The 115,343-nt window shown below is 49.2% G+C and carries 116 protein-coding genes (2 of these 116 only partly in view); 27 read left to right on the top strand and 89 right to left on the bottom strand.

Features of this window, described 5'->3' with window-relative positions:
- The 4 genes in view from bioD to bioB are tightly spaced (at most 3 nt apart) and all read right to left on the bottom strand, a layout consistent with a single transcriptional unit that may run on beyond the window.
- A protein-coding gene (bioD, locus tag BLP64_RS01030; protein WP_092590834.1) for a dethiobiotin synthase crosses the window boundary here: on the bottom strand, positions 1–332 show its start. The gene continues 433 nt to the left of window position 1, outside the view; 332 of the gene's 765 nt are visible here — the first part of the coding sequence; the start codon lies at positions 330–332; the stop codon falls past the left edge of the window.
- Positions 329–1,093: a methyltransferase domain-containing protein gene (locus BLP64_RS01035; RefSeq protein WP_092590836.1), complete on the bottom strand. Its 765-nt coding sequence runs from the start codon at positions 1,091–1,093 to the stop codon at positions 329–331. The genes bioD and BLP64_RS01035 overlap by 4 nt, the downstream gene beginning before the upstream one ends.
- On the bottom strand, positions 1,078–2,184 hold the full coding sequence (locus BLP64_RS01040) for an aminotransferase class I/II-fold pyridoxal phosphate-dependent enzyme (protein ID WP_092590839.1): 1,107 nt from the start codon (positions 2,182–2,184) through the stop codon (positions 1,078–1,080). The genes BLP64_RS01035 and BLP64_RS01040 overlap by 16 nt, the downstream gene beginning before the upstream one ends.
- A 3-nt stretch (positions 2,185–2,187) precedes the next feature.
- Positions 2,188–3,228: a biotin synthase BioB gene (gene bioB, locus BLP64_RS01045; RefSeq protein WP_092590841.1), complete on the bottom strand. Its 1,041-nt coding sequence runs from the start codon at positions 3,226–3,228 to the stop codon at positions 2,188–2,190.
- Between the two features lie 119 nt (positions 3,229–3,347).
- Here bioB and bioA point away from each other — a divergent pair, with 119 nt between their 5' ends.
- Positions 3,348–4,631, top strand: a complete 1,284-nt coding sequence (gene bioA, locus BLP64_RS01050) for an adenosylmethionine--8-amino-7-oxononanoate transaminase (RefSeq protein ID WP_092590843.1) — start codon at positions 3,348–3,350, stop codon at positions 4,629–4,631.
- Positions 4,632–4,711: 80 nt separating this feature from the next.
- Positions 4,712–6,112: an asparagine--tRNA ligase gene (asnS, locus tag BLP64_RS01055; protein WP_092590845.1), complete on the top strand. Its 1,401-nt coding sequence runs from the start codon at positions 4,712–4,714 to the stop codon at positions 6,110–6,112.
- A 57-nt stretch (positions 6,113–6,169) separates the two neighbouring features.
- On the opposite strand, the gene BLP64_RS01060 is transcribed toward asnS, so the two are convergent.
- The gene (locus BLP64_RS01060; RefSeq protein WP_092590847.1) at positions 6,170–6,736 is read right to left on the bottom strand and encodes a nitroreductase family protein; all 567 of its coding nucleotides are present in this window, start codon (positions 6,734–6,736) and stop codon (positions 6,170–6,172) included.
- A 163-nt stretch (positions 6,737–6,899) separates the two neighbouring features.
- Here BLP64_RS01060 and sppA point away from each other — a divergent pair, with 163 nt between their 5' ends.
- Genes sppA through BLP64_RS01075 form a run of 3 tightly spaced genes read left to right on the top strand, consistent with a single transcriptional unit; the run spans position 6,900 to position 11,148 of the window.
- Positions 6,900–8,756, top strand: coding sequence for a signal peptide peptidase SppA (sppA, locus tag BLP64_RS01065; RefSeq protein WP_176754872.1), 1,857 nt, complete (start codon positions 6,900–6,902; stop codon positions 8,754–8,756).
- Between the two features lie 3 nt (positions 8,757–8,759).
- Positions 8,760–9,770 carry an asparaginase gene (ansA, locus tag BLP64_RS01070; protein WP_092590849.1) on the top strand — a complete coding sequence of 337 codons (1,011 nt, stop codon included), beginning with the start codon at positions 8,760–8,762 and terminating at the stop codon, positions 9,768–9,770.
- A gap of 31 nt (positions 9,771–9,801) precedes the next feature.
- Entirely contained in the window at positions 9,802–11,148 is a 1,347-nt protein-coding gene (locus BLP64_RS01075) for a sodium-dependent transporter (RefSeq protein ID WP_092590851.1), read from the top strand.
- Positions 11,149–11,320: 172 nt separating this feature from the next.
- Here BLP64_RS01075 and BLP64_RS01080 read toward each other — a convergent pair whose 3' ends face one another.
- The 14 genes from BLP64_RS01080 to rluC form a co-directional block, all read right to left on the bottom strand.
- Entirely contained in the window at positions 11,321–12,109 is a 789-nt protein-coding gene (locus BLP64_RS01080; RefSeq protein ID WP_092590853.1) for a TatD family hydrolase, read from the bottom strand.
- Between the two features lie 21 nt (positions 12,110–12,130).
- The gene (locus BLP64_RS01085) at positions 12,131–13,096 is read right to left on the bottom strand and encodes a hypothetical protein (RefSeq protein WP_092590855.1); all 966 of its coding nucleotides are present in this window, start codon (positions 13,094–13,096) and stop codon (positions 12,131–12,133) included.
- Positions 13,097–13,099: 3 nt separating this feature from the next.
- Positions 13,100–13,732 (bottom strand): dTMP kinase, encoded by a 633-nt coding sequence (tmk, locus tag BLP64_RS01090; protein ID WP_092590857.1) that lies wholly within the window; start codon positions 13,730–13,732, stop codon positions 13,100–13,102.
- On the bottom strand, positions 13,732–14,754 hold the full coding sequence (mltG, locus tag BLP64_RS01095; protein WP_092590859.1) for an endolytic transglycosylase MltG: 1,023 nt from the start codon (positions 14,752–14,754) through the stop codon (positions 13,732–13,734). Before mltG ends, tmk begins: the two co-directional genes overlap by 1 nt.
- The gene (gene pabC / locus BLP64_RS01100) at positions 14,715–15,515 is read right to left on the bottom strand and encodes an aminodeoxychorismate lyase (RefSeq protein WP_092590861.1); all 801 of its coding nucleotides are present in this window, start codon (positions 15,513–15,515) and stop codon (positions 14,715–14,717) included. The genes mltG and pabC overlap by 40 nt, the downstream gene beginning before the upstream one ends.
- 45 nt (positions 15,516–15,560) lie before the next feature.
- Positions 15,561–15,800 carry an acyl carrier protein gene (acpP, locus tag BLP64_RS01105; protein ID WP_092590863.1) on the bottom strand — a complete coding sequence of 80 codons (240 nt, stop codon included), beginning with the start codon at positions 15,798–15,800 and terminating at the stop codon, positions 15,561–15,563.
- 154 nt (positions 15,801–15,954) lie between these two features.
- On the bottom strand, positions 15,955–16,701 hold the full coding sequence (fabG, locus tag BLP64_RS01110; RefSeq protein WP_092590865.1) for a 3-oxoacyl-ACP reductase FabG: 747 nt from the start codon (positions 16,699–16,701) through the stop codon (positions 15,955–15,957).
- A gap of 1 nt (position 16,702) precedes the next feature.
- Complete coding sequence (gene fabD / locus BLP64_RS01115) at positions 16,703–17,620, bottom strand: ACP S-malonyltransferase (RefSeq protein WP_407681255.1); 918 nt, start codon at positions 17,618–17,620, stop codon at positions 16,703–16,705.
- Between the two features lie 15 nt (positions 17,621–17,635).
- A complete protein-coding gene (locus BLP64_RS01120) occupies positions 17,636–18,595 on the bottom strand; it encodes a beta-ketoacyl-ACP synthase III (RefSeq protein ID WP_092590869.1) in 960 nt (319 codons plus the stop codon).
- Between the two features lie 8 nt (positions 18,596–18,603).
- A complete protein-coding gene (gene plsX / locus BLP64_RS01125) occupies positions 18,604–19,632 on the bottom strand; it encodes a phosphate acyltransferase PlsX (protein WP_092590871.1) in 1,029 nt (342 codons plus the stop codon).
- A gap of 22 nt (positions 19,633–19,654) precedes the next feature.
- A complete protein-coding gene (gene rpmF / locus BLP64_RS01130; protein ID WP_092590873.1) occupies positions 19,655–19,825 on the bottom strand; it encodes a 50S ribosomal protein L32 in 171 nt (56 codons plus the stop codon).
- Between the two features lie 18 nt (positions 19,826–19,843).
- Positions 19,844–20,368 (bottom strand): 23S rRNA accumulation protein YceD, encoded by a 525-nt coding sequence (gene yceD / locus BLP64_RS01135; RefSeq protein ID WP_092590875.1) that lies wholly within the window; start codon positions 20,366–20,368, stop codon positions 19,844–19,846.
- A 64-nt stretch (positions 20,369–20,432) separates the two neighbouring features.
- Positions 20,433–21,038, bottom strand: coding sequence for a Maf family protein (locus tag BLP64_RS01140; RefSeq protein ID WP_092590877.1), 606 nt, complete (start codon positions 21,036–21,038; stop codon positions 20,433–20,435).
- Positions 21,039–21,066: 28 nt separating this feature from the next.
- Positions 21,067–22,023 carry a 23S rRNA pseudouridine(955/2504/2580) synthase RluC gene (gene rluC, locus BLP64_RS01145; protein WP_092590879.1) on the bottom strand — a complete coding sequence of 319 codons (957 nt, stop codon included), beginning with the start codon at positions 22,021–22,023 and terminating at the stop codon, positions 21,067–21,069.
- Between the two features lie 555 nt (positions 22,024–22,578).
- Between rluC and rne the strand changes: the two genes are divergently transcribed.
- On the top strand, positions 22,579–25,572 hold the full coding sequence (gene rne, locus BLP64_RS01150; protein ID WP_092590881.1) for a ribonuclease E: 2,994 nt from the start codon (positions 22,579–22,581) through the stop codon (positions 25,570–25,572).
- 76 nt (positions 25,573–25,648) lie between these two features.
- Here the strand turns inward: rne and BLP64_RS01155 are convergent, their stop codons facing one another.
- The 12 genes from BLP64_RS01155 to pspA form a co-directional block, all read right to left on the bottom strand.
- On the bottom strand, positions 25,649–28,123 hold the full coding sequence (locus BLP64_RS01155) for a S9 family peptidase (RefSeq protein WP_092590883.1): 2,475 nt from the start codon (positions 28,121–28,123) through the stop codon (positions 25,649–25,651).
- 104 nt (positions 28,124–28,227) lie between these two features.
- Entirely contained in the window at positions 28,228–28,869 is a 642-nt protein-coding gene (maiA, locus tag BLP64_RS01160; RefSeq protein WP_092590885.1) for a maleylacetoacetate isomerase, read from the bottom strand.
- Between the two features lie 21 nt (positions 28,870–28,890).
- Positions 28,891–29,910 carry a fumarylacetoacetate hydrolase family protein gene (locus BLP64_RS01165; protein WP_092590887.1) on the bottom strand — a complete coding sequence of 340 codons (1,020 nt, stop codon included), beginning with the start codon at positions 29,908–29,910 and terminating at the stop codon, positions 28,891–28,893.
- A 20-nt stretch (positions 29,911–29,930) separates the two neighbouring features.
- Positions 29,931–31,064, bottom strand: coding sequence for a homogentisate 1,2-dioxygenase (locus tag BLP64_RS01170; protein ID WP_092590889.1), 1,134 nt, complete (start codon positions 31,062–31,064; stop codon positions 29,931–29,933).
- Positions 31,057–32,121, bottom strand: coding sequence for a 4-hydroxyphenylpyruvate dioxygenase (gene hppD, locus BLP64_RS01175; RefSeq protein ID WP_092590891.1), 1,065 nt, complete (start codon positions 32,119–32,121; stop codon positions 31,057–31,059). Before hppD ends, BLP64_RS01170 begins: the two co-directional genes overlap by 8 nt.
- 286 nt (positions 32,122–32,407) lie before the next feature.
- A complete protein-coding gene (tyrR, locus tag BLP64_RS01180; RefSeq protein ID WP_092590893.1) occupies positions 32,408–33,958 on the bottom strand; it encodes a transcriptional regulator TyrR in 1,551 nt (516 codons plus the stop codon).
- 104 nt (positions 33,959–34,062) lie between these two features.
- Positions 34,063–34,407, bottom strand: coding sequence for a 4a-hydroxytetrahydrobiopterin dehydratase (locus tag BLP64_RS01185; RefSeq protein ID WP_092590895.1), 345 nt, complete (start codon positions 34,405–34,407; stop codon positions 34,063–34,065).
- Positions 34,408–34,434: 27 nt separating this feature from the next.
- Entirely contained in the window at positions 34,435–35,238 is an 804-nt protein-coding gene (gene phhA / locus BLP64_RS01190) for a phenylalanine 4-monooxygenase (RefSeq protein ID WP_092590897.1), read from the bottom strand.
- Positions 35,231–36,475, bottom strand: a complete 1,245-nt coding sequence (gene megL / locus BLP64_RS01195) for a methionine gamma-lyase (protein WP_092590899.1) — start codon at positions 36,473–36,475, stop codon at positions 35,231–35,233. The genes phhA and megL overlap by 8 nt, the downstream gene beginning before the upstream one ends.
- A gap of 187 nt (positions 36,476–36,662) precedes the next feature.
- Positions 36,663–37,058 carry an envelope stress response membrane protein PspC gene (gene pspC / locus BLP64_RS01200; RefSeq protein ID WP_092590901.1) on the bottom strand — a complete coding sequence of 132 codons (396 nt, stop codon included), beginning with the start codon at positions 37,056–37,058 and terminating at the stop codon, positions 36,663–36,665.
- Complete coding sequence (gene pspB, locus BLP64_RS01205) at positions 37,055–37,291, bottom strand: envelope stress response membrane protein PspB (RefSeq protein WP_092590903.1); 237 nt, start codon at positions 37,289–37,291, stop codon at positions 37,055–37,057. Before pspB ends, pspC begins: the two co-directional genes overlap by 4 nt.
- Before the next feature lie 72 nt (positions 37,292–37,363).
- The gene (gene pspA / locus BLP64_RS01210) at positions 37,364–38,041 is read right to left on the bottom strand and encodes a phage shock protein PspA (protein WP_092590905.1); all 678 of its coding nucleotides are present in this window, start codon (positions 38,039–38,041) and stop codon (positions 37,364–37,366) included.
- Between the two features lie 213 nt (positions 38,042–38,254).
- Between pspA and pspF the strand changes: the two genes are divergently transcribed.
- Genes pspF through putP form a run of 7 tightly spaced genes read left to right on the top strand, consistent with a single transcriptional unit; the run spans position 38,255 to position 46,175 of the window.
- A complete protein-coding gene (gene pspF / locus BLP64_RS01215; protein ID WP_092590907.1) occupies positions 38,255–39,337 on the top strand; it encodes a phage shock protein operon transcriptional activator in 1,083 nt (360 codons plus the stop codon).
- A gap of 3 nt (positions 39,338–39,340) precedes the next feature.
- Positions 39,341–40,960 (top strand): ABC transporter substrate-binding protein, encoded by a 1,620-nt coding sequence (locus BLP64_RS01220; RefSeq protein ID WP_092590909.1) that lies wholly within the window; start codon positions 39,341–39,343, stop codon positions 40,958–40,960.
- Entirely contained in the window at positions 40,947–41,972 is a 1,026-nt protein-coding gene (locus BLP64_RS01225) for an ABC transporter permease (protein WP_092590913.1), read from the top strand. The genes BLP64_RS01220 and BLP64_RS01225 overlap by 14 nt, the downstream gene beginning before the upstream one ends.
- Complete coding sequence (locus tag BLP64_RS01230) at positions 41,962–42,861, top strand: ABC transporter permease subunit (RefSeq protein WP_176754874.1); 900 nt, start codon at positions 41,962–41,964, stop codon at positions 42,859–42,861. The genes BLP64_RS01225 and BLP64_RS01230 overlap by 11 nt, the downstream gene beginning before the upstream one ends.
- Positions 42,858–43,853, top strand: coding sequence for an oligopeptide/dipeptide ABC transporter ATP-binding protein (locus BLP64_RS01235; RefSeq protein ID WP_176754875.1), 996 nt, complete (start codon positions 42,858–42,860; stop codon positions 43,851–43,853). Before BLP64_RS01230 ends, BLP64_RS01235 begins: the two co-directional genes overlap by 4 nt.
- On the top strand, positions 43,846–44,625 hold the full coding sequence (locus BLP64_RS01240; RefSeq protein ID WP_092590915.1) for an ATP-binding cassette domain-containing protein: 780 nt from the start codon (positions 43,846–43,848) through the stop codon (positions 44,623–44,625). Before BLP64_RS01235 ends, BLP64_RS01240 begins: the two co-directional genes overlap by 8 nt.
- Positions 44,626–44,651: 26 nt before the next feature.
- On the top strand, positions 44,652–46,175 hold the full coding sequence (gene putP / locus BLP64_RS01245; protein ID WP_092590917.1) for a sodium/proline symporter PutP: 1,524 nt from the start codon (positions 44,652–44,654) through the stop codon (positions 46,173–46,175).
- A 72-nt stretch (positions 46,176–46,247) separates the two neighbouring features.
- Here the strand turns inward: putP and BLP64_RS01250 are convergent, their stop codons facing one another.
- From BLP64_RS01250 to BLP64_RS01260, 3 genes are read right to left on the bottom strand one after another with little or no spacing between them, the layout of a single operon-like run.
- A complete protein-coding gene (locus BLP64_RS01250; protein WP_092590919.1) occupies positions 46,248–47,294 on the bottom strand; it encodes a patatin-like phospholipase family protein in 1,047 nt (348 codons plus the stop codon).
- Between the two features lie 16 nt (positions 47,295–47,310).
- The gene (gene recA / locus BLP64_RS01255; protein ID WP_092590921.1) at positions 47,311–48,375 is read right to left on the bottom strand and encodes a recombinase RecA; all 1,065 of its coding nucleotides are present in this window, start codon (positions 48,373–48,375) and stop codon (positions 47,311–47,313) included.
- 60 nt (positions 48,376–48,435) lie between these two features.
- Positions 48,436–48,918 (bottom strand): CinA family protein, encoded by a 483-nt coding sequence (locus BLP64_RS01260; protein ID WP_092590923.1) that lies wholly within the window; start codon positions 48,916–48,918, stop codon positions 48,436–48,438.
- Positions 48,919–48,970: 52 nt separating this feature from the next.
- Between BLP64_RS01260 and mutS the strand changes: the two genes are divergently transcribed.
- Positions 48,971–51,541, top strand: coding sequence for a DNA mismatch repair protein MutS (gene mutS / locus BLP64_RS01265; protein ID WP_092590925.1), 2,571 nt, complete (start codon positions 48,971–48,973; stop codon positions 51,539–51,541).
- Here mutS and rpoS read toward each other — a convergent pair.
- Genes rpoS through ftsB form a run of 9 tightly spaced genes read right to left on the bottom strand, consistent with a single transcriptional unit; the run spans position 51,538 to position 57,892 of the window.
- Complete coding sequence (gene rpoS / locus BLP64_RS01270; protein WP_092590927.1) at positions 51,538–52,506, bottom strand: RNA polymerase sigma factor RpoS; 969 nt, start codon at positions 52,504–52,506, stop codon at positions 51,538–51,540. The genes mutS and rpoS overlap by 4 nt on opposite strands.
- Positions 52,503–53,393: a peptidoglycan DD-metalloendopeptidase family protein gene (locus BLP64_RS01275; protein ID WP_233340070.1), complete on the bottom strand. Its 891-nt coding sequence runs from the start codon at positions 53,391–53,393 to the stop codon at positions 52,503–52,505. Before BLP64_RS01275 ends, rpoS begins: the two co-directional genes overlap by 4 nt.
- 13 nt (positions 53,394–53,406) lie before the next feature.
- On the bottom strand, positions 53,407–53,985 hold the full coding sequence (locus tag BLP64_RS01280) for a YqaA family protein (protein ID WP_092590931.1): 579 nt from the start codon (positions 53,983–53,985) through the stop codon (positions 53,407–53,409).
- Positions 53,982–54,617 (bottom strand): protein-L-isoaspartate(D-aspartate) O-methyltransferase, encoded by a 636-nt coding sequence (locus tag BLP64_RS01285; protein ID WP_092590933.1) that lies wholly within the window; start codon positions 54,615–54,617, stop codon positions 53,982–53,984. The genes BLP64_RS01280 and BLP64_RS01285 overlap by 4 nt, the downstream gene beginning before the upstream one ends.
- Positions 54,614–55,369 (bottom strand): 5'/3'-nucleotidase SurE, encoded by a 756-nt coding sequence (gene surE / locus BLP64_RS01290; protein WP_092590935.1) that lies wholly within the window; start codon positions 55,367–55,369, stop codon positions 54,614–54,616. Before surE ends, BLP64_RS01285 begins: the two co-directional genes overlap by 4 nt.
- A gap of 4 nt (positions 55,370–55,373) precedes the next feature.
- Positions 55,374–56,408 (bottom strand): tRNA pseudouridine(13) synthase TruD, encoded by a 1,035-nt coding sequence (locus BLP64_RS01295; RefSeq protein WP_143001056.1) that lies wholly within the window; start codon positions 56,406–56,408, stop codon positions 55,374–55,376.
- Positions 56,401–56,886 (bottom strand): 2-C-methyl-D-erythritol 2,4-cyclodiphosphate synthase, encoded by a 486-nt coding sequence (ispF, locus tag BLP64_RS01300; protein WP_092590939.1) that lies wholly within the window; start codon positions 56,884–56,886, stop codon positions 56,401–56,403. Before ispF ends, BLP64_RS01295 begins: the two co-directional genes overlap by 8 nt.
- A 2-nt stretch (positions 56,887–56,888) precedes the next feature.
- The gene (gene ispD, locus BLP64_RS01305; RefSeq protein ID WP_092590941.1) at positions 56,889–57,596 is read right to left on the bottom strand and encodes a 2-C-methyl-D-erythritol 4-phosphate cytidylyltransferase; all 708 of its coding nucleotides are present in this window, start codon (positions 57,594–57,596) and stop codon (positions 56,889–56,891) included.
- A gap of 8 nt (positions 57,597–57,604) precedes the next feature.
- A complete protein-coding gene (gene ftsB / locus BLP64_RS01310; protein ID WP_092590943.1) occupies positions 57,605–57,892 on the bottom strand; it encodes a cell division protein FtsB in 288 nt (95 codons plus the stop codon).
- 106 nt (positions 57,893–57,998) lie between these two features.
- On the opposite strand from ftsB, the gene BLP64_RS01315 reads away from it, so the two are divergent.
- Complete coding sequence (locus tag BLP64_RS01315) at positions 57,999–58,727, top strand: sulfite exporter TauE/SafE family protein (protein ID WP_092590945.1); 729 nt, start codon at positions 57,999–58,001, stop codon at positions 58,725–58,727.
- On the opposite strand, the gene BLP64_RS01320 is transcribed toward BLP64_RS01315, so the two are convergent.
- The 16 genes from BLP64_RS01320 to rpoE form a co-directional block, all read right to left on the bottom strand.
- Positions 58,724–59,350, bottom strand: a complete 627-nt coding sequence (locus BLP64_RS01320) for a hypothetical protein (protein ID WP_092590947.1) — start codon at positions 59,348–59,350, stop codon at positions 58,724–58,726. The genes BLP64_RS01315 and BLP64_RS01320 overlap by 4 nt on opposite strands.
- A gap of 22 nt (positions 59,351–59,372) precedes the next feature.
- Complete coding sequence (gene eno, locus BLP64_RS01325) at positions 59,373–60,668, bottom strand: phosphopyruvate hydratase (RefSeq protein ID WP_092590949.1); 1,296 nt, start codon at positions 60,666–60,668, stop codon at positions 59,373–59,375.
- A 35-nt stretch (positions 60,669–60,703) separates the two neighbouring features.
- Positions 60,704–62,341 (bottom strand): CTP synthase, encoded by a 1,638-nt coding sequence (locus tag BLP64_RS01330; RefSeq protein ID WP_092590951.1) that lies wholly within the window; start codon positions 62,339–62,341, stop codon positions 60,704–60,706.
- Between the two features lie 105 nt (positions 62,342–62,446).
- A complete protein-coding gene (gene mazG / locus BLP64_RS01335; protein ID WP_092590953.1) occupies positions 62,447–63,247 on the bottom strand; it encodes a nucleoside triphosphate pyrophosphohydrolase in 801 nt (266 codons plus the stop codon).
- On the bottom strand, positions 63,244–65,436 hold the full coding sequence (gene relA / locus BLP64_RS01340; RefSeq protein WP_092590955.1) for a GTP diphosphokinase: 2,193 nt from the start codon (positions 65,434–65,436) through the stop codon (positions 63,244–63,246). Before relA ends, mazG begins: the two co-directional genes overlap by 4 nt.
- 3 nt (positions 65,437–65,439) lie before the next feature.
- Positions 65,440–66,756: a class I SAM-dependent RNA methyltransferase family protein gene (locus BLP64_RS01345; protein WP_092590957.1), complete on the bottom strand. Its 1,317-nt coding sequence runs from the start codon at positions 66,754–66,756 to the stop codon at positions 65,440–65,442.
- Positions 66,740–67,504: a pyridoxine 5'-phosphate synthase gene (pdxJ, locus tag BLP64_RS01350; RefSeq protein WP_092590959.1), complete on the bottom strand. Its 765-nt coding sequence runs from the start codon at positions 67,502–67,504 to the stop codon at positions 66,740–66,742. Before pdxJ ends, BLP64_RS01345 begins: the two co-directional genes overlap by 17 nt.
- Positions 67,501–68,205 carry a DNA repair protein RecO gene (gene recO, locus BLP64_RS01355; protein WP_092590961.1) on the bottom strand — a complete coding sequence of 235 codons (705 nt, stop codon included), beginning with the start codon at positions 68,203–68,205 and terminating at the stop codon, positions 67,501–67,503. The genes pdxJ and recO overlap by 4 nt, the downstream gene beginning before the upstream one ends.
- Positions 68,206–68,208: 3 nt before the next feature.
- On the bottom strand, positions 68,209–69,117 hold the full coding sequence (gene era, locus BLP64_RS01360) for a GTPase Era (RefSeq protein ID WP_233340071.1): 909 nt from the start codon (positions 69,115–69,117) through the stop codon (positions 68,209–68,211).
- On the bottom strand, positions 69,114–69,809 hold the full coding sequence (rnc, locus tag BLP64_RS01365) for a ribonuclease III (RefSeq protein ID WP_092590963.1): 696 nt from the start codon (positions 69,807–69,809) through the stop codon (positions 69,114–69,116). Before rnc ends, era begins: the two co-directional genes overlap by 4 nt.
- A 3-nt stretch (positions 69,810–69,812) precedes the next feature.
- Positions 69,813–70,748 carry a signal peptidase I gene (lepB, locus tag BLP64_RS01370; protein WP_092590965.1) on the bottom strand — a complete coding sequence of 312 codons (936 nt, stop codon included), beginning with the start codon at positions 70,746–70,748 and terminating at the stop codon, positions 69,813–69,815.
- Positions 70,749–70,782: 34 nt separating this feature from the next.
- The gene (gene lepA, locus BLP64_RS01375; protein ID WP_092590967.1) at positions 70,783–72,594 is read right to left on the bottom strand and encodes a translation elongation factor 4; all 1,812 of its coding nucleotides are present in this window, start codon (positions 72,592–72,594) and stop codon (positions 70,783–70,785) included.
- A gap of 92 nt (positions 72,595–72,686) precedes the next feature.
- Positions 72,687–73,121, bottom strand: a complete 435-nt coding sequence (locus BLP64_RS01380; RefSeq protein ID WP_233340072.1) for a SoxR reducing system RseC family protein — start codon at positions 73,119–73,121, stop codon at positions 72,687–72,689.
- Positions 73,118–74,140: a MucB/RseB C-terminal domain-containing protein gene (locus BLP64_RS01385; RefSeq protein WP_092590969.1), complete on the bottom strand. Its 1,023-nt coding sequence runs from the start codon at positions 74,138–74,140 to the stop codon at positions 73,118–73,120. Before BLP64_RS01385 ends, BLP64_RS01380 begins: the two co-directional genes overlap by 4 nt.
- On the bottom strand, positions 74,100–74,741 hold the full coding sequence (locus tag BLP64_RS01390; RefSeq protein WP_092590971.1) for a sigma-E factor negative regulatory protein: 642 nt from the start codon (positions 74,739–74,741) through the stop codon (positions 74,100–74,102). The genes BLP64_RS01385 and BLP64_RS01390 overlap by 41 nt, the downstream gene beginning before the upstream one ends.
- Positions 74,742–74,760: 19 nt before the next feature.
- Positions 74,761–75,339, bottom strand: coding sequence for an RNA polymerase sigma factor RpoE (gene rpoE / locus BLP64_RS01395; RefSeq protein ID WP_092590973.1), 579 nt, complete (start codon positions 75,337–75,339; stop codon positions 74,761–74,763).
- A 173-nt stretch (positions 75,340–75,512) separates the two neighbouring features.
- On the opposite strand from rpoE, the gene nadB reads away from it, so the two are divergent.
- Entirely contained in the window at positions 75,513–77,114 is a 1,602-nt protein-coding gene (gene nadB / locus BLP64_RS01400) for an L-aspartate oxidase (RefSeq protein WP_092590975.1), read from the top strand.
- Here nadB and BLP64_RS10725 read toward each other — a convergent pair.
- Together BLP64_RS10725 and BLP64_RS01405 are read right to left on the bottom strand one after the other, a co-directional pair.
- Complete coding sequence (locus BLP64_RS10725; protein WP_143001057.1) at positions 77,058–77,354, bottom strand: YgfX family protein; 297 nt, start codon at positions 77,352–77,354, stop codon at positions 77,058–77,060. The genes nadB and BLP64_RS10725 overlap by 57 nt on opposite strands.
- A 3-nt stretch (positions 77,355–77,357) precedes the next feature.
- Complete coding sequence (locus tag BLP64_RS01405) at positions 77,358–77,630, bottom strand: FAD assembly factor SdhE (RefSeq protein ID WP_092590977.1); 273 nt, start codon at positions 77,628–77,630, stop codon at positions 77,358–77,360.
- A gap of 122 nt (positions 77,631–77,752) precedes the next feature.
- Here BLP64_RS01405 and ygfZ point away from each other — a divergent pair, with 122 nt between their 5' ends.
- Together ygfZ and BLP64_RS01415 are read left to right on the top strand one after the other, a co-directional pair.
- Positions 77,753–78,697 carry a tRNA-modifying protein YgfZ gene (gene ygfZ, locus BLP64_RS01410; protein ID WP_233340073.1) on the top strand — a complete coding sequence of 315 codons (945 nt, stop codon included), beginning with the start codon at positions 77,753–77,755 and terminating at the stop codon, positions 78,695–78,697.
- Positions 78,694–79,182, top strand: a complete 489-nt coding sequence (locus BLP64_RS01415) for an FKBP-type peptidyl-prolyl cis-trans isomerase (protein ID WP_092590981.1) — start codon at positions 78,694–78,696, stop codon at positions 79,180–79,182. The genes ygfZ and BLP64_RS01415 overlap by 4 nt, the downstream gene beginning before the upstream one ends.
- A gap of 73 nt (positions 79,183–79,255) precedes the next feature.
- Here the strand turns inward: BLP64_RS01415 and lysS are convergent, their stop codons facing one another.
- The 22 genes from lysS to rpsB form a co-directional block, all read right to left on the bottom strand.
- Positions 79,256–80,764, bottom strand: coding sequence for a lysine--tRNA ligase (gene lysS, locus BLP64_RS01420; RefSeq protein WP_092590983.1), 1,509 nt, complete (start codon positions 80,762–80,764; stop codon positions 79,256–79,258).
- 47 nt (positions 80,765–80,811) lie between these two features.
- Positions 80,812–81,910 (bottom strand): peptide chain release factor 2 gene (gene prfB / locus BLP64_RS01425; RefSeq protein WP_143001058.1). Its coding sequence is split into 2 segments (ribosomal slippage): positions 80,812–81,834 and positions 81,836–81,910, totalling 1,098 coding nucleotides; the frame shifts between segments, so codons are not numbered across the junction.
- 46 nt (positions 81,911–81,956) lie between these two features.
- Positions 81,957–83,669: a single-stranded-DNA-specific exonuclease RecJ gene (recJ, locus tag BLP64_RS01430; protein ID WP_092590987.1), complete on the bottom strand. Its 1,713-nt coding sequence runs from the start codon at positions 83,667–83,669 to the stop codon at positions 81,957–81,959.
- Complete coding sequence (dsbC, locus tag BLP64_RS01435; protein WP_092590989.1) at positions 83,669–84,394, bottom strand: bifunctional protein-disulfide isomerase/oxidoreductase DsbC; 726 nt, start codon at positions 84,392–84,394, stop codon at positions 83,669–83,671. Before dsbC ends, recJ begins: the two co-directional genes overlap by 1 nt.
- A 34-nt stretch (positions 84,395–84,428) precedes the next feature.
- Positions 84,429–85,349 (bottom strand): site-specific tyrosine recombinase XerD, encoded by a 921-nt coding sequence (gene xerD / locus BLP64_RS01440; RefSeq protein ID WP_092590991.1) that lies wholly within the window; start codon positions 85,347–85,349, stop codon positions 84,429–84,431.
- Positions 85,350–85,385: 36 nt separating this feature from the next.
- Entirely contained in the window at positions 85,386–86,366 is a 981-nt protein-coding gene (locus BLP64_RS01445; RefSeq protein WP_233340074.1) for an NAD(P)H-quinone oxidoreductase, read from the bottom strand.
- Between the two features lie 18 nt (positions 86,367–86,384).
- A complete protein-coding gene (locus tag BLP64_RS01450) occupies positions 86,385–87,215 on the bottom strand; it encodes a pirin family protein (RefSeq protein ID WP_092590993.1) in 831 nt (276 codons plus the stop codon).
- A complete protein-coding gene (locus BLP64_RS01455) occupies positions 87,212–88,168 on the bottom strand; it encodes a glutathione S-transferase family protein (protein ID WP_092590995.1) in 957 nt (318 codons plus the stop codon). Before BLP64_RS01455 ends, BLP64_RS01450 begins: the two co-directional genes overlap by 4 nt.
- A 102-nt stretch (positions 88,169–88,270) precedes the next feature.
- Positions 88,271–89,413, bottom strand: coding sequence for a lipid-A-disaccharide synthase (gene lpxB / locus BLP64_RS01460; RefSeq protein WP_092590997.1), 1,143 nt, complete (start codon positions 89,411–89,413; stop codon positions 88,271–88,273).
- Between the two features lie 19 nt (positions 89,414–89,432).
- Complete coding sequence (gene lpxA / locus BLP64_RS01465; RefSeq protein ID WP_092590999.1) at positions 89,433–90,200, bottom strand: acyl-ACP--UDP-N-acetylglucosamine O-acyltransferase; 768 nt, start codon at positions 90,198–90,200, stop codon at positions 89,433–89,435.
- Positions 90,197–90,652, bottom strand: a complete 456-nt coding sequence (gene fabZ, locus BLP64_RS01470; protein WP_407681256.1) for a 3-hydroxyacyl-ACP dehydratase FabZ — start codon at positions 90,650–90,652, stop codon at positions 90,197–90,199. The genes lpxA and fabZ overlap by 4 nt, the downstream gene beginning before the upstream one ends.
- Before the next feature lie 24 nt (positions 90,653–90,676).
- Positions 90,677–91,699: a UDP-3-O-(3-hydroxymyristoyl)glucosamine N-acyltransferase gene (gene lpxD / locus BLP64_RS01475; protein ID WP_092591003.1), complete on the bottom strand. Its 1,023-nt coding sequence runs from the start codon at positions 91,697–91,699 to the stop codon at positions 90,677–90,679.
- Positions 91,700–91,703: 4 nt separating this feature from the next.
- Positions 91,704–92,219, bottom strand: coding sequence for an OmpH/Skp family outer membrane protein (locus BLP64_RS01480; RefSeq protein ID WP_176754876.1), 516 nt, complete (start codon positions 92,217–92,219; stop codon positions 91,704–91,706).
- Positions 92,220–92,239: 20 nt separating this feature from the next.
- Positions 92,240–94,756, bottom strand: a complete 2,517-nt coding sequence (gene bamA, locus BLP64_RS01485) for an outer membrane protein assembly factor BamA (protein WP_092591007.1) — start codon at positions 94,754–94,756, stop codon at positions 92,240–92,242.
- A gap of 38 nt (positions 94,757–94,794) precedes the next feature.
- A complete protein-coding gene (rseP, locus tag BLP64_RS01490; RefSeq protein WP_092591009.1) occupies positions 94,795–96,150 on the bottom strand; it encodes a sigma E protease regulator RseP in 1,356 nt (451 codons plus the stop codon).
- The gene (gene ispC / locus BLP64_RS01495) at positions 96,147–97,340 is read right to left on the bottom strand and encodes a 1-deoxy-D-xylulose-5-phosphate reductoisomerase (protein ID WP_092591011.1); all 1,194 of its coding nucleotides are present in this window, start codon (positions 97,338–97,340) and stop codon (positions 96,147–96,149) included. The genes rseP and ispC overlap by 4 nt, the downstream gene beginning before the upstream one ends.
- 1 nt (position 97,341) lies before the next feature.
- Positions 97,342–98,142, bottom strand: a complete 801-nt coding sequence (locus BLP64_RS01500; RefSeq protein WP_233340075.1) for a phosphatidate cytidylyltransferase — start codon at positions 98,140–98,142, stop codon at positions 97,342–97,344.
- Between the two features lie 64 nt (positions 98,143–98,206).
- Complete coding sequence (gene uppS, locus BLP64_RS01505) at positions 98,207–98,980, bottom strand: polyprenyl diphosphate synthase (RefSeq protein ID WP_143001059.1); 774 nt, start codon at positions 98,978–98,980, stop codon at positions 98,207–98,209.
- A gap of 81 nt (positions 98,981–99,061) precedes the next feature.
- Positions 99,062–99,583 (bottom strand): ribosome recycling factor, encoded by a 522-nt coding sequence (gene frr, locus BLP64_RS01510; RefSeq protein WP_407681257.1) that lies wholly within the window; start codon positions 99,581–99,583, stop codon positions 99,062–99,064.
- 72 nt (positions 99,584–99,655) lie between these two features.
- Positions 99,656–100,405, bottom strand: coding sequence for a UMP kinase (pyrH, locus tag BLP64_RS01515; protein ID WP_092591019.1), 750 nt, complete (start codon positions 100,403–100,405; stop codon positions 99,656–99,658).
- A 116-nt stretch (positions 100,406–100,521) separates the two neighbouring features.
- Positions 100,522–101,400, bottom strand: coding sequence for a translation elongation factor Ts (gene tsf, locus BLP64_RS01520; RefSeq protein WP_092591021.1), 879 nt, complete (start codon positions 101,398–101,400; stop codon positions 100,522–100,524).
- Positions 101,401–101,425: 25 nt separating this feature from the next.
- Complete coding sequence (gene rpsB / locus BLP64_RS01525) at positions 101,426–102,157, bottom strand: 30S ribosomal protein S2 (protein ID WP_092591023.1); 732 nt, start codon at positions 102,155–102,157, stop codon at positions 101,426–101,428.
- 267 nt (positions 102,158–102,424) lie between these two features.
- Here rpsB and map point away from each other — a divergent pair, with 267 nt between their 5' ends.
- The 3 genes from map to dapD are packed head-to-tail and all read left to right on the top strand — an operon-like array spanning position 102,425 to position 106,666.
- A complete protein-coding gene (map, locus tag BLP64_RS01530) occupies positions 102,425–103,213 on the top strand; it encodes a type I methionyl aminopeptidase (protein ID WP_092591025.1) in 789 nt (262 codons plus the stop codon).
- 3 nt (positions 103,214–103,216) lie between these two features.
- Complete coding sequence (gene glnD / locus BLP64_RS01535; protein ID WP_092591027.1) at positions 103,217–105,823, top strand: [protein-PII] uridylyltransferase; 2,607 nt, start codon at positions 103,217–103,219, stop codon at positions 105,821–105,823.
- 18 nt (positions 105,824–105,841) lie between these two features.
- Entirely contained in the window at positions 105,842–106,666 is an 825-nt protein-coding gene (gene dapD, locus BLP64_RS01540) for a 2,3,4,5-tetrahydropyridine-2,6-dicarboxylate N-succinyltransferase (RefSeq protein WP_092591029.1), read from the top strand.
- Here dapD and truC read toward each other — a convergent pair.
- Together truC and BLP64_RS01550 are read right to left on the bottom strand one after the other, a co-directional pair.
- Positions 106,638–107,387: a tRNA pseudouridine(65) synthase TruC gene (gene truC / locus BLP64_RS01545; protein WP_233340076.1), complete on the bottom strand. Its 750-nt coding sequence runs from the start codon at positions 107,385–107,387 to the stop codon at positions 106,638–106,640. The two genes, dapD and truC, sit on opposite strands and share 29 nt — an antisense overlap.
- Positions 107,377–107,721: a YqcC family protein gene (locus BLP64_RS01550; protein ID WP_092591031.1), complete on the bottom strand. Its 345-nt coding sequence runs from the start codon at positions 107,719–107,721 to the stop codon at positions 107,377–107,379. The genes truC and BLP64_RS01550 overlap by 11 nt, the downstream gene beginning before the upstream one ends.
- Positions 107,722–107,792: 71 nt before the next feature.
- On the opposite strand from BLP64_RS01550, the gene BLP64_RS01555 reads away from it, so the two are divergent.
- Together BLP64_RS01555 and BLP64_RS01560 are read left to right on the top strand one after the other, a co-directional pair.
- A complete protein-coding gene (locus BLP64_RS01555; protein ID WP_176754877.1) occupies positions 107,793–108,821 on the top strand; it encodes a DUF3549 family protein in 1,029 nt (342 codons plus the stop codon).
- Positions 108,818–109,141: a DUF3301 domain-containing protein gene (locus tag BLP64_RS01560; protein WP_092591035.1), complete on the top strand. Its 324-nt coding sequence runs from the start codon at positions 108,818–108,820 to the stop codon at positions 109,139–109,141. Before BLP64_RS01555 ends, BLP64_RS01560 begins: the two co-directional genes overlap by 4 nt.
- Here BLP64_RS01560 and BLP64_RS01565 read toward each other — a convergent pair.
- From BLP64_RS01565 to syd, 3 genes are all read right to left on the bottom strand, one after another.
- Complete coding sequence (locus tag BLP64_RS01565; protein ID WP_092591037.1) at positions 109,095–109,436, bottom strand: Mpo1-like protein; 342 nt, start codon at positions 109,434–109,436, stop codon at positions 109,095–109,097. The genes BLP64_RS01560 and BLP64_RS01565 overlap by 47 nt on opposite strands.
- Positions 109,426–110,088, bottom strand: coding sequence for a GNAT family N-acetyltransferase (locus BLP64_RS01570; protein ID WP_092591039.1), 663 nt, complete (start codon positions 110,086–110,088; stop codon positions 109,426–109,428). The genes BLP64_RS01565 and BLP64_RS01570 overlap by 11 nt, the downstream gene beginning before the upstream one ends.
- 107 nt (positions 110,089–110,195) lie before the next feature.
- On the bottom strand, positions 110,196–110,768 hold the full coding sequence (gene syd / locus BLP64_RS01575; RefSeq protein ID WP_092591041.1) for a SecY-interacting protein: 573 nt from the start codon (positions 110,766–110,768) through the stop codon (positions 110,196–110,198).
- 96 nt (positions 110,769–110,864) lie between these two features.
- Here syd and queF point away from each other — a divergent pair, with 96 nt between their 5' ends.
- From queF to BLP64_RS01595, 4 genes are all read left to right on the top strand, one after another.
- Positions 110,865–111,698, top strand: coding sequence for an NADPH-dependent 7-cyano-7-deazaguanine reductase QueF (gene queF, locus BLP64_RS01580; protein WP_092591043.1), 834 nt, complete (start codon positions 110,865–110,867; stop codon positions 111,696–111,698).
- Positions 111,699–111,716: 18 nt separating this feature from the next.
- The gene (gene ppnN, locus BLP64_RS01585) at positions 111,717–113,075 is read left to right on the top strand and encodes a nucleotide 5'-monophosphate nucleosidase PpnN (protein WP_092591045.1); all 1,359 of its coding nucleotides are present in this window, start codon (positions 111,717–111,719) and stop codon (positions 113,073–113,075) included.
- 33 nt (positions 113,076–113,108) lie between these two features.
- Positions 113,109–113,471: a DUF3192 domain-containing protein gene (locus BLP64_RS01590; protein ID WP_092591047.1), complete on the top strand. Its 363-nt coding sequence runs from the start codon at positions 113,109–113,111 to the stop codon at positions 113,469–113,471.
- A 93-nt stretch (positions 113,472–113,564) separates the two neighbouring features.
- Positions 113,565–114,569 carry an isocitrate dehydrogenase gene (locus BLP64_RS01595; protein WP_092591049.1) on the top strand — a complete coding sequence of 335 codons (1,005 nt, stop codon included), beginning with the start codon at positions 113,565–113,567 and terminating at the stop codon, positions 114,567–114,569.
- Between the two features lie 102 nt (positions 114,570–114,671).
- Here BLP64_RS01595 and rlmM read toward each other — a convergent pair whose 3' ends face one another.
- Positions 114,672–115,343, bottom strand: the 3' portion of a protein-coding gene (gene rlmM / locus BLP64_RS01600) for a 23S rRNA (cytidine(2498)-2'-O)-methyltransferase RlmM (RefSeq protein WP_092591051.1). It continues 429 nt past the right edge of the window; the window shows 672 of its 1,101 coding nt (coding positions 430–1,101); its start codon lies off the right edge, out of view; its stop codon occupies positions 114,672–114,674.

Raw genomic sequence — 115,343 nt, forward strand, 5'->3', positions numbered from 1 at the left:
CTGTTGGTGGAGAGCGATTGTTGCTGATGCGCTGCCGCGATATGAGGGGCGATGGCCGGCGCATAACAAAATGGGTTCACCCGCTGATAATTCTCAGGCGTCACAGGCATCCCTACAGCATCCATTAACGCTAATGCATCCTCATTACGTAATTGCCTTTGTTGATAGCATGCGCCTGAAGACACCGGTTTACGCACCCCCACACGCACCTCTAATTGTTGCAAGGCGCGACATAATGCTTGGGTCACCGTGGTTTTACCAACGCCAGTATCGGTGCCTGTTACAAACACTTTGGCAGGCCCCTCCACCAATGCCTTTTGGTTAATTATCATTGCGTTTTTCTCAATGTGATAAAGGCAATTTCCCAATGCAAAGGAAGCAATCCTTGTGGATCTCGATGGATTTCCATGGCTGTTGCAACTCGTTGAAGCTGCCCTTTGGTCAACCCGGGGCGCGCTTGATATTGATAGTTCGCACCAATGCCTTTTAGTTGGTGCAACATGGCCAATACCGTTGGATAACGAACCGTGATGGTTTGCTGCTCAACGGTGACCGACACTCCCTCAAGTAGAGCTAATTGCTGCTGCAATTCAGGGTAAGTCAGAAATGAGTTATGGCGACGATGACCGGTATACCGCAATAAATACCCACTCAATGGCTGCAACGACCCTTGCAACACAGTACTCGCCACGATTCTCCCCTGTGGTTTCACGCAGGCAACCCATTGCCGCAAAGCAGCCAATGGCTGATCTGCCCATTGCAGCACTAAATTCGCGTACAACGTATGAACGGACGCAGGGGCAAACGGAAGCTGTTCCATATCTGCCCGCACCCAATTGAGTGCTGGCAACCGCTGCTGGGCTTGCTGTAACATGCCCACAGCCAAGTCCAACCCCACGTAATGACTAGCGCGCTGCTGCAGTGCCTCACTATTCACCCCAGGACCACACCCAATATCCAGCGTCACACCGAGTTCTTCCGCAGGCAATTGCGCCAATAGATAAGCAGCACACTGGCGCTGTAATTCATTATGTTGGGTGTAACCGACAGCTGCTCGACTAAAGTGTTGGGAAATTTCTAATTTGTGAGACATTGTTTCAATCCTTCCACGAGCCTCACAATCGCCGCTTCAGTATGATTCGCCGTAATGGTGATCCGCAACCGCGCACTACCAGCGGGAACCGTGGGTGGACGGATCACGCCACAATCAAGCTGCTGGTCAGCTAAACGTTGGCCCCATGCAAGCGCCAGCTGTTCAGCTCCGAGCCAGATGGTTTGAATCGGATGTTCGCTGGGGTGTAATGCGATTCCCGCTGCTCGACATAGTTCTCTAAACCGCGCAATACGTTCTCGCAAGCGTTGCCGTATTTGCTCGCCTTCAGGGCTTTGAATCACGGTGATGGCAGCACTAATCGCTGCGGCTTGGGCTGCGGGCATCGCGGTCGAATAAATAAACTCACGCCCCTCGTTCACTAAATACTCCAGCTCAGCCGTGCCACCCACCAGAGCGGCTCCCATCACACCAATGGCTTTACCAAATGGAATCGTTAATAGCGCATGGGAATCCGGGAGCAACGCTGCAGCACCCCGTCCCCCCTTGCCGATCACGCCAATTCCATGGGCATCGTCCACCCATAAATCAGCAGGCAATGCCGCAAACTCTGCTAAAGGAGCTTGGTCGCCATCCATGCTAAACACACTTTCAGTGATGATTGAATTGGTTCCTTCACCTAGCCATTGCCGTGCTGTAGCAACAGATTGATGAGGGAAACGACGCCATTTGCGCGGCGGCAAACCAGCCAATAACGAGGCATGGCATAACCGATCCAGCAGTAATTGATCGTAATAGGCGTGGAATCCTTTGAGAGCGCACTGGTTGGCGGCGAACCCACTGCTAAATAAGAGTGCGCTATCACGTTCTAACCATTCTGCTAATTGCTGGGTTAAGCGCTGATGAGGTGCTTGGTAACCACAGATTAAGGGCGAGCCAGCACTCCCACAGCCATAATCGCTCAAGCCTTGTTGAAACGCAGCAATCACCTGTGGATGCTGAGCTAACCCCAAGTAATCATTACGATTGAAAGCGTCCCTTGTTGGAACCTGAGCAACTCGTAAAGAGCGCCAACGAAGCGCTGCTTGGCGCTGCTGTCGGTGCTGCGCCAAGGAAAGAGTGAGGCGTTCCATGGGCTAACGCACTTCGTAATAAAGAGGCGCCTGTTGTTGCTCGGTCACGGCATCTTGCAGCGCCGCGGTATGTACCTCATCATCATAATCTTGATGTGCCAATACCTTTAAGCCCAATCGCTCAAATAGCGCACGATCGTGATCCACGTCTGGGTTGGCCGTGGTTAACAGTCGTTCGCCATAGAAGATCGAGTTCGCCCCCGCTAAAAAACACAAGGCTTGCATCTGATCGTTCATGGTTTCGCGCCCGGCAGACAATCGGACATAAGAGGTTGGCATTAAAATTCGCGCCACGGCAATGGTGCGGATAAATTCAAAGGGGTCCAAATCGTCTAAGTCCGCCATCGGCGTGCCCTTTACTTTGACCAGCATATTAATAGGCACACTCTCAGGATGGACCGGCAAATTTGCCAATTGCATGAGTAACCCGACCCGATCATGACGACGTTCCCCCATGCCGACAATTCCGCCCGCACACACTTTCATTCCAGCGTCACGCACGTGCGCTAAGGTTGCCAACCGATCGGCATAAGTTCGAGTGGTAATCACTTCGCCATAATAGTCAGGCGACGTATCCAAGTTATGATTGTAATAATCGAGTCCTGCTTGTTTCAGCGCGTGTGCTTGGTGCTCATTGAGCATGCCCAGCGTCATGCAGGTTTCCAAACCCAAGGCTTTCACGCGCTTTACCATATCAATGACATAGGGCATGTCACGGTCATTTGGATGCCGCCATGCTGCGCCCATACAGAACCGCGAAGCACCTTGTGCTTTAGCAGCTGCTGCTTTCTCAACCACCTGTTCTACTGCCAATAAGCGTTCCCGCTCAACATCGGTGCGATAATGCGCACTTTGCGGACAATATTTGCAGTCCTCTGGACAGGCCCCTGTCTTAATCGACAATAAGGTGCTCACTTGCACCTCGTTGGGATCAAAATGCTGGCGATGCACTTGCTGAGCTTGAAACAAGAGATCATTAAAAGGTAACGCAAAGAGCGCTTCTACTGCTGGACGCTGCCACTGCTGGCGATGAGAACTCGACATAAAACAACCTAATTGAATCAATAACCATGAACGTAATTTTGTTTGCACAGGGTACGTCGTTTTCTTAAACTGTCAACTTTTATATCGCCCCACATATTACAACTGGCTATTATTTAATCATGTTATCATCTTCTGATTTAGCTTTTGACCGTCATCATATCTGGCACCCATACACATCATTACAGCAACCGCTGCCGGTTTACCCCGTGGCCAGCGCTCAAGGATGCGTCATTACCCTTACCGATGGGACTCAACTCATCGATGGCATGGCCTCCTGGTGGGCAGCCATTCATGGCTATAACCACCCAACCTTAAATCAAGCCATGACTGAGCAACTTCACCACATGAGTCACGTGATGTTTGGTGGCTTGACTCACGCGCCCGCCGTGCAGTTATGTCGACAGCTGGTGGCCATGACACCCTCGGCATTGCAGCATGTTTTCTTAGCGGATTCAGGCTCGGTCGCGGTCGAAGTCGCCATTAAAATGGCGTTGCAGTATTGGGCCAGTCGTGATCAACCGCAGAAAAATCGTTTAGTCACCATTCGAGGCGGCTACCATGGAGATACCTTTGCAGCGATGTCAGTCTGTGATCCGGTCACGGGAATGCACCATTTATTCCACGGCAGCTTGGCACAACAACTCTTTGCACCAACCCCTACCATCCGCCCCCACGAACCTTGGCATGCCGCTGCCATCGAACCTTTGGCACAATTGCTAGAGCAGCATCATCACGAACTGGCAGCTCTTATTTTGGAGCCCCTAGTACAGGGTGCGGGAGGCATGCGATTTTATCATCCGCAATATCTCACCGAAGCGAAACGCTTATGCGAGCACTATCAGGTGCTCTTTATTGCCGATGAAATTGCCACTGGGTTTGGCCGCACAGGCTCCCTCTTTGCCTGTGAACAAGCGCAAGTGACACCTGACATTTTGTGTCTCGGTAAAGCGCTCACCGGTGGCTATCTCACCTTAGCAGCGGTGCTATGCACCCAGGATGTTGCGCACACCATCAGTCACGGGCCAGCCGGTGGTGCACTGATGCATGGCCCCACCTTTATGGGCAACCCCTTAGCCTGTGCCGTGGCCTCAGCCAGTCTCCAGCTGTTACAAGAGAGCCCATGGCAAACGCAAGTGCAGCATATTGAACAGCAGTTGCAGCAAGAACTTGCGGCGGCTAAAGAACTGCCGGGTGTCGTGGATGTACGGGTATTGGGGGCAATTGGTGTGATTGAACTGGATCACCCCGTGGATGTTGCTGCTGCCCAGCGCATTTGTGTTGAACAAGGGGTCTGGATCCGTCCCTTTGGCCGACTGATTTATGTGATGCCGCCCTACCTCATCAGTGCTGCGCAATTGAGCAAACTTACCCATACCATGTGCTATCTAGCGAAAACCCTATGATTTTCGCTTGAGTCTGACGGAAAGCAAGGTAACATATCAGCCTATTTTACTTTTAACCTAACTAACGGAGTTTGTAGGCCATGTCCTTCGCAACAATTGTCGATGTCTTATCGGGAAAAATTGCCGTTGGTGATGAAGTTACTGTGCGCGGTTGGGTTCGTACCCGACGGGATTCTAAGGCAGGCATTTCATTTATCAATGTGCATGATGGTTCGTGTTTTGATGCTATTCAAGCAGTCGTCCCTAATCATCTCGACAATTATGACAATGAAGTGCTCAAGCTAACCACCGGGTGCAGTGTTGCAATCACGGGAACAGTCAGTGAGTCCGCAGGTCAAGGCCAGAATTACGAAATTCAAGCGACTGCCGTAAAGGTTTATGGGTTTATTGACGATCCTGATACCTACCCGATGTCGCCGAAGCCTCACTCCATGGAATATTTGCGTGAATACGCGCACCTCCGCCCACGGACCAATATTACCGGGGCGGTCATGCGCGTGCGGAACTGCCTCGCACAAGCATTGCATCGATTCTTCCACGAACGCGGTTATTTGTGGGTCGCAACCCCAATTATCACAGCTTCTGATGCAGAAGGTGCCGGTGAAATGTTCCGCGTATCAACGCTCGACCTGATGAACTTGCCGCACACAGCCGCCGGTGAGGTTGATTTCAGCAAGGACTTTTTCGGTAAAGAAGCGTTCCTTACCGTATCGGGCCAACTGAATGGGGAAGCCTATGCGTGCGCCCTCTCCAAAATTTATACCTTTGGGCCAACCTTCCGCGCCGAGAACTCCAACACCAGCCGCCATCTGGCTGAGTTTTGGATGGTTGAACCTGAAGTGGCTTTTGCCAACCTCGATGATATCGCCTACCTCGCGGAAGACATGCTGAAGTATTGTATCCGCGCCGTGCTTGAAGAGCGTGCCGATGATATGGCGTTCTTCCAGAAACGAGTGGACAGTCAAGTCATCGAGCGTTTGAATCATGTCCTCGAACATAAATTTGTTCACATGGATTACACTGAAGCCGTTGAGATCCTGAAAAACTGCGGCAAGAAATTCCAGTATCCAGTGGAATGGGGCACCGATTTGCAATCCGAGCACGAACGTTACTTGGCAGAAGAACACGTTGGTGCACCGATTGTTCTGAAAAACTACCCGAAAGATATCAAAGCGTTTTATATGCGCCAGAACGAGGACGGCAAAACCGTTGCGGCAATGGACGTACTCGCCCCAGGAATTGGTGAAATTATCGGTGGCAGTGCCCGTGAAGAACGCTTAGATCGTTTGGATGCACGCATGCTAGAGCTGGGCATGGAACTGGACCAATACAGTTGGTATCGTGACCTACGCCGCTACGGAACCGTGCCACATGCAGGCTTTGGCTTAGGTTTCGAGCGTTTGGTGACTTATGTGACGGGCATGAGCAACATCCGTGATGTTATCCCCTTCCCGCGGGCGCCGAAATCAGCAGAGTTCTAATCTTGGAACTGATACAGAACAAAACCAGCGCAAGCTGGTTTTGTTCTTTTTGTCTTCCTATAAAGGCGACGCTTGGCCCCAGTAACGAACCTTCTCGGTCATGTCTTTATGTGGCTTAATGGGCGTATCAACGACAGGTGTTCCAACATACATAAAGCCGACAATGGCATCTTTATTGGTCAACCCTAACGCCTGTTTGACGCCCTCGTCTTCGGCAAACCAGCCCGTTCTCCAGACCGCTCCAAGACCTTGAACAAACGCCGCTTGTTGCAACAGCAAGGCCGCACACGCAGCGCTTGCAAATTGTTCATCCCGCGGTACTTTGTCATGCTCTTGATACGTCATGGCCACGACAATCACCATCGGCGCTCGCAATGGTAGTTCTTTGGCGCGCTCAACCTGAGCTTCGGGCTCTCCCTTCGCCGCTGCGGCTTTCGCAAAAATGGTTCCTAATTCAGCCAATTGTTCGCCCTGAAAAATGGTTATTTGATATGGCTGCAACGCCATATGGTCGGGAGCACGAGCGGCCGCAGTAATCATGAGATCAAGTTGTTCGTCCGTAGGTCCTGGCGCAACCACGCGCGGCATGGACGAACGCGTGGTGAGCAATTCGAGTGCGTTCATAAAAACCTCATCTAATGAACTAGCTAGAAGAATCCCAACGGGGATCGTGGAAATGCATCCTAGCATAACAAATGATCACTCTCTGTTACATTGTCTGACTGGTTTATGCGTTATTTCTAGGTTACTCTTGAAGCGGGTATGGATTCCACTAGAGATGACAACTATGAGCGATATTGCAAGCGTATTTAGAAAGCTTTTTGGTTTAATCAACATCATCCGAAAGGTGATTCTCAACATTATCTTTTTTGTGCTGTTGATTTTGGTGATCGGGTTATTTTCTGCTGAAGAACAGCCGATCGTTGTTCCCAACAATAGCCTCCTCACCCTTAATCTATCGGGCGTATTGGTCGAAGAAAAAACCTGGGTGCATCCATTGGATGCCTTTGTGAATGAATTGGCGGGCAGCCATAATCAAATCCCCGAAGTCGTGTTAAGTGATGTCATCAACGCAATTGATGAGGCAGCCACCGACGATCGTATTAGCGGTTTGAACCTCGAGTTGTCGCTATTTATGGGCGGTGGTCTCAATAAAATGAAAACCGTTGGAGCAGCCATTGAGCGCTTCCGAGCCACCGGTAAACCAGTCATGACCTATGCGGATCATTACACCCAATCGCAATACTATCTTGCCGCGCACGCCGACCGGGTTTATTTAAATCCACTGGGCATGGTTGCTTTTGAAGGTTTCGGCTCCTACCGTTTGTACTTCAAGGATCTGCTCGAAAAGCTCAAAATCAATGCGCATGTGTTTAAGGTTGGCGCCTACAAGTCAGCGGTTGAGCCCTACACTCGAAACGATATGTCTGACGAAGCACGGGAAGCAAACCAGTTACTTTATGATGAGCTTTGGGACATTTATGTGGCTGATTTAGCACAATTACGAGAAATCGACCCACGTATCCTGTCTGGCAAAATGGAAGATTTTATTGCTGCCGTTGCTGAGCACGACAATGATATTGCAGCCATGGCCGTGACGACCGGCCTGGTCACCGCTCTATACTCACGCGAGCAATTCCGGCAAGAAATGATCGATTTAACCGGTCTCGACGACGATAAGAAAAGCTGGAAAAAAATTGGTCATGAGGAATATTTAGCCGCGCTGAATGGTCCAGCTAAGGCGGATAGTGAGCAATCAGCAGATGATAAAGTTGCGATTGTTATTGCCCGCGGTACCATTGTCGATGGTCACCAAAAAGCAGGCATGATTGGCGGTGATAGTACCGCTGCATTGTTACGCAAGGCACGTTTAGACGATGATGTAAAAGCAGTTGTTCTACGCGTTGATAGCCCAGGCGGAAGTGGTTTTGCCTCAGAAATTATTCGCCAGGAAGTATTGGAATTGAAAAAAGCTGGGAAACCAGTCATTGCATCCATGAGCAGCGTTGCGGCATCAGGTGGTTACTGGATTTCCGCAAGCGCTGACGAAATCTGGGCAACCCCTGAAACCATCACGGGTTCAATTGGGGTCTTTGGCATGTTTTTCACCGTCGAGAATTCTCTTGCACACATCGGTGTCTACAACGATGGGTACCACACCACGAACATGCCAGTACTAGATGTCACGCGTGGCCTTGATGAGCATGGTAAATATCTCATCCAAATTTCCATCGAGAAATTCTATCGTGATTTTGTGAGCATGGTGGCAGAAAGTCGCGACATGACTTACGACGCTGTTCATGAAGTGGCTCAAGGCCGTATTTGGACCGGCCAACAAGCCCTGCAACTGGGTCTGGTTGATGCGCTGGGAGAGCTCGATGACGCGATAGCTGCTGCCGCCCAACGTGCAGAGCTCGAGAACTATGAGGTTATGGTGGTGGAGCCTGATTTGTCTGCCAAAGAGAAGTTCTTGCAGGAAATGTTCGGACAAGCCACGGCACTGGTTCCTGCGTCATGGACAGCCCCCACCTATTCGCCGTTAGAGATTCAATTGCAGCGCATCTTTAAAGAGGTTAAATTACTGAACCAATTTAATGACCCCAATGGCGTTTATGCCCTTTGTGAAATCTGTCCTTTGCCGTAAATCATGACAAAAAAACGTATCTATATCGCCTACACAGGCGGCACCATTGGAATGCAAAAATCGACACAGGGGTACATCCCTGTGTCGGGATTTTTAACCGAATGTGTGCAACGCATGCCAGAGTTTTATCGAGATGAGATGCCGGAATTCACCATCCATGAATACTCTCCTCTGATGGACTCATCGGATATGGCACCGGCCGACTGGCAACTCATTGCCGAAGATATTCAGCGACACTACAACGACTATGATGGGTTTGTGATCTTGCATGGCACTGACACCATGGCGTACACCGCCTCTGCACTGTCGTTCATGTTTGAGAACTTGGCCAAGCCAGTCATTATTACAGGCTCCCAAATTCCGTTAGCAGCGCTCCGCTCCGACGGTCAACAAAATTTACTGAATGCGCTTTATCTGGCAGCCAATTACCCCATTCACGAAGTGAGTTTGTTTTTTAATAACACGCTGTTTCGTGGCAACCGAGCCACCAAAGCCGATGCGAATGGGTTTCATGCGTTCGCCTCCCCCAATTTTGCCCCGCTGTTAAAAGCTGGCATTCAAATTACTGTTGAAGCAGGGACAGTCCAACCCATTGGACAAACGCCATTGCGGTTAACCCCAGTTACCCCACAAGCGATTGGGGTCGTAACCCTATATCCGGGGATTTCTGCCGCCATTTTGGACAACATGCTCCAGCAACCTGTCAAAGCGCTCATTATGCTCAGTTATGGGGTCGGTAATGCACCGCAAAACCCCCAATTGCTGAACAGTTTGCAACGCGCCATAGAACAAGGTACCGTGGTGTTGAACTGTACCCAGTGCTTTAAAGGTAAAGTGAATATGGGCGGCTATGCGACAGGAAGTGCCCTCGCTCAAATTGGTGTGGTCAGCGGTCATGATATGACCATTGAGGCTGCTCTCACAAAACTGCATTATTTGCTTTCACAGAACTTACCTCAACACGAGATACAACAACGATTGCAAACTAACTTGCGCGGTGAACTCACTGCGTAATCTCCTGAACAATTAATAAGAACATTATTTTATGGCACTTAAATCTCCTGCTTTCTCCTCCCGCATTGGTTTCATTCTTGCTGCTGCTGGCTCTGCCGTTGGCGTCGGTAATATTTGGGGGTTCCCAACCCAAGCTGCACAGAATGGTGGTGGAGCATTTTTACTGGTTTACCTCTTGATGGTCGCCCTGCTCGCCTACCCCATGTTGGTGGCCGAACTGACCATTGGTCGAATGCGGCAACGTAACCCGATTGAAGCCCTCCGTTCTATCGATGATAAACCACTGTGGCGCCGCTTCGGAACCTTTTCAGGTATTCTAGGGTTGATTGTGCTCTCGCTTATCTTAAGCTTCTACGGCATTGTTTCAGGGTGGTTATTAGCTCACATGCTGGCCCCCATTGCTGAGTTGTTCGGTTGGGAAAAAGCTGCTCGTTGGCTCACTGACTTCAATACCGAACGCAACTTATTAATGATGGCGGTTTTCCTTATCGTGACAATTCATGTGGTCCGCTCGGGAGTGAATGATGGCATTGAGCGTTGGTCGCGACGGTTGATGCCGCTATTATTTGTGTTACTGGTTGGGATGGCCGCATACATTCTCACCTTGCCCGGTGCAACAAGCGGTTTAAAAATGTACCTAAGCCCCGACTTTTCACAAGTGACCAATCCGAATTTGCTGATTCGCGCCATGGGTCAAGCCTTTTTCTCATTATCCATTGGGGTCTGCTGTATGATGACCTACGGTGCCTATCTGTCCAAAGATGAGCACCTCCCAAAAACAGCTGGCTGGGTGGCCGTGCTCGATACGTCGGTTGCCTTTTTAGCGGGGTTATTGATCCTACCAGCCATGTTTGTCGCACAAGAATTGGGCGTGGTCATTTATAATGATGCGGGCCAATTGTTATCCAGTGATACCCTTGTTTTTCAAGTGTTACCCGCTATGTTTGACTCCATGGGGGCCGCCGGGATTTGGGTCAGTATTGCCTTTTTTGCACTCATGATGATTGCCGCTATCACATCATCCATTTCAATGCTTGAAGCACCGGTCAATACTTTGGTGGAAGAAACCGGGCAATCCCGTTCACAAATGTCATGGGTTGTGGGCCTTTCTATCGGCCTTGTGGCTGCCATTATTATTTATAATTTTGAGCTACTTTTTGGCGCTGTGATTACCTTCACCACCGTGTACATGCAGCCGCTATTGGGCATTACCTTTGCCGTTATGCTGACGTGGGTGTTGCGCCAAAATAAATTGCTGCGCGAACTACAGCAAGGTGCGCCAGACATTGAGCGGTCACTGTTCTGGAAAATTTGGCCGTGGTATGTGAAGTTTGTCTGCCCTGTGTTGATTCTTTTAGTTATCTGGCAAGGGCAATAAGAAATAACAGACAAAAAAATGCTCGGGACCAATTTGGAGGGAGTCCCGAGCTTAGGGGAATGGCTCAAGGGTTTGAGCCGTGCGCTAACTCTACTCATTAAAACTCTTTAACGATTACTATTGAGTCTAGCGCGCAAATTTAAAATTGCTAATTTTACCTTGTAAAGAATCGTTAAATAGTTATTGCAGCCCGCTGAAACAACTGATAAAAATTTTCTGTGGTGACGGCCGCAACTTCCTCCACTGAAATTCCTTTCACCTCAGCCACACAACGAGCCACGTCTGCCACAAATGCCGGCTGATTTTCTTTCCCTCGATGAGGGACAGGCGCTAACCACGGGCTGTCTGTTTCAATCAATAACTTTTCTAACGGCAACTTACGCACCACCTCGCGTAATTCCGTTGCATTGCGAAACGAAACAATTCCAGAAATTGAGATATAAAAATCTAAATCATCAATGGCTTGCTTGGCCATTTCATAGGTTTCCGTAAAACAATGAAGGACCCCACCACAGCGCTCAGCGCGACCTTCGCGCAACATTGCTAAGGTATCGTCGCGGGCATCGCGGGTATGAATAATAAGGGGTTTATCTAATTCATTGGCTAATTGAATATGATAAGCAAAACTTTCTTGTTGCACCGGGTGACTTTCAGGATCGTAATAATAATCCAGCCCAGTTTCGCCAATCGCAACCACTTCGGGAGCCGCTGCCATCGCTTTTAACTGCTGAGGATCATAAGGGTTTTTAGCCACATATAGCGGGTGCATGCCACAGCTCATGCTCACTTCAGGGAACTCTGCTACCAACTCACGCATGGCAGGAAAGGCATCCAGCGTCACCCCCACGCACAACATATGTTTCACTTGTGCGGCCTGGGCAGCCCGAATCACGTTTTCTAATTTGCCATCAAACGGCGCCAGATCAATCCGATCTAGGTGACAATGAGAATCAACAAACACAACAACTCCAACTGATGAAATCTAACGGTGCGGCTGCCATTGCAACCACAAGTTTTGTAGCAACAAGGGCAAGTTTAAGCCGCTTTGCTCGCGGGTCATATGGCGCAGATTATAACACAGAGAAAGCCGATGACTGAGGGTCGTCACCGGATGACTGGGTTGCTGTTGCAACCAAGTCTGTGCCCATTCTTGCAACTGCGGATAATGGCACCGATGCGGGGGTAACTGTTGCTGCACACGAAGCAGCTCTTGCAACCACGCAATGCTCGCCATGAGCCAATGGTTGGCATCGTCTTTGGTCGGTTGCGGCCAAACCGCGGCTCCCACCGCAGCGCGGGCAATCAATGCAACCCGCTCCACCTCATCCTGTTCGCCTCGTAACGCGGCTAAAGCCGTCAACGGCGCCCCTTGGTAGGAGGTCACTAAATGGCGTTCTGCTGATGTTAACGAGCGTTTTAATTGCTGGGTTAACCAATGTTCGAGGGCCGCTTGATCGGGTTCGACAAAGCGATGAAGTTGCATCCGGCTACGTAACGTCGGCAATAAATCAGCGGTCCGTTCAGGGCTCAAAATCAAATAAGTATTCGGGCTCGGCTCTTCCAAGGTTTTTAATAGCGCATTGGCCGCTTCCGTGGTCAGCCGATGGGCCTCTTTAATCCACGCAACCTTGGCGCCCTGCTGACTTGCTGTTTGCTGTAATTGATGCGTCAGTTCGCGAATCTTATCAACACCAATGGCCCGCCCATCATCACTTTTCAATTCGTAATAATCGGGGTGGGTCTCCGCAGCCCACAATAAGCAACTTTTACACTGACCGCAGGCTTGCTGTGTCGGATTTTGGCATAGCAAAAAACGGACAAAGTTTTCTGTAAACACACTGGCACCAAGCTCTTCCCGTGCAGGAATGCAATGAGCATGGCTTAAACGGTGCTGTTGCGCCTCACCAATCAATTGACGCCAGGGTTCTCGTAACCAGGGTAAATGCATCGGTTAATTGAGCTCCTGTGCCATAAAACGCTGCAATTGTTGTAACAAATCTCGATGGACGGCCGCCATGTCTTGATTCGCATCAATCACTTGGATGGTTGGATCGGTGGCTGCGATACTTAAATAGCGTTGCCGTGTCCGTTTAAAAAAAGCCAGCTCCTCTTGTTCAATTCGGTCTAAATCACCGCGCGCTTGAGCACGAGCTAATCCTCGCTGAGGTTCAATATCCAGCAATAAGGTTAAATCCGGTTGAAACTCCCCCAAGACCAACTGACGTAAACTGGCCAACTTCTCATCGGCAATGCCCCGCCCACCGCCTTGATACGCGCGTGATGATAAATCGTGCCGATCCCCAATCACCCATTCTCCTTGGGCTAAGCTCGGCTCAATCACATTGGCAACCAGTTGTGCTCGGCTGGCATACATTAATAAGAGTTCAGTTTCTGCCGTGACGGTTTCCATCCATGGCTGCTTTACCAAAGCACGGATCGCTTCCGCCATTGGCGTCCCACCGGGCTCGCGCACTTGGCGATGGGGAATTGCGTGCTCGGTTAAAAAGTTCTTCACACACGCCATGGCGGAGCTTTTACCCGCTCCTTCCAGCCCTTCAATGACAATGAATTTACCTCGTGGCATTAGCGTTGGTTCCTTTGATAACGATTCACAGCACGGTTGTGTTCGGCCAAGGTTCGTGAAAATACGTGCTTGCCGGTACCATCCGCAACAAAGTAAAAATAATCCGTCTGTTCTGGATGGGCAGCAGCCACTAAACTTTGGCGACTCGGCATGGCAATTGGCGTGGGCGGTAACCCATCAATGCGATAAGTATTGTACGCGGTTAACTCACGCAAATGGGCACGAGTTAAGTTGCCATCAAAGTTTGGGATGCCATAAATGGTTGTTGGATCTGACTGCAATCGCATACCAGTCCGTAAGCGGTTTACGAACACGGAGCTCACTTTTCCACGCTCACCGTCAAGCCCAGTTTCTTTTTCAATAATGGATGCCATTATCAATAATTCATAAGACGTTGCATAGGGCAAATCAGCCTCTCGCTGCTGCCAAATTTGTTCCAACTCTTGATTCATGCGGCGATACGCCGTCACCAGCAAATCCAGACCTTGGGTGTTAGCCGTATAGCCATAGGTATCAGGGTATAACAATCCTTCAAAAGAAGCATGTTGGGTGCCTAGTCGTTCATTCAATCGCTGTTGCAGTTGCGCGGTATTTCCTCGTAATTCATCAGGCCAGAGCAAATGGTCGCTGTTTTCTAACACCTCCACCCATTCCGCCAGCGTCCGCCCTTCAATCAGCGCCACCCGAAACACATACTGCTCGCCATGACGCAGCTTGCGCCACAAGTCTGCCACGGTGTCGCTAGGGGTGAGTTCATAAACGCCGGCTTGGATCCGCTGGGGATTCGCTAACACGCGGCTGGCTAGGTAAACCGACGTAACGTTGAGTGTTGCCCCTTGTTGATTAAGGTGATGCAAAATCGTGCGAGCATGCATGCCTCGCTGTACTTCGATTTGAATCGGTGCGGTAAAACCAAGTGACTGGTGTAATTGCTGAGAGCCATACCAAAACAGACCAAATGTGAGTAAGGTCAGCAGTAATATCAACCCGGCAATGAATTGGATAATACGTTTAAATACCACTGTTGAACGGCCTCTGGTAGTCCTTGTTGATGGAGTTTTTTATGTCCTAATTGGCCAATGGGGCGCGGCCCCAGCACGGTATTGCAAATAAATGCTTGTTCTGCCATGAGTAAATCAGACCAAGTTGCGTACGTTGGTAACGCGTGCGGCAATACCTGGGCCTGAATTTCGGCTTGCATGATACCGGCTATCCCCGCTTGTTTTAAACAGGGAAAGCGCCACTGCTGCCCATCATACCAAAATAAATTACTACTCGTCGCCTCCACCAATTGTTGTTCGGTATCCGTCACCAGCAACTCATCCACACCTCGTTGTTGGCGTTCATGCGAAAGCAAGACTTGGTCCAGTCGATTGAGGGTCTTGAGCCCGGCCAGAGCAGGCTGTCGAGCCAATTGATACTGCGCAAGCTCCACGGTGAGTGGGCGTGGATCCCATTGGGGCAAGGGTGCGGTGGTGACGTACCAATGGGTCTGTGGTTGAGTGGGCGGCGCATAACCACGTTCACCAAGGCCGCGCGTGACAATGATTTTTACCACACAATCCGGCGTTTCTGTCGCGATAGCAGTCAGCACTGCAAGGACATCGGCAAGCGGTGGTAGCTCAAGATATAAACGCTGACTCGCGGTGCGTAAACGTTGCCAATGGCGTTCCCAGAATTGCAAACGTCCCGCTCGAATAACGAGTGTTGTGAAGTGGCCGTCGCCAAATTGCAAGCCACGGTCGAGTTGAGTTGGTGAAAGGCGTTGACCGTTAAACCACATATAAAAAAGGCGGAATCAACGTTCCGCCCTTCTCTTCAGCATAACTTATTCGCCAGAGTGGCTTTTTACGTACTCGATTGCAGCTTCAACGGTACGGATTTTTTCAGCTTCTTCGTCTGGAATCTCAGTGTCAAACTCTTCCTCAAGAGCCATCACTAATTCAACGATGTCCAACGAGTCTGCGCCCAGGTCGTTTTCGAAAGAAGCTTCTGGTTTAACTTCTTCTTCTTTAACGCCTAATTGCTCAACAATGATTTTTTTAACGCGTTCTTCAATAGTACTCATTTTGTATATATCCCTTCAATCTATCGGTCTTAAATTCAAGAATTGCGCTTAGTGTAGTGAAACCGAGCCCAATAATAAAGTAAAACTTGCTCGACCCCTAAGAGGTCATACCCCTTTGGCGTATTTCCAACCGGGTTTCCCCAGCACGCGGCGATTATACCATCGCCATGCCACCATTCACATGAATGGTTTCGCCCGTAATATAGGCCGCGCCAGGTGACGCTAAAAATACCACAGCCGCAGCAATTTCTTCAGGTTGCCCTAAGCGCGCCGCTGGAATATTGGTAAAAATCGCTTGTTTTTGATCGTCCGTCAAGGCTTTCGTCATATCGGTGTCAATAAAACCGGGAGCGACACAGTTCACAGTGATACCGCGGGCCGCGATTTCTTTCGCCAACGCTTTGGTAAAGCCCACCAGCCCTGCTTTTGCAGCGCAGTAGTTGGTTTGGCCTGGGTTCCCGGTGGTTCCTACCACTGAAGAAATATTGATGATACGCCCTTGACGACGTTTCATCATGCCACGCATAACGCCTTTGCACAGACGATAAACGGACGTGAGGTTGGTGTCCATGACACTGTTCCATTCGTCATCTTTCATGCGCATTAATAAGTTATCACGGGTAATGCCCGCGTTGTTAACCAGAATATCAAGCTGACCATATTTTTCATCGATGTATTGCAACACCGCGGTAATGCTGTCTGGATCGGTCACGTTGAGGGCGTAACCTTCGCCTTGTTCACCGAGGTATGCGCTGATTGCTTCCGCACCACTAGCCGTTGTAGCGGTTCCGATTACGGTGACACCGCGAGCCACCAGTTGTTGCGCAATGGCTTTGCCAATCCCGCGACTGGCACCAGTGACCAAGGCAACTTGCCCGGTTAAATTCATCAGATCTGTCATGTTAGCTCCTTGCGACGATAGCATCGACGGTATTGATTGCTTCGCCATTCAAGTTTTTGTCTATCCGTTTCATCAACCCGGTTAACACTTTACCGGGACCAATTTCATCCAATGTTGTCACCCCTTGAGCGGCTAAAAACTGGACTGTTTCGGTCCAGCGCACGGGGGAATACAGCTGACGAATCAGCGCATCACGAATTGCATCCGCATCCATTGGCATTGCCACATCAACGTTATTGACCACAGGAATGCGCGGTGCTTGCATCGGAATCTGCTGTAATTCGGTTGCCAGTTGTTCGGCAGCAGGCTGCATCAACGCACAGTGCGATGGCACACTGACCGATAACGGCAGAGCCCGCTTCGCCCCAGCCGCAAGACAAGCTTCGCCAGCACGTTGCACGGCTGCTTGGTGACCAGCAATCACCACTTGCCCGGGTGAGTTAAAGTTCACTGCAGCGACCACGTCGTCACCCGCCGCTGAGGCGCACGCAGCTACCACCGCTGCATCATCTAATCCGATAATTGCCGCCATCGAGCCCACCCCTGCAGGCACCGCTTGCTGCATATATTCGCCGCGCTTGGCGACTAAATGCACGGCATCAGTAAAGGCCATGGCGCCTGCACATACCAAGGCTGAATATTCACCTAAACTATGGCCAGCCATAAAATCAGGTGCTGGTACTCCTGCTTGTTCTAGAACGCGATACAAAGCAACACTTGCCGTTAATAATGCCGGTTGCGTCCGTTGCGTTTCATTCAACTGTTCGGCTGGGCCTTCTTGAACCAGCTGCCATAAATCATAACCTAATACTGAGCTTGCTTCAGCAAAGGTTTCACCGACCACCGGGTACGCGGCAGCAACATCTGCCAACATTCCGACCGATTGCGATCCTTGTCCAGGAAATACATAAGCTCGCATGACAATGTCCTTTCGTTAATAATCGATTAATGCAGAGCCCCAAGCGAAACCACCGCCAAAGGCCTCTAACAAGAGTTTTTGTCCCCGTTGAATCCGGCCATCACGAATCGCCGTATCCAGCGCAATGGGCACGGACGCAGCCGACGTGTTCCCCGTATAAGATAACGTGGTCACGACCTGAGCCAAAGGCAAATCTAGTTTTTTTGCAGTTGCAGTAATAATGCGCATATTGGCTTGGTGGGGTACCAGCCAGTCAATCGCCGCAGGCGTTAATTGATGGGCGGCTAAGGTTTCAATAACCAACTCACTAAGTTTTGTCACGGCAACTTTAAAGACTTCGCGGCCTTGCATAAACATCCATGCTTCCGCCAGCGGTTCCGCCGCCTGACGGGCTGCATGTTTTACCCCTAATAGTTGTGCAAATTCGCCCGCACTGTGTAAATGGGTGGATAGAATTCCTCCCTGCTCACCTGCGGTTAACACAACAGCACCAGCTCCATCGCCAAACAACACCAAAGTATTGCGATCATCGGGGTGGCAGAAGCGCGATAATACATCGCTCCCAATCACCAACACATTGCGATAGGTCCCCGCGCGAATATATTGATCAGCAACGCTCAGCGCAAAAATAAAGCCGGCACATGCAGCGCCAACATCAAACGCGGGAATGGGACGGGAGGTTAGTTGCGCTTGGATTTCACAAGCAACGCTCGGGAAAGCGTAATCACCGGAGGTGGTGGCCACAATAATTAAATCAAGATCAGCCGCATCTAATAAAGCTGCTTGCAGTGCCTGACGTGCCGCAGCGACCCCCATGGTGACGTTATTCTCTGTGGGGCCAGCAATGCGCCGTTCATGAATTCCAGTACGTTCTACAATCCACTCGTGGCTAGTGTCGACACGCTGTTCAAGCATGGCGTTGGTCAGGCACTGAACGGGCAAATAATGCCCTGTGCCTGCAATAACGGATGGCATAATAACTTCTATTCCTGCTCTAACAGAACCTGTTCTACTCGATCACGAATACGTGCGGGTAGATCGCGTTGGGTTGCTGCCACAGCCTGCTCAATCGCACTATAAAAAGCGCGAGCATTCGCATCACCATGACTTTTGATAACCACTCCGCGCAATCCTATCAGACTCGCTCCATTATAGTGGTCGGGCTTCAACCACTCCCAAGAGCTTTTTAGCCGACGATAAAATAGTTTCACAAACCAGCGGGTCAGCCAATGCTTATGAATATTCTCATTAATATTACTCAGCAGCAGATCGGCTAAACCTTCACAACTTTTCAGGGCTATATTACCGACAAACCCATCACAAACAATCACATCCGCCTGATTCGAAAATAAATCGTCCCCTTCAATGAAACCAATGTAGTTCAATTGGGACGATTGCTGGAACAACGCGGCCGCAGCTTTCACGACATCATTCCCTTTGGTGTCTTCCTCGCCCACATTCAGCAAGGCAATCCGCGGCCGCTCAATACCTAGTACGGCTTGCGCCGCAACGGCTCCCATTACGCCAAATTGAAACAGCGTTTCTGAGTCACACACAGTGTTAGCGCCGAGATCCAGCATCAATGAAAATTTTTCTTGCTGTTGAGGTATGGCAGAGACTAAAGCGGGACGTAACACACCAGGTAAGGTTTTCAACGTGAAGTAGGCATTCGTCATTAACGCGCCTGTGTTCCCCGCACTCACACAAGCCATGGCTTGTTCGGTCGCCACCAATTCAAGCGCGACACGCATGGATGAGTCGGGTTTAGCTCGTAATGAATAGCCGGGCTTATCCGTCATGGTCACGGTTTGGCTGGCATGTTTGACTACGACACGAGGATTGCCAAGCAATTGAGCTTGGTCTAAGAGCGGCTGAAGCTCCGTGTCATCGCCTACGACAATGAATTGGACCTCAGGAAATGTGGATAACGCTTGCGTTAAAGCGTCGATAACAATAGAGGGGCCATGATCGCCCCCCATTGCATCAAGAGCCAAAGTTGTCAGTGTGGCCATTGCCTCACTTTCCAAACGTCGGTTACTTGTTAATTACTTTACGACCTTTATAGAAACCATCAGCTGTTACATGGTGACGACGATGTGTTTCACCAGAGGTAGAGTCAACCGACAGTGTAGGGCCGCTCAGCGCATCGTGTGCACGACGCATGTCGCGTTTAGAACGACTTTTCCGATTCTGTTGTACAGCCATTTACGCTATCTCCTAAGTTTATTTACGCTTTAATTCTTGCAACACAGCAAACGGGTTATCACTGACATCAGGTGTTTCGTCAATGTCCCCCCATTGCATTGCATGAGTATCTACACGACATTCGCGTTCGTCATGCTTGACCACGACTGGCATCGCCAATATCAGTTCATCTTCGACTAGGGTATGCAGATTAACTTCACCCATTTCGTCAACTTCAAAGGGCTCGTACTCTTCAGGCATTTCGGTGGCCGTTTGTCGACGTGTTATCGGTGCATAAATAAAGTCGCTCGCTAATGCTAACGCCATTTTTTCACCGCAGCGTTCACACGCCGCCTGAACCGTCACTTGGCCACTGCCCAGAATGCGCTTGATTCCCTGCTCGTCAGTATCAAAGGATAATGATACCTCAACATCCGCACAGGGCTCAATGAGCATCTCTTGTAAACGGGCAAGCGACTTCCCTGGAACGATCCCTAGATAAGTCAACTGTTTGCCGGCACTTTTGACCGGATCTACCGAAATCGGTACACGAACCTTCTGCATAGGGCGCGAATCTTAATGGATTAAGCTGCTGAACACAAGTGCTTTATCGGCGTTCAGCGGCAAATTAACGGACCACTGAATTCATCAGTAATGGATTATATTCCCAGCGGGCAAGCATTCGGACCAGCTGGATTAAAGGTAACCCCACCAAGGCGTTGGGATCATCGCCACGTAAGTGTTCAAACAAACAAATACCCAGCCCTTCACTTTTAAAACTTCCCGCACAATTCAAGGGTTGCTCAAGTGCAACATAAGTGGCTATTTCCGCATCCGTCAAATCCCTGAGGGTGACGGCAAATGGCTCGACCACACTTTGGATGCGATTTTGCGCGCTGTCATACAACGCCAATCCGGTTAAAAACGTCACCGTTTTACCCCGCATTTGTTGCAACTGCTGGATGGCGTTTTCTGTGGTACCAGGCTTTCCTAAAATCTGCTCCCCTACCACCGCTACTTGGTCGCTCCCAATAATATAGTGCTGCGGAAAAGCTGCGCCAACAGCACGAGCTTTAGCCTGTGCTAATCGCTCCACTAATTGTTGCGGGGACTCGTTTGGCTGCGCTGTTTCATCCACCTCCGGCGCTGCCACAGCAAACTCTGGGATGACCTTCTGCAGTAACGCGCGACGATAAGGTGAAGTGGACGCTAAGACGATATTGGGTGTTTTCATTCAAGCAAACCTTTATTTATGTTCCGGCTTACACTCGCTTAAGCTGACTTAAGACCTCTTGCAACTGTTCATCAAGGGGCGCCTCAATGGTAAGGGTTTGCCCCGTTTGCGGATGCTGAAACGACACGCGATGGGCATGTAAAAACAATCGTTGCAAGCCCAGCTCACGCAGACTTTGGTCAAAGTCTGCATCTCCATATTTTGGATCCCCAGCAATGGGATGCCCGGCATGCAACGTATGCACACGAATTTGATGCGTACGGCCGGTAATGGGAGATGCTTCGACTAAAGTCGCGGTGGCGTATTTTTGCACAATCCGAAATTTAGTTTCCGACGGTTTCCCTTGCACATCAACCCGCACCACTCGCTCGCCCGACTTCAAGGTATTCTTCAGTAGCGGCGCTGTCACCCGCTTTACATGTGGCTGCCACTGGCCTCGGACTAACGCGAGATAATATTTATCCATGATCTTATTGCGCAGTTGCTCGTGCAAATGACGCAACGCAGAACGCCGCTTCGCAATCAAGATACACCCACTGGTATCGCGGTCAAGACGGTGCACGAGTTCTAGGTGCTTTGCTTCCGGTCGCAACGCGCGCAGGCTTTCAATCAAGCCAAACTGCAACCCTGACCCGCCATGAACTGCTAGCCCTGCCGGCTTATTCAGCACCAGCAATAATCCATCTTCATACAAAATGAGATCTTTGAGGGCCTGAACTTGAGCAAGGTTCGCCGATGGTAACGGGTTTTCTGCCGCCACTCGAACCGGGGGGATACGCACCACATCACCGGCTTGTAACTTATACTCCGGTTTTACCCGCTTCTTATTAACGCGCACTTCGCCTTTACGAAGGATTCGATAAACCAATGACTTAGGGACCCCTTTTAGCTGTGCTAAGAGGTAATTATCGATGCGTTGGTCCTGATAGTCAGCTTCGACTGTCTGGAATTGTACGCCTTGTGAAGTGGGGGTGGAGTCGCTCATAGGGGGCGGATTTTAGCATGAGCTTTCACCAAGATACATCTTGTATTTACACTAAAATTCATGGGATAATGGGCCGCCGGAAAAATCCGCACCGGTTCAGAGAGAGCGGTACACCATAATCAGTGCATTTGCGGGTTATGGTTGAAGCAACGAAACAAATAATACCTTGAGGTTTGAGTCGAGCGCAGTTATGCCAATTCATCCACCTCAGCTTACGATAGCCCTGTTGTTGAAACATTGAAGGCATCGAGAAGTTGACGGCATGGAATTTTTATATTGGCCTTCTTCACTGTTGAATTATTGAAGATTGATTGAATGCGCCGAAAAGTCACTCAAACCAAATTTGAAGAACCAATGCTGCAACGCAGTATGGCCTTTAACAAGCGCATTTCGGCTTGGTAACAAATTTCATGTCTCACGTTTAAGCAGAGTCGTACAACGGGGGATGTTAGGGTTGGCTGAATGAGCCCCTTAACCGAAAACAATTCAATCTCGAAATAGCGATGGCGAATGCCAGTCGTACTGTGTTGTGGCCTGATGATATGAGTCACAACCATGAAAAGAATGTTAATTAACGCAACCCAGCAAGAAGAGCTGCGCGTTGCGCTTGTTGATGGTCAACGTTTGTATGACCTCGACATTGAAAGCCCGGGCCATGAGCAAAAGAAAGCAAATATCTATAAAGGCAAAATCACTCGGATTGAGCCAAGTTTAGAAGCTGCTTTCGTTGATTACGGTGCCGAACGGCACGGGTTCCTTCCCTTAAAAGAAATTGCCAAAACTTACTTCCCTGACGGTTATTCGTTTTCCGGCCGCCCCAACATTAAAGAAGTTATTTCTGAAGGCCAGGAAGTTATCGTTCAGATTGATAAAGAAGAGCGTGGCCAAAAAGGTGCTGCCCTTACTACCTTCATTTCGTTGGCTGGCAGCTACTTAGTTCTAATGCCCAACAACCCTCGTGCGGGTGGTATTTCACGCCGGATTGAAGGCGAAGAGCGAAGCGAATTAAAAGCAACCCTCGATGCACTTAATCTCCCGAATAATATGGGATTGATTGTACGCACTGCTGGGGTTGGTAAATCCCAAGAAGAACTCGAATGGGACTTAAACGTTTTATTACATCACTGGGACGCGATCGAAAAAGCATCGCAAACCCGCCCTGCTCCATTTTTAATTCACCAAGAAAGCAACGTGGTCTTCCGTGCTATCCGCGATTATTTGCGTCGTGATATTGGTGAAGTATTAATTGACAATGAACAGGTGTACGCGCAAGTTCGTGATCACGTCAAACTGATTCGCCCGGATTTTGTGAATCGCGTGAAAATGTATCAAGGCGACGTCCCACTGTTTAACCATTTCCAAATCGAAAGCCAAATCGAATCCGCGTTCCAACGCGAAGTTCGGTTGCCTTCTGGCGGCTCCATTGTCATTGATCCGACTGAAGCGCTCACCTCTATCGATATCAACTCGGCCCGTGCCACCAAAGGCGGTGATATTGAAGAAACGGCATTCCAAACAAACCTTGAAGCGGCCGAAGAAATCGCCCGTCAACTGCGCTTACGTGACGTGGGTGGCTTAGTAGTCATCGACTTTATCGATATGACCCCGCCACGGCATCAGCGTGAAGTGGAAAACCGCTTACGTGATTGTTTAAAGCAAGATCGGGCACGTATCCAAGTGACTCGAATTTCGCGGTTTGGTTTGTTAGAGATGTCGCGGCAACGCTTACGCCCATCGCTTGGTGAAGCGGCAAACCACGTTTGTCCTCGTTGTCATGGGCAAGGCACCATTCGTTCGGTGGAATCATTAGCTCTGTCTATTCTGCGTTTAATCGAAGAAGAAGCACTGAAAGACAATACGGTTCAAGTGCAAGCACAAGTGCCTATTTTGGTCGCAACGTATTTATTGAATGAAAAACGCCAGTTTATTTTTGATATCGAAAAACGATACAAAGTGTCGGTGTTAATTATTCCTAATCCGCATCTTGAAACGCCGCATTTTGACGTGCGCCGTTTCCGCACCGATGAAGTTGCTGAAACCAACAGTTTCCAACTGATCATGCAACCGCAAGCGGACGAAGTAGAAATTGTGCTAAATAAAGACAAACCGAGCTTTGAAGAGCCTGCGATTAAAGGAATTCAAGCACCGGTGACGCCTGCGCCTACTCCAGCACCAACGCCAGCAGCAAAACCAGCCACGAAAAAAGTGGAAGGTCCTGGTTTATTAGCACGACTTGGCAAATGGCTCGCTGGTTTGTTTAGTAGCGACGAAGCTGCTGCTGAAAAGACTCAAAAACAGCCGGCTAACCAACGTCGCCAAGGTCAACAGCGCCGTAATAACCGTAATAATCAACGTCGTCATAATAACCGCAATCAACGTCACCGTGATCGGAACAACGACGATGTCGAGAATCAACCGACTGCTGCCACCAATGAGCAAGTGGAAGCGAAGAAGTCAACGCGCCCAGAACGCAATGGACGCCGTCGCGGTTCTCGTGGCAAAGGAAAGTCGCAAGCCTCGCAAGAGCAAGTACTGCAAACGACTCCAGCAGCAGAAGCGCAAGCTGCGCCAGACAACGTTGAAGCAAAAGAAAAAGTACAGGCGCCTAAACCGCGTCGTCAACGTCGTCAGCTCGAACAATCAGTACGGGTGACTCAAGCCGCTGCGATGGCTGAAAGCGATGATGTAACAGCAAGTAAGGTAGAGCAACCCGTACCAGCAACAGAAAAAGTTGTTGAGAGCGTTGTTGTTGAGCAAACTGAAGAAACCGCTGTGACAAGCCCTGAAGCAGCAGAAGATGCCAATGCACCACGAAGCCGAAATCGTAGCCGTCGTTCACCGCGTCATCAGCGTGCGGCCGGTCAACGTCGTAAGGCCGAACTTGAAGTTCAACAACAAGATAGCCAAACCCCGGCGGCGGAAGAAGGAACTGTAGTAGAAGAAGGAGCTGTTGCAGAACCAGCTGCGGTAACCGCAGCAACGGTTGCGACCGAAAACGAGCAGGCAGCACCAGTGACTGAGCCAGCAGTTGCTGAAGCTCCAGTCACCGCTGCGGCTCCAGTTGCCGCAGAAGTACCGGCCACAGCCAGCGAAGCTGAGAACGTACAAGCTGAGGTTAAGGCTGAGGCTGAGGTTAAGGCTGAGGCTGAGGCTGAGGTTGAAACAACCGAAGTGGAATCGGCTGCAGCGGAAGCGGCTGAAGTTGTCGTGGTTGAAGAGACGCAAGAAGCGGAAACGCCTGTTGCTGAAACCACAACCCAAGAGGAAACCACAGCAGCTCCGATTGCGGTAGCCGCAACCTCTGAAGAACATTCAGCTAATGTTTCCAGCAATTCATCAGCGCAACAGCCAAACCGCAGCAATGGGCGTGCCCATGGCAGCAGTTATGCGCCTATGACCAAAGCCAGTGCGGCAATTCGGGATGATGAGTTTACGCCTTTAGCAGCCGCGACTCATGCAGAACGCCTCCCCTTTACCAAGGACGAGCGCGTAGCCAGCTTCCACGAAGCGCGTGCGACAGCCTCTGCGGCGATGACGAAAACACAATAACCCCGTTGTGATAACAGGGTAAGAAATAAAAATCCCGGCCTAAGCCGGGATTTTTTTATGCGTGCGATTTATGCCGCTATTTTAAGTTTTCTTCGAACAGCTTGAAGATACGACGGTATTCATCCAACCAGCTTGATGGCTGACGGAAACCGTGCGGCTCCACTGGGAAAATTGCCGTTTCAAAGTTCTCTTTTTCTTGTTCAATCAACCGTTGCACCAAGCGCACACTGTCTTGGAAGAACACGTTATCATCCACCATCGGTGAGTTGATCAAGAGTGCGTCTTGAAGCCCTTCGGTAAAGTAAATGGGCGAACTGCGACGATAAGCAATCGGGTCATCATCAGGTAAGTTCAAGATATTTGACGTATACCCAGTATTGTAATGCGCCCAATCACTGACCGGTCGTAACGCCGACCCGGCTTTAAATAACCCTGGCTCTTTGAATAACGCCATAAAGGTTAGGAAGCCACCGTAAGAACCGCCATAGGTTCCCATCCGCTCGGTATCGACATGCGCGTGTTCACCCGCCCATTTTACCACGTCAACCAAGTCTTCTACTTCCGGGGTTCCCATTTGACGATAAATGGCCGTGCGCCAATCCCGCCCATAACCTTTCGAACCGCGATAGTCGAGGTCAAGAACCACATAACCTTGTTCCGTTAAGAAGGTATGGAACATGAATTCGCGTTGGTAATTGGACCAACCCGCATGAGCGTTCTGCAAATACCCTGCCCCGTGAATAAAGACCACCGCTGGATATTTTTCCGCACGGTTTGGATCATAATCCTTCGGATAGTAAACTCGGGTATAAATCGGATCATCCACATGGCTTGATGGAATGGCCACAATTTCTGGTGCCACCCAATCAAAACTCATAAACTCTTCCGTTGCGGTGTACGTCAAGCGCTGCGTATCTTGTTGGCCGATGGTTTGAACATACAACTCTTCTGGCTGTAAAGCCGATGAGTGTTTGATTAACAAACGGTCTTCTTGTGGACTCAGTTCGTAATGGTTCATCCCACCCAGAGCAGTTAATTGCTCCAGTTTCGCGGTACCAGTGTGCACGCGATAGACTTCATATTGCCCTGGGTGAATCACGTTGGCAGAGAAATAAATATAACTGCCATCCGCACTCACCGACGGGTTTTCCGTCACAAACTTGCCCTTGGTTAATTGTTTGGCTTTGCCGGTTAATGGCTTCACATAAAGGTGAGCGTACCCGTCTGCCTCAGATTGGAACCATAATGTATCGCTGTGCGGTAAGAATCCGAATTCATTATGGGTGTAATTGATCCAAGCCGGATCATGTAAGCGTTCGTGGTTCACCAACTGTTTGCCGGCAAAGTCCACGGTCGCAATCCAGCGGTCTTTATTATCCCAAGCTTCCAACATTAAGGCGGCTTGCGAACCATCGTGGGTCCAGCGAATCGCACCTGCTTGCCATCCCCAGTCTTGCATCAAGGTGATGGGACGAGGCTTCTTCTCTGAACGATACGTTTTCCCTTCGGCGGCGTAGTTCTCGCGACGGACGTCTGCAAGAACATCTTCATCCCAGCCTGGCAAGGTGTTGTAAGTTAGCTTGGTGGCATCGCCTTGGGTTAAATCAAGCAAATAGATTTCATGATCAACCGGCTTGGCATCTGCCACTCGTGCACGAACTGGCTCCGCTGCAATACGTCCATCTTCGGTCACATAATTCGGCATAATATCGCCATCATCACGCCACTTCTGCGGGGCGCTCACTGCCACCAGTAACTTGTCGCCCGCAGGGGATAGGCTAGTGGCAACAATTTGTTTGCCGCTTCCTAAATAGAAAGGCTCAGGAGCTAACGAACTGTTTTGGCGCTGTAATTGCTGACGGTAATCAAACCGCTCCGCTTTATTTTTCCGCTCCACCTGCACAAACTCAATGAGTTGCTGTTGCTCACGGGCAATGAAATCTTTGGGCTCCGTGTTGGCGGCCGGTTTGTCACGTAAGGCTAATGCGGCAATCTGCTGCGTTAATCCAGTTTGTGGGTCAACCGTGTAAAACTCGTTCCCTTGACGATAGGCAAGTAAGCCATTGGTCAAAAACACCAGCTGTGATTGGCGGGCATCATTACGTGTCAATTGGCGTGTTTCTTGGGTGCTTAAGTCGCGAACAAAGACGTTGCCTTCAAAGGTGTATGCCAGCATGCTGCGATCACCGTTATAGACACCACTTTGGTAGGCATAAAGATGCAGTTTCTCTAACGGAACTAAATGAGCCGCTTCATTCAAGGGCTGGTGATACCAATCACTGACTTGTGAGCCGAGACGTTTTTGCTGATACAAAACGCCACTGCCATCCAACATCCAATAGGCATTGCTCGGTGACCGTGCCACCCAGTCTTGATCAGCCATAATTTGCTTTAAGGTCAATGACTGACCCGCCACCGCTTGTGGGTTTTCGGCAGTGGCTAGTACAGCTACTGGTGCATTCACTTGTTGTGGTGCTGCGGGTGCCTGCGTTGTGGTGCAAGACACGGTAAATAACGCTGCAGCTATGGCAATCGCTAATTTGCTTTTCATGCTTATAATCCTTGGTTGCTATGCGTGAGGCTATTAAAGCAAAATGCCTAGCAAGATACGAGCTAGGCATTCGGTTTGTGCGATGAAACTCAAAGTAAATGCGGTTAGTTTTCAGCGTCTGGTTGTTTGCTCGGGTGAGCTGCTGCCACCCAAGGTAACTCGCTTAAACGCCCATAAACAGACCGCAATAAGGGATAAGGTGTTAAATCAATCCCAAAGCGTTCAGCACTATAAACTTGGGGGACTAAACACACATCAGCCATGGAGAACTGGTTCCCCACACAGTAGTTACCCGCCACCTCTTCTAAGTTGCGTTCTAAGGCAGTGAAACTATGTCGAAACCAATGCTGCAACCAAGCTTGTTTTTGCTCATCCACAAGGTTGAGCTCCCGCATTAAGTACTGCTGTACACGCAAATTAATCAGCGGTTGCAGTTCACTGGCAATATCCAAGGAAATCGCCCGAATCGCGCCACGCTGTTGCGCTGTTCCCGGCAGCAACGACGGATGCGGATAGGTTTCATCCAGATATTCCATAATCGCGAGGGATTGATGCAAGATCACCGTGCCGTCCACAAAGGTTGGCACCAGTCCATTGGGGTTCAACTGTCGATACGACTGTTTGTGTTGTTCGCCACCATCTTTAATCAGGTGAACAGGAATATAATTGTATTCGAGTTGTTTGTATTTGAGCGCAATACGCACTCGGTAACTGGCGCTTGAGCGCCAGTAGCCATAGAGTTCCATATTCAACTCCGCGAGTGAATGTTAACCACCGTGATATGGCACAACCTGTTGCTCAATGCTGCCAAAAATACTTGCGCCAGTGGTGTCCAGCATTTCAATTTTAATGGTGTCACCAAATTGCATAAACCCGGTCGAAGGCTGACCATCACGGATGGTTTCAATCATGCGAACTTCTGCGATACAACTATACCCCACCCCTCCTTCATCAATGGCGCTTCCGTACTCCGTTCCTTGCTTATTGGAAACGGTCCCAGAACCAATGATAGCGCCAGCACCTAACCTGCGTGTTTTTGCCGCATGAGCAATTAACTGGGCAAAATTAAACGTCATATCCTGCCCCGCATTAGGTTTACCAAAAGGCTTATCGTTATAGTAGCTCAATAATGGCAAATGCACCTTATAATCGTGCCATTGTTCCCCTAATTCATCCGGGGTCACCGCCACTGGAGAAAACGCTGAGGATGGCTTCGATTGGAAGAAGCCAAAGCCTTTGCCAAGCTCACCCGGAATTAACCCGCGTAACGAAACATCATTCACTAACATCAGCAGACGAATGTGTTGTCCTGCGTCAGCAACCGATACTCCCATTGGCACATCGCTGGTAATGACTGCGACTTCGCCTTCAAAATCGATGCCCCAAGCAGGATCAGCCATAGCGATATCTTCTTTTGGCCCTAAGAAATCGTCTGAGCCCCCTTGGTACATCAAGGGATCCGTCCAAAAACTTTCCGGCATTTCTGCGTTGCGCGCTTTGCGAACCAACTCCACATGATTCACATAAGCACTGCCATCCGCCCATTGATAAGCTCGCGGCAGTGGTGATTCACAGCGACTTTCATCAAATGCTACGGCAGCAGCCAACTCACCTTGATTCAGTGCTTGATAGGTCTGTTTCAACTGCGGCGCAAGTGTATCCCAGTTATCCAGAGCTTCTTGTAAGGTTGCGGCAATGGCTGGTACCGCAACTGCCTGACGCAAATCGCGACTCACAACCATCAGTTGTCCGTCGCGCGTTCCGTTTCGATAAGTAGCAAACTTCATATTTTGTGATGCCTTATTCTTTAAGGTTTGGCTTTCCAACTATTCACATAGTCATGATTTTCGACCGTGGCACAGACGTCGCCCATGGTAAGCGCATGACGCGTATCCAGCATCACCGCCACCTCATCGGTAAATTTTTTCCGATATTCTAATCCGGCCTGGAAAGCTTTTGGATGAGGGCCATGGGTAAACCCAGCAGGATGGAAGGTCACCATGCCGCGATCAATGTTGTCGCGACTAAAGAAGTCACCCTCGTGATAGAACAGCACCTCGTCGTAATCGTCATTGTTGTGATAAAAAGGTACTTTCAAGGCTCCCGGATCGGATTCAATTGGGCGCGGCACAAAGGTACAGACCACAAAACCATCGGCCACAAAGGTGGTATGGGCAGAAGGAGGCAAGTGATAGCGGTGACTCATCAACGGACGAATATCACGCCAATTAATTCGCACCGGCGCCAAATCGCCATGCCAACCGATCGCATCCAATGGGTTGAATGGATAGGTAATACAGGATATCTCACCATGACGCTTGACCAGAACCTGCCACGGTTCTTCACTGTATTGGGCCTTGAAAGCATCATCAATCAGCGGTGTTTCTAAACAGGCAGGGTCAAAAATCGCATGATTCCCAACAATGCCTTTCTCTGGCAATTGATAGGCACTATTGGTGGCTTCAATCATCAGAATCTGCATGGGTTCAAGCGGTTCTAAGCGCCACGAAGTCGAGCGCGGCACCACAAAGTAATCCCCTTTTTCCAAGGTGATGTGGCCATAGTCACAGAATAGTTCACCTCGGCCCTCATGAATAAACAGGAGATCGTCGCCATCCGCATTGCGCACTAAAAACGTCATCGCTTCGTGGCAATGCCACATACGGAACTTACACTGAGCATTATGGAGCAACAGCGGCACTTGCCACGGTGATTCCGTGGCAAGCTCAGTCAGTTGGTTGAGGTCAAAATTACGCGGCCGTAACTCGCCCTCCCAAGAACTCCAATCGGTTGGAGCATGGCGATGATGAAAGTGCGTCGCAGGTCCAAAAAAACCACTCCGCCCTACTTCGCGCTCATAGATCGCTTGCTCCGGAAAGTCGGCATGCGCCTGCTTTGAGGCAATCCCAACTTGTTTCGGAAAGCTGATCCATCTACGCATCGCTCAATACTCCCCGACGAATTTGATCTTCTTCGATGGATTCAAACAGCGCTTTGAAGTTGCCTTCACCGAAGCCTTCGTTACCTTTCCGCTGAATGATTTCGAAGAACACCGGACCAATCACAGTTTGGGTGAAAATCTGCAGCAAAATACCATCTTTCATCGGCGCACCATCAATCAGAATTTGCAGCTCACGCAAGGCGTCGACGTCTTCTTCATGGCCTTCAACGCGGTCATTCACGCGGTCATAGTAGGTATCTGGGGTTGGCATAAAGTCCATGCCGATCGAACGCAGATAACGAACCGTCTCATAAATGTTATCGCTGGTTAGTGCAATGTGCTGAATTCCTTCACCATTGTATTCACGCAAATACTCTTCAATTTGCGATTTATCATCCAATGACTCATTAATTGGAATGCGAATCTTGCCACAAGGACCGGTCATTGCACGGCTCAGTAAGCCCGTGAGTTTGCCTTCAATATCGAAATAGCGAATTTCACGGAAGTTCGCAATGCGCTCATAGAAGCCAGCCCAAGTATCCATGTTGCCGCGATGGACGTTATGGGTTAAGTGGTCAATTTCATAGAGGCCCGCACCATGGGCTTTCATGTTTTCTTCCCAATTCTCATGGAATTCAAAATCCACGGCATAAATGTCACTGTCCACGAACGACAGCACGCTTTCGCCAATGCCATACACCGCTGGAAATTCAGCTTCACCAGCATTTACTTGGCGCTGGAAAGGTTTAGCTCCTTTGGCTACCGCATGTTCAAATGCTTGCTTGGCATCCGCCACTCGCCACGCCATGCCACAAACACTCGCACCATGAGCTTTGGCAAAGGCTTCTGCTTGACCGCCTACGTCGGCATTAATAATGAAGTTAATGTCGTTTTGCTTATACAACCAAACGTCTTTGGATTTATGCTTGGCCACTTCAGTAAAGCCAAGCTTCACGAACAAGTCTTTTAATGCGGCAATGCCTTGAGCATCCGGAGCCGTGTATTCGACAAACTCAAAGCCGATGGTTTGTAATGGGTTGTAATGAATATCAGACATAATGACCTCGTTGTTCCACTAAAAATGACTCCCTTAATTGTTATGTGGTGGGAGTCTCGATAAATGCTATCTGTATTACTATGCGCAGAGATGGGCATTCACGCCAGAGGGCACCAATGAAAGGTGGTGTTTTAGTAAAAGTAAGAGCCTGTAAAGATAAACTTACACTTTAGGAGTAAGGCCAGCAGACAAGGGGGCGTGTAAAAATTCCGTTACAAAGCTGCGTCAGCCTGTAAAGATTCATTTACGCAGACTGTTTTCTAGAATGGATTGCTTGGGAAACCAGTTACTTGCGGCGACTTTTGCCAATCCCGTATTCACGGAGTTTGTTCGCAACAGCAGTATGAGAAAGGCCTAGTTTCTTCGCTAATTGTCGGGTGCTTGGGTAGCTGGGATACAGTCGTCTTAGAATGGTAGCTTCGAATTTTTTCACCGCTTCTTCCAAGCTGCCTTCTTCCAAATCCACTGCGACATTTTCGTGCAAGCGTTCGCTATCCGGTAAGTGAATGTCAGCGAGATTCAAGGTATCGCCTTCCGCCATCGAGATAGAGCGGAACAGCACATTCTCTAATTGACGAACATTTCCTGGCCATTGATAACGTTGCAAGGCTTCGCGGGCAGCTCGGGTCATTAACATCATACTACGCCCCAAGCGCTGGCACGATTGCACCATAAAATGATCGGCTAATAGGTTGATATCTGACTTTCGCTCCCGCAACGGTGGAATGTGTAGTGTCAGCACATTCAGGCGATAAAATAAATCCTCACGGAACGTGCCTGCCTCGACGCGTTCGAGTAAATCATCTTGCGTGGAGCAAATAATTCGTACATCCACGGTAACTTCTTGCTCCTCGCCAATCCGACGAAACCGGCCATCCTGAATAAACCGCAGGAGTTTGGCTTGCAAACCATTGGACATTTCACCCACAGCATCCAGTAATACGGTGCCACCATTCGCCTGCTCAAAAATTCCTTTTTTCCCTTCCGTGTATGGCCCTAAGCTCCCCTTACCATGGCCAAATAACTCGCTCTCAGCCACGTTATCGGGCAAGGCGGCGCAATTAATCGCAAGAAATGGTTTTGCTGACCGTGAACTGGCTTGATGACAAGCTCGGGCCATGAGCTCTTTACCCACCCCCGTTTCACCTTGAATGAGCAAGGGAACGTTCAACTCTGCCATGCGTGCTGCTTCTTTAAGCAGCTTTTTCATGCTGCTGTGCTCGCCTAAAATTTGTTTAAACGCATCATGATGCCCGCCCCGTTGCCACTGTTGCACCAGCGGTTGCGGCTTACAGGTAATGACCGCTCCAGCAAACTGGCTGGTGCCATCATTATCACGCACCCAGGTTGGAAGTATGTCAGCAAAGTATTTTGAACCGCCCGCACTAATTTGTTGGGTGGTGGGTTCTTCGGGTTGTTTTTCTAACCAACGAACCACCGAAAAACCTGTCAGCCATTGGCTAATCGAGGTGCCTGACAGTGGCGTACAGTGATCGCTAAACACCAACTGGGCAGCTTCATTAGCAATATCAATGACCCCGCGACTATCAACGGTGAGAACGGGATCAGGAAGCTTATTCAGCAGGAGTTTAAATTCGAAGTGCTCTCGCTCTGAGGGCATAATTGAAATGGTTTTAACGTCTTTGACGTTAGGAATGCGACGTATTTCTGGCATTAAATGTTGAAAATCTTCAAACTCCAATTCTGGAAAATTTAGGAATATTTTCCCTTTGGGGTCCACTTCAATACCACGCAAGTCGATCTCATGATCACGCAATATCTGTAAGACATCTTGAGCGATGCCCAATCGATCATCACATGTAATCTCTAGCCGCATACGTTGCCATCAAATTAACTGAACTGTAAAGCAAAGTATACATTAAAAAAGCCCGTGAGATAAGTCATCTCACAGGCTTTTTCATTCTCGTTTCTAAAGCTCTGTTAATCGGTCGTTAACACTGCATCCGTACGGGCTGCCATAATAAAGTCGTTTTTATGCAACCCTTGGATGGCGTGCGTCCACCAGACCACGGTGACTTGACCCCATTCAGTAATTAATGTCGGATGATGGAACTCTTCCTCAGCAATCTCTGCGACCTGATTGGTAAACGCCAACGCTTGTTTAAAGTTTTTAAACTTAAACACCCGTTCCAATTGCATCACTCCATCACGAACCACCGGGGTCCAATCGGGAATTTGGCGAATCAACTCAGCCAACTCGGCGTCGGAAACTTTAGGCGCATCCGCTCGACAGGCTTCACAGCGTTGGTTTTTTAAGTCTGACATGAACTTCCTCTTTATTTTAATCGTTAATTAAGCTGCGCTGGTTTTATTCTTTGGTGGAAACTTGGGTTCAAACAGCCCCAACGTCATGGCTTCATGCACCAAAGCCATAATATCCATTTCAGCAATTTCAAAGAGTTCTTCGGTGCTACCCAAGGTGTAATAGATGGGTTGCATAATATCGATCCGATATGGGGTCCGCAATGCGTCAAGCGGCTTTAACGGCTTACGCTCTGGCTTATCACTGAACATGGCGTACTCCGTTTCACCCGGTGAGGACAAAATCCCGCCGCCATAAATACGCAATCCTTCGGCGGTTTGAAGTAACCCAAATTCCACGGTAAACCAATACAAACGCGCTAAATAAACACGCTCTTTAGGCGTCGCATTTAATCCCAACTTACCGTACTGATGGGTAAAGTGAGCAAATGCCGGATTCGTCAATAACGGACAATGGCCAAATATTTCATGGAAAATATCCGGCTCTTGTAAGTAGTCAAATTCCTCACGGGTACGGATAAAGGTTGCGACCGGGAACTGTTTATTAGCTAGCAGTCGGAAAAACTCATCAAATGGAATTAACGCAGGAACCTGAGCCACTTGCCAGCCCGTTGTTGCTTCCAATACGCGATTAATTTCATGCAATTGCGGAATGCGATCGCGAGGCAGGTCAAGCAGCTCGAGGCCATGTAAATACTCATCACAAGCTTTACCAGGAACAATGCTCAACTGACGAGTGATCAGATCACGCCAGATAGCATTTTCTTCATCGCTCCAGGCAATAATGCCGTTCGCGTCGGGTTGATGTGACACGTATTGACTTGACTTACTCATGGCTCACCAGCTCCTTATTCGTCTGCTGTGAAAGTGATTGGCAATTCATCAGCGCTTGCTCAAGGTCGGCAAGAATATCTTCGACCGCTTCCAGCCCTACCGACATGCGAATTAGGGTATCGCTAATGCCCGCAATGGCACGTGCTTCGGGCGTATACGGCGAGTGAGTCATGGAAGCCGGATGCTGGATCAAAGTTTCAGCATCCCCCAAACTCACCGCCAAGGTAATTAATTGCAAACTATCCAACACCTGCCGCGCGGTTGCCAAGTCGCCATGCAATTCAAAGGCGATCACTGCGCCAGCACCATACATTTGTGTGCCCATCAAGGCTTGGGCAGGATGGTCGGCAAACCCTGGGAAGTAGACTTGTTTCACCGCCGGATGCGCACGCAAGTACTCAGCGACTTTGACGGCATTATGACAATGCCGTTCCATGCGTACATCCAAGGTCTTCAATCCACGTAAAATTAACCAGGCATCATGAGGGCTCATAGTTGCGCCCATATCTTTTAACGTGGTTAATTTAATCAGCTCAATATCTTCTTCGCTGCCACAGACAATGCCCGCCACCACATCGCCATGGCCATTCAAATACTTGGTGGCACTGTGTAATACCAAGTCGGCCCCTTGGCGTTTCGGCTGCTGCAATAAGGGGGTCATGAACGTGTTGTCGACCACGACGCGCGCACCAACCTCATGGGCAATGGCCGCGATGGCGGCAATATCTAGCACCTTTAAATGTGGGTTCACTGGCGATTCAAGAAATACCAAGCGGGTATTGGAGCGAATGGCCGCCCGCGTTTTTTCTAAATCAGCCATATCCACAAAATCGACGGCAATGCCAAAGCGAGTAAATAGCTCCGAAAATAACGCAAAGCTACAACCATAAATGGCATCAGAGACCAAAACGTGGTCACCCTGCTGCACAAACGCCAGCATGGTCGCCGATACGGCCCCCATACCAGTCGCTGCTGCCGCCGCTGCAGGAAACCCTTCCAACGCGGCAACTCGAGCTTCGAGTTCCGTCACTGTGGGGTTTCCTAATCGGGTGTAGATATAACCGGATTCTTCCCCGGCGAAACGGGCTGAACCTTGCGCCGTATTCGCAAAGGAAAACGTCGCGGTTTGATAGAGAGGTGCAACCAATGACCCAAACTCATCCCGACGACGACCGCCGTGAATGGTAAGAGTTGCTGGCTGCCACTGCTGCGATTTATCTTTATCGTTATTGCGCATGGGCAGAAAATCTCCTTGTTGTCTGCCTTCAGCTTGCATAGTGAATGAAGAATAGGCAACTGCACAGAAACAGAACAACACCTATTCGCTGTAACGTAAATTTTCCACTTCAACAAAAAAACCCCGCTGCTAGCCATGCTAAACAACGGGGTTGTTCACGAGTGAGTTGATGCGCTGTGATAAAAAATTATAACTGATTCAATTCTCGATCAATTTTGTACGAATTCGACGTCACATAATGTTCCATGCGTTGCAGTGATTTCTCCATTGCTTGAAACTCCTGCTGAATCTCTTGCAATGCTCGCGTCGGTGCTTCACCCGCTTCCCACACTTTCGTTTTAACGCCAATCTGTGACGTATTTAGTGCTGCGGGCTCGGGCTTTTTTTCGTCGAGAATAAACCACAATGCAATATAGATGACAGTGACAAAACTCGAGCTAAAAATCAGTGCCGTGACTGCAATAATGCGCACTAACCACACTTCAATATGATAATGCTCGGCAATGCCAGCACAGACTCCAGCAATTTTCCCTTTCGCTTTATCGCGCATCAATGTGCGACGTGTTCCACTGGACTGACTCATACTCGGTCCCTCCACTTCGGTGACTCTGCATCAAGAATCGATTCTAAGGTTGCAATGCGGTCACGCATCCGTTCTGCCTGCTGCGCTAACTCTTGCAGTTGTACTAATTCTTCTTCACTGAGCCCTTGACTGATTTTACGCTGACTGCGGTAATGCATAATGACCCAAAGGGGTGCCACAAAGATCATAAATAAAATAATGGGGGCACCAATGATCGCTGCGATACTTTCCATATTAATGTCTCTTGTCATTCAACTTAATCGGCGGGGGATTGATTCCCCCATCCGTTCGTACTGGCTTCGAAGTTAAGCATTATCCTCTGCTTTTCCCTTCTGAATCCGCGCTTTCAAAGCGGCTAATTCATCATCGATCTTTTCATCAGTTTCGAGTTGAGCAAATTCATCACGAAGGGTTTTCTTGCCGAGATCATAGGCTTCAACTTGTGACTCAAGATCATCAATTTTTGATTCAAATCGTTCGAAGCGCAACATTGCATCATCAATTTTTCCACTATCAATGCGTTTTTTCACTTCCAACCGACTGCTGGCAGCTCGTTGACGCATGATGATGGCTTTTTGACGCGCTTTCGCATCCGCCAATTTTTCTTGTAACTGCCCCACTTCTTCACTTAAACGATTTAAGTGTTCATCCAAGCGACCTAGTTCTGCCTGCAAAGATTCTGCATCCGTCATCGCTTTTTGCTTTTCAATCAGAGCCAAGCGCGCTAAATCTTCGCGATCTTTACTGAGCGCGAGTGTTGCTTTCGCTTCCCACTCAGCTGCTTCTTTCTCAAAGCGTCCCAGTTGGCGTTCCGTGTCTTTCTTCTCTGCAATTAAGCGAGCCGACGTTGAACGGACTTCAACCAGGGTGTCTTCCATCTCTTGGATAATCAGACGAACCATTTTTTCTGGATCTTCCGCTTTATCCAATAAGGCATTGATGTTTGAATTTACGATATCTGTAAAACGTGTAAAGATACCCATTGTGTGTTCCTCATTTAAACTCTATGAAACATAAATTAACTTTCGCTTGGTTTTAATGCAGATACCATGCCAACTTTTTCATCACGACGAAATCCCTTTAATTTCAATCGTTTTAGCGTATTATCAAAAAATCATTTGACGCAGTCCACTTATGAAATACACTAATATTTAGTGAAATTCACTAATAACAACAATGAATGTGTGGTACTTCCTATGAGTCGCTTTGGCGCCGCTGAAAATTTAATTGGGGAAGCAAATAGCTTTCTGTCTGTTTTAGAGCAAGTTTCCCAAATCGCCCCGTTGCACAAACCCGTCCTTATTATCGGTGAACGTGGCACCGGTAAAGAGTTGATTGCGGCGCGGATACACTACTTATCCAAGCGCTGGGAACAAAACTATGTCAAGCTTAACTGTGCAGCACTCAGCGAAAGCTTATTAGAGAGCGAATTGTTTGGCCATGAAGCCGGGGCGTTTACCGGAGCACAAAAACGTCATGAAGGTCGCTTTGAACGCGCGGATGGGGGAACTCTCTTTCTCGATGAGCTTGCCAACACCTCAGCGTTGGTGCAAGAAAAAATACTGCGTGTGATTGAATACGGTGAGTTTGAGCGGGTGGGCGGCGCTAAAACCATTCGCGTCGATACCCGTCTTATTGCCGCCACCAATGAAGACTTGCCCAGCCTTGCTGAAGCTGGAAAGTTTCGGGCGGACCTATTGGATCGGCTGGCCTTTGACGTGATTACCCTGCCCCCATTACGAGAACGGCGGGAAGATATTCTGATTTTAGCCGAACACTTTGCCATTCAAATGGCGCGTGAGCTGGACTATGAACTATTTAGCGGCTTCACCGAACAGGCCAAGCAAACCTTATTGGACTACCATTGGCCAGGCAATGTGCGGGAATTGAAAAACGTGATTGAACGTTCCGTGTATCGCTTAGGCAGCGGTCATTTGGCCTTGCATGACATTATTCTTGACCCCTTTGCGAGCCCTTATCGCCCGCAACCAGCGGCACATCGTCAACAATCGAGTAAGCCACAGGCAACCCCGATAACTCTGGAAGCAACACCAGCATCGCCGACTGCCGCCAAGCCCGCGCAATCATTTCAACTCGATTTCGACCAACAGCCAGTGGATTTTAAAACCCTCACGGCCGATTTCGAAATTGATGTGTTACAACGCGCCTTGCAACATGCGCAATTTAACCAAAAGAAAACGGCAGATATCTTGGGGTTAACCTATCATCAGCTACGCGGTTATTTGAAAAAATATCAACTACTAGAAGGCCAAGGATAGCTCATGACACGCTGGCTGCTTGCCGCAGTATGCTTATCCTTGGCTGGCTGCGGTCCACTCAAAACCCATGAGCAGATCATTCATGATGGACTGGTGTATTGCTCAGAGGGAAACCCAGAGAGTTTTAACCCACAGTTAGATACCTCAGGAACAACGGTTGATGCCACCTCGGCGCAACTTTATAACCGTCTCATTGATTACGATGCCGAACAACAGATCTTTGTGCCAGGCCTTGCTCACCGGTGGGAAACGCTCGATCAGGGACAACGCTATCGCTTCCATTTACGGCAGCAGGTGAACTTCCACCACACGCCTTGGTTCAGTCCAACGCGCCCTTTTCAAGCTGAAGATGTTCTATTTAGTTTTCAGCGGTGGTTGGATCCGCAGCATCCCTATCACACCATCAATGGCGGCCAATACCCCTTTTTCCGTGCCAGTGGCTTAATGCAGTTAATTGCCCGGATCGAAATAATTGATCCCTGGACCGTTGATTTTGTTCTCACGCGAATTGATAGCTCTTTTCTTGCTAATTTAGCCACTGATTTTGCGGTGATTCTATCCGCAGAATATGCGCAGCAACTCACTGAGCAAGGCACTCCTGAATTACTCGATCGCCAACCGGTGGGAACGGGACCGTTCCAATTTATTGAATTTCGGAAAGATTCATTTATTCGTTATGCAGCGAATCCTAGTTATTGGCAAGGAAAACCAGCTGTGAACCATTTAGTCTATGCCATTACTCCTAATGCCAATAAACGTATGCTGAAATTGCTTACGGGAGAATGTGATGTCATTGCTTACCCTCTGGTACAAGAGCTAGAGCAGCTCGATGATAATACGACGATTAAGGTGACGCGTTCAGCCAGTCCTAACCGCGCATTTTGGGCATTTAATACCGCCCGCCCACCTTTTGATCAGACGTTGGTACGGCAAGCGCTCGCGCATGCGATTAATCGACCTGCAATGATTCAGACCATCTACCATGGGCAAGCACAACTGGCGGCTGGCATCTTGCCGAGTACTTCTTGGGCCTACCAAGCGAATGCGACGGGTTATCCTTATGATCCTCAACGCGCGAAAGAATTGCTCAAGCAAGCGGGGTTTCCAAATGGATTCACCATGTCAATTTGGGCCCCCGCCATTCAACGGGTCTATAACCCAAACGCCTTGCGCATGGCGGAATTAATGCAAGCAGACTTAGCCCAAGTTGGTATTGAAGCTCAAATTATCAGCTATGAATGGAATACCTTTCGGCAACGTATGGCGCGCGGTGAACACGACACCGCACTCATCGGTTGGGTTGCAGACAATGCCGACCCTGACAACTTTTTACGCCCCCTCCTTAGTTGTGAAGCAGTCCGTTCGGGCGCCAATCGGACGAATTGGTGTGACCCGGACTTTGACCAGCAACTCTTAGCGGCAATTCAGTTGACCGACAAGGAACAGCGCCAGCAGTTATACCAACGCATTGAAACCCATGTAATGCACCAAGTTCCGTTGCTCCCCATTGCCAGTTCGCTGCGCTTTGAAGCTCACCGACAAAATATTACTGGGGTTGAACTTCCTCCTTACGGCGGTATTCGCTTTGGCAACGCGCGGAGGTTAACCCATGTTCCGCTTTAGTCTACGGCGCATTCTATTATTCAGCATCACCCTCTGGCTGCTTTCCATTTTTACCTTCTCGTTAAATTACTGGTATCCAGGGAATACCCTCACCAACATGAGTGGTGTGACTCCCGCAATGGATACCTATCACGATGAAGCCAACGCGCGCGCGATGGATAGCACAATTTTTCGTCAGTATGGCCAATATATTGCCCATCTAACACGCGGTGATTGGGGGCTTTCATTAACCAGCCAAGAACCTGTTTTCCCCCGTCTGATGCAGCAGTTAGGTGCTACCGTAGAACTCATGATTCTAGGAGCCTTGTTGGCCGTGTTAGTTGGTGTCCCGCTCGGTGTCTATGCTGCCTTACAACAACGCCAATGGCAGGATCGACTCATTCTCAGCTTGAGTCTCAGCACCTATTCCATTCCAGTATTTTGGTTCGCACAGTTGGCCATTCTGCTCTTTGCAATTCAGTTAGACTGGAGTCCTGTCACGGGTCAAATTCACCCGTTATACGCCATTGACACCCAAACTGGCTCAATTCTTGTTGATATTTGGCTGAGCGATATACCGTACCGAGCTTCCGCGTGGGTCAATGCACTCAAGCATCTTTGGCTGCCAACCTTAGTCGTCGCGTTGATCCCATTAACCATGTTAGTTCGCATGATCCGCAGTGCGGTGCTCGATACCTTGCAGCTCAACCACATTAAAGCAGCCCGAGTTCGCGGGCTCAGCGATCGCACCATTTTAGTAAAACATGTCTTACCCACCTCCATTCAACCGGTGCTGCGCGAAGCCGGGTTACAATTTAGTGTGTTAGTGACAAACATCATGATTGTTGAAGTAATTTTTAATTGGCCGGGTATTGGCAGTGCGTTAGTCAAAAGTATTTTTGAACGTGATTACCCTGTGTTGCAGGGCGGAGTAATTTGTTTAGCGATGCTTATCCTAGCGGTTAACTTTGCCGTTGATTTAATTCATGCATGGCGTTTTCCACAAGTGCGAGATGTCATTGATGAAGACTAAACATGGAATTTATTATCAGTTTAAAGCCCCCTCGCCATTACTGATGATTTGGCGAGAGTTTCATGCCAACCCGATCTCGGTTGCCGCCTACTACCTGTTAGCAGTGATTGTTCTTGCCATGCTATTGGCGCCCATCCTAGCCCCCTACTCGCCTGAATGGCAGTTTACCGATGTGATCTATCTTCCGCCGGCCTGGCATCCTGAAGGTGAAATGCGCTTTGTTTTTGGTACCGATGATCTCGGCCGCGATATTCTGTCGCGAGTCCTGTACGGGGCGTGGTACAGCCTTGGCTACCCATTGATTGCGACATTTATTGCTGCCTTTATCGGCACCACAATTGGCGCATGGGCGGGCATGAGTCGTGGCGTTCAATCATCAACGCTCACCCATTTTTTGGATGTGGTCTTAACCATACCGTCGTTATTATTAGCATTGGTGATTGTGGCGATTTTTGGTCCATCGCTCCATACAGTCATGATCGCCATTACGCTCGTGTTAATTCCACAATTCATTCATAGTGTCCAGAATGCGGTCTACACCCAACGAGCCAAAGAATATGTCATTGCTGCTCGGCTCAATGGTTGCTCGCGCAGTTACATACTTAGACGTGTCATCTTTCCGAATATCACCTCGGTGATTGTGGTGCAGCTGACCTTTGCTTTGTCGACCGCCATTCTTGATATTGCCGCACTCGGTTTTCTTGGCTTGGGTGTGCAATCACCGGCTCCCGAGTGGGGCACCATGCTAGCGCGCAGTCTCGACCATATGTACCTAAACCCATGGTCCATGCTCCTGCCCGGACTGATGTTATTTGTGACCGTTCTCTCGATTAATATACTCGGAGATAATTTGCACCGCGCCATTCAACAACAGGAACGTTTGTCGTGAATCCCATTCTAGATATCCGTAACCTCACCATTGCTTTGGAAAGCCCCGAAGGTCCCGTCAAGGTACTTGACGGGTTTAATTTGCAATTAGCCGAGGGGGAAATCCATACCCTTGTGGGTGAGTCGGGATCTGGTAAAAGCTTATTAGCGAAAGCGATTCTTGGTTTTATTCAACCTAAGTGGCGAATCACCGCCGATCGCCTGTGGTGGCGGCAACAAGATTTACTTGCCATGACAACCTCACAACGCCGGGCAATTACAAGCCAAGACATGGCGATGATTTTTCAAAATCCAGCCAGTTACCTCGACCCCTATGTGCGTGTTGGTCACCAATTAGAAGAAGTCATGATGCGGCGGCAGTCCACCAGATTGTTTCGCCGTAAACGGGAGCAACGCGAACAACTGAGCCAGCTCCTTCAACAAGTTGAAATCGATGATATAGATGCCATCTACACCAGCTACCCGTCCCAGCTATCCGATGGCGTGGCACAAAAAATTGGGGTCGCAATGGCATTGGCCCATCGCCCTAAGTTCTTAGTTGCCGATGAACCTACATCGGCTATGGGCCCGTATACGCGTCACCAAATCTACCAGCAATTAGCGCGGTTGAATCGCGATGATGGCATGAGCATTTTATTGATCACCCAAGATCTCACCAGCATGATGCCACAAACCGAACGCTTAAGTTTTATCTACTGTGGGCAGCTCATGGAAGTGGGGCCGAAAGACGAGTTACTATCCAGACCACGGCATCCTTATACCGATGCCATGTGTAAAATGAGCTTTCTGGATCAGTCCTACCCCGCAAAAACCAAGCTCCCCACTCTTCCCGGAGCAATACCAACCAGCCAAAATCTACCCATTGGTTGTCGGCTTGGCCCACGCTGCCCCAATGCCCAACGTATTTGTGTTCAACGTCCTGAGCTCCGGATGTCTAATAAACGTCAATTCGCCTGCCATTATCCCTTAGGTGACGGAGATGATAATGAGTAACCTGTTACAGATTCATAATCTGACCAAGTATTACGTCAAACAAGTGGGTTGGCTGAAACAACAACGGATTTGTGCGCTGGATGCAGTGAGCTTTACAGTGCGGCAAGGAGAAACCGTTGCGATTATCGGCGAAACAGGGTCTGGTAAATCGACTCTGATTAAGTTAATTGCAGGCATTGATACGCCCCATGCGGGTTCCATCGCATTGAATGGCACCCTACTAAAACCTTATGACTACAAATCACGTTGTCAGCAAATCCGTATGATTTTTCAAGATGGTTTGGCCTCACTCGATCCACAACGCAATATTGGCCAACAATTATTAGAGCCATTACGGTTCAACACCGATTGGCCTTTGGCGAAACAGCATCAGCATGTTCTCGCAACTCTAGAACGGGTCGGATTACTCGCTGAACATTTTGATTTTTATCCGCATATGCTCGCCAGTGGCCAGTTAGCACGGGTTTGTATCGCGCGTGCCATCCTTTTAAACCCGCTAGTTATCGTGGCAGATGAGGCACTCAGCGCATTGGATCCGTCCATCCGTGCGCAGATTATAAACTTACTTATTGATTTAAAAAAAGAAATGGGCGTGTCGTTTATTTTTTCATCCCATTCTCCGGAGCTCGTGCGCCACCTTGCAGACAAGATATTAGTATTACACCATGGTAAAATGCTCGAGTTTGATACAACAGTAACGCTGATAACAAAGCCTAAGCAGCCGCTTACTCAAGCCTTGCTGCATATGGAAAACTTAAGAAAAAGCGTCTAAATACACAACAACATAGGAGTTTTAACTTGGAAACAGGTACGCTCTTCTCGCTTGCCGCCTACTTTATTGCGATGTTAGCAATTGGCTATTATGCGTATAAAAAAACAACCAATGACGTATCTGGCTATATGCTTGGTGGACGTTCACTAAGTCCCAGCATTACAGCTCTTTCCGCAGGTGCATCCGACATGAGTGGTTGGATGCTCATGGGGTTACCAGGTGCGATTTACGTGTCCGGGGTATCGCAAATTTGGATTGCAGTGGGCTTACTCATTGGTGCCTATCTGAACTACATCATTGTTGCACCACGGCTAAGAACCTATACCGTCGTCGCCAACGACTCCATCACCATCCCTGATTATTTTGCGAATCGTTTTGATGATAAAGCACGAGTCCTCCGCGTCTTCTCATCATTGGTTATTATTATCTTTTTTACCTTGTATACCTCGGCCAGCTTAGTGGCTGGTGGTAAATTGTTCGCCAGTGAAGCTTTTGGCATGGATTACCATTTGGGCTTGTGGGTGACCGCAGGGGTCGTTTGTGCCTATACCCTATTTGGTGGCTTTCTAGCAGTATCCATGACCGACTTTGTCCAAGGGGTGATTATGTTCGTCGCCTTGGTCTTAGTTCCCGCTGTCGCATTCTATGAATTAGGTGGCATTGTAGAAACCACAACTATGGTGCAATCCATTAACCCTAACTTCACTGAGCTTTTCCGTGACGCCGCTATTGCGGACCCACTCTTGAATCAATTGAGTATTCTGGGAATTATCTCCCTGCTCGCATGGGGGTTAGGATATTTTGGTCAGCCTCATATTATTGTTCGATTCATGGCGATTCGTTCGCTGAAGGATATTCCAACGGCACGTCGTATCGGTATTGGTTGGATGCTGATTTCGATACTCGGCGCATTAGCAACCGGGTTTGTCGGTATCGCTTACGTTGCCCAGACGCAAATGACATTGAGTGATCCTGAAACTGTTTTTATTATTTTCTCACAGTTTTTATTTCACCCTCTCATTACCGGCTTCCTGCTCGCAGCTATCTTGGCCGCCATAATGAGTACCATTTCATCTCAATTATTGGTCACCTCGAGCTCACTCACAGAAGATCTGTATAAGGCCTTTTTACGTCGGAATGCCAGCGATGCTGAACTCGTGATGATTGGACGAATCTGCGTTCTCTTAGTTTCCGTGGTGGCGATTATTCTTGCCTGGAACCCAGATAACACCATTCTTGGCTTAGTTGCGAATGCCTGGGCTGGTTTTGGAGCAGCCTTTGGGCCGGTCGTTATCTTAAGTTTGTTCTGGAAGCGAATGAACAAGCACGGTGCACTTGCTGGAATGGTCGTGGGGGCTGCTACCGTATTGTTCTGGATTTACATGCCAGTACTGGAGAATGGCGCAACCCTTAGCAGCTGGATGTACGAAATTATCCCTGGCTTTGTGTTATCCACGATTGCGGTGGTTGTTGTAAGCTTAATGACCAAGCAACCCTCTGAAGAATTACAAGCAACTTTTGATGCCATGGAGCAGCAATTGCGTCAATAGTAAGGCCAATTAAAGCAAATAAAAAAGGCGCCAATCGGCGCCTTTTTTGAAAGTGTCAGTTGTTTTTTTGCGCTAACTACCGCGCCGTTCTTTATACAGTTCTAATTCCGCCAGAATAAAATCTTTCATTCGAATCGTTGTTTCATATCCCACTGCAATGGCTTCATTCCCCCGCTCAAACTCCATGAGACTAATCTGTCCCAATTTTGGTTGAATTAAGATATCAGGCGGGTCACCAGCCAATCGCGCTTTGGTAATACGTTCTTGCATGATATCAATTGAACCTGACATCACGCCAAGCATGCCCGGTGCTTTATGAAGATTACCGTTCATTTTTTCCATCATCGCATCCCAATATTGCTGGCTATGGGAGAGGAAGTTATGAAAGAACCCAGGTTCAGATTGATCCCCTTCGTCCGTCTTTTGCGGGTCGACCGTGGTCTCTGAGGGCGGCGTATTATGCCCGTATACATCGACCTGTGGTTGATCTTTGGCTGTCACATCATGGGTTGGTTCTTTGGGAGCAACATATTTGCTCCGCGCTTCAATGGCCGAGGTATTGAGTTGAGAGTTCAAGTTCACGGCAATCACAAAATCAGAGCCTAGCGCTCGGCACAAGGAAACAGGGACAGGATTCACCAGAGCGCCATCAACTAACCAGCGCCCGTTCAGTGCTGTTGGAGCCAACAACCCCGGCATGGAGCAAGATGCACGGGCAGCTTCATAGACATCCCCTTTGCGTAGCCAAATTTCACGGCCGCTATAGAGATCGGTCGCCACTGCGCCATACACCAAAGGCATGTCTTCAATATCAATCGAGCCAATCACTTCACGTGCGCGACTGAAAACCTTTTCACCATGGATAAGCCCCCCATGGTTAAATCCGAAATCTAACAGATTGAAAACTTCCCAGCGATCCATGCCTCGGACCCAGCTTTCAAGATCACTGAGTCGGCCTGCCGCGAAGGCAGCGCCGACCAAGGAGCCAATCGAGGTTCCAGCCACGAGGTGAACATGAACCCCCATTTCTTGCAACGCTTGGATAACACCAATATGCGCCCACCCGCGCGCCGCTCCTGAACCAAGTGCTAATGCCACTTGAACATTGGGGGTCATCATGTTCTTACCTCTCAACTCATTCGATTAAATCGTCATCCAATAAAGTTTTATCAACGACCAATTCGCCCCCTTCAGCTTTGCCTTCTGGAATTGGCTTCGCTAAAAGCTGTTCACGAATTTGTTGTTCTATCTCAGCGGCAATCTCAACATTCTCTTGCATAAAACGCATTGCATTCGCTTTACCTTGACCAATTTTATTGCCTTTATAACTATACCAAGCGCCCGCTTTATCAATGATTTTCTGTTTTACACCCAGATCGATGAGCTCGCCTTCTTTTGAAATACCTGTGCCATACAATATCTGGAATTCTGCTTGTTTGAACGGGGGAGCGACTTTGTTTTTCACAACTTTAACACGCGTTTCGTTCCCGACCACTTCTTCCCCTTCTTTCACCGCACCAATTCGGCGAATATCAAGACGTACAGAAGAGTAGAACTTCAGCGCGTTTCCACCAGTCGTCGTTTCTGGGTTACCAAACATAACCCCAATTTTCATCCGGATCTGGTTGATGAAGATACACAAACTATTTGATTTTTTAATGTTGGCAGTTAGCTTACGCAACGCCTGAGACATTAAACGTGCTTGCAAACCAACGTGGCTATCGCCCATTTCCCCTTCAATTTCTGCTTTCGGGGTTAATGCAGCTACTGAGTCAACGACCACCACATCGACCGCACCGGAACGAACTAACATATCGCAGATTTCTAACGCTTGCTCACCGGTATCGGGTTGTGAGACCAAGAGCTCATCAACATTCACCCCAAGCTTTTCTGCATACACAGGATCAAGCGCATGCTCCGCGTCAACGAAAGCACAGGTCTTGCCCATTTTCTGTGCTTCAGCAATCACCTGTAACGTGAGTGTTGTTTTACCGCTGGATTCTGGTCCATAAATTTCAACCACTCGGCCAAAAGGTAATCCGCCAATCCCTAAGGCAATATCAAGAGTTAATGAACCGGTCGAAACAGATTCGATATCCATGGCTTGGTTATCACCAAGACGCATGATAGAACCTTTACCAAATTGGCGTTCAATTTGACCTAACGCCGCGTCAAGTGCTTTTTGTTTATCGTTGCTCATGATAATGTCCGTTCTGTTGCAAAATATATGATCCATAGTGTACTGTAAATTTATACAGTATCAAGTTATTTTTTTAAAACTCAATAACGCTTCTGCAATGGTCGCTTCGCGAATGGCTGCACGATCGCCTTCAAACTGCTGGGACCAGGTGATGCAGTGCTCCGCCCAAGCCAAACCAAACCACACCAAGCCGACTGGCTTTTCGGGAGTCCCACCGCTTGGGCCCGCCACCCCTGTTACTGCAATGGCTAGGTCGGCACCACTGTGCTGCAATGCACCTTGCGCCATCGCTGCAGCTGTTTCTGCAGACACTGCGCCATAGCGAGATAACGTTGTTGCTGGCACCCCGACCAAGCGTTGTTTCAACTCATTCGAATAAGTGATAAACCCTCCGGCAAACCAATTCGAACTGCCGGCAATGGCACTCATAGCATAACCAATTCCGCCCCCAGTGCAGGATTCGGCAGTGACCACCTGCCAGCCTCGCTGCAACAGCCATTGGCTTAAATCTACTGCTAATTCTTGGACTGATTGTGATACCATCTCAGTACACCTTATCCTGTGATAACTCGGGTAAATACGGATAATAACAGGCATGTCGAACACTACAACAACGATACCGATGAATTCTTCTCACACCCCTATGATGCAGCAATATCTTCGGATTAAAGCCGAACATGCTGATACGCTATTATTCTATCGTATGGGTGATTTTTATGAACTCTTCTATGACGATGCCAAACGTGCTGCAGAGCTCCTGGATATTACCCTCACCAACCGCGGCCAAAGTGCGGGCCAACCCATTCCCATGGCAGGCGTCCCGTACCATGCTGCCGAGGGCTATCTCGCGCGCTTGCTGGAATTAGGCGAATCGGTCGCAGTCTGTGAGCAAACAGGCGATCCTGCCACCAGTAAAGGGCCAGTTGAACGGCAAGTGGTACGTATTTTAACGCCAGGAACGCTCACCGATGAAGCCCTCTTACCTGCGGCACAAGAAAGTCTGTTAGTCGCGATTTTACCGGGCTCTCCCATCGGGATTGCCAGCCTTGATATGGCCAGTGGACGTTTTACCGTCCTTGAAGTGGCCACCTTTGAGCAACTCACGGCCGAACTCGAACGCCTGCAACCCGCAGAAGTACTTTATCCTGAAACTTGGGATTGGAGTGAGCAGCAACTGAATTGTGCGTGTTGCCGACGCCGCCCGGAATGGGAATTTGAACCGGTCAGTGCCCGCGCGATTTTACTGCGCCAATTCCAGGTGGCACATTTAGATGGATTTGGCATTACCCATCTCACCCAGGCTATCGGAGCTGCTGGCGCCATTATTAATTACGTGCGGATGACACAGCGGGCGGCCCTGCCCCACATAACCAGTATTGTGGCGGAGCGGCATGATGATGGCATTTTACTCGATGCCGCCACCCGTCGTAATCTCGAATTAGTCCGCTCTCTGAGTGGCCAAAAAACCTCGTTATTTGACGTTATTAACAGCACCAGTACCGCCATGGGCAGCCGCCTATTGCAGCGCTGGCTGCAACGCCCCTTACGAGACCAAAATATTCTTAATCAACGCTATGATGGCGTGGCGACCTTACTGCAACTCGATCACGCTCAGCTTCATCAGCAATTACGCCAAATTGGCGATATCGAGAGAATCCTTACCCGCATTGGCTTGCGCACTGCCCGGCCGCGCGATTTAGCACGCTTACGCTTGGCTCTTACCGTGCTACCGGAGGTTCAAAAAACCCTAGATCACCCCAGCCTACAACCCTGGCGACAAGGCTTACAAAGTTTCCCAGAATTGGCGGACTTGCTTACGCAAGCGGTGGTTGAGCAACCTCCTCTGTTAATTCGTGATGGTGGTGTTATTTGCGATGGCTTTGATGAAGAACTTGATGAGCAACGCCAGCTTGCCGCAGGCGCCACGGACTTCTTGCAACGTATCGAAACCCGAGAGCGACAACGGACTGGTATCGCGACGCTGAAAATTGGTTTCAATAAAGTACATGGTTATTACTTAGAAGCCAGTCGGGCCGCTCAAGCCCAAATTCCGGCCGATTATCAACGACGCCAAACATTGAAAAATGCGGAACGTTATATTATTCCGGAACTGAAAACCTATGAAGATAAAGTGCTACAAAGCCAAAGTCGTGCCTTAGCCCGTGAAAAATGGCTGTATGAGCAATTATTAGAACAGGTTGCTGAGCACTTGGTTGCGCTGCAAAAAACGGCTCGAATCCTCGCCGAGATTGACGTATTGCGGTGTTTCGCGGAACAAGCCGAACGCTACCAATATAGCCGCCCTGAATTAACCCAACGCATTGGGATTCAGTTAACTGCAGCACGCCACCCAGTCATTGAGCGCATGCAACAGGAACCGTTTATTCCGAACGATGTCACTCTGTCACCGACGGAGCGGTTGATTTTAATTACCGGTCCAAATATGGGGGGTAAATCAACTTACATGCGTCAAACCGCCCTCTTAACCATCCTCGCCCATTGCGGCAGTTTTGTCCCAGCCGAGCGGGCGGTGTTTGGTCCGGTCGATCGTATTTTCACGCGGATTGGAGCTTCCGATGACCTGGCTTCGGGGCGCTCAACTTTCATGGTGGAAATGACGGAAGCTGCAAACATTCTACATAACGCCACGCAGTATAGCTTGGTGCTCATGGATGAAATTGGCCGTGGTACCTCAACCTATGATGGACTTGCTTTAGCTTGGGCGTGTGCCGATGCGCTCTTGAATCAGAATCAAGCGATGACGCTCTTCGCCACTCATTACTTTGAGTTGACCCAAACCATTGGTCGAGCACCCGGTGCCGTCAATGTGCATGTTGAAGCCATCGAACATGAAGACACCATTGCTTTTCAGCATCAAGTGAAGGAAGGCGCCGCTAGCCGAAGTTTTGGAGTGCAAGTTGCACAATTAGCAGGCTTGCCTTTGCCGGTGTTACAACAGGCAAAAACCTATTTACAGCAGCTTGAAAAAACGACTCCAGCAAAGACTTCTGCGCAACAAGTGCAGCCAGTTGAAACGCCTGAACCGGTAGCAGCGCCCCCGAGTGAACTCGAACAAGCATTGCAGCAGTTGGATATTAACCAACTGACGCCAATGGCTGCATTAAATTGGTTGGCGCAGTGGCAACGCCACCTGAAGAACGATTAATCGCGGTGAAACAACGCGTCGAGACTCAAGCCTTGTTGGCGCAACATATCCCGTAAGCGGCGCAAGGCTTCCACTTGAATCTGTCGAACGCGCTCACGCGTTAAGCCAATTTCACGGCCGACATCTTCCAACGTCGCTGGTTCATATCCGAGTAAACCAAAGCGGCGCGCTAGGACTTCTCGTTGCTTATCATTCAACCCTTCCAACCACGACATCACATGATCACGAACTTTCTGTTCCTGCATTTCTCCTTCAGGACCATAATCATTTTCGTCCGTCAGCATATCGATCAATGTTTTATCGTTATCGTTGCCGCCAATGGGTGAATCGACCGAAGTTACCCGCTCGTTCAGCCGTAACATGCGATTCACGTCATCCACGGAAACATCCAATTTTTCTGCAATATCTTCGGCGGTGGGTTCATGGTCTAGCGTTTGAGCCAGTTCACGAGCAGCTCGCAAATAACTGTTCAGCTCTTTGACCACGTGAATAGGTAAACGAATGGTACGCGTTTGATTCATGATGGCCCGCTCAATGGTTTGACGAATCCACCAAGTCGCATAGGTCGAAAAACGGAACCCGCGTTCGGGATCAAATTTTTCCACGGCTCGAATAAGCCCTAAATTACCTTCTTCGACTAAATCTAGTAATGCGAGGCCACGGTTGGTATAACGGCGGGCAATTTTGACCACCAACCGAAGGTTACTCTCAATCATTCGCGCCCGTGCCGCAGCATCACCCTTGCGCGCTAATCGAGAAAAATAAACTTCTTCTTCGGCAGTTAATAACGGGGAGTACCCAATCTCACTTAAATAAAGTTGGGTGGCATCCATTTTTCTCTGATAAGTGCTTCCACTCGCAATGATTTCGTCAAATGCCTCATCACTATCTTGAGCCTGTTCGTGCTCGACCGATAGCAACTCTTTGGCATCGACGTCGTCTATGTCATCCTGATCTCGACTCATTGTGTCCCCCTAGGCAAATAATGCCGAGGATTCACTGACTTGCCCCGGAAGCGCACTTGAAAATGCAACTTCACACGCTCAGCATCAGTGTCCCCCATGGCAGCGATTTGCTCACCCTTATTAACCCACTGCTGCTCTTTGACAAGCAACTGCTGATTATGTGCATAAGCAGTAATATAGTCATCATTGTGTTTTAGAATAATGAGTTGACCATATCCTTTTAAAGCATTTCCTGCGTAGACCACTTTACCGGCTGCTGCTGCATATATTGGAGCGCCGCGCGTACCCGCAATGTCCAGCCCTTTACTCCCTGTCTCAGCGCTAGAAAATTCTCGTAGAACCTTCCCGGTTGCAGGCCATTGCCAGACGATATCCTTACTTGCCGGCAGTGGTGGTTCAGCACGCGTTGGTGGCGAAATCTGACCACTGGATGAGGGAGCCTGCACCCGGGCTGGCTGTTTTTTATTCTCTTTAACCTTTTGTTCACCATACCCTTTCCCTGAAGTGGAAGCAACGTTTTGTGATGCCGACGGGGTCGGTGTACTTTTTTTAACCACTGTCGTTGAGCGTGTTTGCGTCGATCTTGATGTGGAGGTTGGCGTGGACACAGGTGTTACTGGCGGGGCCGAAATACGAAGCTTTTGTCCAGGCTGGATGGTATAAGGGGCGTTTAGGCGATTCCATTGCGCCAAGGTGCGGACATCTTCATTCGCCCTAAAGGCAATTGAATAAAGCGTATCCCCGGCTTCTACCACATAAGAGTCACCGGTTAAGCTTGCGGGTTCAAAGTCATGAATCGTTTTGCCTTGATAAAGACGAGTGACAGGGGCAGGTTCCGTCCGCTGAGCACAACCTGTTAGCACCACCATGGATGCTAACAGAGTCACCCCAATCTTTCGCCTAACGCATCCACACATATGCAATGATGGCAAGAACAACCACCCCCCAACCGATTCTATCTACATAGGTTCGTAGTCGAGCCGCCATCGCGGGACCACCGGTCTTCATCAGCCACGCAACCAAGAAGAAGCGTAACCCACGGCTCAGCGCCGAACCAATTACAAAGGGAATCAGGGCGATACTTAACATCCCTCCGGTCACCGTAAATAATTTATACGGTAATGGTGAAAAACCAGCAATAAAAATAATCCAAAACCCATATTGTTGGAACCAAGCCGTCACCTGAACCAGCTTTTCTTGATAACCCGCCCACTCGACAATAGGGAGAACCACAGGCTCGAAGAGAAAGTAGCCCAGCCAATAACCGGTTAACCCGCCCAATGCTGAAAATATGGTCGTCAATCCCGCAAAGTACCATGCGCGCTGTGGCTGGGTCATAGCCATTGGCGCTAGCATTACGTCCGGTGGAATGGGGAAAATAACTGATTCAGAAAAACTCAACCCAGCTAAAATTGCCGGGGCACGTCGATGTTGTGACCAACTCAATACTTTGTCATACAGCCAACCAAAAATTTTCATATGGGTGCTCCTGGCACTAATGGCACGAATTTCACTTCGGCCAATTCCTTGTATTCAAACTCGTCGCCAAAACGACGCACCACGATGAGTCGTTGAATCCTTTCCCCAACGGGAATAACCATCACTCCACCATCGCTCAATTGCTGGAGTAATGCGGTTGGCATTGTACTAGCCGCTGCGGTCACAATAATCCCATCAAACGGTGCTTTACTCGGCCAACCTTGCCAACCGTCGCCATGCCGCATCGAGACATTATGTAAATCCAGTTTGTTCAAACGACGTTTGGCTTGGTATTGTAACTCAGCGATCCGTTCGACCGAATACACATGATCCACCAGCTGCGCCAATATTGCAGTTTGATACCCGCTCCCAGTGCCAATTTCTAAGACATTTTGGCATTGGTGCTGAATCAATAATTGCGTCATGGAGGCGACCATCAACGGCTGCGAAATAGTTTGCCCATTGCCAATGGGGAGCGCGGTATTCTCGTACGCTTTATGCGCCAGTGATTCAGGCATAAATAAATGCCTCGGGGTGACTTGAATCACATCCAGCACCCCAGCATGAGTAATTCCTTCGGCCCGCAAGCGTTCCGTTAACCGACGAGCCATTCCTTGAAAGTTATGAATCATGACGATGTTTCTGAGAGCCAATCGGTTAAAGTAGTTTGATGACGTTGAGCCGTCATATCCAGGCTGATCGGGGTGATGGACACATAGCCTTCACGAACCGCATGAAAATCCGTGCCTTCAGCATCATCCAATTGACGACCAACAGGGCCGTACCAGAAGATATCCCGACCAAACGGGTCCTCACTTTTCACCATGGTTTCAGCACGATGACGACGCCCCAACCGAGTGACTTTATAGCCCTTCAATGCCTCATAAGGGACTGCCGGCACATTAATATTCAGAATTGTATCGAGACGCAGCGGCTCATGAGCCATCCGTGTCACAATATTGGCAACCACCCGTGCGGCCGTGTCATAAAACTCGTCGGAACGTGCCCCCATGGATACCGCAATGGCAGGCAAGCCCATAAACCGCCCTTCCATGGCTGCGGCAACGGTGCCAGAGTACAGCACATCATCCCCCATATTAGGGCCATCGTTAATGCCTGAAACGACGAGATCCACATCGTCTGCTAACGGTGAGTTCGTCCCCAAATGCACGCAGTCTGTTGGCGTCCCGTTCAACGAATAAAAGCCATTCATCAGTTTTTGCAAACGCAACGGATTATGTAAGGTTAGCGAATTACTCGCACCACTACAGTTGCGATCTGGGGCGATCACACGCACCTGGGCAATATCTTTCAGACGTAAATATAATGCTTCGATACCCGGGGCATGAACGCCATCGTCGTTACTAACTAACAACTTCATCATGTGTTTAATTACCTTGTCTTGATTCATCCATTAGCTCGCGCAGGACACTGGTTGCAAAGCTACCGCGCGGTAAGGTGAATGCGAGTTCCACTGAATTTTCTGTTAACCAGCGTAACTGCGGCTGCGTTAACGACAATAATAGGGGACGACGAGCGTGTTCAACCCGTTGTTTTACAACGCCTTGATACAATTCTGGAGCCTTTGCGCAGGCTGCTTGCTCTAGCTCCGCAATGGCGGCTTGCGTTGGCCATGCACCTTCCCCCGGCAGCGCCGCTGTGAGCATAATATCACCCTGTTCATACCGCTTAAACAAGGTGTCGTCTAACTGCTCAACAATAAAATAAGATTGGCTCCCCTTCAGCATCATGGCATCTCCTAGTTCCGGAGTTAAGCGTTGTTGAGCAATGCGTTCACTCACAATCTCGTTAAATAACCATGACCGAGCTGCAGAGAGGTACATGCTGATTTGATTGCGATTCAAGCGACGCTTCAGCAGCCCCGCAAACCAGCGTTGCGCCATGACGACATTTTGCTGGTCTCGGCCAAACCGCTGCTCCCCAAAATAATTAGGGACGCCCCCTGCCACCACTTGTTCCCAGCGTTGCTGGAAGGCTTCTGAATCCGAAATAGCACGAATCACAATCACAAAATGATTTGCCCGATGAGTCCCACGTTTCAATTTGCGCGGTTGAATCACTGCCTGCATCACTTGAAATTCATCGTGCTGGAGTTCATGCCAGGCTAATAATGGTTTTCCTGGCAGTTGCACCGAAAACCATTGATAGGTTTCCGCATGCCGATCTTTCAATCCTGAATAACTAACATCGCGCTCATGCACCCCGGCAAATTTTGCGAGCTGAGCAGCAACAAAGGTGGTGTTTGCCCCGACCTTTTTGACCCATAACCACTGGTGTTCCCCTTGTTGCAATGCAGGATCAGCAACAGGGAGTTCTAACTCTTCAGTGACTTTGAAATCGGCAGGACTCGCTTTAAATTCCCCTTGCCACATTGGCGCTCCATACAAGTAGGCATTAGTCACGCGTTTGCTCCGGCTTCAGCAGAGCCACGGCATAACACGCAATTCCTTCACGACGACCAACAAAACCTAATTTTTCAGTGGTCGTTGCTTTCACATTAATTGCCTCAATAGGAACTTGTAGTAATTCAGCAATTCGAGCTCGCATGGCGGGAATATAGCTAGCCAACTTAGGTGCTTGGGCAGCAATCGTCACGTCTGCGTTCCCCAGCCGGTAATGCTGCTGTTTTACCAATTCATAAGCGCGTTGAAGTAAGACACCGCTGTCAGCACCCGCGTACTGGTCATCGGTATCCGGAAAATGCTGGCCAATATCACCAAGTGCCATGGCTCCTAACACTGCATCCGTCAGTGCATGTAACACGACATCACCATCAGAATGTGCCTCGAGGCCAAATTCATAGGGAACACTAATACCACCCAGCATCATTGGCCCGGTTCCACCAAAGCGGTGGACGTCATAACCATGCCCTATTCGCATGCCTACTCCTTCGTCTTTAATGTTAAAAACAGGGCAGCTAATGTTTCATCTCCCGGATGAGTCACTTTAATATTAGTGGCGCTGCCTTGCACCAATTTAGGCCGCCCGCCGAGGCATTCGATAGCCGAAGCTTCGTCGGTCAGCTGAGGATGAAATAATCCAACTTGCTCAAATGCGTGCAATAGTTGTTCAGTCCGAAAAACTTGCGGCGTTAGCGCACGCCATAAGTGATCCCGAGGCACACTTTCATGGCTCAGTTCAGGCGCATCGGGGGCCGCTCGTTTAATGGTATCCGCAATAGGCATCGCAAGCAAAGCCCCATCAGCATGACGAATTCCAGCATCGAGCACCCGAGTTAATTCATCGCGTTGTAGACAGGGGCGAGCGGCGTCATGGACTGCCACCCATTGATAGCCTGCAGCATGTGCAGCATGAACACCGGCATAAACTGACGCAGCGCGGGTTGCTCCGCCATCAACAAAATAAAGGTTTTCGGAATGCGCAAAATTGAGTTGCTGGAGCCAAGGGTCGTTGGGTGCGGTGGCAATAAAAATCGCCTCAACCCGCGGGTCTTGGCGCATTGCTGCCACACTATGCTCTAATAAGGTTTGTTGGCCTATCCGCAAGTATTGCTTAGGCTGGGTCAACTTCATCCTTTGCCCTATCCCAGCGGCGGGGATGACTGCGGCAACCCGGACATGATTTTCCATATAACGCACTAGTTCTTAGTTGGGTTGACTGGGACAATTCTAAAAAATGTTTCGTGGGGCTGAATTAAACCGAGTTCATTACGGGCACGTTCTTCGAGTGCTTCTTGGCCCTCGCGTAAATCCACGATATCAGCAGCTAGCACTTGATTGCGTTGCATCAGTCGCCCATTTGTTTCGGCCTGTCGCAGAACATCTGACTGCAAGTGCCAATAATCTGGTAGGCTATTCTTACCGAACCAAAGTCGATATTGCAACGCAATCAAAACAACGATAAAAATTAATTTTAATAATCGCATGAACGCCCCCGTCGCTGTGATCATTATTGTGTCTGTTGTTCCAGCGCTGGAAGTAGTATATCGACCTTTCTAACAAAGCCCAACGTTTATTCAAGGCAGATCATTCATGGAATACCTCGTCATCGCGCTCATTATGTTCTTAGGTGCGTTTTTACAAGGCTTAACTGGCTTTGGCTCGGGATTAATTGCCGTGCCATTATTGGTGCTCTATTTACCCCTCACCACCATCACGCCCACCTTGTCGATTGTCAATCTGCTCATGGCAACCTATCTCAGTTGGGTGTTACGCCGACATATTCACTTAACACAATGGCGTTGGCTATTAGTAACTGGCGTGTTGGGAACCTTGGTTGGTAACTTATTACTCGCCCACGTGAATCTGGTTGGCTTACAAGTTGGTATGGCGCTCTTGGTGATGTCCGTCGCTATTTGCTTTTGGTTTGGTGTGCAATGGCAGCTTGCGAACACCCCGCGCTTGCAAGGGACGACAGGCCTGTTAGCAGGTTTTAGCAATGGCGCGCTCACCTTGGGAGGTCCTCCCGTGGTGTTATTTTTAACCAGCCATCGCCTTGCCCGAGATAGCTTCCGAGCCACGTTGGCAGTATTTTTCTGGGTACTGGCCCTCACCAATGTCATTTCGTTTAGCGTTCAGCAACGTTATGAAGTTTCACAACTCCCAATTTTGCTTGCCTTACTAGCGGGCATGGGAATTGGGACAGCACTGGGCCATCAAGTCAGTCGTTACCTTTCAGAATCCCTGTTTCGGCGGATCACTTTGGTGTTGGTGTTTAGCGCAGGCGCTATGGCGCTGTTTAGTGCGTGGCAGAGTTCTTAAAAATTCACGCGCGTGGCAAGTAGCACTTCGCGGAGCGCTAGGGTACGAGGGTCGATACGGCCTTTATGATTCCATTGATGTCCGCAAAAGGCGGGAGCTAATGTGGTCGCGTCTGGGCGCAATAAAAACAACTGCTCGTGCTCCGGCTCTAAACAGTTCCCTGAAAACGAAAACCAGCCATGCATGTTGCAATGCACGCGTTGCTGTTCATGATCAATCCGGTCAATGGAGTCTAAGCGTGCTTGTTGGATAGGAGTTCGCAAATCATAAACCGGCACCGTATCACCAAGGCGAGCGGCTTGGGCTAACCAACGTTCTAATTTTTTTGGTTGGGTTGCTGTCACTGCCAAACGACGTTTTTGCGGAGCTTGCCAACTCGCATTTTGAATATCGAGGGAATAAGGAGCGTCGCTTTCCAGCATGCCTAATGCGGCATTACGCACATGGTAAGGCAAGCTTTGTAAGCGGCGTTGTAGAAAGGCAACGGAGACCTGCTGCAACTGAGCTAAATGTACCAGTTCACGCTCATACAACGCCGTACTGATTTCAGCAAACGCAGCAGCGCTGACACCAGAAACTGATGCCAGATGAAGCTGCTGAAAAATATCCCCTTGCTGTGTCACTGGTGTGACCTACTCTCAATTGCTATGCTTTTGCGTTCACTTCAGCACGGCCACGGTATGGAACTCCACCATTCAGCTCAGCTTCAATACGCAACAGCTGGTTGTATTTAGCAACGCGATCAGAACGACACAATGAGCCTGTTTTGATCTGCCCTGCTGCCGTACCAACAGCCAAATCAGCAATGGTTGCATCTTCCGTTTCACCCGAACGATGCGAAATCACGGCAGTGAACCCTGCTTCGTGAGCCATGCGAATGGCTGCTAGTGTTTCCGATAAGCTACCAATTTGGTTGAACTTAATCAAAATTGAGTTACCAATTCCTTGTTCAATACCACGCTGTAAAATTTTGGTATTGGTCACGAATAAGTCATCACCAACGAGCTGCACGCGATGTCCTAAACGGTCGGTAAGGATTTTCCAACCGTCCCAATCGCTTTCATCCAAGCCGTCTTCAATGGAAATAATCGGATACTTTTGACATAAACCATCAAGATACTCAGCAAAGCCAGCGGCGTCAAAGGACTTTCCTTCACCTGCGAGATGGTATTGGCCGTCACGATAAAACTCAGAAGCCGCACAGTCGAGTGCCAACGTAATATCGTTACCCATGCGATAACCTGCTTGCTCAACCGCTTCAACAATCACGGTCAACGCTTCTTCGTTGCTGGCGAGGTTTGGAGCAAATCCACCTTCATCGCCTACAGCAGTGCTTAAACCACGGTTTTGTAGCACTTTTTTCAGCGCATGAAATACTTCCGCGCCCATCCGCAAACCTTCTTTGAAGTTTTTGGCGCCGACTGGCTGAATCATAAACTCTTGAATATCGACGTTGTTATCTGCGTGCTCACCACCATTTAAGATGTTCATCATCGGCAATGGCATGCTGAATTTTCCTGCGGTGCCATTCAACTCTGCAATGTGCGCATACAGTGGCATCTGTTTGTAACTAGCGGCGGCTTTCGCTGTCGCTAACGATACGGCAAGAATTGCGTTGGCACCTAGTTTTTCTTTATTTTCTGTGCCATCCAATTCGATCATAATGCGATCGACTTCCGCTTGCTGAGTCGCGTCAACGCCCTTTAGCACCGGCGCAATCAACTCATGAATATTAGCAACCGCTTGCTCCACGCCTTTGCCAAGATAACGCTGCGGATCACCGTCGCGTAATTCAAGGGCTTCCCGTGAACCGGTTGACGCACCGCTAGGCGCTGCCGCTCGCCCCCAATGGCCGCTGGTTAAAAACACATCCGCTTCGACGGTCGGATTGCCGCGTGAGTCCATGATTTCACGAGCTACAATTTTACTGATTGTTGCCATGATTAATTTCTACTCCTTTGCCAAGCACGCAGCGCTTATGCGCGACGCAGTTTTTGATAATGAGCTGCAGCTTCAATAAAGCCGCGGAATAATGGGTGTCCATCACGGGGTGTTGAGGTAAATTCCGGATGGAATTGTGCTGCAACAAACCACGGATGCTCTGGAATTTCAACAATTTCTACTAAACGGTGATCATGGGACCAGCCGGAGATCTTCATTCCAGCTTGCTCCAATTGTTCAATGTACGCCCCATTCACCTCATAGCGGTGACGATGCCGTTCAGCGATGGTATCTGCCTCGTATAAGTCGTGAGCTTTACTGCCCTTAACTAAATGACAAGGCTGAGCACCCAAGCGCATGGTACCGCCTAAATCTGATTGCTGATCACGCCATTCTTGTTGCCCTTGCGCATCCATCCATTCGTTAATTAAGCCAATCACAGGATGGGCGGTGTCAGGTTCAAATTCGGTACTATTGGCTTGTTCAAGGCCCAGCACATTGCGCGCATATTCAATCACCGCAATTTGCATGCCCAAACAAATCCCTAAATATGGAATGCCATTTTCTCGGGCATATTGAGCGGCTAAAATTTTACCCAGTACGCCCCGCTCGCCAAACCCACCTGGAACAATAATGGCGTCCACATCGGCGAGCTTCGCCACCCCTTTGGTTTCGACGTCTTGCGCATCGATGTAGCGAATATTCACCGTGACACGATTTTTCAACCCTGCGTGAGCAAGCGCTTCGTTCACTGATTTATAAGCATCGGGTAATTCAATGTATTTCCCCACAAAGCCAACCGTGACTTCGCCGCTTGGATTCGATTCTTGATAGAGTACGTGTTCCCATTCAGATAAATCAGCTTCAGGACACTCTAACCGGAAGCGATGTACCACAATTTCATCCAACCCTTGGGCTTTCAGAATTGCCGGGATTTTGTAAATGCTATCGACATCTTTCAAGCCGATAACCGCTCGTTCTTCAACGTTGGTAAACAACGCAATTTTACTGCGTTCATTGGCTGGTAAGGCGCGGTCAGAACGGCAAATCAGTACATCAGGCTGAATCCCAATCGAACGTAATTCTTTCACGGAGTGCTGGGTTGGTTTGGTTTTTACTTCGCCAGCGGCACCCAAGAACGGCACCAAGGTGAGGTGCATAAACAAAGTGCGATCACGCCCAACTTCGGTGGCTAACTGCCGAATGGCTTCTAAGAATGGTTGTGATTCAATATCACCAACAGTACCACCAATTTCGATAATCGCCACTTGGTAGCCTTGGCTGCCTTCAATAATGCGGCGTTTGATTTCATTGGTGATATGCGGAATCACTTGAATGGTTGCGCCAAGAAACTCGCCACGGCGCTCACGACGAATAATATCTTCGTAGACACGCCCCGTCGTAAAATTATTTTTCTTGGTCATGCGAGTGCGAATAAAGCGCTCGTAATGGCCTAAATCAAGATCGGTTTCAGCGCCGTCTTCGGTGACAAAAACTTCACCGTGCTGGGTCGGACTCATGGTACCCGGATCGACGTTAATGTACGGGTCGAGTTTAAGAATTGTGACACTCAGGCCACGTGCTTCAAGAATTGCCGCCAATGAAGCTGCAGCAATGCCTTTGCCCAGCGAGGATACCACACCGCCGGTGACGAAAATATAATTAGTTGTCATGCGAAACCTAAGTCGTCAGGTAAAATGGGAGTTGCTTCAAGACGGGAAAATAGTATACCTGATGGATTGCTAATCGACAATTTAAAATCGTCAAGAATCTCCAAATCACTGGCTTTCATGCTTCACCGCCTGCCATTCCGCCTCAAGCTCATCCAAACTCAGTTGGTCTGCGCGTAATTGGCGCGTTTGCAAGCGTTGCTCAATGCGTTGGAAGCGCTGCTTGAACTTTTGATTGGCGCGACGGAGCGCATCTTCTGGATGTACTTGTGCATGACGAGCTAAATTGACCACCGCAAATAGTAAATCACCAATTTCATCGGCAATGGCATCTGGATTAGGATGTGCACGAGCAAGCTCCTCTTGGACCTCGACCAGCTCCTCCTGAATTTTTTCTACGACCGGTGGCAAGGAGGTCCAATCAAACCCGACCGAGGCAGCGCGCTGCTGCAATTTTAGGGCCAGTAACAAGCTTGGCAGACGATCAGGAACTCCCTCAAATACACTGGCGTTTGTTCCAGCACGTTCCCGTTCGGTCGCTTTAATCTGCTCCCATTGATCTTTGACGTCACTTGCATCTGCAACTTGCGCATCACCAAACACATGGGGATGACGATGGATGAGCTTATTTGCCATCCGTTGCGCGATGGCATCAAAATCGAATTGCTGTTGCTCCTGTGCCAGCTGTGCATAAAACACCACTTGGAATAGCAAGTCGCCGAGTTCACCTTGAATTTCGTCCCACTCACCACCGTTGATAGCCGCCGCCACTTCATAAACTTCTTCAATGGTATATGGAATTAAACTGGCCATGGTTTGCGCCCGATCCCACGGGCATCCCCGCTCAGGATCGCGCAATTGTGCCATGACCTCTAATAAGGCTGCGGTGCCTGTTAGTGAGGTTGTCATTGTTTAATACGCTCAATAATATCAATGCCTTTCAATTGGCTTAAACGGTTCATCATGCGCTGCACACTGTCTTGATTGTTAATCAGCGCGCCGAGGGTTACCACCGCTTGCTGACTCACCGCATCGGAACGAGAATCCAATTGCACCACATGTATTTTTTCGTTGGCTAGAATACTGGTGATGTCATGTAACAAGCCTTGCCGATCATCCGCCACGACGCGTAAATGCACCTTGTAACGGCCTTGATGCCGTTGACTCCAGCCGACATCAATGGCTCGCTCTGGGTGTTGTTCCAATAAATGTTTCAATTGATCGCAATCGCTGCGATGCACGGATACACCACGCCCTTGCGTGACAAACCCAAGAATGGCGTCACCCGGCACCGGTTGGCAACATTTCGCAAATTGCACCAACAGGTTACCAATTCCTTCAACCGTCACGTCACTTTGTTGCCCTGCTGGGGGCAATACTTTCGGTGCTTTGGTAGTAATTCGTTCAATTTTTTCAGCGAACACTTCGGCTTCTGGCCGGAGTTGATTCACCACCTGCTGCAAACGAATATCACCGGCTCCAATGGCTGCCAGCAAATCATCTAGATGCAGCATATTAAACCGCTCTAGAACACTTTCAGCTTGGCTTAACGGCACTTGATATTTCGCCAGTTCAGTTTCTAGCAGTTCTTTCCCGAGCTTTAAGTTTTTCTCGCGATCCAGCTTTTTAAAGTAGGTCACGACCTTGCTACGGGCACGAGTAGTATTCAGGTAGCCGTTCGAAGGGTTCAGCCAATCACGGCTCGGCTGGGTATTTTTTTGGGTAAGAATTTCGACCCGCTCCCCATTTTTTAGGTGATACGTGAAAGGCACAATATTGCCATTCACTTTCGCCCCCACACAACGATGACCCACTTGGGAGTGAATGTAGTACGCAAAGTCTAACGGTGTGGCTCCAGCCGGTAAGTCGATGACTTCGCCTTTGGGCGTGAACACATAAACGCGATCTTCAAACACTTGGCTACGGATTTCATCGACCAAGCCGTCGTAATCGGCCATGTCATCCTGCCAGGCTAAGAGTTTTCTTAACCAAGCAATTTTATCTTCTAAGCCCGTGCCTTTCGTCGTGCCACTGCCTTCTTTATAACGCCAGTGAGCCGCCACCCCTAATTCTGCATCATCATGCATGCCCTGGGTACGGATTTGAATTTCGACGTGTTTCTCTTCAGGGCCCGCAACCACCGTATGAATGGACTGATACCCATTGGCTTTAGGGGTGGCAATGTAGTCATCAAATTCAGAGCCAATATGGGACCATAAGCTATGGACGACCCCTAAAGCTGCATAGCAGTCCTTCAACGACTCAGTGATGATACGGACTGCGCGGATATCGTAGACTTGCTCAAATGGCAGGCCTTTTTTATGCATTTTCCGCCAAATCGAGTAAATGTGCTTGGGCCGCCCGTAAACTTTCGCTCGAACCCCTTCGTCATTGAGCTTTTGCTGTAACAAGCTGACAAAGTCACGAATGTAATGTTCTCGGTCAATCCGCCGCTCTAATAATCGTGCTGCAATCGTTTTATAGGTAACGGGATGCAAGTAACGAAATGCTAAATCTTCCAACTCCCATTTGAGCTGACCGATTCCTAACCGATTTGCTAAAGGGGCATAGATTTCATGACATTCTTTGGCGGCCAACACCCGTGATTCTTCGTCAAGACTTTTCACTTCCCGAAGAAAGCAAATACGTTCCGCCAGCTTAATCAGCACCGCACGAATGTCGGTGACCATCGCCAGTAACATCCGCCGCACATTGTCGATTTGGGTTTGATCGGGCTTGCCACGTTGAAAGTGTTGCAAAGCACTAATGGTTTGCATTTGCTGAATGGCGCGCAGCAGCTCAGACAAAGCGGGACCGCCCCACTCTGTCGCTTGTTCGTCAGTCATTAACTGCGCTTCATAAACGGGGCTGTATAAGGCGGCAATAAGGGATTCTTGATCAAGGTTCAGAGCAATGAGAATCTCGACCATCTCTTTGCCTTTTACGGCCAGCTTGGGTTGTTTGGCCTGCTCACTGAGTTCCGTGACCCGTTTCGCATGCTCACGCAATTGCGCGCGCCGCGATTCAGATTCTAATTCTGCTAACCAATCCCCCTGTTGATGAGGCATATCAACGTGTGTACTGCGCACCCAAACCACAATCTACCCCCGTTCGAATAATGTGATTACCTCAATGTGATGGGTCTGAGGAAACATGTCAACTAGCTGAGCCTGTTTTAATTGATATCCGTGCTCGACCAGCACCTGGGCGTCTCGCGCTAAGGTATCTGGTGCACAGGAAACATAAACAATTCGCTCGGGCTGGCGACGTGCTACTTCCCCAATGGCGACGGCCGCTCCTGCCCGCGCTGGATCAAGCAAGACTTTATTAAACGGACTATTAGCCCAAGGTTGCTGGCTCCACGTTTCTTCTAAATTTGCGCAATGGGCCACCACTGGCAGCTTCAGCTGAGTTGCACTGTCCTGCAAACGATTCACCATACTAGGGATCCCTTCAATAGCGGTGACCTGTGCTCCGGTGAGTGCAATTGGTAAGGTGAAGTTACCGCTGCCGGCAAATAGTTCGAGCACCTGATCTTGAGCAGTTGGCGCTAACCACTGTATCACTTGCGCGACCATCTGCTCACTCAGTTCACGATGCCCCTGCATAAAATCTGTTGGCCAGCTTGCAACTTCCACCCTATGGGAGCGATAGCTCATGGGTTCAGGGCGTGCGTGAAGCGGTGTTAATGCCTGATCCGTTTCAGCCCAAACCGCTACCTGATGCTGTTCGGCAAAGGCTTGTAGCTGTTGATGATCCGCTGCATTGGGTACCTCTGGTAAGCGTAATAACACCACCAACTGCTGGGTAAATTCTATTAATTCCACATGACCCAACCGCGCTGTACATTGCAATTGTTCGAGCAAGGAACGAAGCGGTTGCAATAACTGATCCAGCGGTTTAGCCAGCACCAGACAGCTATCGATGGCAATGATTTGCTTACTTTTTGCCGCTCGAAAGCCCAGTGTGAGTTGCTGCCGTTGCCGGTTCCAATACACGGCCAAACGAGCTCGCCGACGGTAATGCCAACGAGCACCACGTAACGGTTGCAGCCATTGTTGTGCCTGCAACTGAGCAAATTTTTTCAGCATTTCTTGCACCGTCCGCTGCTTATGTTGCCACTGTTCGTCGTCCGCCAAATGCTGTAAATCACACCCACCGCACGTTTGGTAATAGCTGCAGGGGGGCGTGACACGAATAGCACTGGGTTGTTCAATACCGATAAGCTGTGCGTCATAGCGCCCTGTCACCGACACACTGATCACGTCACCGGGAGCTGTGCCAGCAACGAATTTAGTGCCTTGCGGGGTGCGAATAATGCCGCGACCTAGATGATCAAGGCCAACCACTTGTTGGCCTTTTAATGAACGGGATGGTTGGCGTTGTGCTCGCGTTTGCGGCTTATAAAACTGTGCCATTTTGACGAGCCTGCTGCATGATGGTTTTCATATCGCGAACAGCTTGCTCTAAACCAACAATCACTGCACGGGCAATAATGGCATGACCAATGTTTAACTCCACCAACTGGGGAATGGCAGCCACGGCGGCGGTATTATGATAATGCAAGCCATGGCCTGCATTTACTTGCAATCCCGCTGCTTGTGCGTATTCTGCGGCATCACGTAGTTGCGCGAGCAGTTGGGAACGCGTGCGGTCATCGGTTGCATCTGCATAATGCCCGGTATGCAACTCAATAATAGGTGCTCCGGTTGCTACGGCGGCATCAATTTGCTGTTTATCGGCGTCCACAAAGAGACTGGTCGCGATTCCTTGCTCTGCTAAGCGCTCAACAGCTGCGGTAATTTTATCCTGCTGTCCGGCAACATCGAGGCCCCCTTCAGTCGTTAATTCTTCTCGTTTTTCGGGAACCAAACAGCAATAAGCAGGTTTAATGCGGCAGGCGATACTGAGCATTTCTTCCGTCACCGCCATTTCTAAATTCATTCGGGTTTGCAAGGTTTTCGCAAGAATCTCTACATCGCGATCGGTAATATGCCGACGATCTTCGCGCAGATGCACGGTAATCCCATCTGCACCTGCTCGTTCTGCCACTGCGGCAGCTTCGACAGGCTCAGGATAACTCACCCCACGGGCATTACGAACGGTGGCCACGTGGTCAATATTGACCCCTAAATAAATTGGGTTTTTCCGTACCGTTGAACTCATGGCATTTCCTTATATTGCAAAAAAAACTCACGACTACGAAGTGGCTGCGCCCCTAAATAAGGTTGCAGTGCCATTCGCATGATGCGTTTAAATACGACCAACAAACGCGGCTCAGCAACATCAAATTCGGCCAACCGCAGAATATCAGCCCCGCGATAAACGGAACTGGGTCCACTGGCTGGCAACGCTAAGCATAACTCAAAACCTGCTTCGGGCATAAACTGATAAGTTCGCTCAGACTGTATCGGGTTCCCAGAGGTATCCAGAACCCAATCAAACCCATGCCCTAAATGACAGAGTAATTGCCATTCAAAGCGCCTTAATATTGGCTCAACTTGCTCGACTTTAGTCAACAATTCAAGGGTTTGTTGATAGTCGCGAAATAATTGCTCGTTGGCATGGTAAGGCGTGGTTAAACGCTGAATAAGTTCGTTCACATAAAACGCACTATACAACGCAATGCCTTGTAATGGGAATGCGAGGGCAAGCGCTTCTGCACTCACTAAGGTTTGCAGCTCATGCCGCCCTCGGGTTTCAATTTGTAAGGGAATAAAGGGTTGTAAGATACTACGCCATGGGCTTTTTGCCCGCTTCGCCCCTTTTGCAATGGCTCGAAAACGCCCATGTTCTGGGGTAAATAACTCTAGCAATAAGCTAGTGTCTTGATAGGGCCAGCGATGCAGCACAAACGCCGGAGACACGGCTTAGTCCTCGCCGTATCCTAAACTGCGCAGCGCCCGCTCATCATCGGCCCAGCCTGATTTCACTTTCACCCACAGCTGAAGATGAACTTTGCCCCCAATCAATTGCTCGATATCCCGACGTGCTTCAATCCCGATGGTTTTTAGCTTTTGCCCACCGGCACCGATAACCATTTTCTTCTGACCATCACGCTCCACCAGAATCAGGCCATGAATATGGGTGGTACCCGCAGGGGAAACGGCATATTGTTCAATTTCTACCGTCGTACTGTAAGGTAATTCATCGCCGGTAAAGCGCATCAACTTCTCACGAATAATTTCTGCCACCATAAAGCGTACTGAGCGGTCGGTAACATAATCTTCAGGATAATGATGGTCGCCCGGGCGTGCATACAGATGCACTTGCTTACGCAAGGTTTCCACTTGTGACCCCGTGCTGGCAGACACCGGCATGATCTCCGCAAACCCATGCAAGCCCGCCAACTTTTCTAAATAAGGCAACAGCGTTGCTTTGTCTTTGATTTGATCGACTTTGTTGACCACCAACACCACTGGAACGCTAAGGTTTTTCAGTTTCGCCAAAACCAGTTCGTCATCTGGGGTCCAGCGCCCTGCCTCAACCACAAACAACACCGCATCAACACCGCTTAGCGAGGACGCTGCGGCACGGTTCATTAATCGGTTAATGGCGCGCTTTTCATCCTGATGCAAGCCAGGCGTATCGACATACACAATCTGCCGAGCGCCTTCGGTTTCAATGCCGAGAATGCGGTGGCGCGTGGTTTGCGGCTTACGTGAGGTAATACTAATCTTTTGCCCCAGAATACGGTTCAATAACGTTGATTTACCAACGTTTGGGCGTCCAACAATCGCCACAAAGGCGGTCTCTGGGGTCATTGCTAATTCGTTCATGCATGTTCCTGCTGAGTCAGTCGTTGCAGTGCGATATCAGCAGCTTGCTGTTCTGCTTTGCGGCGGCTGGTGCCGGTGCCAATCACCGCTTCAGCCAACCCTTCGACACGACAACTGACAGTAAATTTTTGATTATGCGCTTGCCCTTGCGTGGCCACGACCTCATAGTCAGGCAACGTCTGCTGTCGCCCTTGTAAGTATTCTTGCAATCGCGTTTTCGGATCTTTGTGGCTTGCGCCTGGCTTGATTTCTGCTAACTGGGTGGCGTACCAACTTAATACCACGGGCCGGCAAACAGCCAGACCACTTTCAATATACATCGCGCCTAATAAGGCCTCTACTGTATCGGCCAGAATTGACTCACGGCGATGCCCCCCACTTTTTAATTCACCCGGTCCCAACACTAAATATGGCCCGAGATCAAACTGCTGAGCGAGTTTGGCTAAGTTGCGCCCACACACCAACGTCGCGCGCATGCGACTTAAATCCCCTTCATCGCTCTGGGGAAACTTCTCAAATAAGGCTTCGCTAATCACCACACTCAACACGGCATCGCCAAGGAACTCCAACCGCTCATTGTGTTTCCCCGCTGCACTACGGTGGGTTAACGCACGCATGAGGTTATCCTGGTTTTTGAACGTGTAACCAAACCGTTTTTCTAATTGCCGTAATGAAGGTCTTGGTAAACTCACAGCTTACTCCACAGTTCCTAAACGATGCCAACGCACGCCTGAAGGAATCCAGCTCGGGAACCACTGCGGCACCCAGCTATCAGCACCACGTTCAAACTCCAAACTCATCCAAATCAGTGTCGCACGTCCCACCAAATGGTCGTATGGCACAAAGCCCCAATAGCGGCTGTCTTCTGAGTTATCACGGTTATCGCCCATCATAAAATAATGCCCTTCGGGCACCACCCATTCGTCCATTGCGGTGCCTGGCTGTTGGTAATAGAACGCAGCACGAGAAGCAACGGATGGGTCGACAAGAATTTCATGTTCCACGTCGCCGAGCTGCTCGGTAAAGCGCTGCAATGGCGTGGTACGATTAAAATAAATCTCGTCTTGTGGCTGAATGGTTTGCTTGATCACTTGCAGTGGCGGACAGGACTCATTCCGCGTCTCGCAAGCTGGCTCAATATACAGCGTTTTATTACGGTAAATAATCCGATCCCCGGGCAACGCGACAATCCGTTTAATAAAATCAACCTGCGGATTTACCGGGTATTTAAACACCGCAACATCACCACGCTGTGGCAGCCCTGTGGCAAATAATTCGCTCCGAAATAACGGGTCACGAACGCCGTAGCTAAATTTTTCCACCAACACAAAATCGCCCGCCAACATGGTCGGCATCATGGAGGCAGAAGGAATCCGAAACGGTTCGTACAGAAAAGAACGGAGGATCAGAATCACAAATAAAATGGGAAACACACTTTGCGCAAACTCTGCAATGGTTCCCTGTGGGGCCAGACGCTCACGTTCTTCTGCAGACAACGTCTTATTGGCTTCTTGTTCGGCCTGTTGAATCAGTGCAACCCGAGCCGGCCGTTTCATTTTGGCGTCATACAACCAAATTAAACCCGCAGCCAAGGTGACCAAGGTTAACAGTATCGAATAAAAGTTTGCCATGAATTCGCTTCCTAACGCTGTGAACTGATACGAATTATTTGCCAACCTTGAGAACAGCTAAGAATGCTTCTTGCGGAACTTCAACGTTACCAAGTTGTTTCATCCGTTTCTTCCCTTCTTTTTGCTTTTGCAGCAATTTCTTTTTACGGCTCACGTCACCGCCATAACATTTTGCAGTCACGTTTTTACGCAATTGTTTCACCGTAGAACGCGCAATCACATGGGTGCCAATCACTGCCTGAATGGCAATATCAAACATTTGTCGAGGAATCAGCTCACGCATTTTATCGACTAACTCTCGACCGCGCCCTTGGGCATGATCGCGGTGAGTAATCATCGCCAATGCATCCACTTTGTCCCCGTTAATCAGGACGTCTACCCGCACCATGTCAGCCTCTTCGAAGCGCTTAAAGTTATAGTCCAGCGAGGCATAACCACGACTGGTTGACTTCAACCGATCAAAGAAGTCCATCACCACTTCTGCCATCGGCAACTCATAGGTGACCGCAACTTGTTTTCCATGGTAGGACATTTTGGTCTGCACACCCCGTTTATCGACACACAAGGTGATCACGTTGCCAAGAAACTCTTGCGGGACCAAAATATTCGCTTCAACAATGGGTTCGTAAATGATTTCAATATCATTCACTGCTGGCAAGTGAGCAGGGTTATCCACCATCAGCTCTTTGCCATCTTTGGTAATGACCCGATATACCACCGTCGGCGCGGTCGTAATAAGGTCGATATCGTATTCACGTTCCAAGCGTTCTTGAATAATTTCCATATGGAGCATGCCCAAGAAACCAACTCGGAATCCAAATCCTAGTGCTGCTGAGTTTTCTGGCTCATAAAATAGCGACGCATCATTTAATGAGAGCTTAGCCAATGCATCACGGAAGCTTTCATAGTCATCCGACGAAATCGGGAACATGCCCGCATAAACCTGCGGCTTAATTTTCTTAAAGCCAGGCAAAGGTTCAGTCGCCGAATCTTTCGCTAAGGTTAGGGTATCCCCTACCGGGGCTCCTAGGATATCTTTAATCCCGGCAATCACAAAGCCAACTTCACCACAGCGTAAGATGCCTGTTTCCGTTGGTTTTGGTGAGAAAAAGCCCACTTTATCAATTTGGTGCACTTGGCCTGTCGACATCACCTTCATTTTGTCGCCAGCCCGTAGCACGCCGTTTTTGACCCGCACCAAACTCACCACCCCTTGGTAGTTATCAAACCAAGAGTCAATGATTAACGCTTGTAACGGTGCGTCTGGATCGCCTTGCGGTGCAGGGATCTGAGTCACGATACGCTCTAACACATCGCCGATACCAATTCCGGTTTTCGCCGAGCATTGCACCGCATCAACCGCCTGGATTCCGACAATATCTTCAATCTCTTCAGCAACCCGCATAGGATCAGCTTGTGGCAAGTCAATTTTATTCAAGACCGGTACCACTTCTAAATCCATTTCAATGGCGGTGTAGCAGTTGGCGAGAGTTTGAGCTTCCACTCCTTGGGCCGCATCCACCACCAATAGCGCCCCTTCACAACCGGCTAGGCTGCGCGATACTTCATACGAGAAGTCGACGTGGCCGGGCGTATCAATAAAGTTTAATTGATAGGTTTCGCCATCTTGGGCGGTGTAATGCAAGGTGACACTCTGTGCTTTAATGGTAATGCCACGCTCACGCTCAAGATCCATCGAGTCGAGGACTTGTTCGGCCATTTCACGATCAGTCAGACCGCCACAATATTGAATCAGTCGATCAGAAAGCGTCGACTTGCCATGGTCAATATGTGCAATCACTGAGAAATTACGAATATTTGTTTGCTTAAACGCCTGATTTGGCATTAATGCCCCCGCAACAACAAAAAATAATAACGATACAGATACCGCTGATCATACTGATTTTAGCGGTCCGGGACAAAGAGTTTCGGTTTGATTCAATCGATTTGCTGGACACTCAAGAGCTGCATGACTTGGATATCACGCTTTTGCAGCCATTGTTTGAGCCCATAAAAGCTAAACCCGAAGCCCAAAAATGACGCAATAATGACCCAACCTTCGGTCCATTGCAGAATGTTTCCTGTGAACCACGCCAGTAAAAACAGACTGAGTAAAGGCACCACATACACCAACAGTGAAAAACGTGATAACGCTTGTTCTGGCAGTAGGAGATCGACCTGCTGTCCAGTTTCAAAGTGCCCTTGAGGTTTTACCACCCGAAATGCAGCACGGCGATCCGCAAATGCTTTCGAAATGATGCCGGTACCGCACACAGTCTGCTGCGCACAACCACTGCACCCAGTTTTTATCTGGGTAGTGACATATAAATGGTCCGCTTCTACTCGGACAATTTCTGCACGTTCTCGAATCACTGTGTCGCACCTTGTGAATTCATGACCATTCCCGCAGCAATTTGATGCAAGGTTACCACCGGTAATTTCCCAACAACCGTGACGGCATAACCATCAATGGCCGTGTTAATTAATGACTCAGCACCTTGAAAGGCTAACTCAGGTAACCCCTGCTGTTGCTGTTCACCAATATAAATGGATACTTCGGTTAATCCGTCGCTAAATAAATAATGATCGGTCGGCAGTTGTGTGTCATACAAGCGGCGGTGCTGTGCCCGGCGTAATTCAAACCCCTCCGGCAACCAATTAGGGCGTAAGTTAAACCGTGGCGCCTCTAACTGGGCTGCCTCATACAGCCGAGGAGGCCGTTGAATGGCACCAACTTCTGTCAATTGTGCTGGAATCTGTTCAGTAAACAGAATGGAAGTAAGCTGTAACTGCTCCAATACCTCTCCTTGAGGCGTCATCATTTGCAGTTTCAACAGCATGGCCGATTCACGATCAATCCAAAGATCGTAATGATAGCGATATTCATCGCGACTCACCAGCCGTAAATATTGAGCTGGCCGCCCCGTTACTCGCATGCCGCCACTGGCTATCACTTGGTAATGTTGACTAATTTGCGCAAAAGGTTCGTAAAATGCTGGCGGAATAAAACCTGCTGTCACATTGGTTTGCAGTGAATAGGAGCCGCCCACCGGTGAATAATAGTAGGTTTGATCACCAATCCGCAGCGCTCGTGAATCCGCGCCATTCAGATGGATGAGTAATTCAAGATCGGTTTCGTGATCATATCGACCGTGAAACCACACCAGGGGCTGGATCCGTTGTCCTTGGGATTGAACTAAGGTGGCTTCAAAATTGAGTTGCCGCAACGCGAGTGCCATGCGGTCGAACCAGACTTCTCCTAAATTGGCCGCCTGGTCTGGACTGGTTTCACTATGCGCTGTGCCGCTAACAGGGAGGAATAGCAGGCACAGCACTACTGCAGTAAAAGTTCTAATCATGTGGGTGGTCGATTGGCTCAACCTCGTTTGCATGCTCTTGCTGCTCCATCTCAGCCTGCAGGGATAACTGCAATTGCCGTTGATGATCGAGTAAGTAAGACTGCAATAATTGGCGTTGCTGAGCAATTTCTGCTTGCGTCGGTGCTGGTGCTTCCATCACGGTGTTAAAGCTGACTGGATTTCGTCCACCAAACGGATTGGTTACCAGCGTAGGGGTTGTTACCGCTGGGGTATTTGGCATCACTTCCAGCCCAGGTTGTTGCACCGATAATACCGCAACAATGGCCACACTCGCAGCAATGGCAATACTTCCCGCTGGCTTCAGCCAACGGCTTGCCGCCCGTGTCAACGCCCCACCCGATTGCATCAGCGGGGTGACCACTTGAGCAGTCACTTGAGGCTCTTGCGCAATCTGTGCTGCAACTTGCGCGCTAATATCAAGCGACTGGGCAGCACTCACTTCACGCCGCATAATCTGGCCCACTAATGCATAGCGTTGCCAAACAGCCCGTGCCTGTTCGTCATCCAATAATGCTGATAAATCGGCATTAAATGGCTGACCGGCATCAGCATCTGTGTCTTCAAAATGACTATCCAGCAGTGCTGAGGCATTTTGTTTTAAACAATCAGACATAAAGCTTCCTCAAGTGATGTTAGCGTTCTAACAAGGGTCGTAGTTGCTGGTCGATAGCCTCGCGAGCGCGGAAAATCCGCGAACGTACGGTGCCTATCGGGCAATCCATTTCGATGGCTATTTCTTCATAGCCCAGCCCTTCGATTTCTCGCAGCACAATGGCGCGGCGTAAATCTTCTGGGAGTTCATCGATGGTTCGCATTACCACATGACGAATCTCATCGGTCAGTAACAAACTTTCGGGGGACGCTGAATCTCTGAGCGCCTCACTTCCCTCATAATATTCTGCTTCATCCGCATCAACATCATTGGCAGGCGGCTTACGCCCTTGAGCAACCAAATAGTTTTTCGCGGTATTCACAGCAATTCGGTACAACCATGTATAAAATGCACTATCGCCCCGGAAATTCGCCAATGCACGATAGGCTTTCACAAATGTTTCTTGGGCTACGTCAGGCACATCGGCTGGTTGTTTAACGTAGCGCGAAATCAGACTCATCACCTTGTGTTGATACTTTTTCACCAACAAATCAAAGGCTCGCTGATCACCCTGTTGTACGCGTTCGACCAGGACTTTATCTATCTCTTGTTCGCTCATCCGAGCCTACTCTCCTCAACCCCTAGCTACGTCAGATTTTAAGGCCCGTTGCGCGCTTGCAAAATAAGACCCACGAATTCGCAAAAAGTTCGCAAAAAAAATTCAAAAGAGTAAAATCTCTTTCATTCAAAAGTAAATCAGCGTTTTGCCACGCCAACATACCTACATACTTTATGGAACAAAATTCAGATTATCAATGTGATGTGCTTATCATTGGAAGCGGCGCAGCCGGTTTAACCTTGGCTTTACAATTAGCAGATCACGCACAAGTCATGGTGCTTTCCAAAGGTCCATTGACCGAAGGGTCAACCTATTATGCACAAGGTGGCATCGCTGCTGTTTTCGATGAAAATGATAGCATTGAAAGCCATATTGAAGATACTCTCATTGCCGGTGCGGGGTTATGTGATCTCGCGGCCGTACAATTCACCACCGAACATGCAAAAGAAAGTTTGCAATGGCTCATTGATATTGGCGTTGGCTTCGATCGCATTGACGACGAGCATTTTCACTTAAATCGTGAAGGCGGCCACAGTCATCGGCGTATTCTACACGCCGCCGACGCCACCGGCCGTGCCGTGCAAACCACCTTGGTTGAGCAAACGCGACAGCATCCTAATATCACCATTCTCGAGCAAGTCACCGCTGTTGACTTAATTACAGAGAAACATGTGGCCGGCGCACCACGCTGCTACGGTGCCTATATTTTTAATCGCCGGACCCAGCAGGTAGAAACCGTTGCCGCTCGTTTTGTCGCCTTGTGTACGGGCGGCGCTAGCAAGGTCTATCAATATACTAGCAATCCCGATGTGGCAAGTGGGGATGGCATTGCCATGGCATGGCGTGCAGGCTGTGCGGTCGCCAATATGGAATTCAATCAATTCCACCCAACTTGCTTATTTCACCCGAATGCCCAGTCATTCTTGCTCACCGAAGCCTTGCGAGGCGAAGGGGCAGTATTAAAACGCCCCGATGGCACACGGTTTATGCCAGACTTTCATCCGGCCGCAGAATTAGCCCCGCGTGATGTCGTGGCGCGCGCTATTGATTATGAAATGAAACGTCTTGGTGCGGATTGCATGTACTTAGACATTTCGCACAAGCCGGAATCCTTTATTCGTGAACATTTCCCGAATATCTACGAACGCTGCTTAAGTCTCGGCATTGATATCAGCCGTGAACCCATGCCAGTGGTTCCTGCTGCCCATTATACCTGCGGCGGAGTGCAAACCGATTTACGTGCTCGCACCGCTGTGAATCATCTATACGCGATTGGCGAAGTGGCCTATACCGGCTTACATGGCGCCAATCGCATGGCCAGTAATTCCTTGCTGGAGTGTCTGGTGTTTGCGCGTGCCGCGGCCACCGACATCCTTGCCCAACTCGACCACGTTGAACTACAACCTCGCCTGCCGCGCTGGGATGACAGTCAAGTCAGCGATTCCGATGAAGAAGTGATTATTCAGCACAACTGGCACGAATTGCGGTTATTTATGTGGGACTATGTTGGCATTGTCCGCACCAATAAGCGGTTAGAGCGTGCACTAAGACGCATCGAGCTTTTACAGCAAGAAATTCACGAATATTACAGTCATTGCAAAATCAGCAATAACTTGCTGGAACTGCGGAATTTAGTGCAAGTGGCGGAATTAATCGTGAGATGTGCCATGGCGCGGAAAGAAAGCCGTGGGTTGCACTACAACCTTGATTACCCTGATCTAGCCGCTGATCCGCAACCGACCATACTGACGCCAGCGCAGCAACCACCGCGCTAATCGTCGGTACTGGCCGTCCCCTAGCCAGCTGCGCGGCAACCAGAGCCAGCGGCGCGGCTGGCCGGCGCGCTCTAACATGACTAGAGCGCCCCATGGAGTCACCCAAGATAACGGATGAACCTGCCAAGTCAGTTGGTCAAAATCCGTTAACTGCACCCACCGCCCTTGGTGGGTGTCAATGCCCCATAACTGGTTGGGTTGCCGCAGCCAGGGCCAAGGACAAACCACCAGTTGCCACATTAGTTATACTTTCACCCGGCTTAAAATAAAGGCCACCATGTCAGCGAGTTCTTTATCGTCGCAAACTTCGTGCCCCATAAACCAAGCAAAGAGATCCGGATCATCACACGTCAACAGCCGCCGAAACACATCTTGTTGGGGTTCTGTTAGCTCATCGTATGCTTCCTCAACAAACGGCATAAAGAGTACGTCTAACTCCAACATGCCACGACGACACGCCCAGCGCAGGCGATTTTTATTTCTTAATGAGTCAGCATCTTGTTGCAACTTTTCCATGCGAATCCCTTATTACGACAATTAAGTATTACCACTAAAAATACACTTCGTTTCAATAAACGCTTGTATAATACAAAACTATCCCCATCTATTCGAATATCGATGACAAAATGAGGTTTCAAGTGTTAACAACAGAGTTTACCAAAGCCCAGCCTGAATACGTATCGGTTTCCTTGGATGATTACGCAGTCATCACTTTAACAGGCCCGCAAACTGACCAATTTTTGCAAGGCCAGCTCTCCTGTGACATGAAGGAATTAACGTCACAAGCCTGGTTGTACGCAGCTCACTGCGATAACAAGGGGAAAGCGCTGAGTACGTTATTCGTCGCTCGCTGGGGCGATAAAGTCGTTTTAATTAATCATAAAGACGCGATTGCCGCCAGTTTGGCACAGTTACAAAAATTTGGCGTGTTTAGCCAAACAGAAATTGTTGACGCAACAGCCCAATGGCAATTATACGGGGTTTTTGGAACCCAAGCGCAGGCCAAGTTGACCGAATTATTGCAGCAACCGTTGAATGAAAGCACGCCACAAGCGGTGACAGCAACTGCAACTGACCTTGTGTTGCAGGTCGGCACAGCCCCTGCTCAATTCATTCTTATCAGTGCGCCAAATCGGCTGCCAACTTCTGCCTCACCAGAAGTTTGGCAGGCGCTTGAAATTGAACGTGGTCGACCCACCCTAGTTTCAGGTACACTAGAAGAATATGTCCCTCAAATGCTAAACGTCCAAGCCTTGGACGGAATTAGCTTTACGAAGGGGTGTTATATTGGCCAAGAGACTATTGCCCGAATGAAATATTTGGGCAGACAAAAACGTGCACTATTTCGTTTACGAGGCCAAGGACAGCCTGTTCAAGCGGGAACCACCATTGAACAGCAACTTGGCGACAACTGGCGACGTGCCGGTACGGTAATTAATGCAGTGAGCCGTGCTGAAAATCAGCTGGATCTGTTAGCAGTGCTGCCGAGCGATATTGACGCAGATACTAAGTTAAGAGTGAAAGACGATGACGCGAGTCTTTTGGAAATTTACCCACTGCCCTACACACTGGATGAAACATGAGTCAAACAATTAGCCAGGACAAAGTTGTCGGAATTCACTACACCGTCAAAACCACCGAAGGTCAAGTGCTCGATCAATCAAAAGAAGGTCAGCCTTTGCAGTTTATTTTTGGTCGTGGAATGCTGATCAAAGGTCTTGAAAACGCCTTAGATGGTAAAGTGGTTGGCGATAAGTTTGTTGCTGACGTTGCCCCTGCAGACGCTTATGGCGAGCGCCATGACGGCTTAGTACAAACCGTTCCACGTAGCCTGTTTGGTGACAACGAAGTCGCCGTTGGCATGCAGTTCCGTGCCAGCACCGATGCGGGTGATCAATCCGTGATGATCGTTGATGTAACCGACGACGAAGTCACTGTTGACGGAAACCACCCACTGGCAGGTGTTGCCTTAAACTTTGATGTGGAAGTGGTAGAAGTGCGTGATGCTGATCCAAGTGAATTAGACCACGGTCACGTTCACGCCGATGGTCATCACGATCACGACTAAGCCATCGATTCACTTCAGCCAGTTCGATGAGTCTTACTGGCTGAAGTGATACTCATACACGAGCTTACGATAATTATTTACGTGGGCGCATGTGTGGGAATAACAACACGTCTCGAATTGACGGTGAATCCGTTAATAACATGACCAAGCGGTCAATCCCAATCCCCTCACCTGCCGTTGGCGGCAAGCCATACTCTAACGCCGTAACATAGTCTTCGTCGTAGAACATTGCCTCATCATCACCGGCATCTTTTTGTGCCACTTGCTCACGGAAGCGCTCTGCTTGATCTTCGGCGTCGTTTAACTCCGAAAAACCGTTCGCTAATTCCCGCCCGCCAACAAAAAACTCGAACCGATCAGTCACGAAGGGGTCGTCATCATTACGGCGTGCTAGCGGCGACACTTCTGCCGGATAAGCGGTGATAAACGTGGGTTGAATTAATTGGTGCTCTGCCACTTCCTCGAAAATTTCAATTTGGATTTTCCCTAAGCCCCACGATGGCATTACCTTGATACCCAAAGATTCAGCCAAGGCTTTCGCTTGGTCAAAATCATCTAACTGGGCCATGGTGGCCTCAGGTAAATAAGTCAAAATCGCTTCTTTCACCGTCATCCGTGCAAAAGGTTGACGGAAATCATATTGCACCCCACCGCTTTCAAATTGTGGTGCGCCCAATAATTCCGTCGTCATGCCCCGTAACATGTCTTCAGTTAAGTCCATGAGATCTTCATAATCCGCATAGGCCCAGTAGAATTCCAACATGGTAAATTCAGGGTTATGTCGAGTGGACAAGCCCTCATTACGGAAGTTACGGTTTACTTCGAATACTTTTTCAAAGCCACCAACCACCAACCGTTTTAAATACAGCTCAGGAGCAACTCGCAAATACAGCTGCATATCCAAGGCATTGTGATGCGTCATGAAGGGGCGAGCACTGGCACCACCAGGAATGGTATGCATCATGGGGGTTTCGACTTCTAAGAACTGCTTCTCTGACAAGTAGCGACGAATATAGTCGATCACCTTCGAACGGATAATAAAGGTGTTGCGTGAATCGGCATTGGTGATCAAATCAAGGTAACGCTGGCGATAGCGCAACTCTTGATCGGCCAGCCCATGATATTTATCAGGGAGTGGACGCAAGGCTTTTGTCAGCAGACGAATTTCATCCACTTGCACGCTCAACTCACCGGTGCCAGTGATAAACAAGGTGCCTGATGCACCCAGAATATCGCCTAAATCCCATTTCTTAAACTCGTCGTTGTACAACCCTTCTGGCAGATTATCTCGTGCCACGTACAACTGAATTTGACCCGACATGTCTTGAATGGTTGCGAAGCTCGCTTTCCCCATAATCCGACGCGTCATCATCCGACCGGCAACACGAACACGAACACCTTTTTCGGCTAAGGCTTCTTTTTCCCAATGATCGTATTCGCGGTGCAGATCAGCCGCTAAACTATCGCGGCGGAAGTCATTCGGGAATGCTACGCCTCGCTCACGCAACGCAGCAAGCTTAGCCTTGCGCTGGGCGATTTGTTCATTGACGTCCAACTCAGGTGCTTGCGTTTTCTCGTTCATGCTGTTCGTTCCTCTTCTCACACGCGCCTGCGTGTTGCTTAACCAATTTATAAACCAGACTTTAAACTTGCTTCAATAAATGGATCCAAATCACCATCTAATACGGCTTGGGTATTGCGCGTTTCGACGCCCGTCCGCAAATCTTTAATGCGCGCGTCATCTAACACATAAGAGCGAATTTGGCTGCCCCACCCAATATCCGACTTGGAATCTTCTAACTTTTGCTTTTCCGCGAGCTGTTTCTGTAATTCATACTCATAGAGCTTAGCTCGCAATTGCTTCATCGCCGCATCTTTGTTCTTATGCTGGGAACGATCGCTTTGACATTGCACCACAATACCTGTCGGCTCGTGGGTAATCCGAATGGCTGAGTCCGTTCGGTTAACGTGCTGACCACCAGCTCCCGAAGCTCGATAGGTATCGATGCGCAGATCCGCAGGGTTAATATCAATCTCGATGGAGTCATCCACTTCCGGATAGACAAACACCGAGGAAAATGAGGTATGCCGGCGGTTCCCTGAATCAAATGGTGATTTTCGTACCAGTCGGTGAACCCCTGTTTCAGTCCGTAACCAACCGTAAGCGTATTCACCACTCACATGAATGGTTGCTGACTTAATGCCAGCCACTTCACCTTCCGACAGTTCCGTGATTTCGACTTTGAAGTCGTGGGATTCAGCCCAACGTAAAAACATCCGCAACAGAATGTTCGCCCAATCTTGCGCTTCAGTTCCACCGGAGCCGGCTTGAATATCCAGGTAGCAATCTGCGGCATCATTCGGCCCTGAAAACATCCGTCGAAACTCTAACGTCGCCAGTTGTTGCTCCAACTGGTCCAGTTCAGCAAGTGCATCGTGATAGGTTTCTTCATCCTCTGCTTCAACTGCTAATTCAACCAACCCCTCAACATCGTCAAGGCCTTGCGCCAGACGCTGTAAGGTTGTCACCACCTGTTCTAAACTGGCGCGTTCTTTCCCCAATGATTGCGCCCGCTCTGGATCATTCCAAACGTTGGGGTCTTCCAGTTCACGGGTGACTTCTTCAAGCCGCTCAACCTTCAGATCGTAGTCAAAGATACCCCCGAAGGAGCTCGCTGCGCTTGCGCATCTCTTTTATCGCGGTGTAAGTAGCATTGGTTTCGAACATAGCTTCCTATCTCTACTGCGTGGATTTGTCATAAAGGGCGCATATTTTACCGTAAAGCACGCAAATGCTCTAGGTTTAGCTGCACAGAAGTCTGCCCTCTAAAATGATTCAATTGTAAACGGTAGGCCGCATGGATGGTTTGTACCCCTGCATCTGGCCATTGCCCTAGGTCTACATTGAACGCAATAGCATCCACCACACTTCGTTGCGGGGTTTCTAACACCAACTTCAAATGCTGTTGGCCCACCAAACGCTGGTTCACAATACGGAACTCACCATCAAACACGGGCTCAGGAAACCCATGCCCCCATGGCCCAAAGGCTTCTAGCTGTTGGACAAAAGGGAGTTGGAAGTAGTCGGCCGTTAATTCACCATCGGACCAAATCGTCCGCGTGAGTTGCTCAGGCTCGAGCCACTGTTCTACTTGCTCCACAAAGCGAGTTCGAAACTCCGCCAATTGGTCTGGACGAATCGTTAACCCTGCCGCCATCGCATGCCCGCCAAAACGAACCATAAGCTGCGGGTTTAAGCCATGAATGCGTTCCAGCACATCCCGAATATGCAATCCTGGAATGGAGCGAGCCGACCCCTTCAAGGTGCCGTCATCACTCTCGGCAAAGGCAATCACCGGTCGGTGACATTGTTCTTTCACCCGCCCTGCAACAATCCCCACAACCCCTTGATGCCAACCCGGTTGGTAAAGCACCAATGCTGCCGGCAATTGGTCTTGCTCATGAGTGAGTTGGACCACGTAAGTTTCAGCTTCTTCGCGCATTTCTGCTTCGATATGACGGCGCGCTTGGTTCAACTGATCCAATTGTTCCGCATACCGCAACGCGGTGTGATAGTCCGTGGCTAGGAGGCACTCAATGCCTGCAGCCATATCGTCCAGTCGCCCGGCAGCATTAATGCGCGGTGCCACCGCATAGCCAAGGTCCGCAGCTTGTAATTGTTGCGGTGGCCGCTGTGCCACTTGCAACAAGGCTTGAATTCCTGGCCGACAGGCCCCCGCGCGAATTCGCTGCAACCCTTGCTGCACTAAAATACGGTTCACCCCATCCAGTTTCACAACGTCTGCCACCGTCCCAACCGCAACCAAATCTAACCACTGGGCTAAGTTCGGGACGGCCACACCTTGCTCACGCAAGCAATGACGTAAGGCCAACAAGACATAGAAAGCAACACCGACACCGGCAATATTAGGGCTGGGGAACTCACAATCAGGCAGGTTTGGATTCACAATAACGTCGGCAGTTGGCAGTTCAGCACTCGGCAAGTGATGATCGGTGACAATCACCGTCATCCCTGCTGCTTTTGCAGCGGCAATGCCTGCATGACAGGAAATACCACTATCCACGGTGACCAGCACTTGGGTTCCTAACTGCTGCGCTTGAGCGACCAAGGCCGGTGAAACACCATAGCCATCGGCAAACCGATTCGGCACTAAATAGTGCACCTGTGCCGCTCCCAAAGCCCGTAGCACGGACACCATCAAGGCGGTCGACGTGGCCCCATCTGCATCAAAGTCACCACAAATACAAATGACCTGTTGCTGAGAAATGGCTTGGGCTAACACTTCAGCAGCCGCCGTTGCCCCTTTCAATAACTTAAAATGGGGCAATTGCTGTGCTGTCAACTGCAATTGGTCCGCACTCTGGATGCCGCGACGGGCCAATACTTGCGCTAACATGGGTGGCAAACCTGCGGCCCACTCACCCACTGGGACCATGGCCCGACGTTCAATCTCAATCTGTTGCATTAGTCGTTTTCAAGTTCAACAATCAAACGTTCTGGATGCACGTAACCTGGTAGCATTTTTCCTGATTCAAACACAATCGCCGGCGTGCCTCGCACCCCAAATTTTTGCCCTAACGCAAAATGCTGATTCACCGGATCCTCGCATCGCGCGCTGCTCACCGGCTGATCTTGTTTCGCCGCAGTGAGGGCTGCTTGCTGATCCTCAGCACACCATACTTGGCGTAACTGTCGGGCGCCATCTCCTTGCAAACCAGTGCGCGGCCACGCTAAATAGCGAACGGTAATACCCAACGCTAAGTACTCATCCATTCGCTCATGCAGTTGGCGACAATAGCCACAGGTATTGTCGGTAAACACGTACACCACATGTTTTTCGCGAGGCGCTTTAAATTCAATCACACTCTCACTGATAGAATCTAAATCAGCGGCCCGCATAGCGTTTAATGCTAAATCGCTCAGGCTGACGGGCTCTTGCCCTGAGATATCATAAATATGCCCGCTCATGAGCTGCTTGCCATCAAGGCTGACATACAATAACCCTTGTTGAGTGATAACTTCGGCGAGGCCGTCAATGGGAGAAGGTTTCACCGCTTTCACCGACAGTCCCATGCGGGTTAAATGCTGTGCATCAAAGTTTTCGAGTGAGCCCGTGGTCGATGTTTCTTGCGTGGAAGGATTGCATGCTGTTAGCAGCACACTGACCCCAAGGATTGCCAATCGCTTCATAAATGTTCCTATTTACTCATTGTATTGAAGTGCTTTACGCTCGTGGATGATGGATCGCGTGCAATTGCTGTAATCGCTCGCGAGCGACATAGGTATAGATCTGCGTGGTTGATAAGTCACTATGCCCAAGCAGCATTTGGAGCACCCGCAAATCCGCTCCATGATTTAATAAATGGGTCGCAAACGCATGCCGCAATGTATGCGGCGATAGTTGCGACCGTATTCCCGCCTGTTGTGCATAATACCGAATTCGATACCAAAATGCTTGTCGAGTTAATGGCCCACAACGGCGTGTGACAAACAGCCAATCACCGGGCTGCTCACATAATTGATGACGCCCGTGGGTCAGGTACTGTTGCAACCATTCCAAGGCCTCTTCACCAAGCGGAATGAGCCGTTCTTTGTTGCCTTTCCCCACCACTCGCACCAGTTCTTGTTGCCAATGCACCTGATCCACTTGCAACTGCACCAGTTCAGTCACCCGCAAGCCGGTGGCATACAGCACTTCTAACATGGCTTTATCCCGTAACTGCACCGGATCGGCTGGGTCTGGAATGGCCAATAGGGCCTCCACTTCTTGTTCGCTCAAGGTATAGGGAATGACTTGGGGTTGCTTCGGCCGTGCGAGTTTGGCAGTTGGATCATGCGTGCACCAGCGCTCGGCCACGGCATGCTGATAGAATTTTTTTAATGCACTTAATGCTCTGGCTGTGCTGCGTGGCGATAGCCCTTGTTGACGACGCCACAGCAAATAGCGCTCAATGTCCAGTTGCCCAACTTGACGCAACTGGGTCTGTTGATACTGGCTGAGAAACCGCTGAAAGTTTCTTAAATCAGTACGATAAGCCGCGCTGGTGTGTTGACTGACCCCCTGTTTTAACCACAAGCGATCTAAAAACGCGGCAATGTCTTCTTCGACCGTAATGGGGATCTGCTTGTCAGTGGGCTTGGTCATGATAAATCACAATCATATGACACGGAATGGCTCCCTTTAAACGCGCCAATCTAAGACTAATTTTCCTTGGGTGTTATTATCCCGCAAGCGTTCAAACGCGTCATTAACTTGATCAATCGGGAACACTTCATCAACCACTGGGGTGATTTTATGCTGCTCAAACAACGGCCATACATGCTGCTGCAAAGCACTCATAATGCGCCCTTTAACAGGCACCGGTTGACTGCGCAAGGTGCTGCCAATAATCCGTTGCCGCTTCATCAATAAGCGCCCCCCATCCAACTCTCCCATGCGACCGCCCATGATGCCGATCACCACCAAGCGACCATCGGGGTTCAACACATGTTGGTTCCAACTCAGGTAGTCTCCCGCTACTGGGTCAAGAATAATATCTGCACCACCCCAGGCTTTCACAGCCTGAATAAAATCACCTTGCCGGCGATTCCAGGTACCACTGGCTCCAAGCCGTTGGGCTTGGGCAAGCTTCTCATCGCTGCCGGCAGTAGCAAACGTCGGGTTCCCCAACGCTTTGGCTAACTGCAGAACCGCTTGTCCAACCCCGCTCGCCGCAGCATGGACCAAGATACGTTCACCGGGTTGCGCAGCGGCAATATCATAAATATTAAACCAAGCTGTCGCGTACACCTCACAGATGCCAGCGGCAGCTAATAAACTCATGCCCGCCGGAACAGGCAATACTTGCACCGCGGGCACCGCCACATATTGTGCGTAGCCACCACCGGTGAGCAGGGCACACACTTTATCACCCACCCGAATGTGGCTAACCTCGGCACCGACCGCTTGCACCACGCCACTGACTTCTAAGCCCAGCACATCGGATGCTCCCGGCGGGGGTGGATAGTGCCCCGCTAACTGCGACAAATCAGCGCGATTCATCCCGCTATAAGCCACCTGAATCAATACTTCATCGGGTCTTACTTGAGGGATTTCGCGTTGTTGTTGCACAGCGAGCTGATCGTCTCCCGCTGTCCACGCAAGCATCTGACGTGCAGGCATAGTTACTCCTTTTTTGGGTTAAGCAGTCAAGCGACCTGCTTGATAGTCGCGAATGGCTTGTTCAATCTCTTCTGCCTGGTTCATCACAAATGGACCATATTGCACAATCGGTTCCCCGATTGGATTCGCGGCTAATACAATCATTCCGGCAGGTTCATCGCCGGCTTGTAGTTGTAGCAGATCCTGAGGCGCCAAACGGATCAGTTCACCCCGCGTCACGGGTTCGTTATTCACCGTAATTTGGCCTTGATAGATATAGGCTAACCGAGTTTCCTGCTGTTGGCTAGGGATGCTCACTTGCGCATTTGCTTGCAGCCGCACGTCCAGCATTAAAAATGCCTGCTCAGGCTGCTTGACCGGCCCCTCTTGGCCCTCGAATTCCCCAGCAATCACCCGAATCTCACTGCGCTCTCCTGGAATTTTGGGGATAGTATGCTCCGCATAATCCGCCCAATCAGCAGCTTCCATTTTGCGCGCCGCAGGAAGGTTAATCCAAAGCTGGAAGCCCCACATTAATCCATCTTCCTGTTTTGGCATTTCTGCGTGAATAATGCCGCGTGCTGCCTTCATCCATTGCGCGCCTCCCGCTGAAACCACCCCGGTATTGCCATTGGAATCACGGTGTTCCATGCGCCCTGCCAACATATAAGTCAGCGTGACAAAGCCGCGGTGTGGATGAGGCGGAAACCCCGCAATATAATCGTTGGGATTATCAGAACGAAACTCATCCAGCATCAAAAAAGGATCTTGATGGCGTAAATTTGGCTGATTAATAATTCGTGTTAACTTCACCCCAGCTCCGTCTTGAGCTGGAATTCCACGATGTCGACTTAAAATCATCTTGCTCATAAAACCTCCCCGCGCTGATGCGGTGTCATAAAATCAAGTTCAGGTCCAATAGGAACAACGCCGGTTGGGTTGATGGTGCCATGGCTGCCATAATAGTGCTGCTTGATATGGGTCATATTGACCGTTTCAGCCACGCCAGGCACTTGATATAAAGCTCGGGTATAAGCCCATAAATGAGGGTAATCCACGAGACGTTTTAGATTGGTCTTAAAATGCCCCACATAAACCGCATCAAACCGCACCAAAGTGGTAAACAGTCGCCAGTCGGCTTCGGTTACTTGGTTGCCAACCAAAAAGCGCTGCTGCCCTAAATGTCGTTCTAACGTATCGAGCGCGGCAAACAGCTCGTGGAACGCTTCTTCGTATGCTTCTTGTGTGGTGGCAAAGCCACAACGATATACGCCGTTGTTTACCGCGTGATAGACAAACTCATTCATTTGATCAATGGCATCACGCAAGTCCGCGGGACAAAAGTTCAACGAATTGCCAGTAAGCTGATTAAATGCACTATTGAACATGCGAATAATGTCAGCAGATTCATTACTGACAATGGTGTGCTGATGTTTGTCCCATAAAATAGGAACTGTCACTCGCCCACTATAATTCGGGTCTGCCTTCCGATAGAGCTCATACAAATACTGGGCCCCATAAACATCATCTTGTAATGCCCCATCAGCAAACTCCCACCCATGCTCAAGCATTAACGGATGCACCACAGAAACACTGATGTGCTCTTCAAGTTGTTTCAACGTGCGCATAATCAGGGTGCGATGTGCCCATGGGCAGGCGTAGCTCACATATAAATGATAGCGACCGCTGACGGCAGGAAATTGCGCCAGTGGATCATCTTCAATCCAACGGCGAAACTGTGATTTGCTCCGTTCAAACTTGCCACCGGTGCTGTCGGTATCATACCAAGTGTCATGCCATTGCCCGTTCACTAATAATCCCATATCGGCCTCCTCTAGACGTTCCGAGTTCTTAGGATTCAGTATAACGGGTAAATAATCGAATGTTATTGAGAAGATTAAGAGGTTATATTCGATAAAATCGAATTATTGAGAGGATGCCACCAGATCTGCAACGACCTGAGCACTTAACACATTCGCCTGCTGCTGCAATTGGCGATGCAGTTCTTGAAAGCGTGTCAGCGTGTGGGCCACTTCTGGTGCTAATTGTTGTTCCACTGCCGCCACCAACGCCGAGACAGTGGCTTCCCCTTGGGCAAACTCAGGAACCAAGGGTTCGTTCGCCAATAAGTTGGGCAAACTAAAGAAAGGCGCTTTAAATAAGCGCTTAATTACTTGATACGTGAGCCAATTAAAACGATACGCCACCACCATCGGCCGTTTAATTAACATGGCTTCTAGCGTCACGGTGCCAGAGGTCAACAATAAAGCATCACAGGCTGCCATGGTGGTACGAGATTGCCCTTGGATTAACCGAATTGGTACCGTTGGCGCAAAGCGCTGATGCAACGCTCGGAACTGTTCCGCGCGTGCTTCACTAATCATCGGCGTCACAAACTCTAAATCTGGATGACGCTGGTGTAATTGTTGCGCGACTTGTAAAAACAACGGTGCCATTCGAGCCAATTCACCTTTCCGGCTGCCCGGTAACAACCCAATCAGTCGCTTCGATGTTAGTTGCAGCTCGTTACGCGCATCCTGCTGGGACCAGGCCAGCGGAATTTCATCAGCCAAGGGATGCCCAACAAAGGTAGCTGGCAACTGGTGCTCATCATAGAAAGCTTTTTCGAATGGCAACAAACACAGCACATGATCGATGGCTTGCTTAATGCCATGAATTCGGCCTTGCCGCCATGCCCACACCGACGGGCTCACATAATGCACGGTGGCAATGCCCGCCGCTTTTAACCGTTTAGCAATGGGCAAATTAAAATCCGGCGCATCAATGCCAATAAAGACCTGTGGCCGACGAGCAAGTAAGGTCGCTACCAGTAAGCGGCGATGCCGTAGCAGAGTTGGTAAGCGCCCCAATACTTCGGCCACCCCCATCACCGCTAAATCATCCATGGGGACTAAGCTTTGAAGCCCCTCAGCTTGCATCAATGGACCGCCGACTCCAATAAACTCAGCAGCAGGAAAACGTTGCCGTAACTGTCGCAACATGCCCGCGCCTAAGAGATCACCGGAATGCTCACCGGCAATCACTGCGATTAAAGGAGCCGCTGTCATGGAATCTACCTATACTTGATTAGCGAATAATGCCGCGCTGACTGGAAACGATAAAATCAATGAACGGCGTCAATTCTGCATCCGCGTTCAGTTCACGCATTTGTTCGACCGCCTCAGCAACCGTTAATCCTTGTCGATAGAGCAATTTGAACGCACGCTTAATGGCAAGAATCTGTTCGGCAGTAAAACCTCGCCGTTTCAGGCCTTCACTATTGATTGTCCGTGGCACCGCATTATGGCCCTGCGCCATGATGTAAGGAGGGATATCTTGCACGACCACCGAATTCACGGCGGTAAACGCATGTGCACCGATTTTGCAGAACTGATGCACCCCGGTGAACCCCCCTAAAATTGCCCAGTCCCCCACATGAACATGACCAGCCAGGGTGGTGTTGTTCGCTAAAATGGTATGATCACCTACCACACAATCATGGGCAACATGCACATACGCCATCAGCAAGTTGTGGTTACCAATTTGGGTGATGCCCTGATCTTGAACAGTACCTCGGTGAATGGTGACGCCTTCGCGAATCACGTTGTGATCACCAATGATCAAACGGGTGGGTTCACCATTGTATTTTTTATCTTGGCAGTCTTCGCCCACTGACGCAAACTGGAAAACACGGTTATGCTGACCAAGCACAGTGGGACCGCGAAGTACGACATGCGGCCCAATCACACAATGGTCACCAATTTCCACATCCGGCCCAACAATCGTATAAGGGCCAATGCTCACATTGTTGCCAATGCGAGCCGAATCATCAATGAGCGCGGTTGGATGAATCACTGAACTTCCCTTCTCGCACAGATAATATCGCAGCTACATGCTAACTCGCCGTCTACTTCGGCGCGTCCTTTAAACACCCAGATGCCACGGCGTTCTTTTTCAAAGGTGACATGCAGATCTAACGTATCCCCTGGTAATACTTGGCGTTTAAACCGAGCATTATCGACCCCTGCGAATAAATAGAGATCGTTCACGCCTGGGCTACTTGCAGTGATTTTAAAGCCCAGCAAGCCCGCTGCCTGTGCGAGTGCTTCTAAGATCAACACGCCAGGGAAAATAGGGTTTTCAGGAAAATGTCCAGTAAATACCGGTTCATTTACCGTAATATTTTTTACCGCATGAATCTGTGACTGGTTATCGCAAGCCACCACTTTATCGACCAACAAAAACGGGTACCGATGCGGTAATAAACTTAAAATTTCTTTAATATCAAAAGCGCCATCTGCCGACAAAACATCACCCTCGTGCATTGCAAACTAATCTATCTCGAGCTGTTTCTCGATTGTTTTTACGCGTTGGAATAAGTCATCCAGTTGACGGTATCGCGCTCCATTTCTTCGCCACTCGCGTTGCGGCGCAGCTGGAATTCCCGACGCATAAGCGCCTGGTTCAGTAATTTCCTTAATCACCATCGAAAAACCACTAATTTGAACATCATCACAAATTGAAATGTGTCCATTAATGGCCGTTGCTCCACCAATCAAACACCGTTTACCAATGCGGCAACTGCCTGCTAATACTGTGCAGCCCGCAATTGCGGTGTCTTCATCGATAAAGACGTTGTGAGCAATTTGGCATTGGTTATCGATGATCACCCCGTTTGAGATCACGGTGTCATCTAAGGCGCCACGGTCGATAGTGGTGCTCGCACCAATATCCACCCGATCGCCAATCACCACCCGACCCAGTTGCGGGATTTTAATCCACTTGCCATTTTCATTGGCCCAGCCAAAGCCATCTGCACCAATCACGGTGCCAGCATGAACCAAGCAATCAGCGCCAATCACACATTGGTGATAAATCACCACGTGTTGCCATAGCTGGGTGCGTGCGCCAATGCGTGTGCCTGGACCGACATAGCAGCCCACACCAATGGTCACCCCATCCGCTAATTCAACATCTTCGGCAATCACCGTGTTTGCACCAATCGCCACATTCTGCCCTAATTTTGCAGACGGATGAATTTGCGCGCTCGGATGAATCCCCGTTGCTGCTACTGGCGTGGTATCGAGCAGTTGCGCTACCTTCGCGAACCCCGCATAAGGGTTCTTGGTTCGCACTGCGGCGATGCCTGCTGGCACCTCAATATTGGGAGCAACGATGACGGCACTGGCTTGGGTCGTCTCCAATTGGCTCCGATATCTCGCATTCGCCAAAAACGCAATCTGACCCTGCACCGCAGAAGCTAAGGTTGCCACCGCAGTGATTGTTTGCGTGGCATCCCCTTCAACTTCTGCGCCAATCGCGTCAGCGAGTTGCTGCAATGTCAATTCATGCATTCAATTAGTTTCCACCGGTCATTTTCTTGATGACTGCGCTCGTTAAGTCAGCAGAATCTGAGGCATACAATAACGCACTGCTTTGTAACACCACATCATAGTTCTGCTCGCTGGCGACGGATTGCGTATTACGCATTACTTCAGCCATTAACTGATCGCGTAACTCATTGCCACGACGATTCATATCTTCGCGCAGCGCTTTCATTTTAAGCTGACGAGTGGTTTCGAGCATTTCCATTTCACGTTCCATCGATAAACGCTCTGAGTTCGACAGAATCGCTGCGTCACGTTGTGCTTTTTCACCTAAGCCACGCATTTGCTCTTCGATTTTACCAACTTCTTCAATCTGTTTTTTAAACTCATCTTGTACTTGCTGTTCAAGATTACGAGCTTGAGGCAATTGAGACAGCACTTCTTGAATGCTTACAACTCCGATTTTTTGCTGAGCTTCAGCCGCATTGGCAAATAAAGCCGTTGAAAGTAATGCCGCAGCAAGGCTGGTTTTAACGAAATATTTCACATTTAACTCCTTGATATTTATTAAAATACGGTACCAATATTGAACGTAAAGGTCTGCGTTCTATCCGATTCTTCAGATTTCAATGGTCGACCAAACGAGAACGTGATTGGACCCATCGGAGATATCCATTGTAACGAAACACCTGCAGACACGCGATAGTTGCGCGGTTCGCTGTAATCTTGCAACTCAAATGAGTTCGCTACCAGCTGCAACTGTCGATATTCTTCATAATCAAATTCAGTGTCCCACACCGTTCCGACGTCAATATAGAAACTGGTGCGGACGGTATTTCTGCTTTCTTCAGGCACCAATGGGGTTGGCACGATTAACTCAAGCCCACCCACTGCCATGGCGTTACCACCCACCGAATAACGGCTCACGAATAAGCGGTCTGCTCCGGGGTTGGCAGGTAAGCCCGGTGGAACACCATCATATCCAGGCTGCCCCGGAATCGATTGTGGATACCGATAAATTGCCCGCGGACCTATGGTATTACCTTCAAAACCACGGAGGTTATCCGAACCACCTAAGCGGAAGTTTTCATAGAACGGGAATAAGTAGTCGTTGCCATTGTCGTCACTGCCGTAACCATTCCCGTAACCTAACCGTAAGCGTGTCATAAAGACAAAATTATGGCTATCAGTAAGGGGGTAGTAATGGCGGTACTCGTACATCAAGCGGAAATAGTTCACATCACTATTAGGCGTGGCAATTTCAGCATTCAAGCTATTCATTGAGCCGGCCGTTGGGAACATTCCACGGTTTAAGGTGACGCGGCTGATGCCTGCGGACGCTTCGAAAATATTAAACTCAACCCCTGAGTTTGGATCTTGTTGATTCACATAGGGCCGATAAAATTGCGTGACCTGCTCATAGCTATCCACATCGGTAATTTGCTCATTCCGATAAGATAACCCAAAGTTAAGGCTGGTAATTTCACTGATGGGGAAACCGATAGAGGCCCCAAGTCCGAATTGTTTCTTGTTATAACGAATATAGTTTTCGATGTTGCCAGCATTAAACTCGCTCACATAAACCTGTCCTGCAAGGCTCACACCATCTTTGGTCAGATAGCGGTCCATGTAAGAGATCGAGGCACTCTTGGTAAAGCGGTTGGTTTGAATATTGATAGCAGCACGGTTTCCTGAACCAAGGAAGTTCTCTTGCGCTAAGCCTAAGCCCAACTGCATCCCGGTATAGTCACCGTAGCCTAGGCTAAAGTTAAAGCTTCCTGACGGCTGTTCTTTCACCGTAAAATCGACTTCAACCCGGTTTGGATCGGTTTCTGATTTACGCGTATTGGTTTCCACGGTTTCAAAAAAGCCTAACCGTTCTAACCGTAACTTACTCTGCTCAATTAATTGCTCGTTTAACGGCGCCCCTTCAATTTGACGCATTTCACGACGCAATACTTGATCTGCAGTCGCATTATTTCCGTAGAAGTTAATCCGATCCACGTACACCCGCTGCCCCGGATTTACGGCAAAGGTAATATCCACTTCATTGCTACCTTCCTGCATATCAGGAATAGCACGCACTTCTGTGTAAGCATAACCAAATTGACCGTAATAGCGCGAAATCACCTCTTCTAACTGGGTAATATAGGCTGCGTTATACTGGGTGCCAGGCTCAATTTTAGTGACTCGCTTCAAGAACTCTTCGTGTCCTTTCAAGTCGCCAATCACATTCACCTCGCGAACGTTGTAAATACCCCCTTCGTCCACGTTAATGGTGATATAAACCCCTTCACGATCCGGCGTCATACTTACCTGAACGGATTCAATCCGAAACGCTAGGTAACCACGGTCGCGGTAAAAACTTTCGAGCTTTTCAAGGTCACCGGTCAGTTGTTGCTTCTGATAGCGACGCTCCCCTAAAAAGTTCCACCAGGGCAGTTTATCGCGCAATTCAAATTCGCGGATCAACTCTTCGTCAGAGAAGGTGTGGTTGCCAACAATATTAATTTGTTGAATTTCAGCCGACTCACCCTCATCAAATTTCAGCTCTAAGCGCACCCGGTTACGTGGCAATTCAATCACCTGAATTTCCACATTGGCGTTATATTTACCGACCCCGTGGAAGAAATCTTCCAGCCCCGCTTCAATGCTGGATAACATGGTGCGGTCCAGCTGCTCGCCAACCACCACCCCACTATCGTTCAAGCTTTCTTCTAACTGATCATCTTTGATGTCTTTGTTGCCATCAAACTCAATCGCAGTAATCGTTGGCCGTTCGGTGACCTCAAAAATTAGGACATTGCCGTCACGGGATACAACAATATTCTCAAAGTAGGCAGCCGAGTTCAGCGAGCGAATACTATTACGAATTCGGTTTGCATCCACCTCATCCCCAACTCGAATTGGGATATAAGTTAGTGCGGCCCCCAGAGCGACCCGCTGCAATCCTCGTACGCGAATATCTTCCACCACAAACTTGTCTTGACTGATTTGCGTATTACCTTCTGCACTACTCGCTACCTGCGGCGGCAGTGACGCCGCTGCAACCAGGGCGCTTAAAAACAGCTGTTTCAACGTCATTCTGTGCTACTTAATTGTTTTATGTTGTACATGTCGTCTCATTGTGACAGTCGCAATACATCATTACTAATTGCAATTGCCATTAGTGCAAAAATTAGTATTCCACCAATGCGGTAACAGATTTCTTGGATGCGTTCAGAAACCGGCTTACCACGAACCCCCTCAACCGCTAAAAAGGCGAGATGGCCTCCATCGAGAATTGGCAAAGGCACTAAATTAATGATGCCTAAATTAACACTAATTAATGCCAGAAACCCTAAAAAATATACCAAACCAAAACTAGCGGTGGTTCCGGCTCCTTCAGCAATGGAAACGGGCCCACTTAAATTACTAATAGAGACGGTTCCGGTGATGAGTTTGCCGAGCATTCTCACACTTAAGACCATGAGTTCCCAAGTGCGTTCAGCACCTTTCACCAAGCCTTCAACAATGCCATATTGTTGGGTAAACCGATAGGCTTCAGGATACGGAGCGACGGTCGGTTCCACGCCCAAAAAGCCAACCAGCTTATCATCCACGACCCGACTTCCTAACGTGACCATCAGCTCAACTTGCTGTTGGTCACGCAACAAGGTCACCACAACGTCTTGCCCGGGTGACTGCATGATAAGTTCTCTGGTTTGAGGCCAATCCGTCACAGGAGTTCCATTAAATACCAGAATTTTATCATTCTGCTGGATCCCTGCTGCGGCGGCCGGCGAGTTTTCCGCCACCCAACTCACTTGATGGGAAATTTCAGGCTGGAACGGGTACAGCCCTAATGTGATAAATGTGGGTTGCTGATTGTTGTCCAAGCGCCAGTTGCGAATATCGAGCTGATAGTCTCGTACTCGCTGTTGTTCATCACGTGTCGTCACGGTGACAGTTTCGTGACCTAACGCTGCGGCAAAATTCAAATTCACTTGCTGCCAGTCAGGGGTTGCCGTTTGATTGACGGCAATGATTTCTGCTGGTGTATGAATTCCTGCCTGCGCGGCAATGGAGTCTGGAGCAATTTGGCCAATCACGGGACGCACTGAAGGCACCCCGATTAAAAACATGAGCCACAACACCAAAATCGCCAAGATAAAATTAGCAATGGGTCCCGCTGCAATGATGGCAGCACGCTGCTTCACTGACTTCGCATTAAAACTCTGCGCTGCCAACTCCGCTGGCACCTCATCCACGCGGCTATCGAGCATCCGCACATAACCACCTAATGGGATCATGCCAATTTGATACAAGGTACCGTCAGCGGCTTGGCGCTGCCATAAAGGTCGTCCAAAGCCCACTGAAAAGGTTAATACTTTCACGCCACAGCGGCGGGCCACCCAAAAATGACCAAACTCGTGAAAGGTCACCAAAATCCCGAGGGTAACGATGAATGCGCCCACCGACCATAAAAACATCATCATGATGCCACTCGCTTTACATATTGTTGCGCCCGCTGACGCGCATCCTGATCATGCACAAGCAGCTCCGCAATGGAAGTTAATTCCGTTGGGTGCAATTGCTGTAGCACCGCATCACAGGTCTCTGCAATGCCAGTAAACAAAATTTGTCCGGCTAAAAATGCTTGCACGGCCACCTCATTGGCTGCATTTAAAGCCGTGGTGGCCCATTGTCCTGCCCAGCACGCATCAATGGCGAGTTGCAAGCACGGATAACGTTGTGGATCGGCTGGCATAAAAGTCAGCGCCCCTAAGGTCAGGAAATCCAGCGGCGCTACGCCACTTTCGATCCGTTCCGGGTACCCTAACGCGTAAGCAATAGGCGTTCTCATATCCGGCTGCCCCAATTGAGCAATCACTGAGCCATCCTGATAACTCACCATAGAGTGAATCACACTTTGTGGATGAATCACAACCTGCAACTGCTCTTTTTTACAATGAAACAACCAACGCGCCTCAATGTATTCCAACCCTTTATTTAACATGGTTGCGGAATCCACCGAAATCTTCTGTCCCATGGACCAATTCGGGTGGTTGCAGGCTGCCGCAGGGGTCTGCTGGGATAATTCAGTTAACGGTAACTCGCGGAATGGCCCCCCTGAGCCGGTGAGCAAGATTTGATGCACGCCGGCAGCTGCTAAGTCGGCACTGCCCAACGGTTGTTGGATAGCCGGTGGCAAGCATTGGAAAATAGCGTTATGTTCACTATCAATGGGCAACAATTCGGCCTGATAACGTGCTACCGCATCCATAAACAGCTGCCCCGACATCACCAAAGCTTCTTTATTGGCTAAGAGTACCCGTTTACCTGCTTTGATAGCTGCCATCGTCGGCAGCAGCCCAGCGGCCCCTACAATCGCCGCCATGACAGTATCCACCTCTGTGGCTGCGGCTACCGCTGCAACATTTTCATCCCCGGCTAGCACGGTTATTTGCAGTCCGGTAAGGTGCTCTCGAAGTTGTTCTGCCGCTTGAGGGTTTGCCATCACCGCATATTGAGGCTGGTAGGTTCGACAAATCTCTGCCATTGCGGCGACATTACCATGAGCAGTCACGGCAAACAGCTCATAACGTTCTGGATGCAATGCCAGGACCGACAAGGTACTTTGTCCAATCGATCCGGTTGCACCAAGAATGGTAATGCGTTGTTTCATATCAGGCTAACAACCATAAATAACAGAGTGTAAAGACCGGAAGTGCTGCAGTGAGGCTATCGATGCGGTCCAAGATGCCACCATGACCGGGTAAAATATTGCCGCTATCTTTAATACCGGCACAACGTTTAAACATACTTTCGTTTAAATCACCAAACACCGAGGCAATCACCGTAAACAAGCCGGTCATGTAATAGCCATTGAACTGTTCGGCAGGAATTTTCACCCATTGGAACAACACCATCAATACCACCCCAGCCAGGGCTAAACCACCAATCAAGCCTTCAATGGTTTTCCCAGGACTGACCGCTGGCATTAACTTTTTGCGGCCATAACGGACTCCCGCAAAATACGCGCCCACATCGGCCGCCCATACCAGCAATAACACAAACAGCACCACAAAGCCGCCATAGCTCGACTGTTCAGCATAGTGAATGGAGCGAATTGCCATGAGCCCAGCCCAAGCCGGAACCAAGGTCAATAAGCCAAATAAGCCAACCAGGAAGCGTGCGCGCAACCACAAACGTCGGCTACGCGGGTAGTTAATGACTAATAAAGTTGCGAGCAACCACCACCCACAGCCAAGCGTAATCATGCCTTTCAAAACGGGGTGGAGTTCACCATTCTGCCAAATTTCATCCAAGGGGACGGCGATCAAACAGCCACTTAAAATGGCAACCACTAATATCACATAGCCCCAGCGTTTCGCTGTTTGTGTCACCCCCATGAAAGGGGCCCATTCCCACGCTCCCGCCGCCATTAATGCAACGACCGCGACCGCAAACCATTCAATTGGCAACATAAACACTGCATAAAGTGCAAGCGGTATGAGCACCAGAGCCGTTATTAAGCGTTGTTTAAGCAAATTAGTCCTCGGATGTCACATCGGTATCGAGTATGGCTTGTTGAATTTGCTCGCTGGTTAAACCAAAACGTCGTTCGCGACAACTAAAGTCTGCAATCGCTACCGCAAATTCACGGTCATCAAAATCAGGCCATAATACCTTACTAAAATAAAACTCTGCATAAGCGAGTTGCCATAGTAAAAAATTACTAATTCGATGTTCACCACCGGTACGAATCAGTAAATCAGGCACTGGTTGGTCAGCAAGCTCTAATTCTTGCGCAATTGTTTGCTCAGTGATTTGTTCTGGAGCAAGCTCACCTGCAGCTACCTTGGCTGCAACTTTACGGGAGGCTTGGGTGATATCCCAATGCCCACCGTAATTCGCTGCAATATTCAAATTCAGCGCTGTATTATTCGCAGTCAGCTCTTCAGCAGCTCGCATTTGCTCCTGCAAACGCGCACTAAACGCTGTTTTATCACCAATAATACGTAAGCGCACATTGTATTTATGAAGCTTTTTGACTTCGCGTTTAAGCACCGTCATAAACAGCTCCATTAACACTGAAACTTCTTGTTCAGGACGCTTCCAATTTTCACTACTAAAAGCGAATAATGTCAGCGACTCAATGCCTTTTTTTCTCGCGAACTCGACCGTGCGACGGACCGCCTCAGCGCCCGCCTTATGGCCTGCTGTACGGCGTTTGCCGCGCAGTTGTGCCCAACGCCCGTTACCATCCATGATAATCGCCACGTGGCGTGGCATACGAATTGTAGAGACTTCCATTGTTGTCATAATTGGTGCCATACAAGAAAAAACGCCGTGCGAGTATACCTGACACGGCGCCATTGACCAACGGGGGAAACCTTTAACCGGTTAAATTTCCATCAGATCTTTTTCTTTTTCCGCCAAGGCTTCGTCAATTTTCGCAATATAGGTGTCCGTTAACTTTTGAACTTCTTCCGCGGCCTTACGCTCTTCATCTTCCGTGATTTCTTTTTCTTTCAATAATTCTTTCAAATCATTGTTCGCATCACGACGAATATTACGTACAGCAATACGCCCCTGCTCTGCTTCGGCACGTACCAGCTTCACCAGATCACGACGACGCTCTTCAGTTAATGGTGGTAAGGGTACCCGGATAACACTTCCTGCACCCGCTGGGTTTAAGCCTAAATCAGACGTCAAAATTGCTTTTTCAACAGCGCCACTTGCAGATTTATCAAAGACAGTGATCGCGAGTGTGCGAGCATCTTCGACGGTGATATTAGCAAGCTGACGAAGTGGCGTATCAGTACCGTAATAAGGAACCATAATGCCGTCAAGCAAACTCGGATGCGCACGGCCGGTTCGTACTTTTGAAATTTGGTTACGCAGCGCTTCAACACTTTTTTCCATACGCTGCTTGGCATCTTGCTTTAATTCGTTTATCACGTTGTTTTCCTTTCGATTCTTGAAACTACACGGAAATTAATCGGTTTGCGCAATCACACTTTCGTTAGCAATCAGTGTACCTTCTTCTTCACCAAGAATCACGGCTCTTAATGCGCCGGGTTTATTCATATTAAATACCCGAATTGGCAAATTATGGTCACGTGCTAATGTGAATGCAGCTAAATCCATCACTTTCAACTGTTGGGTTAACACATCATTATAACTAATTTTTCGGAACAATTTCGCATTCGGATCCGTCACTGGGTCGGCGGAGTAAACCCCGTCCACTTTGGTTCCTTTTAACACGAGATCTGCTTCAATCTCAATGCCCCGCAAACAGGCAGCTGAATCAGTCGTAAAGAAAGGGTTGCCAGTGCCCGCAGAGAAAATCACCACACGGCCCGATTTTAGCAAGCTAATGGCATCGGCCCAGTTGTAGCCGTCACACACGCCATTCAGTTCAATGGCTGACATTAAACGGGCATTGACGAACGCACGATGGAGCGCATCCCGCATCGCCAGACCATTCATGACCGTTGCCAACATTCCCATATGGTCACCTACCACGCGGTTCATTCCAGCTTTTGCCAAGCCTTCACCACGGAACAGGTTCCCACCACCAATGACGAGTCCAACTTGGACGCCCAGTTCAACTAATTCTTTAATTTCCTGAGCCATGCGGTCTAAAACTTTTGCGTCTATTCCAAATGGTTCATCACCCATTAATGCTTCGCCGCTGAGTTTTAACAAGATACGGCGGTAGGCAGCTTTGCTATTTGGTGTCATCAGTTCGCTCCATGTTCAGGTTTTTAAGGGCTTCACCCTATAAAAAAACCGCATTCTGCCGAGCAGAATGCGGTTTCATTATCGACTGTTATGCGTCGTGGGGACAGACATTGGCATTACGCCTTCTGTGCGGCCGCCATTTGCGCTTGTACTTCAGCAGCAAAGTCTTCTGCTTTCTTCTCAATACCTTCGCCTACTTCAAAACGAACGAAAGCATGAACATCAGCGCCTTTCTGCTTCAACAAGTCACCGACAGTGATTGCTGGGTCTTTCACGAATGGTTGACCCGTTAAGCTGATTTCACCGGTAAACTTACGCATCCGGCCTTCAACCATCTTCTCGGCGATATCTTTTGGCTTACCGCTTTGCATCGCGATATCCAATTGGATCGCACGCTCTTTCTCAACCACGTCTTCTGACACGTCTTCTGGCTTAACGAACTGTGGTACGCTTGCTGCAACGTGCATGGCGATATCTTTCGCTAATTCAGCGTCGCCGCCACTAATCGCGACCAATACGCCAATCCGGCCACCGTGTACATAAGCTTCAACCAGATCGCCTGCTTCGATGGTGAAGACACGACGTACGTTCATGTTTTCGCCAATTTTAGCAACCAATAGTTCACGAACTTCTTCAACGGTGCCGTCACCGATGTTGGTTGCTTTCAGCTTTTCAACATCCGTTTCTTTGTTTGCGAATGCCGCTTCGATCACTTGATTACCGAATGACAAGAAGGTCTCATCACGCGCAACGAAGTCCGTTTCACAGTTCAATTCAACCAAAGTACCAACGTTTCCTTCGGTTTTAGTCAGGATTACACCTTCCGCAGCAATACGACCAGCTTTTTTAGCTGCTTTCGCTTGACCGCTCTTACGCATGTTTTCGATCGCCGCTTCGATATCGCCGCCGGTCTCTTCCAATGCTTTTTTGCAATCCATCATGCCAGCGCCAGTGCGCTCGCGCAGTTCTTTAACCAGAGCTGCTGTAATAGCCATTTATTTTGCCCTCTAATCAGATGACTTATTCGGTTTCTTCAGCTTCAACAAATTCATCAGCCAAGCTTTCAACGTTTGCACCACGTGCATCATTGATAGCTGCTGCGGCCGCATTCAAGTACAGTTGAACTGCACGAATCGCGTCGTCGTTGCCAGGAATTACGTAATCAACGCCATCAGGGTTTGAGTTAGTGTCAACTACTGCAATCACAGGAATACCGAGGTTGTTTGCTTCTTTGATAGCGATGTGTTCATGATCCGCATCAATTACAAACAAGACGTCAGGTAAGCCCGCCATATCCTTGATACCACCGAGGCTCTTCTCAAGCTTTTCCATTTCACGGGTGTTAACCAGTGCTTCTTTTTTGGTGAGCTTTTCGAACGTACCGTCTTGGCTCATGGTCTCAAGCTCTTTTAAACGCTTGATTGATTGACGAACAGTTTTCCAGTTCGTCAACATACCACCTAACCAACGGTGATTGACATAAAACTGCTTACAGCTTACTGCAGCTTCTTGAACCGAATCAGATGCCGCACGCTTGGTACCAACAAACAAGATTTTTCCTTTGTTTGCAGCAACGTGTTGCAAGAAGTTCAACGCATCGTTGAACATCGGAACAGTTTTCTCAAGGTTGATGATATGAATTTTGTTACGAGCACCAAAAATGTATGGTTTCATTTTTGGGTTCCAGAAGCGGGTTTGGTGACCGAAGTGAACACCAGCTTTTAGCATGTCACGCATTGACACGTTTGCCATAGTAATTTTCCTTTTTAAGGGGTTATGCCTCCATACATCCCATAGTTCGACCAGCGGCTTTATTGCCCCGGCACCCCGAGCTATGTGTCGATGTATGTGTGTGTTTTCATGAAATCAATGAATGCAATTAGAAACTGCGGGCGCTTTATACCACGAAAAGCATGCGTTACGCAACTTTTAACGCGCTTTTTCGCCACTTCACGCTGGGCCGCTTTACTGGTAAACTAACGACTAAAATAACGCCGTTTAAAAGGTAAGCTGACGTTTATGAGTATTCCGATTAAAACGCCTGAAGAAATTGAAAAAATGCGCGCTGCAGGTCACTTAGCGGCCGAAGTGCTCGAAATGATTGAGCCCCATATTCAGGCTGGGGTCACCACTGCTGAAATTGACCGTATTTGCCACGATTATATCGTCGAGCGGGGCGCTATCCCAGCGCCACTTAATTATCACGGTTTCCCAAAGTCAGTGTGTACTTCACTGAATCACGTGGTGTGCCACGGTATTCCTAATGAAAAACCATTAAAGAATGGTGACATCATGAACTTAGATGTCACTGTTAAACTGGACGGGTATCACGGCGATACCTCAAAAATGTTTGTCATTGGGGAGCCCAGCATTCTTGCCGAGCGCCTCATGCGAGTCACCAAAGAGTGCCTTTATTTGGCCATTAAAATGGTGAAGCCTGGCATTCGCACTGGCGATTTTGCGGAAGCGATTCAAAAGCACGCGGAACAACATGGTTACTCCATTGTGCGTGAATACTGTGGCCATGGCATTGGCGCGGGCTTCCACGAAGAGCCACAAATTTTACACTATGGTACCGCTGGCACGGGTGATCTCATTGTACCGGGCATGTGCTTTACCATTGAGCCAATGGTGAACGCTGGCAAGCGGCAAACCAAACTCATGCGTGATGGTTGGACGGTCCTCACCAAAGATCGCAGTTTAAGCGCACAGTGGGAGCACACCCTGTTAGTCACTGAAGACGGGGTCGAAGTATTAACCCTTCGTAACGATGAAGATCTCCCCCGTATTATCCGTCATCCGAGTTAATCAATGATAACGACCGCCCCGCCTGACTGGCCGTTGCCAATTCAACTCAGCACGGGGCGGTCTTGCCTGGAACATTATGACCGATGGGCTGCCACGGCGTTTCTCACTGCTGATATCGATGGGTTACTGAGCCATCGCGCCCAATTTATTGATCGGCTGCTGCAACAATTGTGGCACCAGTTTGACTTAGGCTCCCACGATCTTTGCTTGATTGCCGTAGGCGGCTACGGTCGTGAAAGTCTTTTCCCTCAATCTGACATTGATTTACTGTTCTTACATTCCGAACCACTCACCGACTCGCAACAACAGCAAATTCGGCAGTTGATCCAATTGCTTTGGGATCTTCGCCTCGATGTGGGGCACAGTGTACGAACTCCAGCCCAATGTTTGGAGCAAGCTGCCCTTGATGTGACCGTTGCAACCAGCTTACTCGAGCAGCGGTTGCTCTGTGGTGATGCGCAGCTTGCGCGACAATTGCAACAATTGCTGCAACAGCAATTCCCGTGGTCAAGCGCTGCCTTCTACCAAGCCAAATACCAAGAACAACAAGCGCGCCATCAGCGTTACCATGGCACTGCTTATAATCTTGAGCCGAACGTCAAAAGCACACCAGGTGGGTTACGGGATATTCAAACGATTTATTGGATTGCACAACGTCATTTCCATACCCAATCCGCGGCCCCGTTAGTTCAACACGGGTTTATTACGGCGGCAGAACAGCTTGAGCTACAAGAATACCAGCAGCTGTTGAGCCGCATTCGCTTTGCGTTACACCTAGAAACCCAACGCAAAGAAGACCGTTTGCTGTTTGAATACCAACCCGCCGTTGCCGCCCGATTAGGTTATGGTGAAGCCGGCAAAGCCGCCGTTGAAGCCATGATGAAGGACTATTTTAAAGCCGTGGTGGGGGTGATCGAACTCAATGACATGCTATTGCAGTTGTTTGATCAAAGTATCCTTGCCAACACGGCAGCGCCGCCCCGCATCCTGACCGAGCAGTTTGAACAATTGGGGACCTTGCTAGCAGCACGTCATACAAACGTATTTAGCGCGGAAACGGACTTTTTGCACTGTTTGCTCGTGGTGGCCGATCATCCAGAAATTCAGCAATTACATGCACAAACACTGCGCCAATTACGACATGCGCGCAGCCAGCTAACACAACCTCTCTGTCATAATCCCGAATGTCGGGCACTGTTTTTACAATTATTGCGACACCCACGTGGCTGCGGCACCGCCTTTCGGTTAATGCACCAACATCAAATTTTGGCCCATTATTTACCTCAATGGCAGCAAATTGTTGGGCAAATGCAATTTGATTTGTTTCATGCCTATACCGTGGATGAGCATACCTATCGTTTGGTGCGTAATTTATTTCGCTATACACAGCCCGAACATCAACAGGAGTTCCCGCTCTGCGCCGAGCTGGTAACGCGCATGGAGAAACCCGAATTACTTTATTTGGCAGGTATATTCCATGACATCGCCAAAGGACGCGGCGGCGATCATTCAGAATTAGGCGAGCAAGATGCCCAGCACTTTGCTCAATTACATCAATTAGACGAACAAGATGGAGCCCTCGTGGCATGGTTAGTCCGCCATCACCTGCTGATGTCGGTGACGGCACAGAAACGGGATATTCACGACCCTAATGTCATTGCAGAGTTTGCTACCCAAATAGGCAATCAACGTTCATTGGATTATCTGTATTGCTTAACTGTGGCCGATATTCGCGCCACCAACCAAAGTTTATGGAATAATTGGAAAGCAACCTTGCTGGAAAATTTATACCACGCCACGACGCAATACTTGGCGCAGCAAAAGCCAACCGCCGCAACCGAATTACGAAGCCGCATTCAGCAACACCGTGCTCATGCCATGGGGTTAATGCTCAGTTTAGGGTATCAGGCGGATGCCATGAATGAGTTATGGAGTCGCTTTACGGCAGACTACTTTTTACGCCATCAGCCGGAACAAATTGCCTGGCATTCCCAACACATTATTCAATTAGAATCCGATGAACAGTTACCGCTTATTTTAATTGGTGATGAAAATAACCAAGGCACCACCGAGTTATTTGTTTACCATCGTGAACATGACAACTTGTTTGCTGCCATCGCCGCAGTCTTGACCAGCCACGCGTTGAGTATTCATGACGCACAAATTTTAGCGACCCGTGATGGGTATGTGATGGATACGTTTGTGGTGTTGCAGGAAAATGGACAGCCACTCACCGATCCGCGCCGCATTGAAGCGCTCAAACAACAATTACACGACGTGTTACGGAAACGAATCCCAGCGCCCCACGGTCAGCGGCGCTTACCTCGACTGCTGCGTAATTTCCACGTGCCAACTCGGGTGGAATTTGTCAGCGAGCGTCATCCTCGGCGCACGACCTTCGAATTAACCGCACTGGATCGGCCAGGACTGGTCGCGCAAGTAGCCAAAGTGCTGCAAACGTTGGACTTAACAATTCTAGCCGCTAAAATCACTACGGTCGGCGAACAAGCAGAAGACGTGTTCATTGTCTCAACACGTCGTCACGAAGGGTTGACCCCCGAACAGAAACAGCAATTACGAGCCAAAATTATTGCCGCACTCGATTATTAAGTAGTTATAGGAAACCTTATGAGCACTATTCAAGAACGTATTGAAGCAGCGTTTGAACACCGCGCTAGTATTTCTCCCAGCCAAGTTCCCGCTGAATTACAACGGGATTTAGCGGATGTCATGCAAAAATTAGACAGCGGCGAATATCGTGTGGCAGAAAAAGTAAACGGCCAATGGGTGGTCAATGAATGGTTAAAGAAAGCCGTGTTACTCACCTTCCGCACACACGATAACCAAGTGATGGAAGGCGGTGAAACTCGGTTTTTTGACAAAGTACCGAGTAAATTTGCCAACTACGACGACGCCCGTTTTCGCGCTGAAGGGATGCGCGTTGTACCGCCTGCAATGGCGCGTCATGGCTCCTACATTGGCCGTGATGTGGTATTAATGCCTTCTTACGTCAATATTGGCGCCTACGTGGGCGATGGTACCATGGTCGACACCTGGGCCACCGTTGGCTCCTGTGCCCAAATCGGGCGCAACGTTCACCTCTCTGGTGGAGTCGGTATTGGTGGGGTGTTGGAACCGTTACAAGCCACCCCCACCATCATTGAAGACAACTGTTTTATCGGTGCCCGCTCAGAAATTGTGGAAGGGGTGATTGTCGAGGAAGGCGCAGTCATTTCCATGGGGGTCTATATTGGTCAAAGCACCCGCATTTATGATCGGGAAACTGGCGAAATTTACTACGGACGTGTGCCAGCGGGCTCCGTGGTAGTACCCGGCTCGCTCCCGGCAAGCGATGGTACCCATAGTTTGTATGCAGCCATCATTGTTAAAAAAGTGGATGCCCAAACACGAGCGAAAGTGGGAATTAACGAACTTCTTCGCTCGGCTGAATAGGCGTCCGGAATACACGAAGCAAGTCATCTGGAATCGGCAGTTCAATATGAACTGCCGATTTTGTATGGGGATGTGAAAAACGCAAACCTGTCGCTGCTAGCAATAAGCGCTGTAAGCCAAATTGCTCCCGGAAAAAACGATTATGCCGTCCATCGCCATGCCGAGTATCACCAATAATTGGGTGTCGCAAATGAGACATATGGCGCCGTAGCTGATGCTTCCTCCCAGTCAGCGGGGTCAATTCCATCAAGGAATAACGTGAGCTTGCGTACCGCTTGCCTACCGCCACAGGCAGTTCAATCCGTTCCAAGCAACGATAAATAGTCACGGCTTCTTGCGCTGCTTTGTCGGGATTGGCTTGCGCATCAGCAATTTTATCCAGCTCTTCTTGGAGCGGATAATCAAGGGTTCCGTCATTCAAATAGCCGCGCACCACGGCATGATAAGTTTTCTCAACTTGGCGGCCACTGAATAGCGGCATCATTAAGCGTGCGGTTTCCGGATCTTTTGCAAACAGCAAAATGCCCGAGGTGGGCCGATCAAGACGATGCACCGGATACACTCGTTGGTTAATTTGATCCCGCACCCGTTGCAAGGCAAATTCCTGCGCGTCCCGCGCAATCCAGCTGCGATGCACCAGTAAACCGCTCGGTTTATCCACGGCAATCAGAAAGTCATCCTGATACAGGATTGAAAGAGGTTCCATCGGTTTAAATGTCATCGGCGAGCGGATCAGTTCCACTGAGTAAGATATCAAATTCGCGAAGGCTCGCAATTAACCCGTCATGTTGCTCAAGTTGATCACGATATACGTGTGTTGCCATAGGGCTGACCGCAATATTTTGTGGCAGCGGGTGCTCACCATCCAACATCGCCCACATACGGGGAATCATAATAAATTGCAGCCACTGGTGAAAATCCAGGGTGTCCATCGCAAAGGGTTCTGCGCTTTCCAAAGCTTGGGCTGGCGGATAATGGGTCTGCCATAGTCCCAAACAATTTAATTCAGCTTCAATACGTTCTAATAATCGAGCAGCTCGTTGTCGTTGGTCCATGACTACCTCCACGACTTATTTTAGTTATAATACCACCATCTTTAAGCAAAATGACCCATGTTGCAAGTTTCATGACCATAACGAATCTCGCTGAACTGTTAAACAGCAGCCAAAGTGATTATCTCATTTATGATTTAGGGCGAATTGTCCAACCCATTGCGGTCACAGAATTTGCCGAAATCTGTGCCCAGCAACGCCCCTACCCTTACCCCTTGCAGCACCACGCTTGGTTTGCGGTCGTGTTTTGGGGCGCCCAACAACCGGCAGAACCATTTATTTGGTTTTTAAAGTTCCCCCTAGATGAACGCGGGTTACTCAATCATCTTGCACAACAGGAATTTATTGCCCAAGTGCTGGCATTACTGGGGCAACAATTAACTCATGCGTTAACGCCCGAGCAAGAACAACAGCTCCAGCAATCCCCTTACCTGTTTTTGCCCGCTGAGGCAAAACGAGCCGCTTTTCATGCCAAACTCACCCATCATTGGCAGCATGCACCGTCAGCCTTCTATGATTTAGCAAAAGCTGAATTGGAACAGCCCAGTGCCGAGGGTTGGCAACAAATTGGCTTGCAAGGAATTCATGACGTCATCACGCGTTTAGAACCGAACTCCAGCACCTGCCAGGCCATTGCGAACCATTTTGCTCATTATCCCGAACCGCTGCAAAATGCCGTGACCGAAGCCTTAGAGCACGGCGTGCCACCCCCACTGCTAGCGAATCAACTACAGCAGCTTATGCAGCAACCCACAGCACCGGCCGCGGTGCGGCTCAATGCACTCCGCGCGTTAGCAGGCTGCGCGTTACAAGCGACCGTGTATGAAAGCTGGGAGCAGCAACTGGAACAAGCCTCGGTTGATGAACTGGTCATTATTGCGGCCCGGCATTGGCCCGCACTCGCACACAGCAGCCCAAGATTAGAGCGCTATTTGATGCAAGTGGCGAAACAAAACAACCCCGCCTTATTTGCCGGTTTGGTGCGTGATTTGTTGCAACTTCCGAGTACTCGGGTCGCTGCGCTAAGCCTATTGCAACGCAATGACCTGCCCGCAGTGCTGTATCAAGCCTGGCAACAATTTATTGGTACCCACAGCACATGATCCTTCTCGACGTTATTTTATTGCTCTTGATTGTCTGGGTCGGCTACCTCTTTTGGTTAGGTCGACGCCAGGCGGAGCAGGCACGCCGCTACATTGAGCGGTATTGTCAGCAACATCAATTGCAGTTGTTAGATTGTGCGTGGCAACGGGGATATCCAGCAAAGCGAGGACGTTATGTGGGCTGGCTCAGTCATTATGAGTTTCGCTTCAGCAGCGATGGCGAAACTCGTTATGTTGGTTCCGCCACGCTCCTTAACTTACGTTTGGTGCAAATTACGACGCCACCTTATCGGCTGCCGGCGGAGTCGGACCTACCTTAATCCCGACCAATCGCAATAGGAACTGGCCATACATCACCCAATCCCCAAGCAATGAATACAATGGGTATTTAAACGTTGCAGGTTTGTTTTTCTCAAACACAAAATGGCCAAACCATGCAAACCCATACCCTAAGATAGGCAGCAGCACTAACCAGAGCCATTGTTGAGTGAGCACGGCATAGGCCAACACCACCAGCACCAAGGTACTGCCGATATAATGCAGCGCGCGACAGCGACGGTCGGCATGCTCCGCTAAGTAATAGGGATAAAAGTCGCGGAATCGATTAAACTGCATGATCCACCCCCTGGGCCTGTTCACGGGATTGAAATAACAATTGCCCGTTAATTTGCCCCACTTCTAGTTCCGCAATGGTTTGATAGCCATGATTTTTGAACAAGCTTAAAAACCCGGGATGAGTGACATACACCGCGAGCCCGCGTGATGCCGGTTCTTCTTCCATGGCCGTTTGTGCAGCTCGCACCAGCAAGTCGCCCCATCCTTGTTGTTGATAACGTGGGCTGACAGCTAAAAACGCCAACATATGAAAATCATCGCCCCCAATGGCAGCTTGAATGAGTCGTTCTTTTTCTAATAATTGCTTGGTACTCACATAGCCAGCGGTAAGCAACATTTTCAAACGCCACTGCCAATACTTCCCCGGGCCAAAGCTCTTCCCAGGTTGCGTTAAACAGGCGACGCCAATGAGGGAATCCCCATCATAAACCCCAAACATGGGCTGTTTAGCATCCCAAAACGCCAGTAATTCTTCACGGATTGCCGCTCTTAATCGTTGTTCGTAATCAGGTTTATCCGCTTGGAAAAGAGACATAAATAACGCATCATCATAATACGCTTGATACAGTAACGAGGCAGCTAACTTGAGGTCTTCTGCGACCAAGTACGTCAGTTGCCCGTCACGGAGTTGAGTCGCTTGAATTGTGGGCATGAGGTGTCCTTCCTATTCCTGTGAATAGACAATAACCAGTGCACGCTATGGTGCCTTGGTGAATAAACAACCATCCTCAAATTACTTGATCTCGATCAATTATGCTACTATTGCGTTGCTGGAGTTGTTGTTAAGTCGACCACCCGTGGTTCTAATTCACTTAAAAACTGAGCCAACGAGGGGGCTAATATTTCATGCTGCGGTTGCCCAACAAACTCTAACCCTACCTGTCCCGTCTGATTATCTACGCTGATGAGCAGATCTTCAGATTCTTCAGCCAAGCCAATAAAACAAGTGATTGGCTGACGCAGGCGACGCTTCATTAATACGTGTCCGGCTAAGTTGGCTTGTAACCGCTCGCCGTCCTCGGTGCAATGATTCTGTAACAATAGTAATGGATGATCCGCGTACGAAGCGAATAAGTCGGCAGCAAACCAGCGGCCAAAGAAAATATCGAGATCAGTATGCAATGGCTGTTCTAACGCATGTGCGAGCCCTTTAAATTGGAATATCTCGGTCTGCCGAATCGGCTGCCACTGGCCCCATTCGTCCGTAACAGCAGCCCCATAAATAGGCGCTTGCCATTCATCATAGTGTTCCGTCAGTAGTGCCACTTGGGCCGCGCTATAGGCCGCAACATAACGGCGGATGAAATTATCAAGCTCAATTGCTAACGACATCACATTCTCTTTAAAGTGTTTTTCTGGAATCTCGAGAGCAGCAAGGCTACAATGGTCTGCTGCGTTTTATTTAAGTAGTGTAACAGGTAATTAAATTTGAAGAACCCAACTCTTGATCATTTAAACTTAGGCCAACCCACCGTTTATCCTGAGCATTATGATGCTGCCTTATTACAAGCCGTTCCTCGGCAATTAAATCGGACCCCCATTGGGCTCGCTGAGGGGCAACCCTTACCCTTTCAAGGCGACGATATTTGGCACGGATATGAACTCTCATGGTTGGACCAAAAAGGGTTGCCACAAGTGGCCGTGGCAGAGTTTCGGGTTCCCTGTCACAGCCCGAATCTCATTGAATCCAAGTCATTCAAGCTCTACTTAAATAGTTACAATGACACCCGCTGGGCAAGCTGGGAACAGGTACAAGAGCAACTGACGGTCGACCTTTCAGCATGCGCAGGAGCACCGGTTACCGTGGTGTTAAACACCCTGGCACAAGCACAACGTCAAGCCTTTGGTGAACTACCAGGCCATTGCCTCGATCACCAAGAATTGACGATTGATTGTTACCAGTACCGTCCCGAATTATTGCAATTAGCTTCAACAGACATGGTCGAGGAAACCCTCCATAGTCACCTGTTGAAATCAAATTGCTTAATCACCAACCAACCGGACTGGGGTTCCGTACTCATTCGGTACCGAGGCCCAGCCATTGATCACGCCGCTTTATTGCGCTACATCATCTCATTTAGACAACATAATGAGTTCCATGAGCAATGCGTTGAGCGGATTTATATGGATATTAAAACGCGACTCAAACCGAGCGAACTCACCGTGTATGCACGTTATACACGTCGTGGGGGGCTAGACATTAATCCGTTTCGTTCTGATTTTGAACCCACCCCACAATCCGCACGGTTGTGTCGCCAATAACGACTGATAGGATAGTTTATGAAGAAATATACAATCGCGCCACGTGGCAGCATGAGCTTACTTTCACAGCTTGAAATTAATCGACTCAAACAAAGCAATAACGAAGCACTGTATCGATTATTCCGTAACTGCTGCTTGGCGGTGTTGAACGCTGGTAGTACGACCGATAGCAGTGCAGAAATTTTTGATAAATTTCACGATTTTGATGTGAACCTTTTGCGTTGCGAACGGGGAGTGTTGTTAGAGCTTATCAATCCACCCGCAGACGCCTTCGTGGACGGCAAGTTAATTGTGGGTATGCAGGAATTAGTGGAAGCCGTACTCCGCGATATTCTTTACACTGGAGAGCGTTACAACGCCCAAACACTCGACTCGGCGGATACCCATACCCTCACCCACGTTGTGTTTGATATTTTACGCAACGCCCAAGTGGTCCAGCCAAGCTTAGAACCCAACGTCATTGTCTGCTGGGGTGGTCACTCCATCAGTGAAATTGAGTACAAATACACCAAAGAAGTCGGCTATCAACTCGGCTTGCGTGATCTCAATATCTGTACCGGCTGTGGTCCTGGTGCCATGAAAGGCCCGATGAAAGGGGCCACCATTGGTCATGCGAAACAGCGTATTACCGATGTGCGCTATATCGGTCTTACCGAACCAGGCATTATTGCCGCAGAGCCACCAAACCCGATCGTGAACGAACTGGTGATTATGCCGGATATCGAAAAACGTTTGGAAGCCTTTGTGCGCTGTGCGCACGGGATTGTGATTTTCCCAGGTGGTGCAGGAACCGCCGAAGAACTGCTCTATATCCTTGGCATTCTGATGCACCCAGATAACCAACGTCAGGTGTATCCGATTATCCTAACCGGCCCAGAATGCAGCCGTGGCTACTTTGATGCCATTGACGACTTCATTGTCGCTACCTTGGGTGAAGAAGCTCGTAAACTCTATGAAATCATTGTGGCAGACCCTGTTACCGTCGCCCGTAAAATGACCCAAGGCGTGGCCGACGTGAAAGAGTATCGTCGCGCCACCGGTGATTCGTACAGCTTTAACTGGACCTTATATATCGACGAAGAGTTTCAGCGGCCGTTTGTGCCAAACCACGACAATGTACGTCACTTAAATCTGCACTATAATCAAGAACCGCAAAAGCTGGCGGCCAATTTACGTCGCGCTTTTTCGGCCATTGTGGCAGGCAACGTGAAGGACGATGGGATTCGTGCCATTCGAGAGTATGGCGTGTTCGAAATTCACGGGGACACGGGCTTGATGAAGAAATTGGACGTATTGTTACAGGCGTTCGTCGAACAAGGACGGATGAAACTCCCTGGTTCGGTGTATCATCCCTGCTATCGTGTGGTTACCGATTAATCGGTTATTAGGAGGCTCTCGTTCGTGTCAAAAATGCTCAAAATTGTGATTATTGGTTTTGCCGTTTACTTTGCTGCGACAGCCATTGTGTTGCAGCTCTATCAGGCGGATCCAGAAAATATGAGCTGGCAAGAGCGTGAGACCTTTAACTTGAAGCAAATCGGTCGGTTAAACCTTGGCACCCCACGTGATGATGTCATTCGTCTGTTGGGGTCGCCTGATATTAGTGAAGCAAAAGTCACCGATAGTGGTGAGATTTTAATCCTTTTTTATCGCACCCATCACGTCAAATCAGATGGCATCACCACGCGTGATGAATGCACTCCCCTGCTCTTTAAAGACAGCAAACTCATTGCTTGGGGTGCAGACGCTTATAGTGAATATCAATCATTTTAATGGTGGTTTACCGCAGTCCATCGAACAAAATCAGGTACAATAACATCTGATTTTGTTCGATTTCCCCTCCTTGAGAAGTAAGAAGGTACCCCCATGAGCACCACAATTACCGTAATTCCAGGTGATGGAATTGGTCCTGATATCATTGACGCCACCCTTAAAATTCTAGATAAAGCCGGCTGTAATTTTACTTATGAATATGCCGATGCTGGCTTAAGTGCGCTAGAAAAGACCGGTGAGCTGTTGCCCCAAGCAACCCTTGATGCCATTGCTCGCAATCCAGCCACCTTGAAAGGTCCACTCACCACACCCGTGGGTGAAGGATTCACTTCAATTAACGTTAGCTTGCGCAAGCACTTTAATTTATACGCTAACTTGCGTCCTGTGAAATCATTTAAAGGCACTCAAGCGCGCTACGAAGACATTGATATCATTACCATTCGTGAAAATACCGAAGGAATGTATTCCGGTTTGGGACAAGTGGTCTCAGACGATGGCCAAGAAGCCCAAGCAGTCAGTCAAATTACCCGCCAAGGGGCTGAGCGTATCGTGCGTTTTGCGTATGAATTGGCTCGCCGTGAAGGCCGTAAAAAAGTCACTGCGGTTCACAAAGCCAATATTTTGAAATCAACGTCCGGCCTGTTCTTAAAAGTTGCTCGTGAAATCGCAGCGGAGTACCCAGACATTCAATCAGAAGAAATGATTGTGGACGCGGTGTGCATGAAGTTGGTGATGAATCCAGAGCAGTTCGACGTTATTGTTACCACCAACTTATTCGGTGATATTTTATCGGATCTTTGTGCGGGCTTGGTCGGCGGGCTTGGCTTGGCACCAGGTGCCAATATCGGTGACCAATCAGCAATTTTTGAAGCGGTGCACGGTTCTGCACCGGACATTGCTGGTAAAAACTTAGCGAACCCAACCTCTGTTATTTTGGGTGCTATCCAAATGCTGGAATATTTGGGCATGCAAGATCACGCCAAGCGTATCTTAGCTGCGGTGACCGATGTCATTGCCAGCGGTGACCGTACCACCAGAGATTTGGGTGGCACCGGCGGCACCACCGAGTTTACGCAAGCCATTATTGAGCGATTATAAGCGTTCTGCGCGAAGAAAAAGCGCTCTCAGCAAACAAAAAGCCCGCGATTTTCATCAGCGGGCTTTTCTTCATGCGTTGTCACCGGTCTGGTTCGTTAATAATTACGAGGACGGAACCATACGCAGATGCACGGTAATCTCTTCACGGTCGTGGTATAAATGCTTCGCTTGAATTTCAAACGCTCCGCGCCCTTCCATCGCCAAAGTTTCTCGCATCTGCTCCAAATATTCTGTAACAGCTGCATACCGCCGCTTCATCGGCAACTTCAGATTGAAAATTGCTTCTCGGCAATCCCCGTCAATCACCCATTGCGTCATCAATGCCGCCACTCGACTCGGTTGTTCAACCATGTCACACACGAGCCAAGTCACATTCTTTTTCTTCGGGCGAAACTTGAAGCCATCTTCACGAATGTGTTTTACCTGCCCGGTTTCCAATAAGCTCTCAGCCATGGGCCCGTTATCAACCGCCTGTACCATCATCCCGCGGCGGACCAGTTGATAGGTCCAGCCCCCTGGCGCGGCGCCGAGATCCACCGCATTCATCCCCGATTGAACCCGTTGCTCGCGCTCGTTTGCGGGCAAAAATACTTGAAAGGCTTCGTCGAGTTTTAAGGTGGAACGGCTCGGTGCATCACTCGGAAAACGGAGTCGCGGAATTCCCATCAACCATGGCGACTGATTAAACGAATACGAAAAACCAAGATACAGTTCCTGATTACTCAAGAAAAACGCATGCAAGGTAGGGCGACGATCCGATTCCGCTGGAGTTAA

The sequence above is a fragment of the Pseudidiomarina indica genome (genome assembly GCF_900104245.1).
In the GTDB taxonomy this organism is placed as follows: Bacteria; Pseudomonadota; Gammaproteobacteria; order Enterobacterales; family Alteromonadaceae; genus Pseudidiomarina; species Pseudidiomarina indica.

What these genes read in the sequence shown, in the direction of transcription:
- BLP64_RS01035 (WP_092590836.1), bottom strand. Translation starts at nt 1,093, where the DNA reads ATGTCTCACAAATTAGAAATTTCCCAACACTTTAGTCGAGCAGCTGTC.
- BLP64_RS01040 (WP_092590839.1), bottom strand. Translation starts at nt 2,184, where the DNA reads ATGGAACGCCTCACTCTTTCCTTGGCGCAGCACCGACAGCAGCGCCAA.
- bioB (WP_092590841.1), bottom strand. Translation starts at nt 3,228, where the DNA reads ATGTCGAGTTCTCATCGCCAGCAGTGGCAGCGTCCAGCAGTAGAAGCG.
- bioA (WP_092590843.1), top strand. Translation starts at nt 3,348, where the DNA reads ATGTTATCATCTTCTGATTTAGCTTTTGACCGTCATCATATCTGGCAC.
- asnS (WP_092590845.1), top strand. Translation starts at nt 4,712, where the DNA reads ATGTCCTTCGCAACAATTGTCGATGTCTTATCGGGAAAAATTGCCGTT.
- BLP64_RS01060 (WP_092590847.1), bottom strand. Translation starts at nt 6,736, where the DNA reads ATGAACGCACTCGAATTGCTCACCACGCGTTCGTCCATGCCGCGCGTG.
- sppA (WP_176754872.1), top strand. Translation starts at nt 6,900, where the DNA reads ATGAGCGATATTGCAAGCGTATTTAGAAAGCTTTTTGGTTTAATCAAC.
- ansA (WP_092590849.1), top strand. Translation starts at nt 8,760, where the DNA reads ATGACAAAAAAACGTATCTATATCGCCTACACAGGCGGCACCATTGGA.
- BLP64_RS01075 (WP_092590851.1), top strand. Translation starts at nt 9,802, where the DNA reads ATGGCACTTAAATCTCCTGCTTTCTCCTCCCGCATTGGTTTCATTCTT.
- BLP64_RS01085 (WP_092590855.1), bottom strand. Translation starts at nt 13,096, where the DNA reads ATGCATTTACCCTGGTTACGAGAACCCTGGCGTCAATTGATTGGTGAG.
- tmk (WP_092590857.1), bottom strand. Translation starts at nt 13,732, where the DNA reads ATGCCACGAGGTAAATTCATTGTCATTGAAGGGCTGGAAGGAGCGGGT.
- pabC (WP_092590861.1), bottom strand. Translation starts at nt 15,515, where the DNA reads ATGTGGTTTAACGGTCAACGCCTTTCACCAACTCAACTCGACCGTGGC.
- acpP (WP_092590863.1), bottom strand. Translation starts at nt 15,800, where the DNA reads ATGAGTACTATTGAAGAACGCGTTAAAAAAATCATTGTTGAGCAATTA.
- fabG (WP_092590865.1), bottom strand. Translation starts at nt 16,701, where the DNA reads ATGACAGATCTGATGAATTTAACCGGGCAAGTTGCCTTGGTCACTGGT.
- fabD (WP_407681255.1), bottom strand. Translation starts at nt 17,620, where the DNA reads ATGCGAGCTTATGTATTTCCTGGACAAGGATCGCAATCGGTCGGAATG.
- BLP64_RS01120 (WP_092590869.1), bottom strand. Translation starts at nt 18,595, where the DNA reads ATGCCATCCGTTATTGCAGGCACAGGGCATTATTTGCCCGTTCAGTGC.
- plsX (WP_092590871.1), bottom strand. Translation starts at nt 19,632, where the DNA reads ATGGCCACACTGACAACTTTGGCTCTTGATGCAATGGGGGGCGATCAT.
- rpmF (WP_092590873.1), bottom strand. Translation starts at nt 19,825, where the DNA reads ATGGCTGTACAACAGAATCGGAAAAGTCGTTCTAAACGCGACATGCGT.
- yceD (WP_092590875.1), bottom strand. Translation starts at nt 20,368, where the DNA reads ATGCAGAAGGTTCGTGTACCGATTTCGGTAGATCCGGTCAAAAGTGCC.
- BLP64_RS01140 (WP_092590877.1), bottom strand. Translation starts at nt 21,038, where the DNA reads ATGAAAACACCCAATATCGTCTTAGCGTCCACTTCACCTTATCGTCGC.
- rluC (WP_092590879.1), bottom strand. Translation starts at nt 22,023, where the DNA reads ATGAGCGACTCCACCCCCACTTCACAAGGCGTACAATTCCAGACAGTC.
- rne (WP_092590881.1), top strand. Translation starts at nt 22,579, where the DNA reads ATGAAAAGAATGTTAATTAACGCAACCCAGCAAGAAGAGCTGCGCGTT.
- BLP64_RS01155 (WP_092590883.1), bottom strand. Translation starts at nt 28,123, where the DNA reads ATGAAAAGCAAATTAGCGATTGCCATAGCTGCAGCGTTATTTACCGTG.
- maiA (WP_092590885.1), bottom strand. Translation starts at nt 28,869, where the DNA reads ATGGAACTCTATGGCTACTGGCGCTCAAGCGCCAGTTACCGAGTGCGT.
- BLP64_RS01165 (WP_092590887.1), bottom strand. Translation starts at nt 29,910, where the DNA reads ATGAAGTTTGCTACTTATCGAAACGGAACGCGCGACGGACAACTGATG.
- BLP64_RS01170 (WP_092590889.1), bottom strand. Translation starts at nt 31,064, where the DNA reads ATGCGTAGATGGATCAGCTTTCCGAAACAAGTTGGGATTGCCTCAAAG.
- hppD (WP_092590891.1), bottom strand. Translation starts at nt 32,121, where the DNA reads ATGTCTGATATTCATTACAACCCATTACAAACCATCGGCTTTGAGTTT.
- tyrR (WP_092590893.1), bottom strand. Translation starts at nt 33,958, where the DNA reads ATGCGGCTAGAGATTACATGTGATGATCGATTGGGCATCGCTCAAGAT.
- BLP64_RS01185 (WP_092590895.1), bottom strand. Translation starts at nt 34,407, where the DNA reads ATGTCAGACTTAAAAAACCAACGCTGTGAAGCCTGTCGAGCGGATGCG.
- phhA (WP_092590897.1), bottom strand. Translation starts at nt 35,238, where the DNA reads ATGAGTAAGTCAAGTCAATACGTGTCACATCAACCCGACGCGAACGGC.
- megL (WP_092590899.1), bottom strand. Translation starts at nt 36,475, where the DNA reads ATGCGCAATAACGATAAAGATAAATCGCAGCAGTGGCAGCCAGCAACT.
- pspC (WP_092590901.1), bottom strand. Translation starts at nt 37,058, where the DNA reads ATGAGTCAGTCCAGTGGAACACGTCGCACATTGATGCGCGATAAAGCG.
- pspB (WP_092590903.1), bottom strand. Translation starts at nt 37,291, where the DNA reads ATGGAAAGTATCGCAGCGATCATTGGTGCCCCCATTATTTTATTTATG.
- pspA (WP_092590905.1), bottom strand. Translation starts at nt 38,041, where the DNA reads ATGGGTATCTTTACACGTTTTACAGATATCGTAAATTCAAACATCAAT.
- pspF (WP_092590907.1), top strand. Translation starts at nt 38,255, where the DNA reads ATGAGTCGCTTTGGCGCCGCTGAAAATTTAATTGGGGAAGCAAATAGC.
- BLP64_RS01220 (WP_092590909.1), top strand. Translation starts at nt 39,341, where the DNA reads ATGACACGCTGGCTGCTTGCCGCAGTATGCTTATCCTTGGCTGGCTGC.
- BLP64_RS01225 (WP_092590913.1), top strand. Translation starts at nt 40,947, where the DNA reads ATGTTCCGCTTTAGTCTACGGCGCATTCTATTATTCAGCATCACCCTC.
- BLP64_RS01230 (WP_176754874.1), top strand. Translation starts at nt 41,962, where the DNA reads ATGAAGACTAAACATGGAATTTATTATCAGTTTAAAGCCCCCTCGCCA.
- BLP64_RS01240 (WP_092590915.1), top strand. Translation starts at nt 43,846, where the DNA reads ATGAGTAACCTGTTACAGATTCATAATCTGACCAAGTATTACGTCAAA.
- BLP64_RS01250 (WP_092590919.1), bottom strand. Translation starts at nt 47,294, where the DNA reads ATGATGACCCCCAATGTTCAAGTGGCATTAGCACTTGGTTCAGGAGCG.
- recA (WP_092590921.1), bottom strand. Translation starts at nt 48,375, where the DNA reads ATGAGCAACGATAAACAAAAAGCACTTGACGCGGCGTTAGGTCAAATT.
- BLP64_RS01260 (WP_092590923.1), bottom strand. Translation starts at nt 48,918, where the DNA reads ATGGTATCACAATCAGTCCAAGAATTAGCAGTAGATTTAAGCCAATGG.
- mutS (WP_092590925.1), top strand. Translation starts at nt 48,971, where the DNA reads ATGTCGAACACTACAACAACGATACCGATGAATTCTTCTCACACCCCT.
- rpoS (WP_092590927.1), bottom strand. Translation starts at nt 52,506, where the DNA reads ATGAGTCGAGATCAGGATGACATAGACGACGTCGATGCCAAAGAGTTG.
- BLP64_RS01280 (WP_092590931.1), bottom strand. Translation starts at nt 53,985, where the DNA reads ATGAAAATTTTTGGTTGGCTGTATGACAAAGTATTGAGTTGGTCACAA.
- BLP64_RS01285 (WP_092590933.1), bottom strand. Translation starts at nt 54,617, where the DNA reads ATGATTCATAACTTTCAAGGAATGGCTCGTCGGTTAACGGAACGCTTG.
- surE (WP_092590935.1), bottom strand. Translation starts at nt 55,369, where the DNA reads ATGATGAAGTTGTTAGTTAGTAACGACGATGGCGTTCATGCCCCGGGT.
- ispF (WP_092590939.1), bottom strand. Translation starts at nt 56,886, where the DNA reads ATGCGAATAGGGCATGGTTATGACGTCCACCGCTTTGGTGGAACCGGG.
- ispD (WP_092590941.1), bottom strand. Translation starts at nt 57,596, where the DNA reads ATGGAAAATCATGTCCGGGTTGCCGCAGTCATCCCCGCCGCTGGGATA.
- ftsB (WP_092590943.1), bottom strand. Translation starts at nt 57,892, where the DNA reads ATGCGATTATTAAAATTAATTTTTATCGTTGTTTTGATTGCGTTGCAA.
- BLP64_RS01315 (WP_092590945.1), top strand. Translation starts at nt 57,999, where the DNA reads ATGGAATACCTCGTCATCGCGCTCATTATGTTCTTAGGTGCGTTTTTA.
- eno (WP_092590949.1), bottom strand. Translation starts at nt 60,668, where the DNA reads ATGGCAACAATCAGTAAAATTGTAGCTCGTGAAATCATGGACTCACGC.
- BLP64_RS01330 (WP_092590951.1), bottom strand. Translation starts at nt 62,341, where the DNA reads ATGACAACTAATTATATTTTCGTCACCGGCGGTGTGGTATCCTCGCTG.
- mazG (WP_092590953.1), bottom strand. Translation starts at nt 63,247, where the DNA reads ATGACAACCTCACTAACAGGCACCGCAGCCTTATTAGAGGTCATGGCA.
- BLP64_RS01345 (WP_092590957.1), bottom strand. Translation starts at nt 66,756, where the DNA reads ATGGCACAGTTTTATAAGCCGCAAACGCGAGCACAACGCCAACCATCC.
- pdxJ (WP_092590959.1), bottom strand. Translation starts at nt 67,504, where the DNA reads ATGAGTTCAACGGTACGGAAAAACCCAATTTATTTAGGGGTCAATATT.
- era (WP_233340071.1), bottom strand. Translation starts at nt 69,117, where the DNA reads ATGAACGAATTAGCAATGACCCCAGAGACCGCCTTTGTGGCGATTGTT.
- lepB (WP_092590965.1), bottom strand. Translation starts at nt 70,748, where the DNA reads ATGGCAAACTTTTATTCGATACTGTTAACCTTGGTCACCTTGGCTGCG.
- lepA (WP_092590967.1), bottom strand. Translation starts at nt 72,594, where the DNA reads ATGCCAAATCAGGCGTTTAAGCAAACAAATATTCGTAATTTCTCAGTG.
- BLP64_RS01385 (WP_092590969.1), bottom strand. Translation starts at nt 74,140, where the DNA reads ATGCAAACGAGGTTGAGCCAATCGACCACCCACATGATTAGAACTTTT.
- BLP64_RS01390 (WP_092590971.1), bottom strand. Translation starts at nt 74,741, where the DNA reads ATGTCTGATTGTTTAAAACAAAATGCCTCAGCACTGCTGGATAGTCAT.
- rpoE (WP_092590973.1), bottom strand. Translation starts at nt 75,339, where the DNA reads ATGAGCGAACAAGAGATAGATAAAGTCCTGGTCGAACGCGTACAACAG.
- nadB (WP_092590975.1), top strand. Translation starts at nt 75,513, where the DNA reads ATGGAACAAAATTCAGATTATCAATGTGATGTGCTTATCATTGGAAGC.
- BLP64_RS10725 (WP_143001057.1), bottom strand. Translation starts at nt 77,354, where the DNA reads ATGTGGCAACTGGTGGTTTGTCCTTGGCCCTGGCTGCGGCAACCCAAC.
- BLP64_RS01405 (WP_092590977.1), bottom strand. Translation starts at nt 77,630, where the DNA reads ATGGAAAAGTTGCAACAAGATGCTGACTCATTAAGAAATAAAAATCGC.
- BLP64_RS01415 (WP_092590981.1), top strand. Translation starts at nt 78,694, where the DNA reads ATGAGTCAAACAATTAGCCAGGACAAAGTTGTCGGAATTCACTACACC.
- lysS (WP_092590983.1), bottom strand. Translation starts at nt 80,764, where the DNA reads ATGAACGAGAAAACGCAAGCACCTGAGTTGGACGTCAATGAACAAATC.
- recJ (WP_092590987.1), bottom strand. Translation starts at nt 83,669, where the DNA reads ATGCAACAGATTGAGATTGAACGTCGGGCCATGGTCCCAGTGGGTGAG.
- dsbC (WP_092590989.1), bottom strand. Translation starts at nt 84,394, where the DNA reads ATGAAGCGATTGGCAATCCTTGGGGTCAGTGTGCTGCTAACAGCATGC.
- xerD (WP_092590991.1), bottom strand. Translation starts at nt 85,349, where the DNA reads ATGACCAAGCCCACTGACAAGCAGATCCCCATTACGGTCGAAGAAGAC.
- BLP64_RS01445 (WP_233340074.1), bottom strand. Translation starts at nt 86,366, where the DNA reads ATGCCTGCACGTCAGATGCTTGCGTGGACAGCGGGAGACGATCAGCTC.
- BLP64_RS01450 (WP_092590993.1), bottom strand. Translation starts at nt 87,215, where the DNA reads ATGAGCAAGATGATTTTAAGTCGACATCGTGGAATTCCAGCTCAAGAC.
- BLP64_RS01455 (WP_092590995.1), bottom strand. Translation starts at nt 88,168, where the DNA reads ATGGGATTATTAGTGAACGGGCAATGGCATGACACTTGGTATGATACC.
- lpxB (WP_092590997.1), bottom strand. Translation starts at nt 89,413, where the DNA reads ATGACAGCGGCTCCTTTAATCGCAGTGATTGCCGGTGAGCATTCCGGT.
- lpxD (WP_092591003.1), bottom strand. Translation starts at nt 91,699, where the DNA reads ATGCATGAATTGACATTGCAGCAACTCGCTGACGCGATTGGCGCAGAA.
- bamA (WP_092591007.1), bottom strand. Translation starts at nt 94,756, where the DNA reads ATGACGTTGAAACAGCTGTTTTTAAGCGCCCTGGTTGCAGCGGCGTCA.
- rseP (WP_092591009.1), bottom strand. Translation starts at nt 96,150, where the DNA reads ATGATGATGTTTTTATGGTCGGTGGGCGCATTCATCGTTACCCTCGGG.
- ispC (WP_092591011.1), bottom strand. Translation starts at nt 97,340, where the DNA reads ATGAAACAACGCATTACCATTCTTGGTGCAACCGGATCGATTGGACAA.
- BLP64_RS01500 (WP_233340075.1), bottom strand. Translation starts at nt 98,142, where the DNA reads ATGTTGCCAATTGAATGGTTTGCGGTCGCGGTCGTTGCATTAATGGCG.
- uppS (WP_143001059.1), bottom strand. Translation starts at nt 98,980, where the DNA reads ATGACAACAATGGAAGTCTCTACAATTCGTATGCCACGCCACGTGGCG.
- frr (WP_407681257.1), bottom strand. Translation starts at nt 99,583, where the DNA reads ATGGAAAAAAGTGTTGAAGCGCTGCGTAACCAAATTTCAAAAGTACGA.
- pyrH (WP_092591019.1), bottom strand. Translation starts at nt 100,405, where the DNA reads ATGACACCAAATAGCAAAGCTGCCTACCGCCGTATCTTGTTAAAACTC.
- tsf (WP_092591021.1), bottom strand. Translation starts at nt 101,400, where the DNA reads ATGGCTATTACAGCAGCTCTGGTTAAAGAACTGCGCGAGCGCACTGGC.
- rpsB (WP_092591023.1), bottom strand. Translation starts at nt 102,157, where the DNA reads ATGGCAAACGTGTCAATGCGTGACATGCTAAAAGCTGGTGTTCACTTC.
- map (WP_092591025.1), top strand. Translation starts at nt 102,425, where the DNA reads ATGAGTATTCCGATTAAAACGCCTGAAGAAATTGAAAAAATGCGCGCT.
- glnD (WP_092591027.1), top strand. Translation starts at nt 103,217, where the DNA reads ATGATAACGACCGCCCCGCCTGACTGGCCGTTGCCAATTCAACTCAGC.
- dapD (WP_092591029.1), top strand. Translation starts at nt 105,842, where the DNA reads ATGAGCACTATTCAAGAACGTATTGAAGCAGCGTTTGAACACCGCGCT.
- truC (WP_233340076.1), bottom strand. Translation starts at nt 107,387, where the DNA reads ATGACATTTAAACCGATGGAACCTCTTTCAATCCTGTATCAGGATGAC.
- BLP64_RS01550 (WP_092591031.1), bottom strand. Translation starts at nt 107,721, where the DNA reads ATGGACCAACGACAACGAGCTGCTCGATTATTAGAACGTATTGAAGCT.
- BLP64_RS01555 (WP_176754877.1), top strand. Translation starts at nt 107,793, where the DNA reads ATGACCATAACGAATCTCGCTGAACTGTTAAACAGCAGCCAAAGTGAT.
- BLP64_RS01560 (WP_092591035.1), top strand. Translation starts at nt 108,818, where the DNA reads ATGATCCTTCTCGACGTTATTTTATTGCTCTTGATTGTCTGGGTCGGC.
- BLP64_RS01565 (WP_092591037.1), bottom strand. Translation starts at nt 109,436, where the DNA reads ATGCAGTTTAATCGATTCCGCGACTTTTATCCCTATTACTTAGCGGAG.
- BLP64_RS01570 (WP_092591039.1), bottom strand. Translation starts at nt 110,088, where the DNA reads ATGCCCACAATTCAAGCGACTCAACTCCGTGACGGGCAACTGACGTAC.
- syd (WP_092591041.1), bottom strand. Translation starts at nt 110,768, where the DNA reads ATGTCGTTAGCAATTGAGCTTGATAATTTCATCCGCCGTTATGTTGCG.
- ppnN (WP_092591045.1), top strand. Translation starts at nt 111,717, where the DNA reads ATGAAGAAATATACAATCGCGCCACGTGGCAGCATGAGCTTACTTTCA.
- BLP64_RS01590 (WP_092591047.1), top strand. Translation starts at nt 113,109, where the DNA reads ATGCTCAAAATTGTGATTATTGGTTTTGCCGTTTACTTTGCTGCGACA.
- BLP64_RS01595 (WP_092591049.1), top strand. Translation starts at nt 113,565, where the DNA reads ATGAGCACCACAATTACCGTAATTCCAGGTGATGGAATTGGTCCTGAT.